This window comes from Ferrimonas marina (assembly GCF_900129905.1).
GTDB lineage: Bacteria > Pseudomonadota > Gammaproteobacteria > Enterobacterales > Shewanellaceae > Ferrimonas > Ferrimonas marina.
Window position 1 is genome coordinate 20,580 of sequence record NZ_FQXG01000006.1, and the last position, 111,888, is coordinate 132,467.

Consider the following 111,888-nt stretch of genomic DNA (forward strand, 5'->3'; position numbering starts at 1 on the left):
GAGCAGGCCGAGGCCGCGCGCCTGGAGGCCGAGCGTGTTGCCGCCGAGCAGGCCGAAGCCGATCGTCTGGCCGCGGAGAAAGCCGAGGCAGAGCAGGCGAGTGACGACAAAAAGCCGGGCTTCTTTGCCCGTCTGAAGGCCGGCCTGCGCCGGACCAGCGAGAATATCGGCGGTGGCTTCGTTGCCCTGTTCAAGGGCAAGAAGATCGACGATGAGCTGTTCGAAGAGCTCGAGACCCAGCTGCTGCTGGCGGACGTTGGCATCGAGACCACCACCCGCATCATCGACAACCTCACCGACAAGGCCGACTACGGCGATCTGAAGGACTCCGATGCCCTGTTTAGCCAGCTCAAGAGCGAGCTGAGCCAAACCCTGAGCAAGGTGGATCAGCCCCTGGTGGTGGAGAACCCGGATGGCCCCTTCGTGATCCTGATGGTCGGGGTCAATGGCGTGGGCAAGACCACCACCATCGGCAAGCTGGCCAAGCAGTTCCAGGCCGAGGGCAAGAGCGTGATGCTGGCCGCCGGTGACACCTTCCGCGCCGCGGCGGTGGAGCAGCTGCAGGTGTGGGGTGAGCGTAATGATATCCCGGTGATCGCCCAGCACACCGGCGCTGACAGCGCCTCGGTGCTGTTTGATTCACTCCAGGCCGCCAAGGCCCGCGGCGTCGATGTGTTGATCGCCGACACCGCAGGTCGATTGCAGAACAAGGCGCATCTGATGGAGGAGCTGAAGAAGATCGTCCGGGTGATGCGCAAGCTGGACGTCAAGGCTCCCCACGAAGTGATGCTGACACTGGACGCCAGCACCGGCCAGAACGCCATCAGCCAGGCCCAGCTGTTCAACGAAGCGGTGGGCCTGACCGGCCTGACCCTGACCAAGCTGGATGGCACCGCAAAAGGCGGCGTGATCTTCGCCTTAGCGGATAAGTTTGGTATACCAGTACGTTATATCGGCGTTGGTGAAGGAATTGACGATCTGCGTCCGTTCGACAGCGACGCCTTCATCGACGCCCTCTTCAGCGAACAAGAGTAGCCAACAGCGCCATGATCCAGTTTGAGCAGGTCAGTAAGGTCTATCCCGGTGGGCGCAACGCCCTGGACAACGTCAGTTTTCATGTTAAGCCCGGTGAGATGGCCTTTCTCACCGGCCACAGTGGCGCCGGGAAGAGTACCCTGCTCAAGCTGATCACTGCCATTGAACGGCCGACTCTGGGCAAGGTCACCATCAATGGTGCCGATGTTGGGGCGCTCAAGCGCCAGCAGGTGCCCTTCCTGCGTCGCAGCATCGGCATCATCTTCCAGGATCACAACCTGCTGATGGACCGCAGCGTCTACGACAACGTGGCCCTGCCGCTGCTAATCGAAGGCTTTGCCGAGCGGGAGATCGGCATGCGGGTGGAGGCGGCCCTGGATATGGTGGGGCTGGCGGACAAGATCGCCTACTCGCCGACCCAACTGTCCGGCGGTGAACAGCAGCGAGTGGGGATCGCCCGGGCGGTGGTGGCCAGGCCGGCGCTGCTGCTGGCGGATGAGCCCACCGGTAACCTGGATCCCAAGCTGTCGATGGAGATCCTGCGGCTGTTCGAAACCTTCAACAGCGCTGGCACCACGGTGCTGATCGCCACCCACGATCTGGGCCTGATCGCGCGGATGCGCTACCGCACCCTGACCCTGAAACAGGGTCGGATGATCAGTGCTGACGAGGTGGCCGCATGAACCTGAAGCGACGCAAGCTGCCGTTGGGGCAGCGTATGGTCAGCTTCCTGGCGCAGCACCTGCGCCAGCTGCTGGCCAGCCTCGGTGAGCTGTGGCGCACCCCGATGACCTCGCTGATGACCCTGCTGGTGCTGGGCTTCAGCCTCAGCCTGCCGGCGCTGCTGCTGGTGCTGGCCAACAACGCCGCAAAGGTGGAGCAGCAGTGGCACAGCGCCGCGGAGATCAACCTGTTCCTGCAGATGGACCTGGCAGAATCGCGTCAGCAGGCACTGGTGACCCGCCTGCGGGGTATGCCGGAGCTGATCGAGGTGCAGTGGCAAAGTGCCGATGCGGCGTTAGAGGAGTTTCGCCAGAACGCCCAGTTCGGCGATGCCCTGGCCTACCTGGACGACAACCCGCTGCCGGCGGTGATCCGGGTGTTGCCGTCGGCTCGCCACAGTGGCGCCGAGGCCGCCCGCAGTCTGAGGGATCGTCTGGCCGGTGAGCCAGAGGTGGCGCTGGCCCGGCTGGATCTGGACTGGCTGCAACGACTGGAAGCGCTCACTGCCACCGGCCGTCAGGCGGGTGCCGCGCTGGGGTTGTTGCTGCTGGTGGCGGTGGTGCTGATCACCGCCAATACCATCCGCCTGTCGATCATGCAGCGCAGCGACGAGATCCGGGTGATGAAGCTGGTGGGGGCCACCGAGGGCTTTATTCGTCGCCCCTTCCTCTACGGCGGCCTTTGGCTGGGACTGCTGTCAGCGCTGCTGGCGCTGGTGCTGGTTAACGCCATGCTGGTGTGGCTCGACGGTGCCATGGCGCAGCTGCTGAGTCTCTACCGCAGCCAGTTCCGCCTCGATGGGCTGTCGGCGCAGCAGGGCAGCGGCCTGATGCTGGGGGCCTGCCTGCTGGGTTGGCTGGGGGCCTACCTGTCGGTACGCCGTCATCTGCGTGCCATCGAGCCGCAGTAGCCTGCCCGACCCGCAACCACAGGAACTTTGCTAGCCTGATTGGGGTCTGAACCGTGCTTGTGCGCGGATACCCCTGTCTGCGGTGGTCGTGATAGACTGCCGATCCTATTCGAATTCGAGGTACTTGATGAGCGACGCCAGTCAGAACATGGCATTGATGGTGGTGCCCCAGGGGCACGGCAGCCTGGAGAGCTACATCCAGGGTGTGAACGCCATTCCGATGCTGTCTCTGGAGGAGGAGCAATACCTGGCTCGTCAAGTCAGCGGCGGCGATATCGACGCGGCTAAGCAGCTGATCATGTCCCACCTGCGCTTCGTGGTGCACATCGCCCGCAGCTACTCCGGCTATGGCCTGCCCCAGGCGGATCTAATCCAGGAGGGCAACATAGGCCTGATGAAGGCGGTGAAGCGGTTCGATCCCGATGTCGGGGTGCGCCTGGTCTCCTTCGCGGTGCACTGGATCAAGGCGGAGATCCACGAATACGTGCTGAAGAACTGGCGCATCGTTAAGGTGGCGACCACCAAGGCCCAGCGTAAGCTTTTCTTTAACCTCAGAAAGGCCAAGAAACGTCTGGGCTGGTTCAGCGCCGAAGAGGTCTCCAACGTGGCGTCGGAGCTGGGGGTCAGTGAGAAAGAGGTGATGGAGATGGAGGCTCGGTTGTCCGCCCAGGATGCCGCCTTTGATCTGTCGCCGGACCAGGACGACGACGACGGTGGCTATGCCCCGGCGCTCTACCTGGAGGATCACAGCTCCAACCACGCCGAGGTGATCGAGGCGGCGGATTGGGAGCAGCAGTCCCAGGATCGCCTGCTGGCGGCGATGAACACCCTGGATGACCGCAGCCGGGACATCCTGCGGGCGCGCTGGCTGGAGGAGCCGAAGGCGACCCTGCAGGAGCTGGCGGATCGCTACCAGGTGTCGGCGGAGCGGATCCGCCAGCTGGAGAAAAACGCCATCAAGAAGCTGAAAAGCGCCATGGATGGGTGAGCCTTTTAAGGCTAACTAATTGAATTGAAAAGCACGGGCCCGATTGGGCCCGTTGCTGTTTGGAGCCCATTATGCAGTGTCGTCTTGGCTGCGGTGCCTGTTGCATCGCCCCATCCATCACCTCGCCGATACCCGGCATGCCCCGAGGCAAGCCGGCCGGGGTGCGCTGTGCCCAGCTGGATGACCATAACCTGTGCCGGCTCTTCGGTCAGCCGGAGCGCCCGGCGGTGTGCAGCCAGTTTAAGCCGGATGCCGTGGTGTGCGGTGGCTCTAATGCGCAGGCGCTTGCTGTGCTGTCTGAACTGGAAGCGGCAACCCTGCGGGCCTGACCAGGCGCGACACCGGCACCAGCGTCACCCCCTGCTGCGCCAACGCCGGCAAGGCCTCCTGCAGGAACGCCAGTGTTGAAGGATAGGGGTGACCGATCACCACCACCTGACCCCGGCTTTGTGCCAGGCTCACCGCCTGGCGCCATTGTCGCTCGATGATCATCCGCCCCGGCATGGGGTCGAGGAACACATCCCGTTTGATGCTGGCTACGCCGGCGGCCTCAGCCTGGTAGTAGGCCTGGCTGTCCGGGGTAGTGAGGCTGTCGACAAAGAAGCGGTTGCCCTGCTGCAGTTCGGCCATCACCCAGGCCATCACCTCTGAGTCCGGGGTGATGGCGCTGCCCATATGGTTGTTGACCCCGCTGGTGAAGGGGATGTCCGCCAATGCCTTCTTAACCCGGTAGCTCACCTGCCAGGCATCCTGGTCCGGACCGATGGCCCAGGGGCCCGGGTCTTTAGGGCCGCGGGTGGCCATGGGCAGGTGCAGCATGGTCTCCCGCCCCTGGCGCCAGGCTTTGAGTGCCAGCTCACGCCCGTAAGGGGTGTGGGGCAGGAAGGAGAGGGTGACGTCGGTGGGCAGGGCGAAGGCGGCGCGGTCCGAGGCACGGGCACCGATGTCATCGATGATCAGGGCGATCTGGCCAGCGGACGCTGGCCAGGTAAAGAGCAGCAGAAGCAACAGCCAAATGCGCGGTTCAGGGGTGCAGCAGGTCGTACGCCGCATAGAGCTGTTGGTCATCCTTCCATGTCTCTAACTCCTTAATGTTGTTAACTATATCTTCAAGTTCGTGGTCTGCCAAAGGGATCGCCAGATCCGGCTCTATGCCCACCTCATCGATAAAGCGTCCATCCGGAGTGGCGTAGCGGGCGGTGGTGAGCTTGATGGCGCCGCCCGGCTCCAGCAGTGGGATCAGCGACTGCACCGTGCCCTTGCCGTAGGAGCGCTCACCCACCAGGGTGGCGCGCTGATGGTCCTGCAGGGCACCGGCCAGGATCTCGGCGGCGGAGGCGCTGCCCTGGTTGATCAGCACCACCACAGGGACAGTGCCAAACAGGTTGTATTCGGTGGCCAGGTAGCGCTGGTTGGCGTCGAGGTAGCGTCCGTGGGTGGTGACGATCACCCCCTCGGTGAGGAACATATCCGCCACCTCCACCGCCGCATCCAGCAATCCGCCGGGGTTATTGCGCAGGTCCACCACCAGGCCCGACAACGGCTGCAGTTGCAGCTCTCGGGCGGCCAGCCGGACCTCCTGGGCGGTGCGCTGGTTGAAGCTGGCGATCCTCAGGTAGCCCACCTGCTCTGGCAGGGCAGCGCTTTCGCTGGTGTGGATCTCGATCTGGGAGGGGGCGAGGCGAAACTCCAGTGGCTGCTCGGCACTGCGCCGTTGCAGCACCACCTGCAGGTCTCTATCCTCCTGGCTGGCTTGCTTGATGTAGGCCACCAGTGGATCGAGGTTGCGCGGCTCCACCTTGAGTTCGTCCACCTGCAGCAGGATGTCGCCGGGCAGCACCCCGGCCGCCTCGGCGGCGGAGCCCATCAGCGGGGTGATCACCCGGATGTGGTCATCATCCACCGCCACCTCCAGGCCATAGCCGTAGTAGTGGCCCTGATTGTTCTCCCGCAGCAGGTCGAGGGTTTGGGTATTGAGGTAGCTGGAGTGGGGATCGAGTACCTCCAGCATCCCTTTCAGGGCGCCGTCGAGCAGGGCCTGACGGTCGACGGTGTCGACATAGTAGGCATCGATAAGCTGTTCCACCGCGAACAGCAGTTGGCGGGTGTCGTCCTGGGTCGGCGCTGTCTCATCCCTGTGATGCTCCTGCTGGGCCAGCACCGAGGTGATGACCAGCAGAAGGCCGAGCAGCAAGGGGAACCGCCTTGGCATGCGCCCTCCCTACCGAGCAGGGGGGCGTGAAAGATCAGCTTTTTGCGAGGTAACCCTTAGGGTCCACCGCCCGCCCCCGGTGGCGTATCTCGAAGTATAGACCGGGTTTTTCCAGGCCACCGGAGTCGCCGGACAGGGCCACAACCTCGCCCGCCTCCACCTGCTCGCCCACCTGTTTGAGCAGGGCCTGGGCGTGGCCATAGAGGCTGAGGTATTCGTCGCCGTGATCGACCACCACCACCAGGCCGAAGCCACGCAGCCAGTCGGCAAACACCACCTGGCCGTTGCTGATCGCCTTGACCTCGCGGCCGGACGGGGCCGACAGCAGCCAGCCGTTCCAGGTCAGCTGACCCTGACGGCGACTGCCGAAGCCGGCGGAAAGGCGAGCGGGCAGAGGCCAGGGCAGTACCCCCTTCTGATCGCTCAAACCATGATGGTGCTGGCTCTGTGCCAGCGCCTCCAGGGCTTGGCTAATGGCGGCCTCCAGCACGTCCCGGTTCTCCTCCAGCTGATCCAGCTGACGGCGATCCCGGCTCAGCCGCTGCTCCAGCTCACTCAGGGCCTGTTGCCGTGCCTGCTGGCGCTGTTGTAACTGCTTCCGATTGGCCAGCTGCTGCTGGTGCAACTGCTGCTGGCGGTCCCGCTCCTGGCGCTGGGCGGTGGTGACCTCTTCGAGGGCCTGCTGCGTCTGCTGCAGGTCTTCGATGGCGTCGATCCGGGCCTGGTTGAGGTACTGGTAGTACACCATCATCCGCTCCAGGGTGGCCGGTTCGTCGCTGCCCAGCAGCAGCGCGGTATGGTCCTGCTCGCCGCTCATCCAGGCGGTGCGCAGCTGTGAGGCCAGGTGGGCCTGCTGCTCCGCCTGGGCCGCCTCAAGCTCACCACGGCGTTGCTCCAGCTCGCCCAGTTTGCGCTCGGACTGCTGTAGTGCCTGCTCGGAGCGGCGCAGACTAACGGCACTGTCGCTGACCGCTTTCTCCGCCTGGCGCAGCGACTTGAGCTGCTTGTCCTTGTCCACCTGGGCCTGGACCAGCCGAGATTGGCGCTGCTGGATCTCCTTACCCAGCTGCTCAAGCTCTTGCTGTTTGTCCGCCACCTCCTGCTCCGCCCAGGCAAGGGGCAGCAGCATCAGTGCGGACAGCAGGGCGGCAGGCCATCTCATCGGTTCAGTCCTTCAGGGTCACCAGCGGGGTGCCGGTCATCTCGTCCGGGATCGGCAGGCCCATCAGGTCCAGCATGGTGGGGGCGATGTCCGACAGGGCGCCACCCTGGCGTACCTGCCCTTGCCGACCAACGTAGATAAAGGGCACCGGCTCACTGGTGTGGGCGGTGTGGGCCTGACCGGTATTGGCGTCGGTCATCTGTTCGGCGTTGCCATGGTCTGCGGTGATCAGGCACTCACCACCGACCTGCTGCAGCGCAGTGACCACCCGGCCGATGCATTGATCCACCGCCTCGCAGGCCTTGACGGCAGCATCGAAGTCGCCGGTGTGGCCTACCATGTCACCATTGGGGTAGTTGCAGATGATGACGTCGAAGTCGTTGGACTCGATGGCGGCGATCAGCTTATCGGTCAGCTCGGCGGAGCTCATCGCCGGGGCCAGATCATAGGTGGCGACCTTGGGGGAGTTGATCAGGGTGCGCTGTTCGCCCTCGAAGGGCTGCTCTACCCCGCCGTTGAAGAAGAAGGTGACGTGAGCGTACTTCTCGGTCTCGCTGATCCGCAGCTGGGTCTTGTTCTGCTTCTCCAGCCACTCACCCAGGGTGTTACTCAGCTCGTTGGGCGGGAAGGCACAGGCGGTGTCGATGTCCGCCGCGTACTGGGTCAGCATCACCATGCCCGCCAGGGTCGGGGTGGCCTGACGCGCAAAGCCGTCGAACGCCGGATCGGTGAAGGCCCGGGTCAGTTGACGGGCGCGGTCGGCACGGAAGTTCATAAAGATCAGGGCATCGCCATCCGCCAGCGGGGCGGCTTCGCCCACTCGGGTGGGAGCGACGAACTCGTCATTCTCATCCCGCTGGTAGGCCGCTTGCAGGCCGGCCACGGCGCTATCGGCGTGCTCGCTGGCCAGGCTTTGGGTCAGCAGGTTGTAGGCTTTCTCCACCCGCTCCCAGCGCTGATCCCGATCCATGGCGTAGTAGCGACCAATCAAGCTGGCGATGCGGCCACAGCCCAGTTCGCTGAACAGGGCATCGAAGCGCTGCAGTGAGGCCTCGGCGCTGCGCGGCGGGGTGTCACGACCATCCAGGAAGGCGTGCAGGTAGACCTGCTTGGCACCGCGCTTTACCGCCATGCGCACCATCGCTTCGATGTGATCCTCATGGGAGTGCACGCCGCCGGGGGAGAGCAGGCCCATGATGTGGACGGCGCCGCTTTGGCCCACCGCCGCATCCATTGCGGCCACCAGGGCCGGGTTGTGCTCAAACTCGCCGTCGTCGATCGCCTTGCCGATGCGGGTCAGCTCCTGGTACACCACCCGGCCGGCACCGATATTGATGTGGCCCACCTCGGAGTTGCCCATCTGGCCTGCTGGCAGACCCACGTCCAGTCCGGAGCCGGAGATCAGGCCCGAGGCGGATTGGGCAAACAGGCGATCCAGGTTGGGGGTATTGGCCGCGGCAATGGCGTTGTCCGGGGCGGCTTCGCGGGCGCCCCAGCCGTCGAGGATCAGCAGGGCGAGGGGTTTCTTTGCAACGGTCATGTCGAGTCCTTGAGCTGTCAGCTGGCAGGGTACCAAGAGTGTTAAGGGATACAAAACTGAAAGTTTACAACGAGATTTGCGCCATAGACCAGTCTGTCGCCAGGGAGTTTTGGCCGGACGCTGCAACCCGATTCTTGTCAGGGTATACTTGCTGCCCTTATTACACACTGGCTAGCAACCAAAAGCACAGGCAAATATATGACTGAGTTTATCGATTTTCTCTCCCGCAACCCGATCTTGAGCCTGGCCTGGGTTGGCCTGGCTGCCCTGTTCATTGCCTCCCTGGTGAAGGGCAAGCTGAGCAAGGTGACCACAGTGGATCATCAGGGCGCGACTCAGTTGATCAACAAACAGGACGCCAAGGTGCTGGACGTGCGCAGCAACGACGAGTTCAAGAAGGGCCACATTGTGGACGCCCTGAACCAGCCGCTGTCTCAAATTAAAAATAATCAGTTGGGTGCGGTTGAAAAGTACAAGAACACCCCCATCATTGTGGTGTGCAACACCGGGATCAGCTCCAGCCAGGCGGCGTCCGCCCTGGTCAAGGCCGGCTTCGAACAGGTCTACAACCTGAAAGGCGGCATGACCGACTGGAACGCCGCAAACCTACCGGTGGTTAAAAAGAAGAAGCGCTGAGTTGAGCTCAGCCTGTCACGGGTGGTCTGTGTGAGGCCAAGGCCTACACAGCAGTTTTGACGGCCCTACGGGCGGTCGGATCGGCGAATGGATGCCCGACAAACCCAACGAGATACGAAAGGTATAAATACAATGTCTGAAGCAGCAACCAACAACGCCGCCAACACCGAACAGACCGCTCCGGCGTTCCAGATCCAACGGGTTTACACCAAGGACATCTCCTTCGAAACCCCGAACTCCCCGGCCATCTTCCAGCAGGAGTGGAAGCCGGAAGTGAAGCTGGACCTGGATACTCGCAGCAACAAGCTGGCTGACGATGCCTACGAGGTGGTGATCTCCATCACCGTGACCACCAAGGTGGGCGAAGACGTGGCGTTCCTGTGCGAAGTGCAGCAGGCCGGTATCTTTACCATCGCCAACCTGCCGGATGCCCAACTGGCTCACGCCCTGGGTGCCGGTTGCCCGAACATCCTGTTCCCGTACGCCCGTGAAGCGGTAGCCAGTCTGGTTAACCGTGGCACCTTCCCGCCGCTGAACCTGGCACCGGTGAACTTCGATGCCCTGTTTGCTCAGTACCTGCAGAAGCGTCAGCAAGAAGCTGCTGCCGATCAGGGCGAGCAAGCCGGCGCGTAATACAAGACGGATTGGAGCTTTTCAGTTGACTGAACAAGCTGAGATCACGGTACTGGGGGCGGGGTCGTACGGCACCGCCCTTGCTATTTCGCTGGCCCGCAATGGCCACCGTACCGTGTTGTGGGGCCACGACCCCGAGCACATGGCGACGCTGCAAAGCGAACGCCGTAACGAAGCCTTCCTGCCGGGCAATGCCTTCCCGGAGCCGCTGGTGGTCGAGGCCGATCTGGCCAAGGCCCTGGCCGCCTCCCGCAATGTGCTGGTGGTGGTCCCCAGCCATGTGTTTGGCGAGGTACTGCGTCGGGCTCAGCCGCTGATGCAACCGGGTACCCGGGTGGTGTGGGCCACCAAGGGCCTGGAGCCAAAGACCGGTCGCTTGCTGCAGGAGGTGGCTCGAGAGGTTCTCGGTGACGAGATCCCGCTGGCGATCCTGTCCGGCCCCACCTTTGCCAAAGAGATGGCCGCGGGCCTGCCCACTGCCATCTCCCTGGCGTCCACCGACAACGAGTTTGCCGAAGAGCTGGCTAACTTGCTGCACTGCGGTACCTGGATGCGGGTTTACATCAACCCGGATTTTGTTGGTATGCAGCTCGGTGGTGCGGTGAAGAACGTCATCGCCATCGCCGCCGGGATGTCCGACGGCATCGGCTACGGTGCCAACGCGCGCACCGCGCTGATCACCCGGGGCCTGGTGGAAATGTGCCGCTTGGGGGCTTCGCTGGGTTCCGACAAGGCCACCTTTATGGGGATGGCCGGATTGGGCGATCTGGTGCTTACCTGCACCGATAACCAGTCTCGCAACCGTCGCTTTGGTCTGGCCCTGGGTCAGGGCAAGGCGGTGGATCAGGCGATGGCGGAGATCGGCCAGGTGGTCGAGGGCTATCGCAATGCCGAGGAGGTCTACCAACTGGCCAAGCGCCAGGGGGTGGAGATGCCAATCACCGATCAGCTGTACCAGGTGCTGTACCAGGACAAGCCGGTGAAAGAGGCAGCCCAGGCGCTGCTGGCGCGGGATATGAAAGCGGAATAAGCTGAGTAAGCTCAGTCTTGGTTCAAAAAGGGGGCGCGCTGCGTCCCCTTTTGTTGTTTTATTACATCATTTTGAGTGGGTACGATGAAGGTAGATGTGGTGGTGATCGGCGCTGGCGCCGCGGGCTTGATGTGTGCGGCCACGGCGGGGGCGCGCGGGCGCCAGGTGCTGGTGTTGGATCACGCCAAACAGGCGGGCAAGAAGATCCTGATCAGCGGTGGTGGCCGCTGCAACTTCACCAACATGGAGGTGCTGCCCAGCAACTTCCTGTGCGATAACCCCCACTTCGTTAAATCCGCCCTGGCTCAGTACAGCCACTGGGACTTTATCGCCATGGTGGCCCGCCATGGCATCGCCTACCACGAGCGCGATCATGGCCAGCTGTTTTGCGATGACTCCGCCAAGGAGATCGTGCAGATGCTGCTATCGGAGTGCGATCAGCACAATGTCCAGATCCGCCTGCGCAGTCAGATCGAATCGGTCAGCCGCGGTGAGCAGGGTTTCTCCCTGGCCACCAGCCAGGGCCGGATCCAGTGTGACAGCCTGGTGGTGGCCACCGGCGGGTTGTCGATGCCGAAGCTGGGGGCCACCCCCTACGGCTATCAACTGGCGGAGCAGTTTGGTCTGACGGTGAAGCCGACCCGGGCCGGTTTGGTGCCGCTGACCCTGCAGCCGGAGGATAAGCAGCATTTTGAGCCATTATCGGGGATCTCACTGACCACCACGGTGCAGGCGCTGCAGGGACCAGCGTTCACCGAGCAGCTGCTGATCACCCACCGCGGGGTTTCCGGCCCGGCGGTGCTGCAGGCGTCCAACTACCGTGGCGTTGGCGAGGCGGTCACCGTGGATCTGCTGCCCTCGGACGAGGTGGCGACGCTGCTGGCCGAGGCCAAGCAAAACACCCCGAAGCGTCAGTTGTTGACCGTGCTGAGTGACTGGTTGCCCGGCCGCCTGGCGGAGGCATTGATGGCGCGCCAGGGGTGGGCCAACGAGCAGATCGCCCAACTCAATAAGGCTCAGCTGGATGCTATCGCCGACACCCTCAATCGATTCGAGCTTAAGCCCGCCGGTGATGAGGGTTATCGCACCGCCGAGGTGACCCTGGGCGGGGTGGATACCGACGCCATCAGCTCCAAGACCATGGAGTGCAAAACCGTACCGGGATTGTTCTTCGCCGGCGAGGTGATGGACGTAACCGGCTGGCTCGGTGGCTACAACTTCCAGTGGGCCTGGTCCTCCGGTTACGTGGCGGGTTTGAACGCCTGAGCCCCGGTTCACACCAGCGCCCTTATTGGCGCGGCGGATTCCAATCCCAGGTGGAGGCGCTTTGTCCTTGGGTTTTTCCGCCAAGCCAGCGTAAATCGCTGGCTAAACAAGGCGATGAGGTGAATGTAAGGTATCTGCTCCGGTGCTGGTTGCGACCCTGTGCTGCGCCGTTATGCTAGGGGGACGACAAAGATAATAAGGACATTGTCTTGGCCCTTGGCAATCCGAAACCCTGGCCCTCTTCTCTGCCCCTGGTGGTGCTGATCCCCGCGGTGCTGCTGTGTGCGCTGGGAACCCTGATTGCCCTCGATTTCTTTCAAGGCCGCGACATGATGCGCGCCCACCTCAAACAGGCCCAGGAACACCTGCTGATGCAGCGTGCCCGCCAGATGGAGCAGTTGCTGGTGGCGGCGGGCCCGAGCCGGATCGGCGATGTCGCAGAGCAGAGCCTGCTGCAGTGGGCGCAGGAGGAGGAGTTGCTGGCGGCGGCCATCGTCGACCGGGATCAGCGCATCTATTTTGGCAGTCGCCTGGTGTGGCGCGGCGGTCAAGCCAGCCGCCTGCTGGAGGGCTACGAGAACGAGCGGGCGCGCAAGGCGCTGCTCAGTGGCCTGCCCAAGGTGCTGTCCGATCCGCAACGAGGCAGCCTGCATCTCTACTATCCCCTGGCCCAGCTCAAGCCCCATATGCAACCACGCCTGATCTACATGGAGCAGGACCTGACGGCGCTAAACCAGATAAGCCAGGATCTGTTCGTCCAGCGGTTGTTTAACCTGTGGAGCTTTGGCCTGGTGCTGTTGCTGCTGCTGTGGGCCATCGGCCATCGCTGCCTGGCTCAGCCGCTGCAACAGATCCAGCAGCAGAGCCGGCGACTGGGGGAGTCCACCCTGGACATGCTGCCGCAGAGCCGGATCAAAGAGTTTGACCAGCTGATCCTGACCCTGGGTCAGGCCAACAGTCGCCTGCGCCAGGGCTATGCCCAGCTGGTGGAGAGCGAGCAGCGCTGGCTCTACGCGGTGGAAGGGATCAAGGCCGGGGTCTGGGACTGGTACCTGGATAGCCAGCGGGTCTACTTCTCCCACCATTGGAAGGCGATGCTGGGCTACCGGGACGATGAACTGATGGCCAGTTACGCCGCCTGGGAGCAGCGGCTGCATCCGGATGATCGCGAGCGGGTGGTGCGTCAGCTGGAGGAGTACGTGGCCGCCAAGTCCGGTCTGTTCGAGAACCTCTATCGCCTGCGCCACCGCGAAGGTCACTACGTCTGGGTTCAGGATCGGGCGCTGATCGTCGATTGGGATGCCAATGGCGATCCCTGCCGTATTGTCGGTTCCCACCTGGATGTGTCGGACGAGGTCGGACGCCGCAGCCATGAGCGACGCGATAACAACAACGCCAGCCGGATGGCGGTGGTCAGTCAGCTGGAGACGCTGCTGACCCAGCTGGAGACCCCGGGCTATGCGCTGCTGTTCTACCTCGACATGGACGATTTCAAGCTGATCAACGACGCCCACGGCTACGAGGCCGGCGATAGGCTGCTGGCCCAGGTGCAAACCCGCCTGGAGAAGTTGTGGCCGGACGCAACCTTGTTGCGGCGGATGCAGGGGGACGAGTTCGTGGTGCTGCTGACCGGCTTGGATCCCCAGCGCCAGGCCCTGGTCAGCCAGGCCCAGGAGGCGGCGGAGTCGATCCTGCAGGCGGTGTCCCAGGGGTGGCTGCTCGAGGGCGAGGCCCTGCATCTGGGCACCAGCGTCGGCATGACCCTGTTCCAGCCCGGACCGCAGTTGCGGGGGGCGGAGCTGTTGACCCAGGCTGAGCTGGCGGTCTACCAGTGCAAGGCGCAGGGCCGCGGCGGCTATGTGCTGTACAAATCGGATCTGCAGCAGAAGGTGCGCCAGCAGCTGTGGCTGCGGGATGCGCTGAGTCAGGGGCTGAACCAGGGCGAGATCAGCCTCTACTACCAACCCATCATGGACGCCAGCGGCAATATCCACGCCGCCGAGGCGCTGCTGCGCTGGCACAACCCCCAGCGTGGCGAGATCGTCCCCAACCAGTTCCTGCCGGTGGCGGAGCGCTATGGCCTGTGCCATGAGCTGGCAGAGCTGCAACTGGCCCAGGCTTGTCGCGACATGGCGGTGATGCGCCGCTATGGCCTGTCGGAGATGATGATCAACGTCAGCCCCCGTCAGTTGCTGTGGCCGCCGTTCGTCGATCGCCTGCTGCACCACCTGGAGGAGCAGGGTCTGCCGGCCAAGATGCTGGTGCTGGAGCTGTCGGAGCATCACCTGCCCAAGGTGGATAAGGCGCTGTTGCTGGTGCTGACCCGGCTGAAGGACATCGGGGTGCGGTTGGCATTGGATAACTTCGGTGCCGGCTTCCTGGCCCTGTCGCAACTGGGCCAGCTGCCGGTGCGTCGCCTCAAGCTCGACACCCGCTACCTCTGTGGCGGCGGGAATGAACCCGCCCGACCGCTGTTGATGGCCCAGGCGGACCTGGCGGAGGCGCTGCAGCTGGAATGGATGGCGGAAGGGGTGGACGACGAGTCCTGCTACCGCCTATTGCAGGAGCGCGGCTGCGAGCGCTTCCAGGGCTACCTGTTCAGCGCGCCGCGGCCGCTGGATGGCTTTCTTTCCCTGTTGCGGACCAAGGGGCAGATCCCGCCTCGTACCACGACAGAATTGAGCTGACTGCCTGCTTCCGCAGGCTGTCCCGCTCGATCAGGATCTCATGCTTGGCCTCGGCCAGGTGTTCCAGCTGATGCCGTGACTGGCGCTGGCAGAAGCGGGTCTGCGCCTGGTTGCAGACGATGCTGTCCTGCCCCGCCTGCAGCACCAGCAGCGGGGTGCTCACCTCCAACTGACTCAGCACCTCGGTGGCGGCCAATGCCTGGCTCAGCCAGTGATTACTGGGATCCCCCAACTGCACCTGCGGTACCTGCTGGTAGATCTGGCGAAACGCCTGGTACTGCTCGAGATCGCCGGTCAGCTCGTTGCGCTCAAAGGGCACAGGATCGTAATCGTGGCCGCCGGGCACATAGCGACTTGGCAGCAGTCGGGCCAGGGTGCGGATCACCGGCTGCAGCAGCGGTGCCGGCGCCGGCAGACGGATGCCGTACATCGGCGCGGTCACGGCAGCGCGGTCAAAGTGGTCAGGATAGAGTGACAGGTAGAGGGTGGCGATGGCGCCCCCCATGGAGTGTCCCAGCAGGTAATGGAGGCGGTGGCCATCGGGAGCCACGTACTCCTGGTAGAACTGGGCCATGTCCTCCAGGTAGTCGTCGAACCGGTTGACGTGACCGACGTGAGGGTTGGCCAGCATTCGCCCGGACAGGCCCTGGCCGCGGTGATCCCACAGATAGACGCTGAAGCCCTGTTGATGGAGCTGCTCCGCCAATGGCCAGTACTTGAGGAAGGTCTCGATCCGGCCGTTGCTCACCACAATGGCGCCCTTGGGCTCAGGGTGACGCAGGATAGCAAAGCGGATGTCGATGCCGTCCACGCCGGTGAACTGGCCATGCTGGGCTTGCTGCCACAACGGCCAGTGCCCCATTACCTGGTCCAGACTCATTGGCCGGACTTGGCCTTCTGACGTGCTTCAAAGGCGGCCAGCTGCTCCGGGGTGGCCTCGGGCTGATGGTTGGCCTTCCACTCGCTGTAGGGCATGCCGTAGATCGCTTCGCGGGCGGCGTCGTAATCGATCTCGATGCCCTTCTCCTTGGCTTCCGCCATGTACCACTTGGACAGGCAGTTACGACAGAACCCCGCCAGGATCATCAGGTCGATGTTTTGCACGTCCTTGTTGGCGTCTAGGTGTTGCAGCAGGCGGCGCAGGACGGCGGCCTGGAGTTCGGTTTCAGTCTGCTTGTCCATGGTGTCCTCTTATTGGTTGGCGCCGGTCTCGACGCGGGGTTGTTGCTCCAGCCACTGGCCCATCTGCTGCTCCAGTTCGGTCAACGGCAGGCTGCCATTGGTCAGCAGGGCGTCGTGGAAGTGGCGGATATCAAAGTCATCACCCAGGGTTTCCTCCGCCTGGTGACGCAGGCGCCAGAGGGTGAGCTCGCCAATCTTATAGGAGAGGGCCTGGCCCGGCCAGCCGATGTAGCGGTCGATCTCGGTGCCCACGTTGTGCAGCGACAGGGCGGTGTTGTCGGCCAGGAAGGCCACTGCCTGCTCGCGACTCCAGCCCTTGGCGTGCATGCCGGTATCCACCACCAGGCGGCAGGCGCGCCACATCTCGTAGGTTAAACGGCCAAAGTTGCTGTAGGGATCCTGGTAGAAGCCCGCCTCCAGCCCCAATTTCTCCGCGTAGAGCCCCCAGCCCTCACCAAAGGCACTGATGTAGCTGAAGCGTCGCAACGGGTGCATCGCCTGCTCCTGGCTCAGGGCGATCTGCAGGTGGTGGCCGGGTACCGCCTCGTGCAGGGTCAGCGCTTCCATCTCGTAAAGCGGGCGCTTATCCAGGGCGTAGGTGTTGACCCAGTAGTAGCCGGGCTGGTCGTCGGCGGCGGCACTGGCGTAGCGTCCGGTGGTGTACTTGGGGGCGATGGCCGCCGGTACCGGCTTAATGCCGTAGGGGGTGCGCGGCAGGGTAGCAAAGAACTGCGGCAGCGAGGCGTCGGCCTGCTTGGCCAGGAAGGAGGCGTACTGCAGCAGCTCCCGCGGCGTCTTGGCATAGAACTGGGGATCGGTACGCAGGAAATGGAGGAACTCGGCAAAGCTGCCATCAAACTCCACCTGCTGGATCACCGCCTCCATCTCGGCGCGGATCCGGGCGACCTCCTGCAGTCCCAGGGCATGCACCTCGTCGACGCTCATCGACAGGGTGGTGAAGTGACGGACCCGGTTGGCGTAGAAGGCCTCGCCATCGGGCAGCTCAACCGCGGCGATGCTGGTGCGGGCCGCCGGGTAGTACTCCTCGACAAAGAACCGGTGAAAGGCCTGGTAGCTGGGCAGTATGCCATCGCGGATCAGCGCCAGTCCCTGCTGCTGGGCCTCGCTGTCGTCCAGGGCTGCCAGCGGCTGGTAGAAGGGGCTCTGCTCCGGCTCGGTGATGTAGGCGGCGATGCTGTCGGCAGTGCCGCTCAGCACCACCCGGGGCAGGGTGTGGCCGCTGGCCATGCCCTGGCGCATCCAGGCAATCTGCTGATCGAAGTAGCGGGGCACCGCAGCTAAGCGCTGCAGGTAAGCCTGGGTTTTGGCGTCGGAGTCGAGCCGGGCGGTGCGGGCAAAACCGGGCAGGTAGGCGTAGAAGCCCGCCTCGGCGTCCAGCGGCATGGTGTAGGCGGCAAAGCGGTAGCGATCAACCCGGTTCTGCAACTGGTAGCGCAGCATTGCCAGATCTGCCTGTTCCTGGCTATTGAGGCTGCTTGCCTCTATCTGCTTGGCCTGCTCCAGCAGTGCCAGCTCCTGCTGGTGTTTGTGCGCCAGGGTCTCGGGGCTGAGATCCGGCAGCTGGGCCGCCGCCTCCGGGCGACCAAAGCGCTCGGCCAGCAGGGGATCGTAATCCAGCCGCAGCTGCCAGGCTTGATCCATCAGCGATTGGACGTCGGGGCTGGGGGGCGTGGGGGTGGCACAGGCGCTGAGCAGCAGCACCAATGCCAGCAGGCGAAAGATCATGACCGCATTCCTTGTTGTTGTTTTCCATGTCTTTGTTCAGACCACAACAGTGTAACCAAGGAGGGTAGCTGGAAAAAAGTACGCCGCCCATGTGGGCGGCGTCGTCATCATTGCTGGTGAGCTTAGATCACCCGGCTGAACTGCTGCTGGCGGGCCTTGTCGCGGAAGTAGCGGTCAAAGCACATGCAGATGTTGCGGATCAGCAGGTTGCCCTGGGCAGTCACGGCGATGCGGTTGCCCTCGTGCTCTACCAGTTCGTCCTCGATGAAGGGCGTCAGCAGCTCCAGGTCCTCGGCGAAGTACTGGTCGAAGTCGATATCCCAGTCCTGTTCGATCACCCGCTTATCCAGCTCGAAGTGACAGATCAGTTGCTTGATCACCGCGCGGCGGATGAAATCATCCCGCTCCAGCTGGCAGCCCTTCACGGTGGCGTGGCCCTTGCTGTCTACCGCCTCGTAGTAGTCCTTCAGGGCAACGGCATTCTGCGCATAGGCGTTGCCGATGTCGGAGATGGCGGAGGCACCCAGGCCCAGCAGATCGGCATCCGGCTGGGTGGTGTAGCCCTGGAAGTTACGGTGCAGCTTGCCTTCGCGCTGCAGCTTGGCCAGCGCGTCTTCCGGCTTGGCGAAGTGGTCCATGCCGATGAACTGGTAGCCGTCCTCGGTCAGGGTGTTGATGCTGTTCTCCAGGATCTTCAGCTTCTGCTGCGGCGACGGCAGATCAGTTTCGTGGATCTTACGCTGGGCGGCAAAACGGTGCGGCAGGTGGGCGTAGTTGAAGATGCTCAGACGATCCGGGCTCAGCTGTTTGATGCGCTCCAGGGTCTGCTGGAAGCTGTCCGGGGTCTGGTGCGGCAGGCCATAGATCAGATCCACGTTGGTGGAGCGGAAGCCCTTGTCGCGGGCGGCCTGGATCAGGTCGAAGATAAACTGTTCGTCCTGCTCACGGTTGACCGCTTCCTGCACCTGCTTGTTGAAGTCCTGGACGCCAACGGAGATGCGGTTAAAGCCCACTTCCTTGAGCACGTCCAGGGTGCCCAGATCGATCTCACGCGGGTCGATCTCGATGGAGAACTCGCCCTCATCGGCAAAATGGAAGTGCTTCTTGAGCAGATCGGTCAGACGGCGGATCTGTTCCGGGTTCAGGAAGGTGGGGGTACCACCACCCCAGTGCATCTGGGTCACAACGTAGTGCTGGAACTTGGGCGCTCGGGTGAGGATCTCGCGCTCCAGGTAGTCCAGGTACTGGTCCGCCTTGTGAGGGTGGCGGGTGATGATCTTGTTGCAGCCGCAGTAGTAACACAGCTTGTGACAGAACGGCACGTGGATGTACAGCGACAGGTTTTTCTTGTCGGAGCCGGCGATGGCCGCATCCAGCTGCTCATCGGTGAACCCGGGGTGAAACTCTACCGCAGTGGGGTAGGAGGTGTATCGAGGCCCTGAGTAGTTATATTTCTCGATGAGGGACTGGTTCCAACTGATCTTTTCCTGCACGGGGGACTCTCCTAGCAACATTCTGTTGGCATTATGCCGCTTTTGTTGGCGCAGGCCACCGTTGTTGAGCGCCGTTTTGCCATATTGTTGCCACGGTGGGATCGGGTTCAACATTTTCCCTGCACCCTTGCGCCGTGAAGATCAAAAAAAACGGCCCAAGGGCCGCTTCTTTGCGAAAGGGAGACAGCTGGGGCTCAGCGCGCCGGCCACTCCGGGCTGCTGATCACCGTCAGATCCGGATCCATGCCGCTGCCCAGCTCCGCCTGCCAATGCTCCAGTTCCAGGTCCAGCTTCATCCGCTCGTTGCGTTTCAGTGCCTTACGCGCGGAAAGGATAGGCTGATCCGCCACCTTGTCGTACAGGGCGTGCAGGCCAGGAAACTGCTCACGCCACTGCTCCGGGGTGGTGCCGGGCAGTCCGCGCAGCAGGTTAACCAGGCGCAACGCCCCCTCGGCGGGCTCGCACTGCTGCTGCAGGCAGGCCTTGGCGATCAGCTGGATCTGCTCTTTCAGGTCCTGACGGCGCTGTTCTGCCTCCTGTTGCTGGCGGCGCGATTGCAGCGCGACCTGGCGCATCAGGTGGGCGGCATAGGCCGCCAGGGCGATGATCACCAGGACCGCCAGGATCAAGATACCTCCCTGTAATGACATCGCTTACTCCTTGAATTGCTTAAGCAGGTCTTCACCTTGATCGAATTGGGCCAGCAGGTCGTCGTCGCCCTCAGGCTTGCTGGCGGCAGGAGCAGCGGGTGCTTCCTCTTCCTCTTCGATCCCCAGTTCATCCATCAATACGGCGATACGGGCCAGATTGGTTTCCAGCCAGAACTGATCGTGCTGGCTCAGCACCTCACCGTCTTCCAGCCGCTCGAGCAGGTCGTGCAGGCGCGGATCGTTCTCCAGCTTGGCCAGCTCCTTCTCCGGTGCCAGGGCCTTAGCCTTGGGGGCCTCGGTGCTGTCGACAAACAACGGTACCGCCTTCTTGCTGCCATGGCGGGGGTCTTTGGCCTGGCTGGCGGTCGGGTTGTGCTGAACCTCGGCGCCGCTGTGGCGGCTGCCGGCTTTCAGGCCCTTGCCGCGCTTCTTGCTGGGCAGCAGGGCTTCTTTCTTCTCCCGCGCCGGCCGGGTGGGGCCGTTGCTGTTCACTTTGCGGGATTTCTTGATTCGGGTCATGGGTGTGCCTCCGTTTGGGCCGGCGTTTATACCAGATTATGCCGGTTTTTGCAGCAAGATGACGTCGCCGCCGACAATCTCGAGCTGTAAACCCTGTTGCTTGGCCAGGTATTGGAAGGTGGCGCGGCTGAAGAAGCTGACGTGGGTCGGGTCATTCTTGTAGTGCCACTGGGCAAACGCCTGGGGGCCTCGCACCAGCTTGGTCATCAGCCCAAGGGTACCGCCGGGCTTGAGCAGGCTGAGCAGCAGCCCCCACTCGCGACCAGGGCGGTAGAAGTGTTCGATCGCCTCGGTGCAGGTGACAAAGTCGTACTGCTGGCGCAGCGGGGCGCGATCCGGGGCGTAGTAGGGATCATAGAGTGCCACCTGGTGGCCAGCCTCGGTCAGCATCGCCGCCAGCGCCGGGCCCGGGCCGCAGCCAAAGTCGAGGCCCACACTGGGCCCGTTCAGCCGCGCCTGTAGCGGCTCCGCCAGGCGATTAAGGAAGCGGCGGTAGCCTGGGTCGTCCGGGTGGTTCTGATGCTGGTCGTAGATCTGTTTTTCTGCCTGGGCCGGCAGCAGGGTGGCGGGATCGGCGAACACCAGCTGGCAGCGTTGACACTGGAAGTAGTGGCGACGTTTGTCCTGATGGTAGAGCGCGGTGTGCCGGTGTTGGCAGAGGGGACAGAGCATGGAACTTTCCGGCGGATAACGAGACAAAGGTCAGTATACCAACTACTTGATCTGGCTCGCCACGGCGGCGCGGCAAATAAAAAAGGCGACAGATTGCTCTGTCGCCTCAGATGGGTGCCAAACGACACTCCTCCATATTTTGCTAACCAGGATTTCCTTTCCTGCTGAGAGACGTTCCCGGTCTAGTTTCCTTCTTTTTTTTGGCGCTTCCGTGCCTGACGTTATTGTTGTCGGTCTGCCTTGACGCTTTTTCTTTCGTCCTTAGTCCGTTATCCATAACGTTAAGGTCGCTGCCATCCTGGCAGCCATCGTCGTCCTGACGCAAAAGTTACCATCCATGTAATCCCATCTCCATGGGATCAGGCTCTCCGGCCTGTCTGTCTCCTACAGTGCGGTTTCCCACCGGTCCTGGGCGACGCATCCTGCATCAGCTCCTTTGTTACCAACGGATTCCATTACCGTGGTCACCTCCTGTGTGATTGCCACTTTATAGAGTTTGAGCTGGATCGCAACTTTAATTTCCATCGTGGGCTAGTTCAAAAAAATTGTTAAAAAACTAAATGCATGATTACCTTAGATTTTGCTGAAATGTGGCCAGCTGAGATAAGCCAAAGCCTTCTGCGGCTATGGGCGATCTCTTACAGGGGTTAGATCCATTCTCTGTAGTGAAAACGTAAACGGCAGTGAATACATTGTGATACCTCTACGCTTACCTGCATAACACGCTGACTTTTAGGGAATTAGAAAAACAAAAAACGGGCACTAGGCCCGTTTTTTTCACCCCCGAAAGGGTTACTTCATGCTGTTGATGTACTGCGCCAGCAGCTCGATCTCTTCGTCGGTCAGCTTCTTGGCGATGTCGCCCATCATGCCGTTCAGATCGTTATGACGGGCACCGCTGCGGAATTTTTCCAGCTGCGCCTTGAGGTAGCCGGTGTGCTGGCTGGCAACGGCGGGGTAGCCGGCCAGGCTCATGCCCTGGCCATCGACACCATGGCAGGCCACACAGGCGGTGATCTGACGCTCCGGATCGCCACCCATATAGAGGGCGTGACCCTGGTCGGCGATCTCAGCACTGACCTCGGCACCGGGGCTGATGGACTGGCTGGCGTACCAGGCAGACACATCGGCCACGTCCTGCTCGGTGGCGAGCATCATCGCCATGCCGGACATCACGGGGTCATGACGGCCTTGCTCGCCGTTGGTTTGACCCGCCAGCTTGAACTCGTTGATCTGCTTAATCAGGTAATCCACATGCTGACCGGCGATCTTCGGATACATGTCGATGGGGCTGTTACCGTCCATGCCGTGGCAGGCTACGCAGGTGGCCGCCTTGGCTTGTCCAGCACTGGCATCGCCTTGTGCCATGGCCGTGGTGGAGATCGAGGACAGTACAGCGAGGGCTACAACAAACTTTTTCATGACGTTCCAACTTTTTGTTCTTTAGCGTTTCTTTCCCTGCCGCAACGCTCGCCTGTTAAAATGGAGGGAGCATGCTGCAGGCATTTTACACGAAACCGGAGCCAGATCTAAGAGTTGCTGCTTTTTGTGAGCTGAACCGCGCTCGACTGGCCCGCCTTACGGAGTTCTACGTGACAGAACAAGTTATCGATTTTCGCCGGGCACAGTTTGTGACCAGTGCACCGGACATCCATCACCTGCCGGAAGACAGTGGCATGGAGATCGCTTTCGCCGGCCGCTCCAACGCTGGCAAGTCCAGCGCCCTCAATACCCTGACCGATCATCGCGGCCTGGCCCACACCAGTAAGCGACCGGGTCGCACCCAGTTGATCAACGTGTTTCGCTTGACCGACGACAAGCGGCTGATCGATCTGCCCGGCTACGGCTTTGCCAAGGTACCGCTGGAGATGAAGCTGCAGTGGCAGGAGAAGCTGGCCCAATACCTGGAGGAGCGTCGTTGCCTCAAGGGGCTGGTGGTGTTGATGGACATCCGCCATCCGCTCAAGGATCTGGACCACAACATGATCCGCTGGGGTGTGGCCGCCGGCATGCCGGTGCTGGTACTGCTGACCAAGGCGGACAAGCTGAAGCAGGCGGAAAAGCAGAAGACCCTGCGCACGGTGAAGGCAGCCCTGGCGGAGCTGGAGGGGGAGATCGTGGTGCAGCTGTTCTCGTCGCTGAAGGGCACCGGGCGTGAGCCGGCCCTCAAGGTGCTGACCGAGTGGTTTGATCGCCATGATGGCGAAGCGCTGATCGAGGAGTAAAAAAAACCGGTGATCATGGAATGACCACCGGTACAGTAAAAGCCAATCTGGGGAGAAGCTTTTAAATAACGATAACAAGACACATCGGCAGGCCAATGCGTTGAGATGACTATAGCGCAAACGCCTATAGAATTAAAGTATATGCTCTAACCCTGTTTTTGTTGGCTTTTTACCCTGATTCGCGGCTTTATGCCGGAAAAAGGTACAAAAAAACCCCGGCAAGCGAGCTTGCCGGGGGGCCAAATTTTGGCGATCGTCCAACGGACAATCAAAACAGGTTTGAAAGATAGAACATCTTTACCTCTGTACCCTACGCGACACAGCATACCCAAGGGAAACGCTGAGCGGAAAGTGCTTTCACTGCTGAATTGTATTTTATGTGCTCTTGATCGCAAAAAAAGGGCCCTTGGGGCCCTTTATGACGTTTATCCTACACGGCTGGTTAATGAGCCTGGTCCCAGTTCTCTCCCAGACCGGCTTCTGCTATCAGCGGCACGTCCAACTCTGCCGCCTGCTCCATCAGCTCACACAGGGCTTTCTGGTGGCTCTCGGCCACATCCTCGCGCACCTCAAACACCAGTTCATCGTGCACCTGCATCAGTAGACGGATCTCTTCTTTTGGCTGGGTTGCCAGGTAGCTGTCCACCAGCAGCATCGCCTTCTTGATGATGTCCGCCGCCGTGCCCTGCATCGGTGCATTGATCGCGGCTCGTTCGGCGGCCTGCTGACGCATCTTGTTACGGGCGTTGATCTCCGGCAGGTGCAGGCGGCGACCAAACAGGGTTTCCACGTACTGATCGTCGTGGGCCTGCTTGCGGGTCCCGTCCATGTATTCCAGCACACCGGGGTAGCGGTGGAAGTAGGTGTCGATGTAATCCTGGGCTTCGTAGCGCGGGATCCCCAGCTGCTTAGCCAGACCGAACGCGGACATGCCGTAGATCAGGCCGAAGTTGACCGCCTTGGCGCGGCGGCGCTGCTCGGTGGTGACCTCATCAAAGGGCACGCCGGAGACCTCGGCGGCGGTGGCCCGGTGGATGTCCTTGCCTTCGGCAAAGGCCTGCAGCAGGCCGGCATCCTGGGACAGGTGGGCCATGATCCGCAGCTCAATCTGGGAGTAATCGATGGCCAACAGCTGGTAACCCTCCGGGGCGATAAAGGCCTGACGGATCCGTCGCCCCTCGTCGCTGCGGATCGGGATGTTCTGCAGGTTGGGATCGGTACTGGAGAGACGGCCGGTGGCGGTGACCGCCTGATGATAGGAGGTGTGCACCCGCCCTTCCGACTTCACCATCATCGGCAGCTTGTCGGTGTAGGTGTTCTTCAGCTTGGCCAGGCTGCGATGCTCCAGGATCAGCTTAGGCAGCGGGTAGTCCAGTGCCAGCTCCTGCAGTACCTCCTCGGCAGTGGAGGGGGCGCCCTTGGGGGTCTTCTTCAGTACCGGGTAACCGAGCTTTTCGAACAGGATTGCCTGCAACTGCTTGGTGGAGCTGAGGTTGAAGGTTTCGCCGGCGACCTCGTAGGCCTCTTGCTCCAGATGCTGCAATTTCGCGGCGATCTCGCTGCTTTGCTGATGCAACTTGTCGGTATCCAGCAGAACGCCGTTGCGCTCCATCCGCGACATCACCGGTACCAGCGGCAGCTCGATCTCGCGGAAGATCCGCGCTGGCCCCTCCAGCTCGGCCAAGCGTGGCATCAGGTGCTGGTGCAGGCGCAGGGTGATGTCCGCATCTTCAGCGGCATAGGGCGCGGCCTGCTCCAGCGGGATCTGATTGAAGGTCTTCTGCTTGGCGCCCTTGCCGGCGATCTCTTCAAAATGGGTGGTCTTGTGGCCCAGGTACTTGAGCGCCAGATCGTCCATGTTGTGCTTGCCGGCGGTGGAGTTGAAGCAGTAGGACTCCAGCATGGTGTCGAAGGCGATACCGGCCAGCTCAATGCCGTACTTAGCCAGTACTGACATGTCGTACTTGAGGTTTTGCCCGACCTTCTGCAGTCCGGCATCCTCAAGCAGGGGTTTCAGCTTGGCCAGCACTAGGTCTCGGTCCAGTTGTACCGGCGCACCTTCGTAATCGTGGGCCACCGGCAGGTAGGCAGCCTTGCCCGGCTCCACTGCGAAGGAGAGCCCCACCAGCTCCGCCTCCATGTAATCGAGGCTGGTGGTTTCGGTATCCAGGGCAATGAGTTCGGCCTGCTTGAGGGAACTGATCCATCTGTCCAGCTGGCTTTCAGTCAAGATCAGCTCGTGCTCGGTGGCGGTCTGGGCCGGGGCGGGGGTGGCCTCTGCCGGTGCGTTGCCCGGGGCGGTGGGCAGCACGGCGCCGCCATCCAGTACCTCGTTGAGCCAACGACGGAACTCCAGCTCACCATACAGCTTGGCCAGGGCGTCGCGGTCCACCTCACCGATGTTGAGCTGATCCGGGCCCAACTCCAGTTCGACGTCGGTCTTGATGGTGGCCAGGGCATAGGAGAGGAAGGCGTCCTCTTTGTGCTCCCGCAGCTTCTTCGGCATGGTCTTGCTGCCACGGAAGCCCAGCGGCACCACTGCGTCCACGTCCTGGTAGATACTCTCCAGGCTGCCGATCCCCTGCAGCATCGCCAGCGCGGTCTTTTCGCCCACACCCGGCAGGCCGGGGATGTTATCGACCTTGTCCCCCATCATCGCCAGCAGATCGATGATCAGCTCTGGGCCGACGCCAAACTTGTCCCGCACGCCCTGGGGATCCAGGGTGGTGTCGGTCATGGTGTTGACTAGGGTGACCTTGTCGGTAACCAGCTGCGCCATGTCCTTATCGCCGGTGCTGATCAGCACGTCATAGCCGGCCTGCTCTCCGGCCACCGCCAGGGTACCGATCACATCGTCCGCTTCCACTCCCGGCTCGACGATCATCGGCAGGCCTAGGGCCTGGATGATGGCGTGCAGCGGGGCGATCTGGCTGCGCAGATCGTCCGGCATCGGCGGGCGCTGGGCCTTGTACTGATCGTACATCTCATCGCGGAAGGTCTTGCCCTTGGCATCGAACACCACGGCCATGTGGCTGGGGTGGTATTGGCGCAATAGGCTGCGCAGCATGTTAACCACGCCGTAGACCGCTCCGGTGGGCTCGCCCTTGGAGTTGGTCAGGTGCGGCGGCGCATGGTAGGCGCGGTAGAGATAGGAGGAACCGTCGACCAGGATCAGCGGGGTTTTGTCAGGCTGGGACATGGGGAAAGGTGGTTGTGAAGTTTGGTGGTTAGGATGCCACGGTCAAGCGGGGTAACGCCAGCGTTCACCGGGGTTTAGCGCAGCACAAGCCGCAGCAGTGAAGCTGTGGATAACTTTGTGAACAGAGACTGTGGACAACTGGGGTGGGATCCGTGATCTGGATCCTTGCAAATCGATCTGATGCCCGATCTGCCGCGGCTTCTGGTGATTTTCAGTGGGAAAATCGAAGGATGTGTGAGGCAAATGACCCAATGTGGATAGCTGCTAAGATCCGGACTGCGTCTGGGTGAGCTTCACCAGGTTCCTTCCCGATGGCCGAGGGTCAACATAGCACAATAATTAGCCAGGTCCAGCCCCCGGTGATAAAAATGTTAAATCCGTTTTTGAAACCATAAGATGTCAGAGAAAGTTACTGAAACTGATAGGAGTCTTAGGATGAAAAAAGTCGCTGTGGTGCTCAGTGGTTGTGGCGTGTATGACGGCAGTGAGATCCATGAGTCGGTACTGACCCTGTTGGCCCTGTCCCGGGCCGGTGCCCAGGTGCAGTGCTTTGCCCCGGACCAGCCGCAGTTGCATGTGATCAACCACCTGACCGGTGAGGTGGAAGCCGGGGCCAGCCGCAATGTGCTGGTGGAGTCGGCCCGCATCGCCCGCGGGGCGATCCGCCCGTTGACGGAGTTGGCCGTCGCTGAGTTCGATGCACTGGTATTACCCGGTGGCTTTGGGGCTGCGAAGAACCTGTCAGATTTTGCCCTGGAGGGGGATCGCTGCACCGTACTGGATACCCTGGAGCAGGTGGGCCGTGACTTTATCGCCGCCGGGAAACCCAGTGGATATATGTGCATCGCGCCGGCCATGTTACCGCGCATTGCCGGTGAGGGTGTGATGGGCACCATCGGCACTGATGTCGAAACCGCCGCCGCCTTTGAGCGCATGGGGGGTCAACATGCCGCCCGTTCGGTCAGTGAGATCGCAGTAGATAACGAACGCAAGATCGTCTCGACCCCGGCCTACATGCTGGCGGATTCCGTGGCTGAAGCGGCAGAGGGGATCGACAAACTGGTGGATCAACTGCTGGCCTGGTGTGAATAGCATTGAACTGCGGGTAAAAAAATAGGCCAGCGATGGCTGGCCTGAAGTTTGTTGTGAGCAATGTGCGTTCGAAGAGTGTGAGCGTCTCTTCGGATTGGAACGCCAGTAAACGATAATCAAACTCATTTAGCTTTGCAAGCGTTACGGCTCAATTTTTTAACGTTTTCTCAAAGTGGATGCGGTGATCCAGGGTCCCTTCGCCCTTATCCTCGCAGCGGGTGATCTGGTAGCCGTTGCGAAGCAAAAGGCGCAGCATGGCCGGATAACGATTGCGGCTTTTTACCTGCAACAGCGAGTAGCCCTGCTGCACCGCCCAGCTCTCCTGGGCCTCGAGCAGATGTTGTGCCATGCCGGTGCCCCGGCCCTGGGGCAGCACTCCGCCCATCCAGGAATAAAAGGTGTCATCCGACAGGGCGTAACCCACCTTGAAGCCGGCCGCCTCACCGTCGCTGTAGCCGATCTGGATAAGGTGAGGGACTGAGGCCAGCCGATGACGGTAGACCTCGGCGCCATAGGGCTGGTCGAATTCTGGGATCCGTTGGCTCAACGCCACCACCTGCTCGATGGTGCCTTGTTGCCAGCTCAGGGTGGTCATGACTGCCCCAACTCCGCTCTCAGGGTGTCGATGAAGTGTTGCATATAATCCCAGCGACGCTGGCCTTCGGCTCGACCGGCGGGTGTGCTCATCTGCGGCGCCAGGTGCTGCAGCTTGACCGAGAAGTGGTCCAGGCAGAATCTGCTGTCATCCAGCTCGCGGTTGTCGGCAAAGGGATCGGCGCTGTGGTAGAGCCGGTTGCCAAACTGGCCACCCAACATCAGGCAGCGGGCCAGACCGATTGCTCCCAGGGCATCGAGTCGGTCAGCGTCCTGCACCACCCGGGCCTCGAGGGTTTCCGGTGGGATCCCCGCCGACCAGCTGTGGCTGGCGATGGCGTGGTGAATGGCTGGCAGCAGCTCGGTGGGGTAGCCGTGCTGACGCAGCAGCTCGATGGCCTTGTCGGCGGCCAACACCGAGGCCTGACTGCGGCGCGGGTCGCGCTTGTCGATCAGCACCACGTCATGGAGCCAGGCGGCGGGCAGCACCACGTCCAGATCGGCGCCCTCTTCGAGGGCCAATTGCTGCGCCAGGGTGACAACGCGCTCGATGTGGGCCAGATCGTGGGCACCGTCTTCACCGGCGGCCTCGGCCCAATGGCGGCATCGTTGCTGCCACTGAGCATCAAAGTGTTTTGGGGTCATAGAGTTACCGAATTGCGCTGCGATTGGGAACGCAAGATTCTATCGGTAAGCAGTTTCAATAGCACGCCGTACGCTGGCAGGAACAGGGCCAGGCTGATCATCAACTTGAAGCCGTAATCCACCAGGGCGATCTCGACCCAGTGCTCGGCCATAAAGGGATCAGAGCTGGCATAAAACGCCACGGAGAAGAACACCAGGGTGTCCACCAGGTTACCCAGTACGGTGGAGCATGCCGGTGCCACCCACCAGGCGGCCTGCTCACGCAGGCGGGCAAACACTTTGATGTCCATCAACTGGCCCAGCAGGTAGGCGGTAAAGCTGGCCAGGGCGATGCGGCCGACAAAGCCATTGAACTCGCCCAGGGCGGACAGGCCGACAAAGCTGCCCTGGTACCACATCACTGAGACCAGGTAGGACAGGATCAGGGCTGGGATCATGGCACCGAAGATGATCTTGCGGGCCGACTGGGCACCGAAGATCCGCACCGTCAGATCCGTGGCCAGATAGACAAAGGGGAAGGTGAAGGCACCCCAGGTGGTATGGAAACCGAACAGCTGAAATGGCAGCTGGACCAGGTAATTCGAGGCCGCAATCACGGCGATATGAAAGCTGATCAGGATCAGCAGGGCGCGACGGATCTGCGCCTCGGACAGTTGAAGCATCTAAACACCTTTTTGATGGTCGGGGTGAGGGAACCCGTGGATCTGTGAACGCCCCGGGGGCGAGCGAGGGGCGAAATTATAGGCAGCGCCGATTGGATTGCAAGGCTTTCGTGATCCGGGGCGGTAATTTACCAGAGGAGGGTGTCATAATGAGCCCCATTGCGGCCTTAACAGGGAACACCGAGAAGTGAGTCATGATTGTTGCAGCCAGCCCGGCTTGATGCTGCCGGCCCAGGCGTTGGAAAAGATGTTTGCCCAGGTCCCCCCACGCTCCGATAAGACGTGGGTACCCCTGGAGGCGGCCGCGGGCCGGGTGCTGGCTGAGGATATTGTGGCGGCACTGGATCTCCCCCCCTTTGCCAACTCCGCCATGGATGGCTATGCCGTTCGCGCCGAGGAGGTCAGCCCGGATCAACCGCTGACCGTGGTCGGTACCGCCTTCGCAGGGGTGCCTTTCGAGGGCGAGATCGGTCCGCATCAGTGCGTGCGGATCATGACCGGTGGATTGCTGCCGGACGGGATGGACAGCATCGTGATGCAGGAGCAGGCCGAGCGCGACGAGGACCAGGTTCGTTTCGCTGAGCCGGTGCGTCAGGGTCAGTTTGTGCGGGCACGGGGCAGTGAGCTGACCGCCGGCACCCCGGTACTGAGCCGTGGCACCCGCATTGGTGGTGCCGAGATCGGCGTGCTGGCCACCGTCGGCATCGCCCAGGTGCCGGTGTACCCCAAGCTCAAGGTGGCGCTTTTCTCCACCGGGGACGAACTCAAGCCGCCGGGCACTGAATTGGCCCCGGGGGAGATCTACGACTCCAACCGCCATGCCCTGCGCACTATGCTCAATACCCTGCATGCCGAGGTGATCGACCTGGGGGTGATCCCCGATGATCTGGACGCGGTGCGGGCCGCCTTCCATGAGGCCGACCGCCAGGCGGACATGGTGATCACCTCAGGTGGAGTATCGGTGGGTGAGGCGGATTTTATCAAGGTGGTGCTGGATGAGCTTGGCCAGATCAACTTCTGGAAGCTGGCGATCAAGCCGGGCAAACCCTTTGCCTTTGGCCAGCTGCCCAATAGCTGGTTCTGCGGCCTGCCGGGCAACCCGGTCTCCTCCATGGTGACCGGTTACCAGCTGGTGCAGCCGCTGCTGGCTCACCTGGGCGGGGAACACTACCGCCCTGCCCTGACCCTGCAAGCCAAGCTGCAGACGCCGCTGCGCAAAGGCCCTGGTCGTCAAGAATACCAGCGTGGGGTGCTGCAGCAGAGCGACTCGGGCGAATTGGTGGTGTCCGCCACCGGTGCCCAGGGCTCCGATATGACCACCTCCATGAGCCGGGCCAACTGCTTTATCGTGCTGCCCCAGGACTGCGCCGGTGTGGCCGAGGGCGAATGGGTTACGGTGGAGCCCTTTAACGCCAGCCTTAATGGCCGTTTGGGCGGGGGGCTCTGATGGACGATATCCTCACTGACAGCGAACTGATGCGCTACAACCGGCAGATCGTGATCCGGGCCTTCGACATGGATGGCCAGGAGGCGCTGAAGCAGTCTCATGCCCTGATCCTAGGGGTGGGTGGCCTGGGCTGTGCTGCGGCGCAATACCTGGTGACCGCCGGGATCGGCGCCATCACCCTGGTGGACTTTGACCATGTGGAGCTGTCCAACCTGCAGCGCCAGGTGCTGCACCGTGATGCCCGCATTGGCGTCAATAAGGCGGTGTCCGCGGCCGAAGAGCTGGCGTCGCTCAACCCCCATGTGCGTATCGAGGTGGTGGATCGCCTGCTGTCGGAAACGGAGCTGACCGAGGCGGTGGCGCAGCACGATATCGTGCTGGATTGCACGGATAACCTGTTGATCCGTAACCAGCTGAATCAGGCCTGCTTCGATTACAACACGCCGTTGATCTCCGCCGCGGCGATCCGCATGGAGGGGCTGGTGACGGTGTTTGATTATGCCGAGGACAAGCCCTGTTACCAGTGCTTCGCCAGCCTGTTTGGCGAGCAGCAACTGTCCTGTGTGGAGAGCGGCATTCTCGCTCCCGTGGTGGGAATGGTGGGCTGCCTGCAGGCCACCGAGGCGGTGAAGCAGCTGTCCGGTATGGGCCGCACCCTGTCGGGCCGGATCCTGATGATCGACGCCATGACCATGGAGTTTCGCGAGATGAAGCTGCCTAAGCGACCGGATTGTCCGGTGTGTGGCGGCTGACGCCGGACGACCAACGAACAAAGGGGCCTTCGGGCCCCTTTTGTATGGGACCAGATGTTTGGGATCAGAGCAGCAGCATCGCCAGGTGACCGATCAGCGCCACCCCGGTGAGGGTGAAGCGCAGGGCCCAGTAGCCCTGGGGCGGTTCCAGGGTCTTGAGGTCATACAGCAACACCGCCACCAGCCCAAAGCCTAAGCTGATCAGTGCCCAGTGGTAGGGCAACAACAGCAAGCTGAGCCAGGCCCAGATGGTGGGCAACATCGCCACGTAGGTTTGACCGGGGTTGTGGCCGTTGATCACCCCCTGGGCCCAGTGGACACCACCGAGGAAGGAGAGGATCAGGCCGCTGTAGATCAGAAACGGCAGGCTGACCTGGTCCGCCGGCAGCAGGCCGGCGAACACCGCCGCCGGCAGGAACCAGAATGGCGTCAGACCGGCGATCCCCAACCACTTTGCGTGTGCGTGTAGCCCCATCCCCTTTTCTCCCTTTCACGCCCGCCAGGCGGGCCTTCTGCCCTGTTATAACGCCAGTGGTTGCGCTTCCAGTTCTCCGGCACTGCCGGTTTCCAATCGATAGAACTGTGGCAGGTTGAAAACGCCGCTGCTGTGGACCTGCTGATGGCCATGCAGATCACTGATCTCATCCACCAAGGCCGGCAGGGCACTGACATTGCTTTGCAGGTAACTAAGTTGGTTGGTCTCATCCACCAGGTAGATGTCCATCCCCTGGCTGCGCTCGCGCACGAACACCTGGACGATGCCGGTGCGGGCGTACTGGCGCAGCACCGCCGGGGCGCCGGAGTAGGGATCCTCGCCCAGATCCGGTCGGGGCAGCTCCATCACCCCCTGGCGCTTGAGCTGATTGAGCATGCTGGCCCCGGAGTTGAGTCGTTGCCAGCGCAGGCCGCGGGTATCGAAGAACAGGCCGTAGTGGCGCGATCCCAAGGCCAGGGGCCACACCTGGGTGCGTTCCGGCTCCGCCCGGCAATACAGCTCCTGGCAGCGCTGCAGCAGCTGACTCAGGCTGTCTTCCAGTTGGGTCGACAGGCGCTTGGAGCCGCTGAACACCGGGATGGCCAGCGGCCCCTGACGTCGATTCAAGCCGCCCAGCAGCTGGGCCAGCAGCTTCATCAGCCCCTCCTCCTCCTCGAAGCGGTAGCAGTGCTGTTCGCCCCAGGAGTTCTCAGTGAGCAGGGTCAGGCTGCCGAGCATCGACTTGGCCGGGTGGCCCAGGGCCAGCGGTGAGCCACCCTGCAGATCCAGCCACAGGTCCTGGCCATGCCATTGGCCGGTTGGATCGCTTTCCAGGTTACAAAGCACCGCGGCCCGGGTGTAATGCCAGGGCTGGCCCAGCTGGTCAAAGCTGGGTTCCTCGGCGGGGCGGTAGGCGTCCCGCAGCCGCTGCGCCATCAGGGTCAGCCGCCGGCTGTGCCAGCTCTGACCGTTCTGGTGGCAGTGAAACTCGGTGTCGTCCTGCACCAGCCCGTTGCTCAGGGCCCAAGCCAGGCAGGCCAGGCGGTTGTCGGCATGAAACAGCGGGCTTTCGCCAAACAGCTGCTGGCTTTTCGGCGCGGTGCGATACAGGTACCAGCCGCGGGAGAAGTTGGGGCTGTCCTGCACCGATACCAGGGTCAGGTTGGGCTCACCCAGTTGCTTGCTCCACAACCGGTTCAGGCGGGGGATCTTGGCCGGCTCTGCATCAAAACGGGTATAGAGCTTACGGGTCAGGATCGCCATCTCATCGAGGCGCACCCGGTGGCGTTGGTTTAGCCGCGAGGCGAAGCCGGTCAGCCGCTGGTAGCTGGTCAGCATCAACTGGTCGAGACGTTCGTTGCACCAACGCAGCTGGCCGGCATGCCACTGGCGTGCGCCATCGAGGTTGAGTAGCAGTTCCCGGGTGTAGCGCCACTCCTGGGTCAGCCGCTGCAAGGTGGTACAACGCCAGTCGTTGCGACTCTCCGGCTGGCTCAGCGGCAGGCCGCACTTGAGGTAGAAGCAGCGCTGAGCCATGGTCAGGCGGCGGCGATCGCCCTGTTGTTGCAGGTAGAAGCTGATCCGCTCAAACAGCATCAGGTAGTGGTCGGTGTCGGCGCCCTGCTTGCCCGCCTTCAATCGCAGCCACAGCTGATCCCGCAGAATACGCAGGTCCGGGTAGTCGGCGACGTAGGCCTCCAGCAGCAGCACCTTGAGGGCCGCCTTGTGGGGCCGACTCAGCCCCTTGAACAGCTGCCACAGTGCCGCACCGAAGATCTCGGTGGCGGGCAGATGGCGCAGCTGACCCAGGTTGAGAAGTTCGGGGTGATCCGTCGGGGCGTTGGGCCACCAGGCCAGGGGGAGCCCGGCCAGGTGGATCTGGCTGCGGTAGAACTCCTCCAGCAACAGCCAGTTCTGGGTGGAGCCGCTGTGTTCACTGGACAGCCCCTGTTGCTGGCCGTGGCGCAGCAGGTCGGGCCGGATCAAGTAGAGGTGCAGCTCCAAACCATGGGAAGCGAAGTGGGCACTGAGGCGGTCGCATTTGAGTCGCAGGCGGGTCAGCGCCTCCTCATCCAGGTCCAGCGGATGGATCAGCCAGCAATCGATATCGGAGTCTGTCGCCTGGCCGAAGCTGCCGGTGCTGCCCATGGTGTAGAGACCCAGCAGAGGCCCCCGGGTGTCGCCGCTGCCATCCCCCGGCATCGACGGCGGGCGGACAAAGCCATAGGGCGCCCCCGGGGTATAGCCCGGCTGACCCGGCCGGTTGTGGTGCAACAGCCAGGGGAGTTGTCGAAACAGCCTGGCATGCTCGCCCAACAGCTTCTGAGCGTGGCTCAGGCGTTGCTGGTTCAATGAGTTGCTCAGGGCAATGTCGGCTTGCAGATCACGCAAAGGGGCAGAAGGTGCTGAATCTTAGGGATTGTGTGATCAGGGTAACATTTTTGCCGGGGGTAGCGAAAACTGTGAGCTCGCTCCCCCTTTTGCAAAACGATTAACGGCTTTTGAGACATCGGGATGACATGTTGCCTTTTTTCGAAAAAAAATCGGTGGCAACATGAGGCCACTTACTGCTTTATAGCATCCGCGTAACTTGCCAAGGAACGTATTGATGGCACGCCAAGAGATCCGAATCGCAACCCGTAAAAGCCCGCTGGCCCTGTGGCAGGCGGAGTTTGTTAAAGCCGAGCTGGAACAGGCTCACCCTGGACTGACCGTCACCTTGCTGCCCATGTCCACCAAGGGCGACATCATCCTGGATACCCCGCTGGCCAAGGTTGGTGGTAAAGGCTTGTTCGTTAAAGAGCTGGAAGTGGCCATGCTGGAAGGGCGCGCCGACATCGCCGTGCACTCCATGAAGGACGTGCCGATGGAGTTCCCGGAAGGGCTGGGCCTGACCGTGATCTGCGAGCGCGAAGATCCTCGCGACGCCTTCGTCTCCAACAAGTACAGCAAGCTGGACGATCTGCCCCAGGGCGCCATCGTCGGTTCCTCCAGCCTGCGTCGCCAGTGCCAGCTACGTGCGGCCCGTCCGGACCTGGAGATCCGTGATCTGCGCGGTAACGTGGGCACTCGCCTGTCCAAGCTGGATGCCGGCGATTACGACGCCATCATCCTGGCAGCCGCCGGCCTGAAGCGTCTGGAGCTGGAAGATCGCATCGCCAGCCTGATCGAGCCGGAGCAGTCCCTGCCGGCCAACGGCCAGGGTGCTGTCGGCATCGAGTGTCGTCTCGACGATGCTGAGCTGATCGAGCTGCTCAAGGTACTGGAGCATGCCCCGACCCGTGCCCGTGTGCTGGCCGAGCGTGCCATGAACACCGCGCTGCATGGCGGTTGCCAGGTGCCGATCGGTGCTTACTCTGAGATCGAGGGCAACGAGCTGTGGCTGCGTGGCCTGGTGGGTGACCCGGACGGCTCCACCATCCTCTATGCCGAGCGCCGTGGCCCGATCACCGACGCCGAGCAGATCGGTCAGGCGCTGGCGGACGAGCTCAAGCAGCAAGGCGCCGGTGAAATCCTGGAGCGGGTGTACGGCGAACGCTGATGCATCTGCTGCTGCTTCGCCCCGAGGGACGAGCCCAGTCGCTGGCTGAAAAGCTGGCGGCGTTGGGCCACCGCAGCACCCAGTGCCCGATGGTCTCTATCGAGACCCTGACGCCGCCACCGGCCCCCTTTGATGGGGCGGTGGCGGCGTTTTTTGTTTCGCGCACGGCGGTGGAGATGGCGGATCAGGCCCTGGCAGGGCACTGGCCCGGTCTACCTTGCTTCGCCGTCGGTGCTGGCACCGCCGAGGCCCTCAGTGGTCATGGTGTTAAGGCCTGGCATCCGGCCAAGGGGGCGGAGACCAGCGAAGGGGTGTTGGCCCTGCCGCAATGGCGGCAGTTGCCGCCGGGTCCGGTGGTGATCGTCAAGGGCGAGGGCGGGCGCGAAGCCTTTGCCCAAGCCGCCCGTGGCGAGGGCCGTGAGGTGCGGGACTGGCCGCTTTACCGTCGTACCCTGCCCGACTTTGATGGCGAGTCTCTGTTACAAGGCTGGCGTCGAAACGGGGTAGACGCCATACTGGCAACCAGCGGCGAGATTCTCGAAAACCTCTTTAGGGTAGCTCCCTTAGCCCACCACGATTGGTTGCATCAGGTGCTGTGGCTGGTGCCCGTTGAGCGGGTGGCTCAACGGGCGCGACAGCTCGGATGTCAGCGGATTTGGGTTCTGGGGGGGGCCGGAGATGACGCCATCCTTGGACGTATAGCAAAGACGAGTCATTATGGAGAAGACCCCACAGGGCCCTGACGCCCCGAAGCCCGCCAAGGCAACCGAATCTGAGCCGCAAAGCGGCAGCACCACCCCGGAGAGTGCGGCTCCCGGCAGTTCCAAGCCGCCCCGCTCGCGGCGCAGTCGACGCAAATCCGCGCCGGCAGACAAGGCTCCCACAACCAGTGAAGCCGGTGACGCCAATAGCGCGCCCGCCGCTGCCGACGCCCCCTCCCCAGGCGATGCCAAGCCATCCGCTGAACCCACCAAGGGCGACGCAAAGCCCGGGTCCTCTGAGTCCGAATCACCTAAGCCAGAGCCATCTAAGTCCGAGCCTTCTAAGTCCGAGCCTTCTAAGCCCGATGCGGCGACCCCCAGCGACGCCCCCGAGACTGCGTCGTCGGATCTCTCCGCTGGCGGACAGAACGGCGATCGCCCACCGGTCGAGCCTGTGGTGGTGAAGGCCGGTGGTGGCGGTGCCATCTGGGTGGCACTGATTGCGCTGCTGGTGGCCATCGGCGCGGGCGTCTTTGCCGGCTGGCAATGGCAACAGGACCTGGCCCTGCGAGAGACCAATGCCGTTTTGGCCAGTCAGCTGAAGACGCTGGAGCGGGATATCCTGCAGCAACACAACGCGCTGCAGCAGCAGCGCAGCGACCTGGAGCAGAAGATCCAGCGCAGCGACGGCCGCCACCAGGAGCACAGCAGTGCGGTGGCCCAGCTTAAATCGGCCCAGGATGAGGTAAAGCGTGAGATCGCCTCGGAGCGGGAGAAGGCGCAACAGCGCAAGCCCCGTGACTGGATGATCGCTGAGGCCGACTACCTGGTTCGCATGGCCAGTCGCAAGCTGTGGCTGGAGCAGGACCCGGCCACCGCAGAGGCACTGCTAAAGGACGCTGACAGCCGTCTGGCGATGCTGGGTGAGGCGGAGCTGACCCCTATCCGCAAGGCACTGGCATCGGACCTGGCGTTGTTAGCGAAGCAGCCCCGCAACGACCGGGCGGGCATGGCACTGGCGATGGAGGCCCTGGTGCAGCAGATCGACAGCCTGCCGCTGAACAATGTGACCCTGCCGGAACTCGCTGCTGAGCCGGACAGTGTCGAGGTCAGTGATGATGTGTCTGAGTGGCGCGCCAACCTGAGCAAAAGCTGGCGCGCACTGACCGACGATTTCATTACCGTCAGCCGCCGCCAGGGGCCGGTGGAGCCGCTGCTGGCCCCGGAGCAGGCCTGGTATCTGCGCGAGCATCTAAAGGGCAAGCTGCTGCAAGCCCAGCTATCGCTCTACCACGGTGATAAGCCGGCGATGGACCAGGCACTGGCCACGGCCCAGGGCTGGATCCGGGACTACTTCGATCTGAGCTCAGCCCAGGTGGAGGGCGCCCTGAATCAGCTCGATAGCTGGCGCGCTACCGACATCGCACCGCTACAGCCGATCCGCTTCAGCAGCTCGGCGCCGCTGGAGGCGCTGGTGGCTGAACGCCTGGGCCGTACCGGGGGGGCAGGCTGATGATCCGGTTGCTGTTTTACGCCGTGCTCATCCTGGCGGGCCTGATCATCGGGCCCAAGCTGATGGAGCACAAGGGCTACATCCTGATCGCGGTGGGCGATTACACCGTGGAGACCTCGGTGGTGGCAGCGGTGCTGATCCTGCTAGTGGGCTTCGGCCTGCTGCAGATGTTGGAATGGCTGGTGGTGAAGTCCGTCAACCTGACCGGCCACACCCTGGCGCTGCCCAGCCGCTGGCGCAAGGGCAAGGCGAAGAAGCACACCCTGACCGGTGCCCTGGCACTGGCCGAGGAGGACTGGCAGCGGGCCGAACAGGCGATGGCCCGAGGCGCCAAGGCCGGTGAACTGCCCGCCATTAACCTGCTGGCGGCTGCCCGTGCTGCTCATCAGCGCGGTGATGGCCAGGCCTGGCAGGGCTACCTGGAGCAGGCCCAGGCCCTGCCCGGGGTGGACGACGCCGTGGCCCTGACCCGGATCCGCTACCTGCTGAACGAGCACAAGTATGTGGAGGCGCGACAGGCACTGGAAGCGCTAACGGTCAAGCAGCAGGCCAAGCCGGCGGCGCTACGGTTGGCGCTGCAGCTGTACCGCGCCCAGGAGGATTGGGATGCACTGGCCCGCTTGATCCCCAAGCTGACCAGCAAACAGGTGCTCACCGGTGCGGAGCTGGCGGATCTACCGGCGGAGGTGGAGTCGCTGTGCCTGGCCCAGTGCAGCAGCCTGGAGGCGTTGGAGCAACGCTGGCGGGGCCTTAACCGTCCATTGCGCAAGCATACCCAGGTCCAGTTGGCTTACCTGCAGGGGCTGGCCCGCTTTGAGCAGCACGAAAAGGCGCGCAAGCTGTTGTTAGAGAAATTGGACAAGGCACAGCCTCAGCCCGCATTGTTGGCGTTGTTACCTACCATCAGCGGTGACGCTGCCGAATCCCTCAGTCACGTGCTGCACCGGCGTTATCCAAAGCCGGAACAGCCGGAGCTGCTTGATTGCATGGCGGCATTGGCTGAGCAGCAGGAGCAATGGGCGGAAGCCGGCGAGCTGCGCCAACAGGCACTGGAGCTCGGCCCCACCGCCGAGCGTTACCGCGCCCTGGTGACCCTGCAGGAGCGACTGGGGCAGCGTGACGAGGCGTTGAACAGCTATCGGGCCTTGCTGGCCCTGCTGGAGCCGGTCAAGCCCTGATGTGGTGTGCCAGTTCGAAGATGAAAAAAGGCAGCCTCTGGGCTGCCTTTTTCGGTCTAGCTCAATCGCGCTGTCGATAGCGGCGCCGGGCGCTGCGAACCCCGTCAATAGAGAGCAGCACCAGGGCGCACCAGATGGCGGCAAAGGTGGAGAGCTGGGCCGGATCAAGTTGCTCATTGAACAGCGTCAGCGCCATGATGAACATCAGGCTGGGGCCGATGTATTGCAGCATCCCCAATAGATAGAAGGGGATGCGAACAGCTGCAGCGGCAAAGGCCAGTAAAGGCAGCGTGGTGACCACCCCGGCACTGATCAGCAGCAGGTTGAGGCTCAGGGTGTTGTTGGCCAGCTGCGCGGTTTCGCTATCGAGCCACCACCAGTACCCCAGCGCCAGCGGCAGCAACAGGGCCGTCTCCACCAGCAGGCCGGTGCTGGCCTTGAGGTTGACCTGCTTGCGCAGCAGGCCGTAGCAGCCAAAAGTGCCTGCCAATGCCAGCGAGATCCAGGGCACGGAGCCAAATTGGACCAGCTGGATCACCACTCCAGCGGCCGCCACGGCGACCGCCACCAGCTGCAGCCGGGCCGGACGCTCGCCCAGTACCAGCATTCCTAAGGCCACGTTGAGCAGAGGATTGATGAAGTAGCCCAGCGAGGCGTCGAGCAGGTGATCATGGGTGACGGCCCAGATGAAGATCAGCCAGTTGCTGGCCACCAGAATGGCGGTGAGTCCCAATAGGGCAAGCTTGCGGGGTTGACGCAGCAGCTGCCTGACTTCGTTGCCCTGGCCCTGCAGCCATACCAGCAGCGCCACCAGTCCGAACGACCAGATGATGCGGTGCATCAGCACTTCGTCGGCGGGAACCGCCGCGATTGCGTGGAAATAGAGTGGCGCAAAGCCCCACATCAGGTACGCGGCGACGGCGTATAGCACCCCTTGGCGACTGGTTGGGTTGGAGGTCATCTGCTGTCACTGGCGGTTGCGATTAAGAGGGCCGGCATTATGCCATTGTTGCCGCCCTTGTGGGGAGCCCTGGCTTGATCAACGGTCCGGGTCGATCTGACATTTCAGCCTTTGAGGGCAGGTCACAATGCGGGGCTTTTGGGGTAGAATAGCGCTCCTTTGTTCACCTGGCCTGCACGCTTTCCATGGAATCACCCTGCTCTGCACCCGTTACCGAATCCCCTGTTGAACAGGCCCTGGCCTGCCTGCAACAGGTGTTTGGCTATCGCCAATTCCGCCCCGGACAGGAAGCGGTGGTAGCGGCAGCCTTGGCGGGACAAGACAGCCTGGTGATCATGCCCACCGGGGGCGGCAAGAGCCTGTGTTACCAGCTGCCGGCGATGCTGATGCCCGGCCTGGCTCTGGTGATCTCGCCGCTGATCTCGTTGATGAAGGACCAGGTGGATGCCCTGCGCGAGTCCGGGGTGGCAGCGGCGGCGCTCAACTCCAGTTTGTCCCGGGAGGAGGTGGTGCAGCTGTTCAACGCCATCCACCGGGGCGAGATCCGCATGCTGTACATCTCGCCTGAGCGGTTGATGTCCCGGGATATCCGCGAGCGCCTGGCTCACTGGTCGCTATCGATGGTGGCGGTGGATGAGGCCCACTGCATCAGCCAGTGGGGCCACGATTTCCGCCCGGAGTACGCCCAGCTGGGCTGGATCAAGCAACAGTTTCCCCAGGTGCCGGTGATGGCGCTGACCGCCACGGCGGATTCGGCCACCCAGCAGGATATCTGTCAGCGCCTGGCGCTGGTGGAGCCGCATCGACAACTCTCCAGCTTTGACCGGCCCAATATCCGCTATACCGTGGCGGACAAGGTGCGACCGCTGGAGCAGTTGGTGGAGTTTCTCAAGCAGCAGAAGGGCCAGGCCGGGATCGTCTATTGCGGCAGCCGGCGCCGTGTGGATGAGGTGGCGGAGAAGCTGCGGCAAAAGGGCTTTGCTGCGTCCGGCTATCACGCCGGGATGGATGCCAGTGAGCGCAGCCAGGTGCAGGAGGCGTTCCTGCGGGATCGCACCGATATCGTGGTGGCCACGGTGGCTTTTGGCATGGGGATCAACAAGTCCAATGTGCGCTTCGTGGTGCATTGGGATCTGCCTAAGTCCATTGAGGGTTACTACCAGGAAACCGGTCGAGCCGGTCGGGATGGCCTGGAGGCGGAGGCGGTGCTGCTGTTTGACCCGGCGGACATCGCCCGCGTCCGTCACCTGCTGGAGCAGGGCGAGCAAGAGCCCAATCCGGTGGATCTGCACAAGCTCAATGCCATGGCGGCCTTTGCCGAGGCGCAGATCTGCCGCCGTCAGGTATTGCTCAACTACTTCAATGAGCCCAGCCACGAGCCCTGCGGCAACTGCGATATTTGCACCGATCCGCCCAAGCGCTATGACGGCTCGCTGGATGCCCAGAAGGCGCTGTCCTGTATCTATCGGGTAGGTCAACGCTTCGGCATGGGTCATGTGATTGAGGTGCTGCGCGGCTCCAACGCCCAGTTGGTGCAGGAGCGCGGTCATCACAAGCTTTCCACCTGGGGGATCGGCAAGGATAAGAGCCACGACCATTGGCTGTCGGTGCTTCGTCAGCTGATCCACCATGGTCTGGTGCACCAGGACATCACCCGTTCATCGGTGCTGGTGCTGACCCCGGCGGCCCGCTCGGTGCTGACCGGCCAGCGCACCTTGGAGTTAGCGGAGCCACGGTTGATTGTTGCCAAGAGCCCGGGGCGCCGCGCCCGCAGCCTGCCGCAAAGCTACGATCGGAAGCTGTTTGCCAAGCTCAAGCAGTTGCGCCGGGAGCTGGCGGACGAGCACGGGGTACCCCCGTACGTGGTGTTCAACGATGCCAGTCTGGCGGAGATGGCTGCGGAGCTGCCTACTTCAGAGTGGGAGTTGCTGACCATTAATGGTGTCGGCGAGCGCAAGCTGGAGCGCTATGGCGCCGCCTTCCTTGAGGTGATCCGCGAGCATCACGACTAGCTTGCCAGCCGTCCGCCTGCGGTTGTCCTCCCCCCGGGACCGAGCTGGTGGTACTCCAGCCGCTGCAGAAGACTGTCGACGTCATCGAAGTTGTTCACTCGCGCCCGGCCGAGGCGCTGCGGTGTCAGACCCAGGGTTTGTAGTCGGGCCGGCAGGGTGTCGAATCGCCAGGCCAACTCGCCATCGCTGATCCAGGGCAGCATCAGCAGGAACCGATCGCTGGCCAGCTCCAGGCAGCGGTCCTCCCGTCGCAGATCCCTGTGCAGCAGGTCCTGCAGTTCATTCCCCATCTGCCCGGGATCCACCATGACCAGGATGCAGCCCATGGTGTCCCCAGTAGCTTTTGACTCCTGCAGCAGGTAGGACAGCTGCTCTTCGGCACTGCCGCGCACTGGGAAGGGGTCGGGGGTGTCCTTGGAGGGCATCATCCCCCGGACTGCCAGGGTAAAGATCACGAAGCACAGTGCGGCGCACAGGCCCTGCCACATCATCAAGGATTGCTGGCTCTGGTAGTGAGCTTCGGAGGTATTGGCGAGGCGCTGACGATGCCGGTCCATCTGTTGACCCAGCGCCTGTTGCTGATCGATCAGGGCCTGTTGTTGAAGCACCTGGTTAAGCTGTCTTTGCAACTCGACAAAATGGTCGAGGGCCATCAGCGCCTGCTGGTACTCTTTTCTTTGCTGATGGTAATTGGCTGTCCACTGGGTGAGGATGGCTAGACCGCGAATATTGTCTTGAGCCACCATGGCTTTGCGAGCTTCGTTCAGCGCTTCCCACCCTTCTGCCTCCCGATCCAACTTGAGCAACGCTTGGCCCCGAATCATGCGCGCCTCAGAGTACTCCGGCTTGATTTCTGCCAAGAGAAAGTAGTCCGCTGCTCGGTTGGCGAGGGTTAGTGCGTTGTCATACTGTTCCAGGCCCATAGCAATACTGGCCTGAAAGAGCAGAAAGAAGCCTTCGTCCTCCTGGCCAAAGTTGGGTTTCGGTTCCTCCAGTGCGTCCAGGTGCTCCTGGCTCTCCTCGTATCTGCCCTGTTGGCTGAGAATGCGCGCGTAATTAAATTGGATGAACCAAGCGAGCGGGGTACCGGGCTTAACCAGGTTGATGGCTTGCGTGAGTGCTTCATCTGTCCGCGACGGGTTGTTGAGATAGTAAAAGGTACGGCCCAGGGAGAAGTGAAGCATTGCGGGGTCGAGCTGGAATAAGCTCGGCTTGGCGGGGCGCTCCTGCTGATGAAGTGCGGCAGCCAAAGATTCCATGGATTGGGCATACTGCTTGTTGTCGGCCAGCAAATTGGCCTGGCGGGTATAGGACAATACCAACAGCTGCGGATCATCTTGCTCCAGGCCAACTTCGACCGCATTAGCCAGATGAAACAGACGTTTTGAGCGGTCGGCATCTTCGCCGACCAGGTGTGCCTGACACAGAGACAAGTACCCAATTTGATGAGGGTATCGCTCGGGATCTGCTAATCCCTTCATTCGATCTGCTGCTCGGGTGATGTCTGGCTCGTTGGAGCGCAGCGCCGCGGCTTCACAGCGCAGGTAGTGCCAGTGAAACTGCCACTGGGGGCTGGCATCGCGGTAGTAGGCCTCGTACATCTTTTGCAGTTGGGCACCGCTGTGATTGTCAAACTGGGCAATGCTTTGGGCGATGGGCGTGAGGTCCGGCGCAGGGTTGTCCGACCACGCAGGCGCAGGCAGCCCAAGCTGCAAAAACAGTATCAATATCCCTATCGATCTTCGCCACACAATCCACATCCATTATCAAGCTGGCTACATCCCGAGGCTATCCAGCTAACATCCTGTAATCAAGGAAAAATGCTCAGAATCAGCGGGTTGGGCAGGCTCTGTTCAAAAACGGGTTGACAAAGCACCGGTGGGTGGCAAAGATGTCAAACGAGCGTAACGAACTTTCAATGGCGAACTGAGACTGATGACCTTCCAGGCAAACCACACCCTACTAACTCTAATCCTGGCAGGACGCTGCGCGGGACGGAGTGGTGTGGACAGCTGAAAGCTCGAGCACAGACTCAGACAGACCCGCGCAATGCGCGGGTTTTTTTATGCCTGCGCGCCCCTACAGGATCCATGGAGGACTCGAAATGTCGGATCAGGTGATATTGTTTGATACCACTTTACGGGATGGTGAGCAGGCGTTGGCCGCCAGCTTGTCGGTCAATGAAAAGCTGCAGATTGCCCGGGCGCTGGAGCGGATGGGTATCGACATCATCGAGGCGGGTTTTCCGGTGTCGTCCCCAGGGGATTTTGACTCGGTAAGGCAGATCGCCGCCACCATCAAGAACAGCCGAATCTGTGCCTTGTCCCGTGCGGTGCAGGGGGACATCGACGCCGCGGCCCAGGCATTGAACATCGCCGATCAGTTCCGTATCCACACCTTCATCTCGACCTCGGATATTCACGTTGAAAGCAAGCTCAAGCGCGATTTCAGCCAGGTGCTGGAGATGGCCACCGGCGCGATCAAGTACGCCCGCAAGTTCACTGATGACGTTGAGTTTTCCTGCGAGGACGCGGGCCGCACCCCCATCGACAACCTGTGTCGTATGGTCGAGGAGGCGATCAAGGCCGGTGCACGCACCGTCAACATCCCCGATACCGTGGGGTACACCAGCCCCAGCGAGTTCGGCGGCATCATCACCAACCTGTTTGAGCGGGTCCCCAACATCCATCAGGCGGTGATCTCCGTACACTGCCATGACGATCTGGGCCTGTCGGTGGCCAACTCCATCGCCGCACTGGAAGCGGGAGCCCGCCAGGTGGAGGGCACCATCAATGGTATTGGTGAGCGGGCCGGCAACGCGGCGCTGGAAGAGATCATCATGATCCTCAAGACCCGCCAGGATCGCTTTGGCCTGCACTGCAACGCCAATCCCACCGAGATCTACCGTACCAGCCAGCAGGTCAGCCAGCTGTGCAACATGCCGATCCAGTCCAACAAGGCGATCGTCGGTACCAATGCATTCAGCCACAGCTCCGGCATCCACCAGGATGGGGTACTCAAGTCACAGAATACCTACGAGATCATGACTCCGGAGTCCATCGGCCTGGTACGCAACACCCTCAACCTCACCTCCCGCTCCGGTCGTCATGTAATCAAGCACCGGATGGCGGAGTTGGGTTACCGCGACAGCGATTTTGACCTGGATGTGCTGTACGAGCGCTTCCTTGAGTTGGCGGACAAGAAGGGTCAGGTGTTTGATTACGACCTGGAGGCGCTGCTGTTCTTCGAAAATCAGAAAGAGGCGGATGCACACTTCCAGCTGCGCCAGCTCAATGTGCAGGCGGGCTCTAACCACTTTGCCACCGGTTCGGTGGAGCTGCAGATCGGCGACCAGATTGTAGCGGAAGCCGCCACCGGCAATGGCCCGGTGGATTCGGTCTACCGTGCTATCGAGCGCGCCACCGGTCAGCACATCGAGATCCAGGGCTTTGACATCGGTGCCCAGGGGGGCGGCCACGATGCTCTGGGTAAGGTGGACGTCACCGCCGAGTTTGAAGGCCGTACTTTCCACGGCATGGGCCTCTCTACCGATATCGTTGAGGCCTCGGCCCAGGCCCTGATCCGGATCTACAACCTGATCCACCGCCAGCAACAGATCAACGCGGAAAAAAGCAAACGCGCCATGGAGGAAGTATGACCACCCATCGTATCGCAGTACTGGCCGGTGACGGCATCGGACCGGAGATCATGGTGGAGGCCCGCAAGGTGCTGGACGCCGTCAGCGAGCGGTTCGGCTTTGAGCTGGAGTGTAAAGCTTACCCGGTGGGGGGCGCTGCCATCGATGCCCACGGCGAGCCCCTGCCCCCGGCGACCCTGGCCGGCTGTGAAGCGGCGGATGCCATCCTGTTTGGCAGCGTAGGCGGGCCCAAGTGGGAGAACCTTCCGCCCAACGAGCAGCCGGAGCGTGGCTCACTGCTGCCGCTGCGCAAACATTTCAATCTGTTCTGTAACCTGCGCCCGGCACGGATCCATCCGGGGCTGGAGCACCTGTCGCCGTTGCGGGCGGATATTGCCGAGCAGGGCATGGATCTGCTGGTGGTGCGTGAGCTGACCGGTGACATCTACTTCGGCAGCCCGCGCGGACGCGAGGGCGAAGGCGAGCAGGAAAACGCCTTCGACACCATGCGCTACAGCCGCTTCGAGATCCGCCGCATCGCCCGCATGGCCTTCGAGGGCGCACGTAAGCGTCGCAAAAAGGTGGTGTCGGTGGATAAGGCCAACGTGCTGGCCACCTCGATGCTGTGGCGCGAAGAGGTGGTGAAGATCGCCGAGGATTACCCGGACGTCACCCTGGAACACATCTACATCGACAACGCCACCATGCAGCTGCTGCGTCGCCCCTATGACTTTGACGTGATGCTGTGTGGCAATCTGTTTGGCGACATCTGCTCCGACGAGGCGGCGATGATCACCGGCTCCATGGGGCTGTTGCCGTCCGCCAGCCTCAACGAGTCCGGTTTCGGCATGTACGAGCCGGCCGGTGGCAGCGCTCCGGACATTGCCGGCAAAGGCATCGCTAACCCGGTGGCCCAGATCCTGTCGGCCAGCCTGATGTTGCGCCATAGCCTTGGCGAGTCGGTGGCGGCGGATGCCATCGACGCGGCGGTCAGCCAGGCACTGGCCGATGGCTGCCTGACCGGCGAGTTGACCGGTCCCAATCAAACCGCATTGAGCACCGCCCAGATGGGCGATGCCATCGTTCAGCGTATCCAGCAAGGGGAGTGAGTTGTGGCGAAGACACTGTATGAGAAGATCTGGGACAGCCATCAGATCCCGACCCCCGAAGGTCAGACGCCGCTGATCTATATCGATCGTCACCTGGTGCATGAGGTGACCTCGCCCCAGGCCTTTGATGGCCTGCGCCAGGCCGGGCGCCCGGTGCGCCAGCCAGAGCGCACCACCGCCACCATGGATCACAACACCTCCACCACCACCGCCTCCATCGAGGCGCTGCCGCCGCTGGCGCGGACCCAGGTGGAGACTCTGCAGAAGAACTGCGAGGAGTTCGGCATCACCCTGTTTGATGTCCATCATCCCAACCAGGGTATCGTGCACGTGATGGGGCCGGAGCAGGGACTGACGCTGCCTGGCAGCACCATCGTCTGTGGTGACTCCCATACCGCCACTCATGGTGCCTTTGGCGCCCTGGCCTTCGGCATCGGCACCTCCGAGGTGGAGCACGTGTTGGCCACCCAGACCCTGCGTCAGCGTCGCGCCAAGACCATGCGCATCGAGGTGCGTGGTCAGGTGGGGCCGGGGATCACCGCCAAGGACATCGTGTTGGCCATCATCGGCAAGGTGGGCCACGGCGGCGGTACCGGTTACGTGGTTGAGTTCTGCGGAGAGGCGATCCAAGCCCTGTCGATGGAGGGCCGGATGACCGTGTGCAATATGGCGATCGAGCTGGGGGCCAAGGCGGGCTTGATTGCACCTGACCAGACCACGGTCGATTACCTCAAGGGACGGCCCTATGCCCCCGCAGGTGCGGATTGGCAGCAGGCGGTGGCCGACTGGCAGACACTGGCCAGCGACGAGGATGCAAAGTTTGACGCCGAGGTGGTGTTGGAGGCTGCCGCCATTGCACCACAAATCACCTGGGGCACTAACCCCGGTCAGGTGATGGCTGTAACCGAGCGGGTACCGGATCCCGCCAGTCTGTCCGATAAGGTGGCGCAGAGTGCTGCCATCAAGGCCCTGGCCTACATGGATCTGATGCCGCAGCAGGCGTTGACGGAGCTGAGCATCGACGCGGTATTCATCGGTTCCTGCACCAACTCTCGCATCGAGGATCTGCGCGCCGCCGCGGCCATCGCTCAAGGGCGCCAGGTAGCCCAGGGAGTGCAGGCCATCGTGGTGCCCGGCTCACACCAGGTAAAGGCCCAGGCCGAAGCTGAGGGGCTGGATCGGATCTTTACCCAGGCGGGATTCGAGTGGCGTCTGCCAGGCTGCTCCATGTGCCTGGGGATGAACGAAGACCGTCTGGCCCCGGGCCAGCGCTGCGCCTCCACCTCCAACCGCAACTTCGAGGGGCGGCAGGGGCGGGGCAGTCGCACCCACCTGGTGAGCCCGGCGATGGCTGCGGCCGCCGCCGTGACCGGCACCTTTGCCGACGTTCGTCAGTTCGAGATCTTGGAGGCGCAATAATGCAGGCGTTTACCCAGCACCAAGGGGTGGCGGTGGCCCTCAACCACGCCAACATCGATACCGATCAGCTGATCCCAAAGCAGTTTCTGGCCAAGGTGACCCGCCAGGGCTTTGGAGTGCACCTGTTCCATGATTGGCGTTACCTGGATGAGGCCGGTGAGCAGCCCAATCCGGACTTTGCCCTCAACCAACCGGTATTCAAGGGTGCCAGTATCCTGCTGGCAGGGGAGAACTTCGGCTGCGGCTCCAGCCGGGAACACGCCCCCTGGGCGTTGGAGGACTTTGGCTTTCGTGCGGTGATCGCTCCAAGCTTTGCCGATATCTTCTACCAGAACGCGATCAACAACGGCCTGCTGCCGGTGGTGTTGCCGGAGGAGGAGGTGCAGCGTCTGACCCAGCAGATTGAGCAACAGCCCGGTTGTCGTATCACCGTGGATCTGACCTGCTGTCAGGTGTTCGGCCCGGACGGCCAGAGTTACCCCTTCAGCCTGGATGAAGCCGCCCGGCAGAATCTGCTGCAGGGGCTGGACCCCATCGGTCAGACCCTGGCCCAGCAGGCGGCGATCGAGGCCTTTGAGCAGCAGGCGCCCAGCTGGCGCTAATCAAATCTCGAAGAAAAAAAGCGGGCCAGTAGGCCCGCTTTTTTGTTGGCATCTTGCAGGTTCAGAACAGGTAGATGACCCCCAGGGTCAAGCCGGAGACGTCCACCCCACCCTTGTCGATCCACTGCATGTACTCAATAGTCACACTCAGCTGCTCGGTGGCCCCCAGGCCAAAACCGGCACCATAGGAGAGATCCTGCTCCTGCTGGGTGCGGCTCTGGCCGGAGACGCTGATCTCCACCTCGCCGGTGGTGTAGCCCAGCAGTCCGTAGAGCCTGACCCAGTCGGAGAGGGGCACGCCGGCATTGAGGTAGGCGCCGAGGTTGTGCTCTACCCCAACCTCGACCGAGGCGGCGTCATCGCGGCTGATCCCGGTGCCTGCTCTGAGCTCCAGACCGACGAAAGGTGAAAAGCGGTAGCCGCCCTGCAGGTTGATCCCCACCGGGGTGACATCCTGGCCTTCCGCTGACAGGTCGTAGTAGCCGATCTGTCCACCCAGGTAGAATTGGCCCGCGTGACTGAGGGGGCCAAATAGCAGAGCGATGAGTAACAGGGTGCGTCGCATGGGATACTCCGTTAGAAATCGTAGCGAACCCCGAAATTGAGGGCAGAGACATCGAATCGACCCTTCTCCACCCAGCTAATGACCTCCAGGTTGAGGCTCAGCTGCTCGGTGGCGTACAGGCTGAAGCCCACGCCATAACTGAGATCCGTAGCGCTGTCGCTGCGTTGGCTCGGTTGGTCGTTGGCTTCCAGATCCAGGTTGGTGGCTCCGAGCAGACCATACAGCTTGACCCAGTCGGTTAGTGGCCAGGTGCCGGTCAGGTAGAGGCCGTAATAGCTGTCGATCCCCGCTTCAACGTCATCGACTACGGTGTCGTCATTCAGGCCCAGGCCGATACGGGTCTCTATCCCCAGGTAGGGGTTGAACTGGTAGCCCCCCAGCGCATGCAGGGTCACTGGGTGCGCGGTGCCTGCGTCAATCTTGGTTTCCGTGTAGCCCACCTGCAGACCGGTGTACCAGTGGCCTCGGGTGAGAAAATCCCACTCCCAATCCGCTTGCGCTGGACTGAACATCAACAGCAGTACCACCCCCAACAGAGGCCTCATGGCTCGGCTCCTTGCACGTAGAGACACTTAGTAAGGGTGGCAGGTTTACAGTGGCTTGCCAGTGTTCTGCCAGGGGATGAGTCAAATTCGATGGGAGGGCTTGGTTTTTAGCCTGGCGATGCAAAAACGCGGAGGTCGCAGGTGAACGATGGCCGGTGCTAAAGCCGCTGGGCGCAGCGGTAGCGATGTGTTGGCAGAGGGTTACAGTTTTTAAATTATTGGGTCGACTAAGGATTGTGGACCGCGGGCCGGGCACGGAGGCTCAGCTCGATAATGTCGGGCCAGCGCCCGCGTTCCAACGACTTGGATCGCCCAACGTGACTGATCTTAGTGTCCCGTCCACGCCCATCTTGTCCCGATGGGCGTTTTTTTTATTCCTGGGGATCCTGGCTGGCCTGGCTACGGCGCCGGTTGGCGCGCATCGGCGGCTTCTTGGGCACCTCACGGCGATCGTCGATCAGGTGTCGAATGGCGGCAATGGGGTGGCGCAGCAGCATTCTGGGTCCGGCAAAGCGCATGGCAGCCCGTACCTGCTCCCGAGGTTCCGGCTTATAGCAATGGATAGGGCACTTGGCGCAGGTAGGTTTTTGATCGCCATAGGGGCAGCGATCCAGTTTGGTTTCGGCGTAGTCCAGCAGCGCCTGGCACTGGCTGCAGAGTCCCTGCTTGCGCGGCGCGCTGCCACATTGGCTGCGGCAATAGATCGCCATCATCTTACCCAGCGTGTCATGCTCACGCGCCAGGCGACCGGTCAGCTTCGTGTTTTTCATCCAATAACCCAGTGCATCAGTCGGACTTTGTTGTCATCATACGATGATGCAATCGACGGGGTAAGCCGCAATGGATGGGAACGTGACTGGGATCAATTCCGAGGCTGCAGTGACGCTGCCCCTGGCACAGGGCTGGCAGGCTGGTATCGGTGCCCGTCTGCCCTGGTTGGGCTCTGAGGTCGCGGCGCAGCCCTTGGCCAACCCGCGCTGGCTGGGGTGGAGTGACGACCTGGCTGAAACCCTGTCATTGAACCGGTCATTGGATCTTCTGGCTCTGTTCGCCGGTCAGCAGAGCCTGCCCTGGCCCGGGTTTGCCCAGGTCTACAGTGGCCATCAGTTTGGTGGCTATACGCCCAGGCTGGGGGATGGTCGCGGCCTGCACCTGGGTCAGCGGGGAGAGTACGAGCTGTTTGCCAAGGGCAGCGGGCCGACACCCTACAGCCGCGGTGGCGACGGTAGAGCGGTGCTGCGCAGCGCGGTGAGGGAGTTTCTGATCAGCGAGGCGCTGCACCATTTGGGCGTCGCTACGACGCGAGCCCTGGCGGTGATCGGCTCTGATACCCCGGTCTGGCGGGAGGAGCAGGAAACCGGGGCGATCACGGTGCGGGTCAGCTGCAGTCATCTGCGCTTTGGCCATTTCGAGTACTTCTTCTATACCCGCCAGCAAGATCAGCTTGAGGCGTTGATCCGCGACAGCATCGACACCCTGTTTCCACAGCTGGCTGCCGAGCCGGAGCCGATCCTGGCTTGGCTGGTCGACGTGGTGCAGCGCACAGCAGAAACCGTGGCGGACTGGCAGGCCTTCGGCTTCTGCCATGGGGTGCTCAACACCGACAACATGTCGATCCTGGGTGAAACCTTTGATTTCGGCCCCTTTGCCTTCCTTAACCAGTTCGACAGTGGCCATATCTGCAACCACTCGGATCACACCGGGCGCTACGCCTTTGACCAGCAGCCGGGGATCGGCCTGTGGAACCTCAACAAGCTGGCACTGACCCTGACCCCTTTTTTGTCGGAAACGCAGCTGCGTGACGCCCTGGCGGAGTACGAGCCGGCCCTGGTGGCGCGTTACCTGGCCCGAATGGGCGCCAGGCTGGGGCTGGAGGATCCAACAGAGGAGGACTTGGCGCTGATCACCGAGCTACTCAACCTGATGGGTCGCAGTGGTGTCGATTACCACCTGACCCTGCGTCAGCTGGGCCAGTGTGACCCCAGTGGTCAGGACACCCCGCTGCATCGCCAGTTCCAGGGGCAGTCTGACTTCGATGCCTGGTGGCTGCGCTACCAGCAGCGGTTGGGCGGCGGTACCGTGGCGTCGGATTGGGGCCAGCAACGGAACCGGGCCAATCCCGCCATTCTGCTGCGTACCCATTTGGCCCAGCAGGCCATCGCTGCGGCAGAGCAGGGCAACAATCGCCCGCTGATGCGCTTGCACCGGGCCCTGACTCGCCCCTATGATCCCAGGCCACAGGACCACCCCTTTATCGAGGAAGCCCCGTCATGGAGCCGCTCGCTCACCCTCTCCTGCTCGAGCTGACCCCGCCGAGACTGGATCGCAGCGCCAATCAACTGCTTTGGCACACCCCCTTTACCCAGGAGCAGATGCAGACCCTGGTGCCCGCGCTGATGGCACGGCTGGACTGCCAACTGGGCAACATGGACCAGGGCGCCGACCGTTTGTTCTGGCCGGTGGCGTTCGAGGGGGTCAGCCTCGGGCTGCATTTCGAAGCCCTGTGCGACAGCTTGTGGCTGCAGGCCCAGGAGGGGGACAGTGAAGGGGCCGAGGTGCTGAGCTTCCTGGGCCGATTGGCCGGGGAGGTTGGCCAATGACCGCGGCGCAGTTTGATTTCCAATCCCTGACCCCGGATACCGTATTGGATGCGGTAGAGGGGCTGGGACTGTATCCCAGCTCCGGTTTGTTACCGCTCAACAGCTATGAGAACCGGGTCTACCAATTCCGGGCTGAAGACGGTGGCCGCTACGTCACCAAGTTCTACCGGCCCCAGCGCTGGAGCGTGGAACAGATCCTGGAGGAGCACCGCTTTGCCCTGGAGCTGGCCGAGGCCGAGGTGCCTGTGGCCGCCCCGCTGGTGCGTGATGGCACCACCCTGTTCCCCCACCAGGGCTACCACTTTGCCCTGTGGCACTCGGTGGGCGGGCGGGAGTTCGAGGTGGACAACCTGGACCAGCTCGAGGGGGTTGGCCGGTTCCTGGGGCGGTTGCATCAGGAGGGGCGCAAGCGGGCGTTCGAGCATCGCCCTACCTTCAGTGTCGCTGAATTCGGCTTCGAGGCCCGCGAGGTGCTGGCCCAGCAGGCGCAGCTGTCCGGTTACATCGAGACCAACCTGCTGACCGTGGTGGATCAACTGCTGGCGCGGATCGAGGCCCCACTGAGTGCGCCGCAAACCCGGCTTCGGCTGCACGGTGACATGCACCCGGGCAACATCCTGTGGCGGGATGACAGCCCCAGCTTCGTGGATCTGGACGACGCCCGCATGGGGCCAGCGGTGCAGGACCTGTGGATGATGCTCAATGGCGATCGGGCCCAGCGCCTGCTGCAGCTGGATGTGCTGATGGAGGGCTACGAGACCTTTGCCTCGCTGCCGGTGGCGGAACTCGACCTGATTGAGCCATTACGGGCACTGCGCATGATCAACTATCTGGCGTGGCTGACAAAACGCTGGCAAGATCCGGCTTTTCCAAGGAACTTTCCCTGGTTTGGCACGGACAAATTCTGGGAGCAGCAGATCCTGGCAATGAAGGAACAGCTGGCGGCGCTGGATGAAGCGCCGTTGCGCCTAACCCCCGGAGGCAACTGGTGATACCAGAGGGTAAACCGTTGCTCCGTACCGCCCCCTGTGGCACCCTTTAACCCAAAATTAACAACTGAGAGCACACCATGAAGAAGATGTTGTCCATCGCGTTCGCTCTGGTACTGGCACCCCTGAGTGTTTTTGCCGCGGATTTCAAGGAAGGCACCCACTACACCACCTTCAATCAGGCCCCGGCCAATGGTACCCCGACAGTGACGGAGTTCTTCTCCTTCTACTGTGGCCACTGCTACAACTTCGAGAAGACCTTCGTGGGTCCGATCAAGGCGGGTCTGGCGGATGGCGTCAAGTTCGAGCAGTATCACGTAGATTTCATCGGTGGGCCGATGGGCACCGAGATGACTCGCGCGTTTGCTGTAGCTCAGCTGCTAAAGGTAGAAGAGACCATCAAGCCGGCGATGTTCAGTGCCATCCATGACGCCCGTCGTCAGTTTGCCACCGAGCGAGACGTCAAGCAGCTGTTCGCCGACAACGGCGTTGCTGCAGCAGACTACGACAAGGCCGCTGCCAGCTTCATGGTCAACAGCCAGATGAAGAAGTGGAAGCAGGCGCAAAGCGCCAGCGGCATCCGTGGTGTACCGGCGCTGATGGTCAACAACAAGTACGTGGTTGATACCGGCAGCGTGGAATCCCTGGACGAGCTGCATGAGCTGCTGAACTACCTGGCCACCAAATCCTAAGGGCCAGTGGGCGGAGGCAACACCTGCCTCCGCCACCGTATGCTATAGCCGGTGCAAATCATTCAATAATCGTCTAAGATTATTGCCCTTCGTCATAACGAAATGCCTGATTTTCAGGAAACTACCGCTGCTATACTCTGTCTGACTTCATGGACGAAGCAGAATAATCAATGGACATGACTGTGAGAATCTTTCCCCTGTACGCCCCCCGACTGATTGCCAAACACGCCCGGATCTTCCGTGATGGCGTGGTGGTGGTGAAAAACCTTGGACGCCTGGAATTTCGTGATGGCCGCTTCGTCATGCCCCGCCATTGCCGTCCCAAACTGCGCGAGGTGGTGGTGGAGCTCAACCGCATGGTGAAACCGGCTCCAGTCGCTACCTAGTGGGGTGTCAGGCACAAAAAAGGTGGGGCTAACCCCACCTTTTTTTATGGTATCGTTGCGTTCAGGCTGCCTGATCCGGCAGCTTTCCCAACAACCCCTCGACCTTGGCATGCCAGGCAGACAACTGCTGCTTCAGCTCCTGGTTCTCCCGGTGCAGGTTATCCCGCTCCTGTGCCAGCTCGGCACTCAGCAGTTTCTCCTCCTCCAGTTCCAGTTGCATCAGCTCCATGGTTTCCAGGGCGTTGTGCACCCGGCTTTCCAGTTTCTCAAGTAACTCCAGGCTCATGGGTCAGTCCTTACTTCATTGGCATAGCGCATTCTAGCAACCTGCCTAACCGCTGGACAGCGGTGAAACCCAGCCCCGGTGCGGACTGAACGGAATTTCACCAATGCCTTGCTGGCGTCCGAAGTAGGAGGGGCTGCAAGCCAGGATCGAACGGGTTTGAGTTGCACCGGTCCGGGAGGGTATAACGGGTGGAGTCCACCAAGGAGAGGAGAGACTGGGCGTGAGCACCCCACGAGAGTCATTGTGTTTGCTGTTGGTGCAGATCCGGGAAAACCCCAAGACCCGAGATGAGGAGTGGCGCAGCTTTGCCCGCTTCTGCGGTTTGGCGCCGGAGCAGATCCGCATCCTTAATCTGTTTGATACCCCCAGTTTCGGGCCCGAGGTATTGCAGGGCATCGATGGGGTGCTGGTGGGGGGCTCCTCCGAAGCCAGCGTGCTGGAGCAGGAGCGCTATCCCTTTGTCGAACCGGCTATGGCACTGCTGCGCCACTGCATCGCCGTGCGTCTGCCGGTGTTTTGCAGCTGCTTTGGCCACCAGCTGGCGGTTCGGGCCTTGGACGGTGAGGTAATCCGGGATCAGAGCGGCTTTGAGATGGGCACGGTGGCGATTCAACTGACCGAGGCGGCGGCATCGGATCCGCTCTACCATGACATGCCCCAGGGCTTTATGGCAGTCAGCGTGCATCGCGAACGGGCCCTGACCGTGCCTAAGGGCTGCACCCTGCTGGCCTTTACCGAGCCCTGCACCCACAGCTTCCGGGTCGATGGTGCGCCCTTTTGGACCACCCAGTTCCACCCGGAGGTGGATCGACCGGTGTTGATCGAGCGATTAACCCAGTTTGCCCACCACTATACCGACGGCGAGGATCACCTGCGCGAGGTGTTGGACAGTGCCCAGGAGACGCCGCTGTCCAACGATCTGCTGCGGCGTTTCGTCGATCGGGTGTTGCTGGACTTGCCGCAGTAAGGCGTCACAGGCTGAGGGTTTCACCGCCCTGGCGGGTGATGGCAGCGCTGAGGAAGGCGATGAACTCGTCGCCACTGCGATCGTCGATCCACACCCCATCCCGGTAGTCATAGTGGTGGCCGCCGAACTTGGTGGCCAGCCAGATCTGGCGCAGCGGCTCCTGCTTGTTGATGACGATCTTGCTGCCGTCGCAACACTCCAGTTCCAGCACGCTGCCTGCCTGGTCGTAGTCCAGGTCCAGCTCGGCTTCGTCGATGGCGTCGGTGATGCGGGTCATCAGGTCATCCGCCAACTGGTGGAACTGGCTGCTATCAATGGTCATGGGGATCTCTTAGCTATCGGGTTTCAATGCAGGGGACTATACCAAATCCGCTCGGCCTGGCCAGAGTACCCAAGCGGGAAGGAACTGGTATCATGCCACAAACACCTTTTGGGACAGGATGGACGATGCGCCGAATGAGCATGATGGCCCTGCTTCTGCTGGGCCTGGCCGGATGCGGCCAGACCGGGGCGCTGTACCTGCCGGCTGAGGCAGAACCGAACCAAACCGAGGCGACGTCGGCGGAAACCGACAGCCAAACCGAACAATAGGGACACAGCTTGGATCACTTCAGCTACCAGGATGGCGAGCTGTTCGCCGAGAACGTGCCGGTACGGGCCATTGCCAAGGCCCAGGGCACACCATGTTACATCTACTCCCGTGCCACGCTGGAGCGGCACTACCGTGCCTTCGACGAGGCGGTGGGCAGCCACCCTCACCTGATCTGCTACGCCGTTAAGGCCAACTCCAACCTGGCGGTGTTGAACCTGCTGGCCCGGCTGGGTAGTGGCTTCGACATTGTTTCCGGTGGTGAGCTGGCCCGGGTGATCGCCGCCGGAGGTGATCCCGCCAAGGTGGTGTTTTCCGGTGTGGGCAAAACCTCGGCGGAGATCCGCCAGGCGCTGCAGGCGGGGATCTACTGCTTCAACGTGGAATCGGAGCCGGAGCTGGCCCGGGTCAACGCGGTGGCCGGCGAGCTGGGGCAGGTGGCACCGGTGTCGATCCGCATCAACCCGGACGTGGACGCCGGCACCCACCCTTACATCTCCACCGGGCTAAAAGAGAACAAGTTTGGTATCCCCATGGCCCGGGCCGAGGCGGTCTATCAGCAAGCCGCTGCGCTGCCCCATCTGGCCATCAAGGGGGTGGACTGCCACATCGGCAGCCAACTCACCAGCCTGCCGCCCTTTATCGATGCGCTGGATCGGCTACTGGCGCTAGTGGACCGACTGGCTGCCCTGGGCATCGAACTGAGCCACCTGGATGTGGGCGGCGGCCTGGGCGTGCCCTACGACAAAGAGACCCCGCCGTTGCCGGCAGAGTACGCCGATGCCCTGCGGCAGCGCCTGGGCCAGCGGCAGCTGACCCTGGTGCTGGAGCCCGGTCGCGCCATTATGGCCAACGCCGGCATCCTGGTGACCGAGGTGGAGTACCTCAAGCACGGTGACGATAAAGACTTTGCCATCGTTGATGCCGCCATGAACGATCTGCTGCGCCCCAGCCTTTACGCGGCCTGGCAGGCGATCATCCCGGTGGTGCCCCGCCAGGGCGAGCCACGCAGCTACGATGTGGTTGGCCCGGTGTGTGAGACCGGCGATTTCCTCGGTAAAGACCGGCCGCTGGTGCTGGCCCCGGGGGATCTGCTGGCGGTGCGCAGCGCCGGGGCGTACGGCTTTACCATGGCCTCCAACTACAACAGCCGCCCCAGAGTGGCCGAGATCCTGGTGGATGGCGATGACCACCACCTGGTGCGGGCACGAGAGACGGTGGAAGAGTTGTGGCGTGGAGAGCAGGTTCTACCGTAAACTAATTCTTCTGATCAGGTTAAGGCGATTGATTTTGGTAAAGTTTTCGAAAATGCATGGGCTCGGCAACGACTTCATGGTGGTGGATGGGGTAACCCAGAACCTCTACCTGTCGCCCGAGGCCATCCGTCGCCTGTCCGATCGCAACACCGGTGTGGGGTTTGATCAGCTGCTGCTGGTGGAGCCGCCCTACGATCCTGACCTGGATTTCCACTATCGCATCTTTAATGCCGATGGCAGTGAGGTGGAACAGTGTGGCAATGGTGCCCGTTGCTTCGCCCGCTTTGTCCGGCTCAAGGGGTTGGTCAACCGCGATGTCATCAAGGTGTCGACCCAGCGTGGCAAGCTGTCCCTCAAGCTGGAAGGGGCGGACCAGGTCAGCGTCAACATGGGGGTACCGGATTTTGCCCCGGCCTCTTTGCCCTTCCGGGCCAAGAAAGAGGAGAAGACCTACCTGCTGCCCACCGAGCTGCAAACGGTGCTGGCGGGGGCGGTCTCCATGGGCAACCCCCACTGTGTGCTCAAGGTCGATGACGTCGACAGTGCACCGGTGGAGACTTTGGGGCCGCTGCTGGAGCGCCATGAGCGCTTCCCCAAGGGGGTCAACGTCGGATTTATGCAGGTGTTGAGTCGGGATCATATCCGCCTGCGGGTGTTTGAGCGTGGGGTAGGAGAAACCCGCGCCTGCGGTACCGGTGCCTGTGCGGCGGCGGTGATCGGTCAATATCAGGGAATCTTGGCCGATAAGGTGAAAGTGGAGCTGCCAGGAGGCAGTTTGCAGATCCGCTGGGGTGGTCCCGGCAAGCCCGTACACATGGTGGGACCCGCCACCCATGTGTACGACGGACAGATGCAACTATGAGCCAAAAGAACCTGATTAATCTCAATCATGTTGATCCAGTGCTGGTGAGGGAGTACCTGCTGGATCACCCGGATTTCTTCAGCCGCTATCCGGAGCTGCTGCTGTCGATGCAGATCCCTCACCAGGATCGCGGCACCGTATCGCTGGTGGAGCGTCAGCAGATGATGCTGCGCGAGCGCGTCGGCCAGCTGGAGGAGGAGATCACCTCGCTGCTGTCGGTGGCGGCGCGCAACGAAGAGATCTACCGCTTCTACAGCGAGTTGCTGTTTGACCTGCTGGCCCTGGACACCCTCGAGGCGGTGCAGCAGGAGCTGGCGGCGCGGCTGCGGGCCCAGTTCCGCTTCACCCGTGTGCGCCTGCTAAGTGCCCGGTCCCCGGGCCAGTTCGAGCAACCGGAGCTGGCGTTGATCCTCAAGCGCCGCTTGGATGAGCGGGGCTACTACCTTGGCCGCCTGCCGGCGGCGGAAGCCCGCTTGCTGGTGGGCATCGAGACCGGCTCGGTAGCGCTGATTGGCCTGGGTGAGCCCGGCCGCTGGCAGGGATTGCTGGCCATCGCCTCCCACGATCCCTCTCACTTTGTGCCGGAGATGGGCACCATGCTGCTGGATCAGCTCAAGCAGCTGCTGACCTTCCGCCTGCAGCAAGCCAACCGTGGATAGCCACCTTCCGGACTTCCTGCGTTACCTGCGCAGCGAGCGCCAATACTCGCCGCATACCCAGCGCAACTATCAGCGTGAACTGGAGCGTTTGCTGCCCCTGTTCAGTGCCATGGGGGTTCAGCGCTGGCCCGATCTCAAGCCGCACCATTGCCAGGATGCCCTGGCCAAACTACACCGCCAGGGGCGGTCTCCCCGTTCACTGGCGCTGACCCTCTCCGCCCTGCGCCAGCTGGTGCGCTTCCTGCAACAACGCCATGGCCTGAAGCATGACCCCACTGCCGGGGTGCAGGCACCCAAGCAAGCCCGACCCCTACCCAAGAACCTGGATCCGGATCAGATCGACCAACTGCTGGCCATCGACGAGCAGGACCCGCTGGCGGTGCGTGACCGCGCCATCATGGAGCTGTTCTACTCCTCGGGCTTACGGCTGGATGAACTGGTGGGGCTGGAGTGTGACGGACTGGATCTGGACGGCGATACGGTGCGGGTGCTGGGTAAGGGCAACAAGGAGCGGGTTCTGCCGGTGGCGGGCATGGCTAAGCGCTGGCTGACCCGTTACCTGACACTGCGGCCGGCGCTGTGCAAAGGCCAGTCCAACGCGCTGTTCCTGTCTCAGCGGGGCACCCGGTTGAGCCGCCGCAGCGTGCAGCAGCGCCTGGCCCAATGGGGGATGAAACAGGGGGTGGATGCCCGCATCCACCCTCATAAGCTGCGCCACAGTTTTGCCACCCATATGCTGGAATCCAGCGGCGATCTGCGCGCAGTGCAGGAGCTGCTGGGCCACGCCAACCTGGCCACCACCCAGGTCTATACCCACCTGGACTTTCAACATCTGGCCTCGGTGTACGACAGCGCCCACCCAAGGGCGAAAAAGAAGTCATAACGAACCCCCAATCTGATGAGACAGCCTGGAGCCATCGGTTTTGTGGACTGCTGCTTACCGACCAGGGGCGGGGCTATCGGCGCTCAAAGGTTGGCTGGAATGGGGGCATTGCAGTGGCAAACAGACGATGGCGTATTAACCTTGAGTCTGTAAATGAAGCTTCCAGGCTGGTGGATCTGTCTTCACCAGGCTTGGTTTAGTGGGCTTTGAAGCTTATTTTTTATTTAATTTGAATATCTTAATCTTTCACGTATGTTATCACCTGCGAATCAAACTGACAGGGAGTCAAGCGTATGAAAGCGATGCTAGTAGTGCTGGGTGTGGTGTTGATGGCGGGGTGTGCCAGCACGGAGGAATCGGCAGCCGGTGCACAGGCCAACAACCAGGATGACGACCTGATCTGCCGTCAGGAGCGCACCACCGGCTCCAACATTCGTAAACGGCGTTGCCGCACCAAGGCGCAGATTGAGCAGGAGAATGAGCTGGCCAAGGATCAGGTCAATACCATTCTCAGTGGTCCGGAGACCAGCACCCGTCGTTAAGGCGAGGTCGCAATAACGCCCCAGTGGGCGACGAGAGTAAACAGGCCACCTGCGGGTGGCCTGTTGGATCCAGGACCTAGCGTTATTTACTCAGCAGTCCCAGGTAGAGGGCGAACCCCAACCAGCTGAGTCCCAGCAGGATCCAGGGCAGTCGGCTGGGGGAGCTGGCCTGGCTCACTGCCTCGGTTTCAGGCTCCGCCTGCTCGGCGGCCCGGTTTTTGGCACGTTGTTGTTGCTTCTTGGCCTTATCCGCAGCCCGGGACTTGGCCTTCTGCTGCTTCTTGTATTCGGCGATCCCTTTTTCTATCCCCTTGGCGATCAGCTTGGTCTGTTCCTTGGTTTGCCCCGGCTTCTGGGTGGCCCGGGCGATCTTCATCGCCTCCACTACCACCGCTTCCGAGACCTTCTCTTGCCCTGCTTTGGCCATTGGTTGCTCTGTCCTGTTCTGAGTTTGGCGCCATTGTAGCAAGTTGCTGGCCAGGGCTGTCGACTGCTAGCGAGCCGCCATTGCTGTCATCAAGCCGTTGTGTTGCTGTCACCGAACTGTCTTGGCGCCTCGATAGCTTGGCGGGGATTTCAGCAGAGGGACTGGCACCATGTTCGACGTATTGCAGCCGGAAATAATCGGCGCCGCGTGTGGCATCAACTGCGGCCCGGACACTGACACCCGCCACGCCGCTGCTTTGTTGCAGCGACAGTTCCATGGCACCCAGCTGGCGCACTCCGGTGCCCGGTTCGATACCCTGGTAGTCGAACGGCCCAGCACGGATTGCCTCTACAAGGCCACGGCGGAGTACAACCGCCGTCTGGCCAGTGCGGTGGACAGCGCCGTCCTGGCCGGTCGCTTTCCCATGGTGGTGGGGGGCGATCACTCCTGCGCCATCGGCACCTGGAAGGGGATCGCCGCCCGTTGTGAGGGACCCATTGGCATGGTCTGGATCGATGCCCACATGGACAGCCATTGCCAGCACAGTTCCCACACCGGTGCCATCCATGGCATGCCCCTGGCCACCTTGATGGGGGAGGGCCACCCGGCGCTGGTGGATTGGCATCGACCCCTGTCGGTAGACCCGGCCTACACCACCCTGATCGGGATCCGCAGCTACGAGTCGGAGGAAGCCGCACGACTGGAACGGCTCGGGGTGGAGGTGATCCATGCGGTGGAGGTGCAATCGGAGGCCGCTCTCAAGGTGGCGCTGCAGCGGGCCATCGACAAGGCGGCGGCCTGCCCCAACGGCTTTGGCATCTCCTTTGACCTGGATGCGCTGGATCCTCAGCTGATGCCCAATGTGGCGTGCTACTGTCCCGATGGCCTGGCGCTGGAGCCGATCCTCGAGGTGCTGGTGCAGATGCCCATGGCGGCACGTCAACAAATGCTGGGGTTTGAGCTGGTGGAGTTTGCCCCCAACATCGACCACAGCGGCCAGGCACAGATCCACAGCAACCTGGTCTGGCGTATCCTAGAGGCCGCCGCGCCCCCTGCCTGGCTGGCTGCGCCGCTTGCTGCCGGTCAAAACTGAGGTCACACTGGGGCGCATCCCGAGATAAGGAACGCCCCATCGATGCACCGCGCCCACCGACTGCAGTTTTATCGCCGCCTCCAGCCCGTTCAGGCCCTCAGCTTTGACCTGGACGATACCCTGTACGACAACCCACCGGTGCTCAAGCGAGCCGAGCAGAGGCTGGTTGACTGGTTGCAGCAGGCGATTTCGGCGCCCTTGGCAGGTGACAGAGACTTCTGGCGCCTGCATAAGAACCAGGTAGCGAGCTCACAGCCTGAGCTGATGCAGTGCAGTACCCAGTGGCGTCTGGCCGCACTGACCTCCGGCGCGCTGGGCTTGGGACTGGCGTCGAATGAGGCACAGCAGCTGGCACAGCAGGCGATGGAGCGCTTCCTGGTCTGGCGCAGCGATATCCAGGTGCCGGCGGAAAACCTGGCACTGCTTGAGGCGCTGGCACAGCGCTATCCGCTGGCGGTGATAACCAACGGCAATGCCGATGTGTCCCGTTTTATGCCGCAGATCCCCTTTGCCTGCGTACTCAACGCGGGGCCTGATGGCCCACAGAAGCCTGCGCCAGACCTGTTCCATCGCTGCTGCCAACAGCTGGGGCTGGCCCCATCGCAACTGCTGCACATCGGCGATCACCCGGACACCGATGTGGCCGGAGCCCTCAGTGCCGGCTGTCAGGCGGTTTGGCTGAATCCGCGGCCCGATGGCCGGCCCCGTCCGGCCGGAGCCCGTCTGCCCACCGCCGCCGTCGACTCGCTGCAGGCACTGCGCCAGCTGCTTTGATGCTGCTCGCGCCGCCGCGCTGTCTCTGGCGGTAAAACTACTGGTATAATATACAGCTATTTTTCAATCTTCAGTGGCCTCACTACCTATGTCCAGCTCCGCCCTGCTCGATAAGCTCAACGACAAACAGCGCGCCGCGGTGGAATCCCCACCGGGGGCCACCCTGGTGCTGGCCGGAGCCGGCTCCGGCAAAACCCGGGTGTTGACCCACCGCATCGCCTGGCTGCTGCAGGAGCAGGGAGAGAGCCCCTTTGCCATCCTGGCGGTGACCTTCACCAACAAGGCGGCGGCGGAGATGCGCTCACGCATCGAGGAGCTGGTGCAGGGGCCGATGGGGCGTATGTGGATCGGCACCTTCCACGGCCTGGCTCATCGCCTGCTGCGGGCTCATCACAAGGAAGCCAAGCTGCCGGAGGGGTTCCAGATCCTCGATGCCGACGATCAGCAACGTCTGCTCAAGCGGGTGATCCGCAGCCTGGAGCTGGATGAGAAGCGCTGGCCACCGCGCCAGGCGATGGGATACATCAACGCCAAGAAGGACGAGGGCCTGCGCCCTCAGCACATCGATGCCGGCTTTAACCCGGTGGAGAAGACCTACCTGCGGATCTACCAGACCTACCAGGACGCCTGTGATCGCGCCGGCCTGGTGGACTTCGCCGAGCTGTTGCTGCGGGCCCACGAGCTGTGGCTCAACCACCCGCCGCTGCTGCGCCACTACCAGCAGCGTTTCCGCCACATGCTGGTGGACGAATTCCAGGACACCAACAGCATCCAGTACGCCTGGGTGCGGATGTTGGCCGGAGACAGCGCCAACATCATGATCGTGGGGGACGATGACCAGTCCATCTATGGCTGGCGTGGTGCCAAGGTGGAGAACCTTAATCAGTTCCTGCACGATTTTCCCGGTGCCAACACCGTGCGACTGGAGCAGAACTACCGCTCCACCGGCACTATCCTTAGCGCCGCCAACGCGCTGATCGCCCACAACAACGAGCGGATGGGCAAAGAGTTGTGGACCGACGGCAAGGACGGCGAGGCGATCAGCCTCTACAGCGCCTTCAATGAGCTGGAGGAGGCCCGCTACATTGTCGGCCGCATCCAGAAACACGTGGAGGAGGGCGGTAACCTGTCGGAGTGCGCCATCCTTTATCGCTCCAATGCCCAGTCGCGGGTATTGGAAGAGGCGCTGCTGCACCGCAGCGTGCCCTATCGCATCTATGGCGGCCTGCGCTTCTTCGAGCGCCAGGAGATCAAGGACGCCCTGGGCTACCTGCGTCTAATCGCCAACCGTGATGACGACGCTGCCTTCGAGCGGGTGGTCAACACCCCTACCCGGGGGATCGGTGACCGCACCGTCGACATCATCCGCCAGACCGCCCGGACCGAGGGGATCACCCTGTGGCGGGCCTGTCAGCGTCTGCTCAGCGAGTCTGGTCTGGCCGGTCGTGCCGCCTCGGCGGTGAAGCGCTTTATGGAGCTGGTTGGCCAGCTGGAGGCGGAGACCGAGACCTATCAGCTGAAGAACCAGACCGACCACGTGATCCAGCACTCCGGCCTGCTGGCGATGTACCAGGCGGAGAAGGGGGAGAAGGCGGAAGCCCGGGTGGAGAACCTGAAAGAACTGGTGACCGCTGCCGGCACCTTCGTCAAGGCCGAAGAGGCGGAGGATCTGGATGATCTCAATGCCTTCCTGGCCAACGCCGCGCTGGAGGCAGGCGAGCGCCAGGCCGGGGAGTCCGAGGACGCCGTCCAGCTGATGACCCTGCACACCGCCAAGGGCCTGGAGTTTCCCCAGGTGTTCATGTGTGGCGTGGAAGAGGGGTTGTTCCCCAGCCAGATGGCGCTGGATGAGGGCAACCGCTTGGAGGAGGAGCGTCGCCTCTGTTACGTCGGGATCACCCGGGCGATGCAGAAGCTGACCATCACCTACGCTGAGTCCCGCCGTATCTATGGCAAGGAGACCCTGTCCAAGGCCAGCCGTTTTATCCGTGAGATCCCCCAGGAGTACCTGGAGGAGGTACGGCTGACCACCTCGGTGGCCACCCCGCGTCAGTACAACCGCTTCAACCAGAGTGAGCAGCGCTTTAACGAGACCGGATTCTCGCTGGGTCAGCGGGTGCACCACCCCAAGTTCGGTGACGGCGTCATCGTTAACTACGAGGGCTCTGGTCCGCAAAGCCGGGTCCAAGTGGCGTTCGATGGCCAGGGGGTGAAGTGGCTAGTGGTGGCCTACGCACGGTTGGAGGCGAGATAACAAGGCTACTAGGTACTAGGGCGGGCTTCGCCCTTCTAGGTTCTAGGAAGGTAATTGCCTGCTTTGAAAGACGCTTCAAGCTAGCCTGCCTAGCACCTAGCACCTAGCACCTAGCACCTAGCACCTAGCACCTAGCACCTAGCACCTAGCACCTAGCACCTAGCACCTAGCACCTAGCACCTAGCACCAACCAAAACGCCCACTCATCTGAGTGGGCGTTTTTGCGTTAGGCGGGGCTCCACGCTGTCGATAACCGGTCTCGATGAGCCTTAACCGGAGCAGGCTTACCTCGGGAATTTCGAGTGGATCTTCTGCTCGGAACCGGGCTCAAGCCGGGGCGGAGATGGGCGGTTATGCGGGTCCGATGAATAGCCAAGCTAGTTGATGGTGACCTTGGGCTTGTCCCGGGCGCTGAGCTGCTCCGGGGTCAGCCACATCAGCGGGCCATTCAACTCGTAGTGGTTCTTCGGGCCACAGATCATCAACTGACCGCCCAGTTCCAGCGGTGCCCCTTCCGAGTACTGCTTATTGTCGTACCAGCAGGCGCGTACCAACTGGGTGTTGTCGATCCAGACATTGGCGTCGGGCTTGCCCCGCTGGGGTAGTTGGGTCGGCGGGTTCGCCTGGACAGACAGGCTGGCCAGGGCGGCCAGCAGGGCAACAAGAACCATTCTCATGATGGCCTCCTCGGAGTGGATTCAGCGTTATTTTCTCATAAGTTTAGCGACTTGAGCGGACGAAATCTGTACAGGTCAGGTCGTCAGAATCCCAAGAAGCACCCTGCCCTGCCAGCTCCAGTCAGTAGCGTAATGGCGTGAATCAAGTTTGGGCGGAATTTTGTGCGCCAGCTCATGGCAAAAAGGGGCACCGCGCGAATCTCATTTTCTCCGCGATCACAGATTTGCCATATCTACGGTAAAACTTTGATAACCCAGCATGATCGACATCTCACTCCTGACCTAATTCGGAATAATCGCTGTTTAACGGTGCTCTTCATCACATTTTCCCTTTGGCCGTTATGGAGAATGCACTGAGCCAAAGACTCACTTTATGGCATTGAGCACCGGGAAGTTTTCTGATTCTGATAATTCGGAATTCCCGAGCAATGCTCACCGATGGGCCGGTCGTGCGGCCCTTAACGAGGAGATGAGATGAAAACCACCAAGACCAACCTGGAGCGCCGTGGGCTGCTCAAGGCACTGGCCGTAGCACCTATCGCTGGTGCTGCCGTGGCTGCCGCTCCTGCCTTTGCCAACACCGCGTCCACCGCGACTGGCAAGCAGGGTTACCGTGAAACCGAGCACGTGCGTCGCTACTACGCGTCGCTGCGTGGCGAATAAGGTCGGAGACAGTCATGCAACTGACTAAGAAGTCTACTGAAGTAAAAGCTGGCGCCCTGGGCCTGAACCGTCGTCAGTTCCTGAAGAACGCCGGTGTGACCACCGGTGGTATCGCCGCTGCCTCCATGCTGGGTACCGGCATGATCAAGAAGGCCGAAGCGGCCTCCACCGATCTGAGCCAGCCGGTAGAAGTAAAGCGCACCATCTGTTCCGCCTGTGCGGTAGGTTGCGGTATCTACGCTGAAGTTCAGAACGGCGTATGGACTGGCCAAGAGCCGGCCTTCGACCACCCGTTCAACGCCGGTGGCCACTGTGCCAAGGGCGCGGCTATCCGTGAGCACGGCCACTCCACCAAGCGGGTTAAGTACCCGATGAAGCTGGAAGGCGGCAAGTGGAAGAAGCTGTCTTGGGAACAGGCGATCAACGAGATCGGCGACAAGATGCTGGAGATCAAAGAGACCTCTGGTCCGGATTCCGTGTACTTCATGGGTTCCGCCAAGTTCTCCAACGAAGGCGCCTACATGTACCGTAAGTTTGCGGCACTGTGGGGCACCAACAACATCGACCACTCCGCTCGTATCTGTCACTCCACCTCCGTTGCCGGTGTAGCAAACACCTGGGGCTACGGTGCGCAGAGTAACTCCTTCAACGACATCCGTAACGCCAAAAACATCTTCCTGATCGGGGCTAACCCGGCAGAGGCGCACCCGGTTTCTTTGCAGCACATCCTGACTGCCAAAGAGCGTGGTGCCACCATTACCGTTGCGGATCCGCGTTTCTCCCGTACTGCTGCTCACGCCCACATCCACCTGCCGCTGCGCCCGGGTACCGATATCCCGTTGGTTTACGGCCTGATGTGGCACATCTTTGAGAACGGCTGGGAAGACAAGAACTTCATGGAGCAACGTGCCTGGGGCATGGATAAGATCCGTGAAGAGGTTAAGCGTTGGACTCCGGAAGAAGTTGAGAACGTCACCGGTTGTTCCCGTGAAGCGGTTTACGCTGCTGCCAAGCACATGCACGAGAACCGTCCGGGCACCGTTATCTGGTGTATGGGTGGTACCCAGCACACCGTTGGTAACGCCAACACCCGTATCTACTCCATCCTGCAGCTGGTACTGGGCAACATGGGTATCCCGGGTGGCGGTACCAACATCTTCCGTGGCCACGACAACGTTCAGGGTGCCACCGATATGGGCCTGCTGTTCGACAACCTGCCGGGCTACTACGGCCTGACCACTGCTGCCTGGCAGCACTGGTGCCGTGTGTGGGACCTGCCGTTCGAGCAAGTAAAAGCCAACTTCGATCCGAACCAGTACCTGGGCAAGGATCCGATGACCACCCCGGGCATGCCGTGCTCTCGCTGGCACGACGGTGTTCTGGAAGACAAAGCCAACCTGGCTCAGAAAGACCACCTGCGTCTGGCCTTCTTCTGGGGTCAGTCCGTGAACACCCAGTCTCGTCAGATGGAAGTTCGTGACGGTCTGGACAAGCTGGAAACCGTGGTTGTTGTTGACCCGTACCCGACCATGGCCGGTGTTATGCACCGCCGCACCGACGGCGTTTACCTGCTGCCGGCTGCCACTCAGTTCGAGTGTGAAGGTTCTCTGAACAACTCTGGCCGTTCCGTTCAGTGGCGTCAGCAGGTGGTTGAGCCCCTGTTCGAATCCAAGAACGACCTGGAGATCATGTACCGTCTGGCCAAGCGCGTTGGCATCGCCGATGACTTCACCAAGAAGATCAAGGTAACCAACAACCTGCCTGACGCTGATGACATCATGCGTGAGTACACCGTGGGCATGCGTTCCGTCGGTTACACCGGTTGGTCTCCGGAGCGTGTGAAGGCACACACCATGAACTGGGGTGACTTCTCTCGCGAAGATCTGCAAGCCAAAGGCGGCGCCAACAAGGGTGAGACCTACGGTCTGCCTTGGCCGTGCTGGGGCACTCCGGAGCAGAAGCACCCGGGTACCCACATCCTGTACCGCACCGGCATGAACGTAAACCAAGGCGGCGGTAACTTCCGTGCTCGCTTCGGTGTTGAGTTCGAAGGCGAAAGCATCCTGGCGGACGGCTCTGCCTCCAAAGACGCTGAGATCCAAGACGGTTACCCGGAGTTCTCCGATGTCCTGCTGAAGCAGCTGGGCTGGTGGGACGAGCTGACCGACGAAGAGAAAGTGGCTGCCGAAGGCCGCACCTGGGCGACCGACCTGAGCGGCGGTATCGTTCGCGTGGCTCTGGCCCACAACATGGTGCCCTACGGTAACGCCAAGGCGCGCTGCCGCGTGTGGACCTTCCCGGATGAGATCCCGGTACACCGTGAGCCTCTGTACACCCCGCGTCGTGACCTGATCGCCAAGTACCCGACCCACGAGGACATGCGCGTTCACCGTCTGCCGACCCTGTTCAAGACCATCCAGGACAAGGTTATCGCCGACGACCTGGATAAGAAGTACCCGCTGATCGCCACCTCTGGCCGTCTGGTTGAGTACGAGGGTGGTGGTGAAGAGTCTCGTTCCAGCGCTTGGCTGGCCGAGCTGCAGCAGGAAATGTTCGTTGAGATCAACCCGGCTGACGCCACCGACCGCGGTATCCGCGACGGCGACGACGTCTGGCTGGAGGGCGCCGAAGGCGGCCGTATCAAGATCAAGGCGATGGTGACTCCGCGCGTTCTGCCGGGCACCACCTGGATGCCGTACCACTTCGCCGGTGTTATGCACGACGAAGAGCTGCAATACCCTGAGTCCGGCGGTGTTAGCACCAAGCCGTACGTTGTGGGCGAATCCGCCAACACCGCACTGACCTACGGTTACGACCCGGTCGCCCAGATGCAGGAGACCAAAGCGTCCCTGTGTCAGATTGAGAAAGCGTAAGGAGTTAACTCACGATGGCTCAAATGAAATTTATGTGCGACACCAAGCGCTGCATCGAGTGCAACGGTTGTGTAGTTGCTTGTAAGAACGAGAACAGCGAAGCCGTAGAGTGGGGCATCCAGCGTCGCCGCGTGGTTACCATCAACGACGGTCAGCCTGGCGAAGCCTCCATCTCCGTGGCGTGCATGCACTGTGACGACGCACCCTGCATGAAGGTGTGCCCGGCCAATGTCTTCAGCAAGACCGAAGACGGCATCGTTCTGCACGACAAAGATCGCTGCATCGGTTGTGGCTACTGCCTGTACGCCTGCCCGTTCGGCGCGCCTCAGTTCCCGAAGAAGTCTGTCTTCGGTGGCAAAGGCAAGATGGACAAGTGCACCTTCTGTGCTGGCGGCCCGAACACCGAAGCGGGTTCCGCTGAGGAGAAGGTCAAGTACGGTGCCAACCGTATCGCCGAAGGCAAGCTGCCGATGTGTGCCGAGCTGTGCTCCACCAAGGCCCTGCTGGCTGGTGATGCAGGCATGGTGTCCGACATCTACCGCGAGCGTGTGGTAGGTCGTGGTCACGAGAACGCCGGCTGGGAAAAATAATCCCAGGGTTTAAGCCGGTCTCCGGACCGGCTTGTTCTGAACAGCGTGGGCACGATGCCCACGCTCATTAAGGAGCACTTATGTTCAACAAAGCACTGAAGCCGTTTGTGCTGCTGATCGCAATGCTGTTCTCTGGCCTGGCGCTGGCGAACGGTGGTGAGATCGCGCCGCAGGCCGGCAACGAGGCAGAGGTGGTTTGGCAGGCGATCCAACAGGGCGCCGAAGGCCGCACCACCTCCCTCAACGAGCACCACCCGCAGCTGATCAACAGCTACGACCTGCGTATGCTCGACTGGCGTAACGACTGGCTGTCCTACGCCATGTTCTTCGCCCTGTTCGGCATGATCGCGGTGTTCATCGCGTTCATCGCCATCAACGGCATCTCCAAGCTGGAGAAGGGCTTCTCCGGCAAGATGGTGTACCGCTGGTCCAAGACCGACGTGTTCCTGCACTGGCTGGCCGCGATCCCGTGTCTGCTGCTGTGTGTGACCGGCCTGGTTCTGCTGTCCGGTAAGTTCATCATCGAGCCGCTGCTGGGTACTGGCGCCTTTGCCGGTATGGCCAACGTCTCCAAGCTGGTGCACGACTACATGGCGATCCCGTTCATGCTGGGCTGGATCATCATCTCCATCAAGTGGGCCAAGAACCAGATCCCGGCGCGTTACGACCTGGATTGGTTCATGGTGGTTGGTGGCTACATCAACTTCGGTCCGTTCAAGGGCAAGCACCCGCACGCGGGCTTTGCTAACGCCGGTGAGAAGCTGTTCTTCTGGGCCTTCGTTCTGTTCGGTCTGGTGATCTCCGTGTCCGGCGTGATCCTGCTGTTCCCGAACCTGGTAGAGCCGAGCCGCACCGTCAGCATGATCGCTGTCCTGGCTCACGGCGCCGCGGCCATCGTGCTGTGTGCCTTCTCCATCGTTCACATCTTCATGGCGACCGTCATGTCTGAAGGTGGCGTGGACTGCATGATCTCCGGCTACTGTGATGAGAACTGGGCGATCCAGCACCACGATCTGTGGTACGACGAGATCAAGGCCAACGGTACTCTGAAGTACATGGAGAAGTGATTTAGGCGGTGCTGGTCCAGCACCATCTATGATCATTCCGGTACGACGAGATCAAGGCCAACGGCACTGTGAAGACCATGGAGAAGTAACTCACCGCCCCTGAGGCCGTGATGACTGATCCCAAAAAGCCCCGCATCGCGGGGCTTTTTTTATGGCGAAGCCAGAACGGGCGGCAATAAGGCAATAGCGGGACATTCTGTCCGCAGGTGAGAGACAGCTTCAGAGTTTGACCGCCCTCAGTGCCGGATGGATCCCATTTTTGAAACATTCACTGCTCATTGCTCACAAAATCGGCGCTATGGGCTGACGTTTGAGGTGGGTTCGCCCTATTCTATGGACGCGCCCTGACACAAGCGTTGCGAGTTTTGCAACTATCGATTTCAGTCCGGGCTTCCCCTAGGCCAAAGAGAGTGAATTCATGTCATTAGCCGAACGCGCATTGAATAACGCTGCAATCCACAACGCTGCCGAGATCACCACCCCTAAGTGGATGCTCAGCAGCATGGAAAGCCTGATGCAGCACTACACCAAACGCCATCTGAAGATGGACACCCGCGCGTGCGATGCCATTCCGGCACCCATTGAGGGCCGCAAGTACACCCTGTACATGCACATCCCCTTCTGTCACACCCTGTGCTCCTTCTGCACCTTCCACCGCTTCCTGTTTAAGGAGGAGAAGGCGCGGGCGTACTTTGCCTCGCTGCGTCAGGAGATGCACATGGCCAAGGCACTGGGCTACGACTTCGAAGAGCTCTACATCGGCGGCGGCACCACCACCGTACTGGTGGATGAGCTGGCCAAGACCATTGAGCTGGCCAAGACCCTGTTCCCGGCGATCAAGCAGGTCTCCTGTGAGTCCGATCCGCTGCACCTGACCTCCACCGAGTTCATGCAGCTGCACGGCCTGGTGGATCGTCTTTCCGTCGGCGTGCAGAGCTTTGACCGCGACATCCTGGCCCGTACCGACCGGCTGGAGAAGTTCGGTGAGCCGGAGGTGGTGTTCGAGAAGCTGGCTCGGGCCAAAGAGAACTTCCCGATCCTCAACGTCGACATGATCTTTGGTTTCGACGGCCAGACCACCGAGGTGCTGGCCCAGGATATGGCGACCCTGCGCAAGCTGAACCCGCGCCAGATCACCACCTACCCGCTGATGGTGTCGGATCTGACCAAGCGTCATGCCGCCACCAAGATCGGCACCAAGGCCAACCTGGCCAATATCAACCAGGATATCCGCAAGGACTACGCCCTGATCCTCAACTCCTTGCGTGGGGATTACGAGCAGCTGACCGCCTGGTCGTTCGGCAAGTCCAACGACGAGGGCTTTGACGAGTACGTAGTTAACGCCGACGACTACCTGGGTCTGGGCTCCGGCAGCTTCAGCTTCCTGCACGATAACCTGTACGTGAACAGCTTCTCGCTGCGTCGCTACAACGAGAAGATCGCCAACGGCAAGATGGGGGTCGAGTCCTCCAAGGCCTACGATCGCAAGGCTGTACTGCAGTACCGCTTCCTGCTGAGCATGTTCGGCGGTCGCCTGTCCAAGCGCTACTTCAAGGAGGGCTACGACGCCAACCTTTACACCGCGCTGACCAAGGAGATGGCCTTCATGCACGCCATTGGTGGTCTGGAGACCGATCCCAACGACGCCGACAAGCTGCAGGCCACCCCCAATGGCTTGATGATGGGCCTGTTGATGATGAAGAACTTCTACACCGGTATGGACAATGTGCGCGCTGAGCTGCGCCGTCCGCTCAAAGCGTCCGACATGTAGGTCGCGTTGTTGTTGGAAGAAAGGCCGCCCTCGGGTGGCCTTTTTCGTCTCTGGCGCCGCTGGCTTCGCTAGGCTCCCAGAATCGAAAACGCCGCAGCGATGGGTCGCTGCGGCGTTTTGGTATGCCTGAGAACAGTCGGGATTAGGCGGCCTGCACCTCGATGGCCTGACCCCGAGCTATTTGGGCCTCTTCCGCGGCACTGCCGGCCTGCTCCCGCAGCCAGTCCATCCCGGCCAGGAAACCGGAGAACATCTTCAGTGCCACGAACTCGCCGGTGGGGGTGGTTCGGTAGCCGTCACCGCAGGCGCTGGGCACGATGGCGCCGTGCAGTCGCAGGAACGCCATCTCGGCAGGCAGGGCGGTGTAGAGGCTGCGGCCATACAACTTCTCGAACACGCTGTTGGGCAGGTGGCCTTTGACCATCATCATCAGCAGGTGATAACGGCGCATCAGCGGCGTGCTCAGGTCTTTGTGGCTGGTGCAGGACAGCTCGCCCGCTTTTACCCGGCGTGCGTAGTCATCCAGGTTGAAGGAGGAGAGGTAGAACTTGTTGCCGATGCGGCCAAAGGCGCCGCAGCCGATACCGACGCAGTCCTCGCCGTCGAGCACGTAATCGTGCTCCACCGGCAGGCCGGTGGCGCGGCGGTAGGTCCAGGCGTACTCCCGCTCGTAGCCAGGCTCAAGCACGTTGCGGCCGGTCTGGTACAGCCCCAGCAGATCCGCGGGATTACCGGCCAGCTTACCGGCCTTCTTGCGGTTCTTGCCGACCCCCAGGGTTAGCGGGTAGAGGGTGATCTGGCCCGGCTTCAGCGCGCTGGCGCGCATCAGATCCTCGGTCAGGGCATCCGGGGTCTGGTTGTTGAAGCCCATCATCATGTCCAGGTTGATGGTGGGGAACTCGGCGATGGCCCGGGCGGACAGATCGGCGATGGCATCGCCGCTGCCAAATTTCTCGTAGCGCCCGCTGTGCTTGAGGATCTCATCATCAAAGCTCTGGATGCCGATGGAGAAGCGATCCACCAACCCCTTCAATGCTAGCGGGTTACTGTTTTCGAAGTAGATGGGATCGGACTCGCAGGAGACCTCCTGGATATCGAAGCGGGATTTGATCAGCTCGATGGTCTCGATCAGCTCCGACTCGATGATGGTGGTGGTGCCGCCGCCGATGTAGAGGCGATCAAACTGCACCCCAACCTGGGCCAGGATCTCCACCTCTTGCCGCAGCAGCTTAAAGTACTCCCGTGCCTTGGCTTCGTCGTACTTCAAACGGAAGAAGGAGCAGAAGCGGCACAGGGTGTGGCAGAAGGGGATATGGATATAGAGGGTGGGCACCCGTTTACCGGACAGCTCGGCCAGGTCGTAACCTCCGGGACTGAGTTGCTGCAGATCCAGAAGGGACTTGATCTTGCCACCCATGACGTAATCCAGTGCCTGCTGGGACAACTGGGGAAAGCGAACCTGAGCCATAGTGTCACTCCAAAAAAGCGCTTGGATTTCTGAGATATGTATGCAAGGTAGCACGGCGATTCTGGGGCCAAGGTGCGCCCAGTCACAGTAAAGAGGTGCTTGTGTAAGTGCTGATGAAAAAGGGGATCCAACGGCGGCTGGGGCCCGTTTGGGCAGTATTTTTTTTACCGCAATATGGCCCCTTGCTGAGATGACAAGGCGCAGCGTCACGGCGATAATCTAAGGCCAAACTTTGCATCGGACGCTGCCCATGGCCCAGGTTCTTGTCATCGCCAACATCAATTGTGACCACATCCTCCGGTTGAATCGGCCGCTGCAGACCGGCGCCCGGATTCACTATGAGGAGCAGGGGTTTCGCTTAGGCGGTGGCGGTGCCAACACCAGCCTGGGGCTGATCTGGGCCGGTCACAAGGTTCAACTGCTGAGCCAGGTGGGGGAAGATGAACGGGGCGACTGGCTGCTGGAGCAGGCCAGCCGACAGGGCATCGATTGCTCCTTGGTGCATCGCCACGTCGGCCCTACCCAGGCGCTGAAGCTGCTGATGGACCCCAGCGGTGAGCGCACCATCTTGCGCCCCAATCGGCCCCGCTTGATGCTGCCGCCGGCACTGGATACCCAGGGCTTTGACGCGATCTACGTCAATCTCTCCGCCGAGGGGCTGGCGCCGATGATGGCCCAGGCGATGGACCAGGGGGCGCTGCTGATCAGCCAACTGCCCAAGGATCTGGGCCGACGCCCCTGCCACTACCTGATCACCTCCGCCGATGACCTGACCCCGCACAAGGTGGAGGATCCCTGGAGCTTTGCCCTGTCCATTGCCGGCCCGCAGCTCAAGGGGGTGATCGTCACCGACGGCGACAAAGGGGCCACCCTGTTCAATGCCGAGGGTCAGCAGCACTGTCCCGCCTGTGAGGCGGAGCTGGTGGACAGCACCGGCGCCGGCGATTGCTACGCCGCCGGCCTGTTGAATGGGCTGGTTAAGGGCCACAGCGAAGTCGAAGCGATGGCCGATGCGGCGCGCTGGGCCGCTTACGCAGTTTCGGCCGCCAGTTCGGTACCGCCGGACAGCTTGAGGCGGCATCTGCACCGCGGCTGAGCGGCGCAGAGGCGCAGAGGCGCCTTGGCAACTATAGTGGAGTCAGTCCCCGTTCTTGATAAGGCGTCAAATGGAGTTGACCCCCAACGGCTCGCCACGCCAGTTGTTGCCTTGGTTGTGGGCACTGGCCAGCCTGCTGCAACTCTCCTTATTGCTCACTGAGCCCCAGGCCCAACCGGCGATCCTGGCCGCTGGCCTGTTTCCCCTGATCCTGTTGCTGATGCCCCGTCCCTTGCCGCTGCTGGTGCAAGCCGGTCTGGTGGGCATGAGCCTGTGCGCTACGGGCCTGGCGCTGGGCTCCCCGCCTCTGACGCTGTTGGCGCTGCTGTCGCTGGCGGCCATCCCAGTGCTGCAGGGAGCCCCCTTGGCCCTGTTGGCTCTGCTCGGACCGGCCCTGATATTGGCTGCCCGCTGGGCCCCCGGACAACTGTTTTCACTGCAATCCCTGCTGGTGGCGCTGACTGCGGCCGTGTTGGCGATCCAGGGCCGGGCCTGGCAGCGACGGGGCACCCGGTTGGCCCGGCGCTACCTGAGGCTGCGCCGTCAACTGCGCAAGCGCGGTAACCGGGATCGGCTGACCGGGCTCTATGCCCGTCACTATTTTGATGACCGGTTAATCCAGGCGGTGGCGGAGTCCCGACGCAGCAAGCTGCCACTGGCACTGATCCTGGTGGAGGTGGATTACTTCGAGCGCTACAACGATCGGCTCGGTGATGACCATGGCGATCGCTGCCTGATGAACGTGGCCCAGTTGCTGCGCCAGACCTGCCACCGGGATTGTGATCTGCTGGCCCGCTTTACCGGCTACACCTTCGCCATCCTGTTGCCGGCCACCGATCGCCGCGGTGCCGCCCGTTTGGCGCGCCAGTTATCGGAATCCCTGGCCCAGGCCCAAATCCCCCACCCCAGCTCGCCGATCCAGCCGGTTCTGACACTGAGCCAGGGGATCAGTCAATGGCAGCCGGGCAGTGACGGCGAACAGCTGCTGCGGCGGGCGTTGCACACCCTGCGTCGAGCCCGACTGGAGGGACGCAACCAGGTGCTGATGGCCTGAATGCAGTGCGGGGCGCCAAGGCGCCCCGCAAACTTGTTACATGTTGGGGTAGTTGGGCCCACCCCCGCCTTCCGGGGTTACCCAGGTGATGTTCTGGCTGGGGTCTTTGATATCGCAGGTCTTGCAGTGCACGCAGTTGGCGGCGTTGATCTGCAATCGGGCCTCCTCACCCTCTCCGACAATCTCGTAAACCCCAGCAGGACAGTAGCGCTGGGCCGGCTCGGCGTACTGCACCAGGTTGACCTCAGTGGGGATGGCGGGATCGGCCAGGCGCAAATGGCAGGGCTGATCCTCCTCATGGTGGGTGCTGGAGAGGAACACCGAGGAGAGTCGGTCAAAGCTGAGTTTGCCGTCCGGTTTGGGATACTCAATCATCTCGCTTTGCTGGATCGGCAGCAGGGACTCATGATCCTGGCCCTTGTCTTTGAGGGTCAGCGGCATCCGCCCCTTAAACCAGTTCTGATCCAGGTAGTTGAAGGCGCCACCTAGAACGCTGCCGTACTTGTGCAGTGCCGGGCCAAAGTTGCGGCTCTGGTAGAGTTCGTCGAACAGCCAGGAGTTGGCAAAGCGCTGCCAGTAGTCGGCCAGGGCCTCACCGCCCTGGGGCTGTTCAGTCAGCGCCTTGGCGATGGTTTCCGCCGCCAGCATGCCGGACTTCATGGCGGTGTGGGAGCCTTTGATCTTGGCGAAATTCAGGGTGCCTGCATCGCAGCCCACCAGCAGGCCGCCGGGGAAGTGCATCTTGGGCAGGGAGTTGAAGCCGCCCTTGGTGATGGCCCGGGCGCCGTAGCTGACCCGCTCGCCCCCCTGCAGGGTCTTGGCGATCACCGGATGGGTCTTGTAGCGCTGAAACTCCTCGAACGGACTCAGGTAGGGGTTCTGGTAGTTCAGATCGGTGATCAGCCCCACCACCACCTGGCCATCGTCGGCATGATAGAGGAAGCCGCCACCGCTGGCGCCATTCTCCGCCAGTGGCCAGCCGGCGGTGTGTACTACCTTGCCGGGCTGATGCTGATCCGCCGGTACCTGCCAGATCTCCTTGATGCCCAGGCCATAGTGCTGGGGGGACTTGCCCTCGTCCAGGGCAAATTGCTGGATCAGCTGCTTGCCCAGGTGACCACGACAGCCCTCGGCAAACACCGTGTACTTGGCGTGCAGTGCCATCCCCGGCATATGACTGTCCTTGGGCTGACCATCCTGGCCGACCCCCATATCACCGGTGATCACCCCTTTGACCACACCCTCGTCTACGACGATCTCGGCGGCGGCGAAGCCCGGGTAGATCTCCACCCCCAACCCCTCGGCCTGCTCCGCCAGCCAGCGACACAGGTTGCCCAGGCTGATGACGAAGTTGCCCTGGTTGTGCATGGTCTTGGGTACCAGCGCATTGGGCATCCGGGTGGCGCCGTTAGCCTTGAGCAGGTAGATCTCATCCTCACTGACCGGGGTGCGGATAGGCGCTTCCATGGTGCGCCATTCCGGCAGCAGTTCATCCAATGCCCGTGGCTCGAAGATCGCCCCAGACAGGATGTGGGCACCGACCTCGGAGCCCTTCTCCACCACACACACGTTCAGCTCTGCGTTGAGCTGCTTCAGCCGAATCGCGCTGGCCAATCCGGCCGGGCCGGCTCCGACGATTAGGACATCAAACTCCATCGATTCCCGTTCCATCACACATCCTCTTGGTTGGCGTCAGGCTTGTTGTTATTACGCCGCCTTTGCTGATGTCAGCTTACTGAAAAGGTGAGGCGAATCACACTCTGGTGAAAATTGTGGTTGAGGCGGGACTGGAAAGCGGCAATTCCGCTCGAGGGGCACGTAAGATGCGCAAAATGGAACAACCCTTCGCACTGATGCGTACAAAAAGTGATCTCAGTCGATTGTGGGCTGGGGTGGCTATACTTTACACTGCGATCAGTTGTGAACCGAGCCTTCGGCACCTAAGTGCGTTAACCAAAAAAACGTGACGCATATGGCCCGCTGGCCGTGGCAATAGTGCCACCGGGGTAGGTTGAGAAAGTCGGCCTGCCTTCCTCGAATTTAGGAAAGGTAACACATGCAAGAACTGCAAGATCGTTTTGGGCGCCGGTTCCATTACCTGCGGCTCTCGATCACGGACGCCTGTAACTTCAAGTGCCAATACTGCCTGCCCAACGGCTACAAACCGGACGGCAAGCCCCGCTTCCTCAACCTCGATGAGATCCGTCGGGTGCTCTCGGCCTTTGCCCAGGTCGGCACCCGCAAAGTGCGGATCACCGGTGGCGAGCCTACCCTGCGCAAGGACTTCGAATCCGTGTTGGAGCTGGTGGCCGCGACCCCCGGGGTGGAGCGCATCGCCACCACTACCAATGGCTATCGCCTGGCGGAACACGCCGAGGCCTGGCATCGCGCCGGTCTGCGCCAGGTCAATGTGTCGGTGGACAGCCTGGATCCCAAGCGCTTTGCCCAGATCACCGGCGACAGCCGGTTTCATCAGGTGATGCAGGGGATCGATCGGGCACTGGAGGTGGGCTACGACAAGGTCAAGATGAACGTGGTGCTGCTCAAGGAGCTTAACGGTGACCAGCTGCCGCTGTTCCTTGATTACCTGCGTGATCATCCGGTGGACTTGCGCTTTATCGAGCTGATGGAGACGGGCCTGCACCACGACTACTTCCAGCAACATCATCTTTCCGGGGCGGTGATCCAGGCCCAGCTGCTCAAAGAGGGCTGGCGACTCGACCCCCGTGGGGCCGACGATGGCCCGGCCCTCAACTACAGTCACCCGGATTATGCCGGGCGGATCGGTCTGATCATGCCCTATTCCAAGGATTTCTGTGCCAGCTGTAACAGATTACGGGTCTCTGCCATTGGTAAACTGCACCTCTGTCTGTTTACCGAGGCCGGCATTGAACTGCGGGATCTGTTGGGCGCCGACGCGCAACAAGAGGAACTGGTTGCTCGCCTGCACGCTGCACTGGGGCAGAAAGAAGCCACACACTATCTGCAGGAAGGTAACTCAGGGGCGACACCGCACCTGGCCTCCATCGGTGGATAGAGACACGACAATAACGCCATCGAGCGCAATCGAGAGAATCTTATGGGACACCTGTCGCAAGCCAACTTTGTGCCGCTGAACATTGCGGTACTGACCCTGTCTGATACCCGTACTCTGGAAACCGATAAGTCGGGTCAGTACCTGGTCGACAACCTCACTGAAGCGGGCCACAAACTGGTGGATCGTCGCATCATCAAGGACGATAAATACACCATCCGTGCCGTGCTGTCCGAGTGGATCGCCTCCGACAACGTCCAGGTGGTGATCACCACCGGTGGCACCGGCTTCACCGAGCGGGACTCCACCCCGGAAGCGGTGGCGCCGCTGTTCGATAAGCAGATCGAAGGCTTTGGTGAGCTGTTCCGTCACATCACCTTCCTGGAGCTGGGCACCAGTACCGTGCAGTCCCGTGCCATCGGTGGCATGGCCAACAAGACCGCCATCTTCTGCCTGCCGGGCTCCACCGGTGCTTGCCGTACCGGCTGGACTAAGATCCTGAAGGAGCAGCTGGACGCCACCCATCGTCCGTGCAACTTCGTGACCCACCTGAAGCCGGTAGCCGAATAATGACTGGATTTACCCATATCAATGCCGATGGCGACGCCCACATGGTCGACGTCACCGAAAAGCGAGTGACTGAGCGCGAGGCCCGGGCCGAGGCGATCATCACCATGGCTCCGGAAACCCTGGCGATGATCGTCGAGGGTCGCCACCACAAGGGTGACGTGTTTGCCACTGCCCGGATCGCCGGCATCATGGCAGCCAAGAAAACCTCGGATCTGATCCCGCTGTGCCATCCCTTGATGCTCACCAAGGTCGAGGTGGATCTGCAGCCGCAGCCGGAGCACAACCGTGTGGTGATCCAGGCGGTATGTAAACTGGCGGGCCAGACCGGGGTGGAGATGGAAGCGTTGACCGCGGCCTCCACCGCGGCACTGACCATCTACGACATGTGTAAAGCCGTGCAGAAAGACATGGTGATTGAAGGCGTCCGTCTGCTGGAGAAGCGTGGCGGCAAGTCAGGCCATTTTAAGGTGGAAGCAGAATGATTAAGGTGTTGTTTTTCGCCCAGATCCGCGAAGTGATCGGCACAGATAAGCTGGAACTGGAAGCGTCGGAAGGGCTGACCGCAGAGCAGTTGCGTCAGCAGCTGGTAACCCGCGGCGACAAGTGGCAACTGGCACTGGGCGACGCCAACGTGCTGGTGGCGATCAACCAGACCCTCTCTGGCTGGGACAGCGCCATCGCCAGCGGCGATGAGGTGGCCTTCTTCCCGCCGGTTACCGGTGGTTAAGAGGTAGGGTGCGGGACGGGCTTTGCCCTGTTAGGAAAGAGCCTAGGTCGGGCTAAGCCCTGCCAGGTATAGAACGTAAGAGCGATCGGCTCTTAGTGCCTGGCAGCGCAGCGTCCCAGGGCCTGCTCCTCCGCTTTTAAGGTATTACTATGATTTCCGTACAAACCCAAGACTTCAGTGTCGCCGATGAGTACGCCAAGCTGGCGGACAACCCCAGCTGCGGTGCCGTGGTGACCTTTGTCGGTAAGGTCCGTGACTTTGGCGACAGCAAGAACGTCAGCGAGATGACCCTGGAGCACTACCCCGGCATGACCGAGGCGGTGCTGGATCAGATCGAGGCGGAGGCGCGGCAGCGCTGGCCGCTGGACGAGGTCACCATCATTCACCGGGTCGGCCCCCTGCGACTGTGCGATCAGATCGTGTTCATCGGGGTCTCCAGTGCTCATCGCAAGGCGGCCTTTGATGCCTGCGAGTACCTGATCGATTTCCTCAAGACCCGGGCGCCGTTCTGGAAGAAGGAAACCAGTGATGAGGGCGCGGTCTGGGTGGATGCCAAGGACGCCGATCAACAGGCAGCGGAGCAGTGGCAACGCTGACGTTCACCCTGCTAGAGAAACGCCCGGCCTTGTGCCGGGCGTTTTTGTTTCTCAGCACGAATTGATTGAAAGTTTACTCGATTAAAAGCTGCCTCATGGCTGATAAAAATCGAAGTTTGCGTTAGAATTCAGGCGGTTTTGGGAAGCAGGAGGTGCCGTATGTTGGATTTGATGATCACTCAGTTCGTATTACTCTGGGCGGTGATCGATCCCATCGGCTCCATTCCGGTGTTCATGTCGCAAACCCGCGGCTTGACTGCCAAGCAGCAGCGCCGAGTGGCGGTTAAGGCGGTGGCGATCGCTACCCTGACCCTGCTGTTCTTCCTGGTGCTTGGTCAGTTGATGCTGGAGGCGATGCAGGTGCCCCTGCCGGCCTTCCAGGCGGCGGGTGGCTTGGTGCTGCTGCTGTTTGCCCTGACCATGATCTTCGGCGACAGCAAGCCGGAGCGGGAGGCCCAGCTCGAGAAGGCCGATCTTTGGAGCCAGGCGGTGTTTCCCCTGGCAATCCCCTCCATCGCCTCGCCCGGTGCGGTGCTGGCCATCGTGATGCTCACCGATAACGCCCGCTTTGCCGTCAGTCAGCAAGCGGTAACCGCCGCCATCATGTTGCTGGTGATGATCTGCACCCTGGCCCTGCTGTTGGCTGCAGGCCCCATCCTGCGGGTGATCGGTAATGCTGGTGCGGCGCTGGTCAGCCGGGTGATGGGCCTGATCCTGGCGGCGGTGGCGATGAACAGCCTGCTCGAGGGAATGTACCGCTTCTTTATCGAGATCCACTCCGCCAGCTAAGCTGGCAGAAGTTGGATATGTCCCCGCCATCGGAGTGACCACCCATCATGATCCCCATCCTTGAGCAGCATCCTGCCTTTGTGCTGGTCGACAAGCCCGCCGGGGTGCATTTCCATAGCCAGGACGGCGGTCCGGGCCTGGTGGCGCAAACCGAGGCGCAACTGGGGGAGAAGCTGTACCCGGTACACCGGCTCGACACTCCCACCTCCGGCTTGCTGCTGCTGGCCCGCTCGGCCCAAAGTGCGGCGGCACTCACCGAGCAGTTTGCTGCACACCAGGTGGAGAAGCGCTACCTGGCGCTGTCGGATCAGAAGCCGAAAAAGAAACAGGGAACCATCAAGGGGGGCATGGCCAAGGCTCGTCGTGGCGCCTGGAAGCTCACCCCCGATCGTGACAACTTTGCCCTGACCCAGTTTGTCAGTGCGTCAGTGGTGCCGGGATTGCGTGCCTTCCTGTTGCGTCCCCGCTCCGGTCGTACCCACCAGATCCGGGTGGCGCTGAAAAGCTTGGGGGCGCCGATCCTCGGGGATGCCCTGTACGGTGGCAACGCGGCCGACCGAACCTACCTGCATGCGCTGGGACTGGCCTTTGAGCTGGAGGGCCAGCGCTTCGAGTTTTGGCAGCCACCCACTCAGGGAGATCAGTACCTGCTGCCGGAGCTGAGTGATCAGCTGGAGCAGTGGCGTGAGGCGCCGCCGAGCTGGCCCAAGGGCTAGCCGTTCATCCCGTTACCTGGAGGTCAGCCCGCGGAAGATCAGATCCAGCGGGGCATCGACACAGCCGACCGGGATCCCCCCCGGATTGCACTGCATCGCCAGCGCGACCCCGTGCAGGTAGTCTGCCAGCAGGTCACGCAGTGGCTCAAACTCCACTTTAGCCAGGGCTAAGGGTGTCAAAGCCTGCTCCAGCCGGGCGATGAACACCTGGGCTGGTCCATCGGTGCTCATCTTCAGCATGGTCTCCAGCAGCCCGGGGTAGCGACTGAGCAGCTCAAGATAGCTATGACACAGCTGACGTACCTCCGCTTGCCATTGGCCCTCGGGATTGGGTTGATAGATTGCTTCCAACAGTGAGACGGTGACCGCTTCCAGTAGGGCCGCCTTGTTGGCGAAGTAGTGATACAGCGCCATGGGGTCCACGTTCAGCTCCGCTGCCAGTGCCCTCAGCGTGGGGATCTTGCCCTGCTCAGCCAGCAGGTTTTTTGCCTGTTGCAAAATGATCAGCTTACTCAGAGCCTTGCTGCTGCCCGCCGGTCTTCCTCGTTTTTTCTGTTTGACACTCATGCTGCTGGCTCGCTAATCTGAATTAAATCTACACTGTAGAATTTTAATTGAACCGGACGGTTTCGACAAGCCTGGCCCGGCACACAGCATGATTGAGGTTTCCCATGAGCAACGTTGTTTATATCGCCACCAGCCTGGATGGCTACATCGCCGATCAACAAGGAGGGCTGGATTGGTTGCACAGCTTACCCAATCCCGAGGGCAATGATTTTGGGTTTGCGGCGTTCGTCGACAGCGTGGATGCGCTAGTGATGGGGCGTACCACCTTTGAGACGGTGCTGAGCTTTGGCATCGACTGGCCCTACAGCAAGCCGGTATTTGTCCTCTCCAGCACCTTGCGCGAGGTGCCCAGTGAGCTGGAGGGCAAGGTGGAGATCGTGAATGGGCCTGTGAAGGAGCGGCTGGCGGAGCTCAACGCCCGTGGTTTCCGGCGGCTGTACATCGATGGCGGTCGCACCATCCAAAGCCTGATGGCAGAGGATCTGATTGACGAGCTGATCCTGACCCGGATCCCGGTGGTGCTCGGTGGCGGGGTGCCGCTGTTTGGCGCGTTGCCCAAGGCGCAATGGTATGAGCATGTCACGACTCAGGTGCACATCGACCAGATGGTGATGAGCCACTACCGTCGCCGGCGTGAGGCTCAGTCGTAGAGGTATTGGGTAAACAGCAGGTTGGCCACCAACGGCTGGCCGGTTTCCTGTTCCAATAGCAGGTTGATGGTGTCGCGACACTTTTTGCGGATCTGCTCGCGACCGGCCAGGGACTTGATGGTGGATTCGGCCTGCTGACCGAGGATCTCGATCACCGCCGCTCGGATCAGCGGCGCATGATGCTCCACCAGCGCCATGGTGTCGGCGTCCTTCAACATCAGCTCTACCGTCACCCGCACGTAACCAAGGCGGTGCCCTTCACTGATGTAGTTGGTGACGATCTCCGGCTCCAGCCCATAGTAGCCATAGTTGTCGTGCAGCAGGTCCTCCGCCGACAGCGACTCGTTCTGCGCCCACGCAGGGCCAAAACCGATAAGCAGACTGGCAAGTGCCAGGAAAATAACGCGTTTCACCATGTCATTCCGGAGGGATTAAGTGCCAACGACTGTAACGGCAGCGGGGTGGCTTTGGCAAGGTGTGCGCTTTTGCTACTATGGGGCGTTGTTACTGGAAGGATCGTGCATGCAAGCCTTGGATCTCGCCCCCGAACCGGCCCCATCGCCCGCTTTGGCGTTGTGGCTGCGGGACCCCAATTCACTCACTCTCCGGCTCAAAAGCTTGTGCCGTCGCTTCGACGTGGAGCGGCTGCGGGAGTGGCGGGGGCCGGCGATGCGTGCCGGGCCAGATTGGCAGCAGGGCGACCCGCTCTGGCATCGTGAGGTGTTGCTCAAGCTGGATGGTGTGCCCTGGGTCTACGCCCTGACCGAGGTCCCCTTGGCCACCTTTGCCGCCGGTGATATCGACTTCCAGAATCTCGGCAGCCAACCCCTCGGCGAGGCCCTGTTCGGTGCCAGCCAGATGCGGCGTGGACCGGTTGAGGTGGCTCGTTACGCCATGGATAGCCGTCCGGCGATGGTGGCACTGAGCGTCGGCCAGCAGCCGGTCGAGGGCCTCTGGGGCCGCGGCCGAACCTTCCGTTTGTCCGGTCGAGCCCTGCGGGTCAACGAGGTTTTCCTGCCCTATGCCGAGCAGCGCCTGGGCAGCAGCGGGAACCAAAGGTCCAGTGGGGAACCTAAAGGGGTGTGATCCTGCTCTAGCTCTCCCTAACCTGGTATTGGCCCAGGTGAGGAAGTGAGCCACACTGATCTCACAAAGGAAAACGAGGCACACCGATGCGATTGATGAGCTTGATGCTGTTGATTGTCGCCCTGATCAGTCAGGGTGCGGTGGCCCGTATCCATCTGATGCCCTCCACCCCCAACCCGGCCACCGAGGTCAGCGTTGAGGCGGAACATGGCCATCACGGCCACCAGGCCCATCATGCTTCCCATGGCGCGCACCACGCCGAGCCTGATTGCCACAGCCCCAAGCCGCCGGTTGCCGATTGCTGCCAGTCCAAGGCAGCAGACAATCAGCACCATGATGCCGGCCAGCCCTGCAATGGCGACTGCGGTCACTGCGTGGTCTTCAGTCCTGCTGGTGTGGCCCTACCCACGCTGGCCCTGCCCATGGGACTGCCGGTCCCTCAGCGGGCAAACACCCTGCTTTTAAGCTTCAGTTCCGTCTCCCTCAGCAGCGACAGCAAACCCCCCATCGCCTGATCACCCCCTATTTCTGATCCACTGTTCGGACGCCCATCGGGTGCGCCGATGCATTGCCATGAGGCCAATAGGCATCCTGGTAAACCGGCCCTTGGCCACTATTGAATGAATTTGGAGTGATCCATGATCTCGCTGTACTCCCGTGCCGTGGCTGTTATTGCCCTAGCATTTTCCCTGACCCTGTCGCCCGTTACCCTGGCGACCCCGGCTCACCTGGCTGCCCTTCAGGCAGAGCAATCTGGCCACCATTGTCCTCATGCCAAGCACCATGCGGCTGAAGGTGAGACCAAGTCTTGCTGTGCCAAGCACCAGGGTAAGCCCTGCCCCCATGCGGCTCAGCATGGCCATCACCATGCCGCTCAAGGTGAAGCCAAGGCCTGCCCGCACCATGGCAAAGCCAGCGCCGACAAAGGCTGCTGTGGTCAGGCCAAGGGCGAACCCTGCCCCCATGCGGCTCAGCATGGCCATCACCATGCCGCTCAGAGTGACGCCAAGGCCTGCCCGCACCATGGTAAAGCCAGCGCCGACAAAGGCTGCTGCGGTCAAGCCAAGGGTCAGCCCTGTCCCCATGCCACCCAGCATGGCCAGCACCATGCCGAAGCCAAAGCTTGCCCGCACCACGGCAAGGCGACGGCCGACCGAGGCTGTTGTGGCCAGGCCAAAGGTGCGTCCTGCCCCCATGCCGCCCAGCATGGCCACCAAGCGATACAGGAAGGGAGCCACGCCTGCCCGATGCACCCGCGAGTGACCGGCATTGCCGGCGATGAATGTCCCAAGTGCGGTATGGCGCTGGAGCCCGTTGCTCAGAGCCATGGCCACGCAGATACCCACGCCTGCCCCATGCACGCCAAGGTGACTGGCATTGCTGGCGACGAATGTCCCAAGTGCGGTATGGCGCTGGAGCCGCTGGTGGCCAGCCATCACTGCCCCATGTGTCCCGGCGTAACAGGCCAGGCCGGTGACACCTGCCCCCACTGTGGCATGAACCTGGAGCCCATTGAGGGCCAGCTGGGCCACGGTCAACACTAAGGCGATCAAGGGAGAGCCTGTTATGTGCAAACAACATCACGCCGGCGCGCCGCGTCGTCGAACTTGGGGGCTGGCGCCGGTTGCGCTGTCCATCAGCCTGGCCTTTGGGATGGCGTCGGTACCGGTGTCCCTGGCACAGGCGCAGCCCGTTGCCTCTGCAGTGGCACAGCAGGCTCATTCCCACGCCTGCCCGATGCATCCGGATGAGACCGGCATGGAAGGGGATCGCTGCCCCATCTGCAACATGTTCCTGACGGAGGCCGAGGCGGCAGAGTCCGCTCATGACCATGCTGCTCACGATCATGCCGGCCACGACCACAGCGGTCATACCCACGCCTGCCCGATGCATCCGGATGAGACCGGCATGGCAGGGGATCGCTGCCCCATCTGCAACATGTTCCTGACGGAGGCCGAGGCGGCAGAGTCCGCGCATGAGCACTCTGGACACGATCACAGCGGCCAGGATATGCAGCTGGATCCGCTGCCCACTGCCCCGGCCTTTGACAGCCAGGTCAGCAGTGGCGAGGCGACCATCAAGTACGTCTGTCCGATGCATCCGCAGATCGTTTCCGATGTGCCCAGCACCTGTCCCATCTGTGGCATGAACCTGGAGAAGGTGGAGATGGGCACGGCCAGCGAAGAGGTGGTGGTGGGCGTTTCCGGCGGCATGCAGCAAGCCCTCGGGGTGCGCACCGAGGTTGTCGAGCGGGGCACCCTGTGGCGCTACATCAAAACCCTGGGTACGGTGCAGTACAACGAGGATGCCATCAGCCACGTCCATACCCGGGTGACCGGATGGGTGGAACAGTTGGGCGTCACCACAGTGGGACAGCGAGTGGAACAGGGCGATCTGCTCTACCAGCTGTACTCACCGGAGCTGGTCAATGCCCAGGACGATTACCTGCAGGCGATGGACTACATTGGGGCCGATCCCCGCCGAGGCAAGGAGTTGCTACGCAAAGCCCGTTTGCGCCTGGAGCTGCTGGGCATGAGTGACTCGGTAATCAACCAGTTGGAGCGCAGTGGCGAGAGCCTGTACCGGGTGCCGTTCTATGCCCCGCGCAGCGGTATCGTCAGTCAGCTCAACGTGCGTGATGGCATGTATATCCAGCCTGGCGAGACCCAGATTGAGCTGGTGGATCTCTCCACCGTCTGGGTGATCGCCGACGTGTTTGAGAATGAACAGAGCTGGCTGGAGCTGGGGCGCCCGGCGGATGTGACTGCCGCGGCCCAGGGGCTATTCGAGATTGAAGGGCAGATCGATTACATCTATCCCGAGCTCGATCCGGTCACCCGCTCCATGCAGGTGCGGGTCAAGCTCGATAATCCGGGCCAGCAACTGCGGCCGGGTTCGCTGGTGGACGTCGAGCTGTACGGTGGTCCCAGTCGTAATCTGCTGATTGTGCCGACCGAAGCCTTGATCCTCACCGGCCGTGAAAACCGGGTGGTGGTGCAGCGGGAGGACACTGGCTTCGCTTCGGTGCCGGTGCGCCTGGGGATGATGAGCCAGGGCCGGGCCGAGATCCTGGAAGGGCTGAACGACGGCGATCGGGTGGTGGTGTCTGGCCAGTTCCTGCTCGATTCGGAAGCCAGCATCCAGGGCAGCCTGCGACGGATGAGCCAGGCCAGCTCGGAGCCCGCGGAGGGGACAGACCCCCACGCCGGCCACAACCACTGATAGGGGCGCAGCATGCTTGAGAAAATCATCAGCGCCTCTCTGCGTCAGCGGCTATTGAATGGTGGTGCTTATCATCAGCGCCCAGGTGAGGAGGCGCTATGTTAGAGAAAATTATCAGTGCCTCTCTGCGTCAGCGGCGGTTGAATGGTGGTGCTTATCATCAGCGCCCAGGTCAGGAGGCGCTATGTTAGAGAGAATTATCAGTGCTTCTCTGCGCCAGCGAGCGATGGTCCTTATCATCACCGCGGTGGTGGCTCTGTATGGCTGGCAGGCGATGCGCAGCACCCCGCTGGATGCTTTGCCAGACCTGTCCGATGTCCAGGTGATCATCAAGACCTCCTACCCGGGCCAGGCGCCCCAGTTGGTGGAGGATCAGATCACCTACCCGCTTTCCACTGCCATGCTGGCGGTGCCCGGTGCCCAAACCGTTCGCGGCTTCTCCATGTTTGGCGACAGCTTCGTCTACGTCATCTTTGAGGATGGCACCGACATCTACTGGGCCCGCTCACGGGTGCTGGAGTATCTGTCGCAGATCCAGGGGCAGCTGCCGCCGGGGGTGACCCCAGCGCTGGGGCCGGATGCCTCCGGGGTCGGCTGGGTCTACCAGTACGCCCTGGTGGACCGTACCGGCCAGCTTGATCTGGCCCAGTTGCGCTCGCTGCAGGACTGGTTCATCAAGCTGGAGCTGCAAAGCGTTGCCGGGGTGTCCGAGGTGGCCACTGTAGGTGGCATGGAGCAGGCCTACCAGATCGTGGTGGACCCCCATAAGCTGGCGCTCTACCAGCTGGACCTGATGGCAGTGAAGCAGGCACTGGACAGCGCCAATGCCTCGGTGGGGGGCTCGGTGATCGAGATGGCCGAGGCGGAGTACATGATCACCGCCGCGGGCTATCGCCAGTCACTGCAAGACTTCGAGGAGATCCCGCTGGGGATCCTGTCTGAATCCGGCACCCCGGTGCTGATGAAGGATGTGGCCCAGTTGCGTACCGGCCCCGCGGCCCGACGGGGCATCGCCGAGCTGGATGGCCAGGGCGAGGTGGTGGGGGGCATCGTGGTGATGCGCTACGGCGAGAACGCCTTGACCACCATCGAGAACGTCAAGGCCAAGCTGTCTGAGATTGAGGCCGGCTTGCCGGAGGGCGTGGAGCTGGTGGTGACCTACGACCGCTCCGAGCTGATCCTCAGCTCCGTCGATAACCTCATGAACAAGGTGCTTGAGGAGATGCTGGTGGTAGCGCTGGTGTGTCTGGTGTTCCTGCTGCATGCCCGCTCAACCCTGGTGGCGGTGGTGACCCTGCCGCTGTCGATCCTGATCAGCTTTATCGTCATGGGCTGGATGGGGGTCAATGCCAACATCATGTCATTGGGGGGGATCGCCATCGCCATCGGTGCGGTGGTGGACGCCGCCATCGTGATGGTGGAGAACGCCCACAAACACCTGGAGCATTATCGAGAGCAGCATGGCAAGGCGCCGGAGGGCGAAGAGCGCTGGCGCTTGATCAAAGCCGCTTCGGTGGAGGTGGGGCCGGCGCTGTTCTTCAGCCTGCTGATTATCACCCTGAGCTTTATCCCGGTGTTTGCCCTGGAGGCCCAGGAGGGACGGCTGTTCCACCCGCTGGCCTACACCAAGACCTTTGCCATGGCGGCCTCAGCGGTACTGGCGATCACCTTGATCCCGGTGTTGATGGGCTACTTTGTTCGCGGCCGTATCCCGGATGAGCGCAAGAACCCGGTCAGTCGACTGCTGATTGCGCTCTACCAGCCCGCCCTCAAGGCAGTACTGCGCTTTCCCAAGAGCACCCTGGTGGTGGCGCTGCTGGCCCTGGCCAGTGCCTGGTATCCCATGACCCAGATGGGTTCAGAGTTCATGCCAGAGCTGGAGGAGGGGGATCTGCTTTACATGCCCACCACCCTGCCGGGCGTCAGTGCCGGTAAGGCGGCGGAGATCCTGCAGCAGACCGACCGGCTGATCAAAACCGTACCCGAGGTGAAGCGGGTATTCGGCAAGGTAGGCCGGGCCGATACCGCGACGGATCCGGCCCCGCTGACCATGCTGGAGACCACCATCATGCTCAAGCCGCGCAGCGAATGGCGCGACGGGCAGACCATGGAGGGGATCATTGCTGACCTGCAGCGCACCGTGAAGGTACCGGGGATCACCAACGCCTGGGTGCAGCCGATCAAGACCCGCATCGACATGCTCTCCACCGGGGTGCGTACCCCCATCGGGGTCAAGGTGTCCGGGGCGAATGTCGAGGAACTGGAGCGCATTGGCGCCGAAGTGGAAGCGATCCTGGCACCGTTGCCGGGCACCACCTCCGCCTTTGCCCAGCGCACCGGTGGTGGCCGCTACATCGACATCGAGCCGAACCTGACCGCTGCCGCGCGCTATGGCATGACCCTCAAGGACATTCAGGACGTGGTGCAGATGGCCATCGGTGGCATGACCGTGGGTGAGTCGGTGCAGGGACAGGAGCGCTACCCCATCAACATCCGCTACCCGCGGGAGTTGCGGGACGACATCGACAAGCTGCGCAACCTGCCGGTACTGACCAAAACCGGGAAGTACGTGCCGCTGCAGAACCTGGCGAGCCTGACTATTTCCGATGGTGCGCCGATGCTGGCCAGTGAGAACGGCCGGTTGATCTCCTGGGTCTTTGTCGACATCCAGGGGCTTTCCATCGGCGAGTACATTGAGCAGGCCCGCGCGGCGCTGGATCAGCAGTTGCAGCTGCCGCCACGCTACTCGGTCAGCTTTGCCGGCCAGTACGAGTACATGCAGCGGGTTGAGGCCAAGATGGAGCTGGTGATCCCGATGATGCTGGCGGTGATCTTCCTGCTGCTGATGATGACCTTCGGCTCGGTGGCCCAGGCTTCGGTGATCATGCTCAGCCTGCCCTTTGCCCTGGTGGGCAGCGCCTGGCTGCTGTACCTGCTGGAGTTCAATCTGTCGGTGGCGGTGGCGGTCGGCATGATTGCCCTGGCCGGGGTGGCTGCGGAGTTTGGGGTGGTGATGCAGGTGTACCTGAACAACGCCATCAAGGCCCACCGGCAGCGGGGACAGATGCGCCATGAGCAGGATTTGCGTGAGGCCCTGCTTGAGGGGGCGGTGATGCGGATCCGGCCCAAGGCGATGACGGTCGCCACCATCTTCTTCGGCCTGCTGCCGATCATGTGGGGCAGCGGGACCGGCAACGAGGTCATGCAGAAGATCGCAGCGCCTATGGTAGGCGGTATGGTCACCGCGCCATTGCTTTCACTGTTCGTGATCCCGGCGATCTACCTGCTGCTGTACCGCAACCGGCTTGAGTCAGTAGGGCAGCCTCGCTAACTGCCAGAGTCTTCCTGGTGAGAAAAAGGGTGCCCATGGCACCCTTTTTTATTGTTGCTGGCAGGCCAGGCGCCAGCCCTTGGCCAACTGTTTTTCACTCAGATGGTGGACCTCTGCCTTGGATGCGACGCCAGGGTTTTCCAATCTGACCCGGCAGCGGCCACATTGACCGGTGCCGTCGCAATCGCTGGGCGGTGGCTGACCCTGCTCGTTGAGCGCCTCGAGCAGGTTTTGACCCTCGGCTAGCACTAGGGTCCGGGTACCATTGGGTCCCAGTACGATCCGGTGACGCTCGGGATCGCGGGCTCTATGGGGGCGCAGCTTAGTGAGCATCATTATGCCAGAGCCAACCAGCAGCAGGCTCAGCAGGCTGAACGCCCAGATCAGCGGATGGTTGAAGCCACCGGTACCCAGGTAATCCATAAAGTGCAGCTTGAGCATCCAGTGCTTTTCCAGGGTGTGGCGGTTGTTGTGGCCGATCAGCCGGCCATCAACCGCACTGACGTAGATGCGGGTGCTCAGGTCATCATCCAGTTGCACTCGCCACAGCGAATCCTGCTCTCTGGTGCGTTCTGCACTGCGCTGCAGCCATTCGACGGCAATGACGCTGCCCGGGCCTCGATAGCTGGCCAGGGCGATGCGCTGGGCCCGCTCCGCATCAACAACAAAGGGGGCGCCGCTTTGGGCGTGGACTAAGGACAGATCCTGGCTGAAGTGGGGATAGAGCGCCCGATGGTGGACCAGTTGATACACCGGTTCGCCATCGATCAGGCTCAGGTCAAGCTGGCGGATTGGCAGCTGGGTGGGGAGTGCGCTGGGTTCGAGCAAGGGGCCATGAGGCAGAGCTGAGCTCGACGGGGCCTGCCAGTACTGTCGGCCCGCCAAGCGCTCATGATCGACCCAACTGAAGTACAGGCCGGTGCTGGTCCAAATCAGCATCTGCAGACCGACCAGGTTTGCCAGCCAGCGGTGCCAGCGGGGCAGGCCAAAGCCAGGATAACGTTGCTGCTGACGTCGGTAGAGCAGCGCGACGCCGGCGAGCAACGCCAGCAACGCCAGGCCAGAGGCGATCATCAGCAAGGGGTTATTGATGTCCGCCCCATCGTCGTAGTCGAGGATATGCAGTCGCCACAGCAGATCAAACCAGCGCCAGGGATCGTGACGTTTGCTGACCAGCTCACCGGTGGCCTGCGAGATGTAGAGGCTGGTATGACGCCAGTCATCAAAGTTGATGCGCCAGACCGGCAGATGACGGGGGCTCAGCTCGTCAGTGGCCTCGGTGTCGAGCAGTTGCACATCTTGGATCGCCGCTTCGCCACGATAGGCAGCCAGAGCTGCCCGGATAGCCTGCGCCTCACTGATGGGCGGTAGTGGCTTGCCACTGCTGGCATCCAATCGACGTTGGCCTTCCGGAGTCTCTACCAGGTACTGCCACTGTTCGGCCACCTTGCTGAGGCTGATGGCGGTGCTCTCTGGGTAGTCTCGCAGCAGGGTTTGGGCGGATTGAGGGGCAATGTCCAGCGTCGGCTGCGGCAGAGAGACCAGTTCATCGCCGTGAATCGAGTGAATGTTGGTGAGCGCAAAGTAGCTGCCACTGATGGCCCAGATCGCCATCTGCAGCCCAACCAGAATCATCAGCCAACGATGCAGTCGCCGCGGCAGTCGCCAAGCCGCTCTTAGGGTCTTAGCCACCCACATTGCCTCCCTGGCAGTAGCTCGTGGCTCAACATGCTAAAGAGTGCTGTTCATTTCCACAAGTTACGACAGCGATTGTGTTTTTCTTCTTGAAGGGAGACAGTGTTAGCGAACAGAGGAGTGAGGAGAGGCAATGGAACTGCTGATCTTTGGGATGGTCGCGGCATCGCTGGGTGGTGTGGTTTTGGCTTACCTGGCGTTTTTCGGTCTGAGGACGCTGCAGCAGGAAGTGCGGGGGTTACGTCAGGAGGTCGTCCTGTTACGCCAGCGCCTGCTAGCGCTGGAGCCAAGCCCGCCAACGCCGGCCAGTACGGGTGTGGACAAGGTGATCAAAGCGGCTGTTGCGGACTCCCCTCCTGCTGCTGAACCCTCTGGCAGAAGCGCACAACCTGAGCCTCTGCCAGCAGCCTCCCTGGGCCTTTCCCAACTGGACGAGTTTGCCGGCCAGCTATCGCAGAGCACCAGCGCATGGCTGAGCTTTGTGAAGACTCATTGGATGATCCTAATTGGCGGTTGCTCTTTGGCCCTGGCGGGGATCTTTCTGATCCATTACTCGGTCGAGTCTGGTTTGCTGAGCCCACCATTGCGGGTGGGCTTGGCTGCACTGTTTGGTTCGGGTTTGATCGGCCTGGCCAGTTGGCTGAAGGAGCATCGGGCGGATGGCCGTATTCACCCGGCCTGTGCCGGCGCAGGGGTGTTAATCCTCTATGCCTGCGCGCTGGCCAGCGGGCCGCTGTATGGCTGGTTGCCGCCAGGCTGGGCCTTTGCATTGTTGGGCCTGGTATCAGCCTTTGCCATGGGCCTGGCACTGCGACACGGCCCGGTGCTGGCAGCCATTGGTATCCTCGGGGCCTTTGCGGTCCCACTGTTGATTGATACGGGCAGTGATAATGTCGCGGCAGCGCTGGGCTATGCGTTGATCGTCGCCGCCGGCGGCTTTGCCCTGATGCGATGGGTTTACCGTGACTGGCTTTGGTGGGGCGTATGGCTGTTAGCCTTGGCCTGGTTGGTGCTGTCACTGACACAACCGGAACAGGCATCGGGATTGCGCAGCCTTTATCTGGTATCCCTGGCCTGGATGGGATTGGCCTTTCCCCTATTAGGATTGGGACTGACCCAGTATCGCTGCGCCCTGGCGCGACCAAGCTGGATGCAATATAGCCTGACCGCCTTATGGCTGATGCTCGCCATTGCCCAATGGGCCGTCATGTCGTTGGAAGCACACTCCTGGTGGCGCTTTGCCGGTGCGGTTCCACTGTTTGTGCTGGCGCTACTGGTATCACGGCACCCTATCCCCGGAGGGCGGTACTGGCCATGGATTGCGTTGTTGCCTCCCATTCTTGAGCTCACAGCCCAGCTGCCGTCGCTTACACCACTCTATGTCGAGGGACAGATTAGCTATCTGCTGATGGCCGCAGGCTATGGCTTGTTTGCCCTGGTTGCTGCGGGAAGCCTGGCATGGCATCAAGGGCGCGGCCAATGGGCCCTGCTCTGCTGCCTGGTCCCCTTGTTGATGATTGTGCTGGTGGATCTTCGCTTATCGGGGGTTGCCGGTGGCTTCCTGCATTGGTCTGTCTCCCTGGGTCTTTCATCTCTGTTTGCTGCCGTCTTGTGGCGCTGGCGTTCCAGAGCAGCCGTGGAGGCCCGTGCTGGCGGTGCAACGATCAGTGCCATCCTGTTGCTGGCCGTTCAGGCAGCACTGACCCTGACCTTGGTCGCTGGCTTTGCGGAGCTGCGCCTGACCCTGGCTTTGGCACTGCAGTGGCTCAGCTTAGTGCTGCTGTCCCGTTACTTTGAGCAGGGGCTACCAGCGCGGGCCCTGGACTGGGCCGCCAGAGGTTTGCTGACGGCGGTGGTGCTGAGGTTAACCTTGAATCCGTGGCTGCCAGACTATGGCGCGACGCCGCTGGCGCTGCTGCTGACCTACCTGGGCTGCTTCGTGATGGCCTTGGTTACCCTGGTTCAGTTATATCGCCAGCAAAGCGATCCTGTCCTGCGTCGCAGCTTTGAAGCCGGCGTGGTGCAGCTGGCGATGCTGGCCTTGATTGCCGCCACGCGCTATCAGCTCTATGGAGACCTGTTCGCAGCTCAGCTTTCCTGGCTGGAGTCCGGCATATATGTCATGGCCCTGCTCGCTGGGGCTGCGCTTTACCGCTGGCGGGGACAGCGGGACGACCATCGCTTCCTGGTGTGGCTGTCGGAGTTGCAGCTGGTGCTTGGCCTGCTCCTATACGCTGCCTTTGCGCTGTTGCAAAACCCGGTTCAGGTGGCGCAATCGGTTGGAACGACCCCGTTCTGGAATGTTCTGCTGCTGATGTACGGCGTGCCGGCACTGCTTTTGGGTCTGTTGGCCTGGCAGCGGGATGATGCCCATCGGTACGATCTGGTTTGGCTCGCGGCTTTGGCCTCCGGGGTGTTTGTGGTGCTGGAGATCCGTCACCTATGGCACGAAGGGCTGCAACCGGGCCAGCCTATTCTGACCGGTGAGCTCTACAGCTATTCGGCCCTGGGGCTGCTGGTGGGGATTGGCGTGATGCTGTTGGCTGCCCGGCGCGGCTTAACCAAGCTGCGGCGGATAGGAACCGTGGTACTGCTGGCGGTCATAACCAAGATCTTCTTTTGGGACATGGCCGATCTAGATGGTCTCTGGCGAGTCGCCTCCTTCCTCGGCCTGGGCGTCAGCCTGCTCGGTATCGCCTATCTCTATAACCGGGCGAACCTGGAGCTGTCCGGCCAGGGCCTGGAAAGCCAATAAAAAAGCCCGCCGAAGGGCGGGCTTGATATCGCGGTGGATGGGCTTAGCCCAGCGGTGCGATGGTGTGGATCTCGGTGCTCAGGGTGCAGAGACCAACCTGGTCCCAGTTCACATCAGCCGGGTCAAAGTCTTCGCCGGCGCCGAAGCCCGGGATCGGCTGGTAGTCCAGGCCGCCCAGGGAGGTCGCCTTGTAGTCCAGGGTACCCAGCAGGCGGGCACCTTGGTTACGGCCAGCCTTGTCGCTGTTGCTGTGGTCATACTCGTAGTAGTGGAAGCGCACGTCGCCGTTCATCACCATGTTGTAGCAAGTCAGGTTGTTACCCATGATGTTCATGTTGGTGCGGTAAACGCCGTCGTCGCCCTTGATCAGGTTGTAGCCGAAGATGGCGGTGTTGGGCAGCTCCTCGTCCAGCGCCTCGCCGGTGGCACGGTCCACCTTATTGACGGTGACTACGGTCTTCACACCCATCTGGTTGCTGTACTTGTTCAGGCTGTAGGCCTTGCCGTCGTTGGGGAACATCGCTTCGATGTGCTGGCGGCCTTCCAGTTCGCAGGCCTGGGCCAGCTCGGTCACGCCACCCTCTTCCGCTTCTACCCACTGGTAGTGATCGAACATGCCGCTCAGGCGCTGGGCCAGGTAGTCGGCATTGAGGTAGGAGCTGGACTCATAGAAGGGCGCACCGGAGGCGCCGGAGATGGCGTCCGGCTTGGACGGATCGATCGGCAGGGTCGGATCCTGCGGGTCACCCGGATCAACCGGAGACTCGTCGTCGTGCGGATTGGTATGGCAAGAGGCACAATCACCACTTTGGGTCAGCTCATTGTCGTGCTTGGCATCGTCCGGAGCGTAGGCGCCTCCGGTGTGGCAGGCGGCACAATCGTTGCCACGAGGAGCGGCGGTGTCAAAGCGAACAGTCTGGCCGTAGGCGTTGGTGACGGGCAGGTTCGGATCCACGTAATCGAAGTCGATGCCAGCCTCGGCGCACTGCTGCGGGAAGGTGCTGATGTAGCCTTCCGCTTTCTCTTGCAGCGCCTCGTTGTTCTCTACCAGCGCGGCATTCTCGCCCTGCAGGCGCTCGATCTCCGCCTTCAGTGCGGAATCATCGTGGTCATCAGAGCTACAGGCACTCAAACCCAGCACGGCGACGCAGGTCAGGCTGAGGGCAAAGGTTTTTTTCATCATCATCCATTTCTCTCTTGGTAATTCGGGCGCGTTATCCCGCGCCTCTGATTTGCACAAAAGCCGGGCTTTCATGCAGAACAAGTTGGCCATCACGTACCTCCACCAGCATCAATGCCATGTTGAGCTCGGTGGCCATTGCCAGGGCCGCTTCAACACCCAGCACCGACGCTGCAGTGGCGTAGCCGTCCGCCCGCATGCTGCTGCTGTGGATCACCGTGGCTGAAGCGATGCCGTTGCTGATTGGCATGCCGCTACGAGGGTCGATCAGGTGGGAAAAGCGCTGTCCGGCGGATTCGAAGTAGTTGCGATAGTCACCAGAGGTGGCCACGGCGCTGTTGCCAGGCTCGATGATCAGCAGGTGATGTTGTCCCTCGGAGTCCGGGTGCTCGATGCCGATCCGCCAGGGACTGCCATCGGCCTTTACTCCCTGAACTCGCATTTCACCCCCCACGTTGATGAGGAAATCCCTAATTCCGCTCTGTACCAGCAGCTCAGCAATCTGATCGACCGCAAAGCCCTTGGCGATGGCACCCAGGTTGACGGTGAGCTCCGCGGACTGCTTGACCAGGTGTTGATCTTCGAGCTTGAGCCGATGCATGCCAGAACGAGCCAGTGCCTGTTCAATCTCGGACTGGGCCGGAGGGGTGGCGGTTTCGCCCTGGGCTCCGAACCCCCACAGCTCGACCAGCGGGGCGATGGTGACGTCCAGGGCACCATGCGTTTCGTGGTGCAGCAGGATCGCCTCAGCCATGACGGTGGCAAATAGGCCATCTACCGGGGTGCCATGCTCGGAGCGGTTGAACTGACTGAGCTGAGATTCGGGGTCGAAATGAGACATGCTGGCGTTGACCTCGACCAGCAGTTCCTCTACCCCTGCCTTGAGCTTGGCGGGATTGCGCGGGTACAGCGTGCTCCAGTGGATCTCGTAGGCTGAGCCCATGGTGTGACCATGGATCTGCTGGTGTACCGGCTGACCCCAGCAGGTGGCAGAAATGAGGCTGATGAGCAGGAGCCAGAGGCGCATAGATTTCCGTCTTGCACAATTCCAATGACGGTCATTCTTGGCCTATCTCCGACTTGTATCCGTGAGCGATCTCACCTTGTTTCCTCAACAAAATGAGCAATGTTCCAAACCATGCACTGGCTCCATTGGCGTAGGGTTTGGGAAAGAAATTGTTTTTTTACCGTCGCTTGGATGGGGTCGAGTTCACTTTATCGGGGAGTCACGGAAGTCGGTATGAGCGGGGTTCGTGCGCGGCGTCATGGAAGGTTTGTGATAAAGGCAGCGGAGCCGCCCAGCCAGCCCCGCTTATATGGTTTTGTCTGGTGGATACCTGGGCTCGATTACTCTTCGAGTTGCTTCTCCAGCTCAGCTTTCTGTTTCTCCACCTCGTCGCTGGCTTCATCGTAAGCGCCCTGGGTGGCGTCGACCGCGTCATCGTAAGTGCCCTGGGTAGCGTCGACCGCGTCATCGTAAGCGCCCTGGGTGGCATCGACCGCATCATCGTAGGCGCCCTGGGTGGCATCGACCGCATCATCGTAAGCCCCTTGGGTGGCGTCGACGGCATCGTCGTAAGCACCCTGGGTCGCATCAGCAGCGTCATCATAAGCCTCACTGACTTTCTGAGCGGCGTCGTCATAGGCCTCGCTGGCTTTAGCCTTCATCTCTTCCGCCTTGCTCTCCATCTCCTCCTTGTCTTGCTGCGAGCAGGCAAACAGGGTGAGGGTGGCGAACAGCATGGCCAGCAGACAGGTGGCGGAACGCTTCAATCGAGTCATGGGGATCTCCTAAACGCAGGTTGAGCCAAGCCTAGCTCATTAGCCCGATTTTTGTGGGCTTCAGGGTGTGGATAACTCAGTTGACAACTTTGTTGGAGGCTTGACACATAAGCGTTCTGAGCCTGTGGGTTTTGTCGAATAATTGAACACCTGTACCAAGGGGCAAGGCGAACTCGAAGGAAGAAAGGCTTGTGCTTTGCTGACAGATAGGCTAGCCCAATGGCTGTCAAGCCCAGAGCTGGCGGGCTTTTCGGCGATTTCTAAGCTGCCAAAAAGAGGCTGGAGTACGCGTATTTGGGTTGGGGTTCGAAAAATTGCCTTTGCCCTGCGTCAAAGCCTTGACATCGAGGGGTAACAAGGGATCCGAAATGTGGATAACCTCAAATATCTTCCGCTTAAGATTCCACTGGAGAGATCCACTGTAAGCGCTTTACTCACTAGCGTGATCTCCTTACCTAAGCTGCCAATATTGGATCCTCTGCGTTATCGATAACAGCAGAGGAGGATCTCCGGTTCACTCCATTCGCGCCAGAAACTCGAACGCCTCCCCCTCACTGCTTACCGCTTTTTGTCGCTTGCCGGCGTAGTAGCGCTGGGAGAACACCTCGAAGTAGGCATCCAGTACCTGGGCATTGCGTTGATCATCCATTAGGGCCAGGACCTGCGCGGCCACCTCCGCCGTGGCCAACTGATGGGGGTGGGCAGCGCTGCGCAGGCCGTAACGACTGGCCACATCCGGATCGATCGACAGCACCGGCAACTGTGCCAGGTAGCCACTTTGAAACATCCGCCGAGCCTGCTTCCAGGTGCCGTCCAGCAAAATGGCCAGCGGGCGTTTGCCCGGTTGTGTTGGCACCCGGTGGTGTACTCGATGTGTCTCGGCGTGGGCTTCGGGGAACACCAGAAACGGCGCCAGGCTTGGGTCCTGCAGCAGTGCCAGCAGCTCGGGATCCGGCTCGGTACGATCCCAGGCAAAGGCCCGGGTATCCGGCAGGATCTCCGCGATCAACCGACCGGTGTTGGTGGGCTTCATCGGCTCCTTGTGGTGCATCAGCAGACAAAACTGCAATGCACTGGTGCCGGAGCGGGCCCACTCGCAACAGCAATGGGCCTCGGCGATCTGGCAGCGGGGGCAGCGATTAACCGTGGCCCCCCGTGCGGCAAAGGGGCGGGTGGACAACGCCAGACGCTGCTGACGCAGATCGAGCACCGCATTGGCATGGCTGGGTTTCATCGGCATCAAAAAAAGGGCGTTGCCGCCCTTTTTCTCTTGGATTGAGGTGCGTGGCTTAACGGGCCTGCTTCAAGGTATTTTGGACCGTGGTGGTCAGGATCGGCACCACGATCTCGCACAACTCGGTGACCCGCTCCCGATCGGCCTCTTCGCCCAGCAGCCCCAGCTCCTTGAGTCGGGTGGTGAGGGTGGCGAACACCTTCTTATCGAAGAACTCCGGTGCGCTGATCCCGTGCAGCTTGGACATCCGCTCTGCCAGGGCCTGGCTTTCCTTCTCCAGGGTGCTGCGTTCGATCTCCGGCTCCTGCTGCAGACGGGTCAGTACGATGGCATAGCGCTGGGCCGTCTCCTGGATGAGATCCGCCAGGTTGCACAGCTCGGCGCGGCGGTGTGCCTTAGGCTGCAGCCCATCCTCTTGCTCTTCCAGCAGTTCATGGCGAAGCAGTTCGTTGATGGTGCCTTGCAGGTACTCGGTCAGTTCTTCCTGATCCAGGCCCATGAACAGCTCGGCCTGAAGCAGCGGGTAGATCGCCTGGATCTGTTCGATCAGCTCACTGCGATGCAGCGGACCACGACGCAATAGCAAGCCGGCGATCAGCGCTGGCAACACCAGCAGGTGCAGGGTGTTGTTGCGGTAGTAGGTCATGGTGATGGCATTGCCATCGAGGATGCTGATGATCTCGCCCATGCCATCCTGGCTGACCTGGAACTTGTTCAGATCCAGCACCGTCTGCAGAACCTCTTTGCCATCCCCAACCGGCACCGTAGTGCGCGGGGTGTAGGGCACGGCCCGGAGCAGATCCAGGTAGAGATCCAGCTGACGCTCCAGCGCTTTGCGCTCCATGGCGTGCTGCTCGGTGGCCAACAGGATGCTGGCGGTCAGGGTCATGGCGGAGGCGGCAGCGGCGTCATTGATGTTGCACATCAGCTGGCTGGCCAGGCGATTCACCATGGGAGTCAGCCACGGCTGCTTCTCGTTCTCGGCAAACTCTTCACGCCAGTTAGGCTGCTGTTCATTGATGAACTGGTGGATGGTGATGGGATCACCGAAGTTCACGTAGCCCTGGCCGTAGTTGCGCAGCTTGCGAATGGCGGAGAAGATCTGCCAGGCGCTTTCCTTCTCTTTCTTCTTGCCCTTCAGCTCCTTGTGATAGGAGGCGACCTCCATCACGTGGTCGTAGCCCAGGTATACCGGCACCAGGGTGACCGGGCGCTCCATACCTCGCATGACCGAATTGACGGTCATGGCGATCATGCCGGTCTTGGGCGGCAGCAGACGACCGGTGCGGGAGCGGCCGCCTTCGCAGAAGTACTCAACGGAGTATCCGCGCTTGAACAGCTGGTCGAGGTACTCACGGAAGATGGTGGAGTAGAGCTTGTTGCCCTTGAACGAGCGGCGGATAAAGAAGGCGCCACCGCGACGGAAGATCGGGCCCGCGGGCCAGAAGTTGAGGTTAACCCCGGCGGCGATGTGCGGCGGTACCATGCCCTGCTGGTAGATCACGTAGGACAGCAGCAGATAGTCCATGTGGCTACGGTGACAGGGGACGAAGACCACCTCGTGGCCATCCTGCGACAGCTGACGCACCTGCTCAGCACCACGGACATTGATCCCCTTGTACAGCTTGTTCCACAACCAGGTCAGAACCCGATCTCCGAGTCTGACCAGGGTGTCGCTGTAGTCGGCGGCGATCTCATCCATGTACTCCCGTGCCCGGCGTTTGGCCTTGAGCTCGGAGATCTTCTTGCTGCGCATTTCCTCTTCAATCGCGGCCTTGATGGCCGGTGAGGCAAGCAGGCTATGGAACAGGGCCTGACGGTCTGGCAGGCGCGGGCCGGTGGCCACGGTGCGCTGGCGGCCGAAGTGGACCCGGGCTACCCGGGCCAGCTTCTGGGCAATGGTGCCATCGGTGCCGTGCTTGTCCGCCATATGGCGCAGGGATACGGCGCGGGAGAAGCGGATGAAGTTGTCGCGACCCAGCATCGCCAGGATGAAGGTTTTGCGCAGCCAGGAGGGGTGACCATTGTTGAGCAGCGTGGCACTGACACTCTCCTCTCCCTTGCCAGGCTTACGGCCCCAAAGCAGGCTGACCGGTACCACCTGGGCATCCAGTTCGTCATGCTCCCGGTGCAGTTGCAGCAGGCGTTCGAAACGGGCCTTGAAATCGGTCTTGTCGCCTTTGCCAAACAGCGGCTTGGAGGGCTGCAGCGCCACCAGCCGGCTGACCTCCTCACCGTTAACCACCAGCGGCTCGAACGGGCTGGGCAGACCCAGCTTCTGGCAGCAGTCGTGCAACGCCAACCGGTCGGAAAAGGAGTCGTGCGGCAGGACGTACACGATGGGTCGGGCAGGATCCAGATCCAGCTCCTCAATGGGGTGCTCCGGTACGGTCTTGCTGCTGACCAGCAGTCGCTGGATGGCGGCCACCGGGCGTTGCCAGTAGTTGAGGGTCTCGTTGCTCACGGGAAAGGCTTCTTGGGGCTATTGAATAAGTTGCGCAGAGTGTACACCCAAAGTCCCCAATAGGCAGCAAGCACGCATGGGCGAGGAGAGATTTGTCCGTTGTGGTCGGCGCAGTTGGCAGCATATTTCCAAGTGGAAAAGGGATTTAAAGCAAAATTGCTGTTGAAATCACCAGTTACCTGTATATGATTACAGTATCAACACTGTACAGATAAACAGGAATGTCCATGAAGCCGCTCACGCCGCGTCAGTCGCAAGTCTTCGATCTGATCCGCAAACACTTGCAGGACACCGGCATGCCGCCCACCCGGGCCGAGATTGCCCGTGAGCTGGGCTTCCGCAGTGCTAACGCCGCCGAGGAGCACCTCAAGGCGCTGGCGCGTAAGGAGTACATCGAGATTGTACCTGGCACCTCTCGAGGCATCCGTATCCTCTACAACGAGCCAGAGCCGGAGCAACTGGGACTGCCGCTGATCGGTCGGGTCGCCGCCGGTGAGCCGATTCTGGCCCAGGAGCATGTGGAGTCTCACTACCAGCTGGACGCTTCGCTGTTCCGTCCTGAAGCCAACTACCTGCTGCGGGTACGCGGTGATTCCATGAAGGAGATCGGCATCCTCGATGGCGATCTGCTGGCGGTCCACCAGACCCAGGAGGCCCGTAACGGCCAGGTGGTGGTGGCCCGTGTCGGTGAGGACGAGGTAACGGTCAAACGCTTTCAAAAACAGGGCAACGTGGTCTATCTGCACGCGGAAAATGCAGAATATGAGCCCATCGTCGTGGATCTGGAACACACCCCACTGGCCATCGAAGGGCTGGCGGTCGGTGTGGTACGCAATGGAGATTGGCAATGATGAAAACCCAACAAGGCGCGCAGATAAATCACCCTGGCTTGTGGCAGTCGCCACGCAATGAGTGGCCTGAGCTGGCATCCGTAGGCTGTCACCCGCGCAATGTTGGGTTGCAGTTCCAGCGTATGCTGCCGCAACTGGCTGAACTGGCACAGCGCCCGGGTTGGGTGGTGTTGATCAACCCTCCGGCGGGCGATCTGGGCTCACTGCTGCGCGGTGCCGGTATCGAACCCCAGCGAGTACTCAAGGTACGCTGCGGCGACGATGTCGAGGCCCAATGGGCGCTGGAGCAGGCCATGGTAGGCGGCACCTGCTCGCTGGCATTGGCTTGGTTGCCGTCCCTGGCCAGCCGTGATCAGCGCCGTCTGCAACTGGTCCAGAAGCGCGCCAGCTGCCCCGCTATCCTGTTCCACGGGCAGGGCCAGGCGCCGCTGCAGATGGCGAACCCTGTTCATTAATGAATGGCACCAAAAGTAAAGTGTGATCTTGATCAAGCCTTATTCAGGGGTTAGCTTAGAAGCGTCGTTATCAAATAACTACTAGGCAGCTGTAAGGCAGACGTTGCGCGAGCGGAGAAGCGCATGCCCATGCCCATTTTGGGGAAGGAGCTTGCATGGAGCCGCGAAGTACCGTGAGGGCTCTTTCTGGACGTTGCGAGAGCAATGCTCAGAGGAGACGTTTCTGTGAAGTACACGCTGTTGGGCTTGATTTTCGCCTGCGCGGCTTTGCCCGCTCATGCCGAAAAAGCGCTCTGGAATATGACGCCAGGCGTTACCGAAATCAGTCAGCAGGTTTATGGCCTGCATATGACCATCTTCTACATCTGTTGTGTGATTGCCGTGCTGGTGTTTGGGGTAATGATCTACTCCCTGCTACACCATCGAAAATCTAAGGGCGTTACACCCGCAAACTTTCATGAAAGCACCAAGGTCGAGATCGCCTGGACGGTGATCCCCTTTCTGATCCTGATTGGTATGGCGATCCCCGCCACCAGCACCTTGATCGCCATGGAAGACCCCTCCGATTCCGATCTGACCATTCAGGTCACCGGCTCCCAGTGGAAGTGGCACTACCAATACTTTGGCCACGATGTGGGCTTCTACAGCCTGCTTTCCACCCCCAAAGAGCAGATCGAGAACCAGGCCGACAAAGGCGAGAACTACCTGCTTGAGGTGGATAAGCCCCTGGTGATCCCGGCCAATCGCAAAGTTCGATTCCTGATGACCTCCGATGACGTTATCCACTCTTGGTGGGTACCGGCCTTTGCGGTGAAGAAGGACGCCAACCCGGGCTTCATCAACGAAGCCTGGACCAAAGTGTCTGAGCCTGGCACCTACCGAGGCCAGTGTGCCGAGCTATGCGGCAAGGACCATGGCTACATGCCCATTGTGGTTGAGGTGTTGCCCGAGGCTGAGTTCGACCAGTGGCTGGCCGATCAGAAGAATGCGGCCAGCGCGGCAGCGCAAGCGGAGCAGGCCTCACTGGCACAAACCCTGACCTTGGAAGAGTCCATGGCATTGGGTGAGCAGGTCTACATGGGTCGTTGCGCCGCCTGCCACCAGCCCAACGGCATGGGCCTACCGGGTGTTTTTCCTGCCATCAAAGACAGCCCCATCGCACTGGGGGATACCACTGCCCATATCGACATCGTGGTCAACGGCAAAGCCGGTACCGCGATGCAGGCCTTTGGTAGCCAGCTGAGCCTGAAGGAACTGGCAGCGGTGGTGACCTACCAGCGTAACGCCTGGGAGAACGGGACTGGGGATGTAATCCAGACCACCGAAGTCGACGCCGTGGCTGGCCAGTAGCAGGAGAATAACAATGACAACGGTTACTAAAGAGCAACAGCTCGACGAGCTGGGGCGCATTGAGACACACGAGGAGCAGCACCACGGCGAACATCCCAAGGGGATAATGCGCTGGCTGCTGACCACCAACCACAAAGAGATCGGCACCCTCTACCTCTGGTTCAGCTTCGCCATGTTCCTGGTGGGCGGTGCCATGGCGATGGTGATCCGCGCCGAACTGTTCCAGCCCGGCTTGCAGTTGGTGGATCCTCACTTCTTCAACCAGATGACCACGGTGCACGGTCTGATCATGGTGTTCGGCGCGGTGATGCCGGCCTTCACCGGCCTGGCCAATTGGATGATCCCGATGATGATCGGGGCGCCGGACATGGCCCTGCCACGGATGAACAACTGGAGCTTCTGGATCCTGCCCTTTGCCTTCGCTTTGCTGCTGGGCAGCCTGTTCATGGAGGGGGGCGGCCCGGCCTTCGGTTGGACCTTCTACGCACCGCTGTCCACCACCTTCAGCGGCAACTCCACCGCCCTGTTCGTGTTCTCGGTTCACATCATGGGGATCAGCTCCATCATGGGGGCCATCAACGTGGTGGTGACCATCGTTAACCTGCGTGCCCCGGGCATGACCTGGATGAAGCTGCCGCTGTTCGTCTGGACCTGGCTGATCACCGCCTTCCTGCTGATTGCGGTGATGCCGGTGCTTGCCGGGGTGGTGACCATGGTGCTGACTGACAAGTACTTCGGCACCAGCTTCTTTGATGCCGCCGGTGGTGGTGATCCGGTGATGTTCCAGCATATCTTCTGGTTCTTCGGTCACCCCGAGGTGTACATCATGATCCTGCCGGCCTTTGGCGTCATCTCCGCCATCGTCCCGGCGTTCAGTCGCAAGAAGCTGTTTGGCTATGCCTCCATGGTGTATGCCACCGCCTCCATCGCCGGCCTGTCGTTCCTGGTGTGGGCTCACCACATGTTTACCACCGGCATGCCCGTGGCGGCCGAGTTGTTCTTCATGTACTGCACCATGCTGATCTCGGTCCCCACCGGGGTGAAGGTGTTTAACTGGGTGGCCACCATGTGGCGCGGCGCCATCAGTTTCGAGGCGCCGATGATGTTCTCGCTAGCCTTCATTGTGCTGTTCACCATCGGTGGCCTATCGGGATTGATGTTGGCGATTACGCCGGTGGACTTCCAGTACCACGACACCTACTTCGTGGTGGCACACTTCCACTACGTGTTGGTGACCGGTGCGGTGTTCTCCATCATGGCGGCGGCCTACTACTGGCTGCCTAAATGGACAGGTCACATGTACTCCGAATCGCTGGCCAAGTGGCACTTCTGGTGCTCCATCATCTCGGTCAATGTGCTGTTCTTCCCGATGCACTTCCTCGGCTTGGCGGGCATGCCACGGCGGATCCCGGATTACGCGCTGCAGTTTGCTGACGTCAATCAGGTGGTCTCCATCGGCGGCTTTGCCTTTGGCCTGTCCCAGTTGATCTTCCTGGCGCTGGTAATCAAGTGCATCCGCGGTGGTGAAAAGGCCCCGGCCAAGCCCTGGGATGGGGCGGAAGGGTTGGAGTGGACGGTGCCGTCGCCGGCGCCACTGCACACCTTTGATACTCCGCCGGTGGTGAAGTAGTCATGGCTTCGCGCAGCGAAAACAAACGCCTGGTCACCACCCTGTTGCTGGTGGTGGTCGGGATGTTTGGCTTCGGCTTCGCACTGGTGCCACTTTACGATGTGTTCTGCGAGATCACCGGGATCAACGGCAAGACCTCGAACGTGGCGGCGGTGGCCAGCGAGCAGGTGGACAACGAGCGCCTGGTGACGGTGGAGTTTGTTACCTACGTGCGCGGCGACATGCCCTGGCAGTTTGAGCCCAAGATCGAACGCATCAAGGTGCACCCCGGCGAGACTCACCAGGTCTCCTTCCTGGCCAAGAACCTATCCGGTGGTGACACCGTGGGCCAGGCGATCCCCTCGGTCAGTCCGGGCACCGGCGCGCTCTATTTCTCCAAGATCGAATGCTTCTGCTTTAACAATCAACCGCTCCCTGCGGGCGAAGAAACGGAAATGGGGTTGGTTTTTTACGTGGATCCGGCGCTGCCTGAGTCCATCGGTACGCTGACCCTGTCTTACACGCTGTACAACATCACCGACAAGGTGGGCGTGGCCAAGGAGAGTCAAACATGAGTCAATACCAACGATACTACGTCCCGGCGCAGAGCCCCTGGCCCATTGTCGGTGCCGTCGGTCTGTTCCTGATCGCCTTGGGGGCGGCCAACTACGTTGCCAGCCTGCCTGAGGGGGGCGGCTTTGGTGGCATCACCCTGCTGGCGGGGATAGCCGTTATTATCTTTATGCTGGTGGGCTGGTTCCGCAATGTGATCGACGAGTCGATGAGCGGTCTTTACTCCAGTCAGATGGATCGCTCCTTTCGCCAGGGGATGACCTGGTTCATCTTCTCCGAGGTGATGTTCTTCGGTGCCTTCTTCGGTGCCCTGTTCTACGCCCGTATGGTGGCCATTCCCTGGCTGGGTGGGGCCGGCAACAACGCTGAAACCCATGCGGTGCTCTGGCCAGCCTTCGAGGCCCTGTGGCCGCTGGTGAAAACCCCGGATGGCGGCACTACCACTGCTATGGGCTGGACTGGCCTGCCGCTCTACAACACCATCATCCTGGTGATCTCATCGGTGACCCTGCACTTTGCCCATGTCGGCCTAGAGCAGAACAAGCGCAAGGCGCTGACCGCCTGGCTGGCTTTGACCATCGTGTTGGGCTTGGCGTTCCTGGCGCTGCAGGTGGAGGAGTATATCCATGCCTACCAGGAGATGGGGCTGACCTTGAGCTCCGGGATCTACGGCAACACCTTCTTCCTGCTGACCGGTTTCCACGGCATGCATGTGACCCTGGGGACCATCATGCTGATTGTGATGTTTTTCCGGGTGTTGAAGGGCCACTTTACCCCGGACAACCATTTTGGCTTCCAGGCCACCAGTTGGTACTGGCACTTCGTTGACGTGGTTTGGCTGTGCCTGTTTGTGTTTGTCTACGTGCTGTAACCCTCCTCCGGGATGGGCGCTTGGCGCCCATCCCACCTCAATAGGGTCTGGGATTCATCGGCAGTACGCCGGCTCCCAAGGCCACCAGCAGCAGTAGCATCACCAAGGCAGAGAAGGCCACGCGGCGCCCCAGGTAATGGGTCATGGGCCGCTTGCCGCGGATCATCGCCACCCCCGCCCAGACCAGGTTAAACAGGATGTAGAGCAGTAGCAGAACAATGATGCCTTTGATGAGTGTGACCATATCGCTTCCTTGTGGGGGCCCGGCATGTTGAGGGCCTCAGTGGGTCTATTGATTACTCTGCTGAGCTTTGCCCTGCTGGTCAAGCTGGGGCTCTGGCAGCTGGATCGGGCCGAAGAGAAGCGCGCTTTGATGGCGCAACTTGAGGCGCGGCAGCAGCAAAGCCTGAGCTGGCCGCTGGATGACGACGACCTGGCTGGCTACCGCCTTGGTATTGAGGGGCGCTGGCTCAGTGAGCATGGCTTGCTGTTGGAAAACCAGGTGCTGAATGGTCAGGTGGGTTACCGCTGGCTGGTGCCCTTCGAGGTTTCTGCCCAGCAGCCCTGGCTGCTGGTGGACCTCGGCTTTGTGCCGGCGCCGATGCAGCGGACCGAGTTACCTGTGCTGCCGGCCTTACCGGAGTATGGGGCGGTTGAGGGGCGCCTGACGCAGCCTGGGACCAACCGCTTGGCCATGGCGCTATTGCCGGAAGCCGGTATCACCACCCGGATCCAGGCGCTGAACTGGCCAGAGCTGACGCAATGGTTTGAGCACCCCTTGGTGCCGGCGGTGCTTTGGCTGGAACAGCCATCTGAGCTGGGTTTTGAGCGGCCCTGGCGGCCAATCAACCTCAGTCCGGAGAAACACCAGGCGTACGCGCTGCAGTGGTTTTCCCTGGCAGCGGCCTGTCTGGTGATCGCGTTGATCGTCGCTTGGCGCGGGCGCTTGCAACCCGCCCAGCGGGTCGATAACTTGGGATAGTAAGGGATCTCACCATAGTGAGTTGTTGTCACCCGCGGTACCGGTGATGAGATATGCGTTCTTACAGGAGTAGGTTATGCCTTCCACTGGTACCCACCAACGTACGTTGATTGTGCTGCTGCTGGCCTTTGTCATGCCCGTGCTGGTGGCCTATGCCGTCTTGAAACTGGGTTTATATCAAGGCGGTAGCACCAATAAAGGGCAACTGCTCAGTGCCCTGAGCTACGAGCAGCTGGCCCATGAAAATCCAGAGGCGCAGCAGTGGCAGATCATCGCTTTTCTGCCTGAGCAATGCGATGAGAGTTGCCAGGATAACCTGGTACTGATGCGCCAAACCCATCAGGCCCTGGGCAGGGAGCAGCAGCGGGTCCGCCCCCTGGTCTTCACCCAGTCCGACAGCGACCTTTCTGCGGTTAAACAACTTTCCGAGCTACAAGTCACCCAGGCGACCGCCAATGATCAGGTGGTCGATGCCTTAGCGCCCTATGCCCTGGTGGTGGTTGACCCCTGGGGTCAGTGGGTACTGGGCTATCCCCATGGCAGTCTCACCACGGCTGAGCATCGTCGCGACCTGCTGGCTGACCTGCGCAAGCTGCTCAAGCTGTCGCGGATCGGGTAAGGGGGAAGCATGCGGACCTTTAACCTGATCACCCTGGTTTTAGCGATGGTGGTGATCCTGCTCGGTGCCTTCACCCGCCTCACCGATGCCGGCCTGGGCTGTCCTGATTGGCCTGGTTGCTACGGCTTCTTGACCGTGCCCCAGGCGGAGCAGGTTGCCACCGCCGAGGCGCGCTTCCCGGAACGTCCGGTGGAAGCGGCCAAGGCCTGGGCCGAGATGATCCACCGCTATGTGGCGGGCACCCTGGGCCTGTTTATCCTGGCGCTGGCGGTGATGTCAGTACGGACACCGAACGTGCCTAAGGTGCTGCCCTGGATACTGGTGGGGCTGGTGATTTTCCAGGGTGCACTGGGCATGTGGACGGTCACTCTAAACCTGTTACCCGTTGTGGTGATGGGGCACCTGATCGGCGGCTTCACCATCTTCGCCCTACTGTTTTGGAACTGGCTCAGCCTGGGTAAGACGCAGCCCAGCGCTTCACCAACACTTCAGCTTCGCCCTCTCGCCTTGGCTGCCATGGTGGTTCTGGCCTGTCAGATCATGCTGGGAGGCTGGACCTCCGCTAACTATGCCTCTCTGGCCTGTACCCAACTGCCGGTATGCGAGGGCAGTTGGTGGCAGCAGCTTAGCCCTGCCGAAGCGTTTCAGCCGTTGCCACCACCGGCAAAAAGCTACGAATTTGGCGTACTGGATTATCCCGCCAGGATGACCATCCATGTCAGCCACCGCTTTGGCGCGGCCATCACCACTTTGGTGTTGCTGCTGCTCTGGGTTCGATTGCGTCAGCACAATATCTGGCGTGAGTCACACTGGTTGGGCGGACTTCTGCTGCTCCAGGTGGGGCTGGGTGTCGCCAACGTGGTCGGCAGTTTGCCGCTGGCCGTGGCGGTGGCTCATAACGGGGTAGCAGCGCTGCTGCTACTGTCACTGGTTGCGGTATATCACCGCTTATCCCCACAGCAAGGAGTCGCGCATGGATAAAGTGAATGCCGCACCGATCGCCCTGGCTTTTCCCTGGCGCGATTACCTGGAAATGACCAAACCCAAGGTGGTGGCGCTGATGCTGCTCACCGCCCTGGTGGGTATGTGTTTAGCCTCGGAGAGTTGGGTGCCACTCAATGCGCTGATCTTCGGTATGGTCGGAATCGGACTGATGGCCGGCTCCGCCGCTGCGATTAACCATCTCCTCGATCGACGCATCGACACCATCATGGCCCGCACCAACAACCGCCCGCTGCCAAAGGGACGGGTTAAGGCGCCTCAAGCGCTGGCCTTCGCCACCATCATTGGCGTGTTGGGCTTTGCCATGCTGTACCTGTGGGTAAATCCACTTACCGCCTGGCTGACCTTCGCCAGCCTTATCGGCTACGCGGTGATCTACACCGGCTTCCTTAAGCGGGCCACGCCACAGAACATCGTGATTGGCGGCTTGGCTGGTGCGATGCCACCGCTGCTGGGCTGGACCTCGGTCACCGGTGATTTCCACGGCTATGGCTTGCTGCTGGTGATCATCATCTTCACCTGGACGCCGCCCCATTTTTGGGCGCTGGCCATTGCCCGTAAAGCGGATTACGCCAAGGCCGGGCTGCCGATGTTGCCGGTGACCCATGGCGATGAATACACCAAGACACAGATCCTGCTGTACAGCTTCCTGCTGATGGTCGCTTGCCTGCTGCCGGTCCTGGTGGGGATGAGCGGGCCACT

The 111,888-nt window shown here is 61.6% G+C and carries 107 protein-coding genes, 1 pseudogene and 1 riboswitch (1 of these 109 cut by a window edge); of the genes and pseudogenes, 69 read left to right on the top strand and 39 right to left on the bottom strand.

The genetic code is table 11. The features are described from left to right. The 5 genes from ftsY to BUC04_RS14675 all read left to right on the top strand — a co-directional run. The coding region (ftsY, locus tag BUC04_RS14655; protein ID WP_073325970.1) for a signal recognition particle-docking protein FtsY at positions 1-1,035 on the top strand (1,035 nt) is incomplete at its 5' end. A gap of 11 nt (positions 1,036-1,046) precedes the next feature. Further along, positions 1,047-1,718, top strand: coding sequence for a cell division ATP-binding protein FtsE (gene ftsE / locus BUC04_RS14660; RefSeq protein WP_067659839.1), 672 nt, complete (start codon positions 1,047-1,049; stop codon positions 1,716-1,718). Beyond that, positions 1,715-2,668 carry a permease-like cell division protein FtsX gene (gene ftsX / locus BUC04_RS14665; RefSeq protein WP_067659836.1) on the top strand — a complete coding sequence of 318 codons (954 nt, stop codon included), beginning with the start codon at positions 1,715-1,717 and terminating at the stop codon, positions 2,666-2,668. Before ftsE ends, ftsX begins: the two co-directional genes overlap by 4 nt. A gap of 127 nt (positions 2,669-2,795) precedes the next feature. Further along, the gene (gene rpoH, locus BUC04_RS14670; protein WP_067659833.1) at positions 2,796-3,656 is read left to right on the top strand and encodes an RNA polymerase sigma factor RpoH; all 861 of its coding nucleotides are present in this window, start codon (positions 2,796-2,798) and stop codon (positions 3,654-3,656) included. A 71-nt stretch (positions 3,657-3,727) separates the two neighbouring features. Further along, a complete protein-coding gene (locus BUC04_RS14675; RefSeq protein WP_073325972.1) occupies positions 3,728-3,985 on the top strand; it encodes a YkgJ family cysteine cluster protein in 258 nt (85 codons plus the stop codon). Here BUC04_RS14675 and BUC04_RS14680 read toward each other — a convergent pair. Genes BUC04_RS14680 through gpmM form a run of 4 tightly spaced genes read right to left on the bottom strand, consistent with a single transcriptional unit; the run spans position 3,927 to position 8,570 of the window. Continuing rightward, positions 3,927-4,709, bottom strand: a complete 783-nt coding sequence (locus BUC04_RS14680; protein WP_067659830.1) for a divergent polysaccharide deacetylase family protein — start codon at positions 4,707-4,709, stop codon at positions 3,927-3,929. The two genes, BUC04_RS14675 and BUC04_RS14680, sit on opposite strands and share 59 nt — an antisense overlap. Beyond that, a complete protein-coding gene (locus tag BUC04_RS14685; protein ID WP_082766664.1) occupies positions 4,681-5,868 on the bottom strand; it encodes a S41 family peptidase in 1,188 nt (395 codons plus the stop codon). Before BUC04_RS14685 ends, BUC04_RS14680 begins: the two co-directional genes overlap by 29 nt. A gap of 34 nt (positions 5,869-5,902) precedes the next feature. Then, a complete protein-coding gene (locus tag BUC04_RS14690; protein WP_067659821.1) occupies positions 5,903-7,030 on the bottom strand; it encodes a murein hydrolase activator EnvC family protein in 1,128 nt (375 codons plus the stop codon). 4 nt (positions 7,031-7,034) lie between these two features. Beyond that, on the bottom strand, positions 7,035-8,570 hold the full coding sequence (gpmM, locus tag BUC04_RS14695) for a 2,3-bisphosphoglycerate-independent phosphoglycerate mutase (protein ID WP_067659819.1): 1,536 nt from the start codon (positions 8,568-8,570) through the stop codon (positions 7,035-7,037). A 198-nt stretch (positions 8,571-8,768) separates the two neighbouring features. Between gpmM and BUC04_RS14700 the strand changes: the two genes are divergently transcribed. The 5 genes from BUC04_RS14700 to BUC04_RS14720 all read left to right on the top strand — a co-directional run bounded on the left by BUC04_RS14700 (position 8,769) and on the right by BUC04_RS14720 (position 14,822). Beyond that, complete coding sequence (locus BUC04_RS14700; RefSeq protein WP_067659816.1) at positions 8,769-9,206, top strand: rhodanese-like domain-containing protein; 438 nt, start codon at positions 8,769-8,771, stop codon at positions 9,204-9,206. 132 nt (positions 9,207-9,338) lie between these two features. Beyond that, entirely contained in the window at positions 9,339-9,839 is a 501-nt protein-coding gene (gene secB / locus BUC04_RS14705; RefSeq protein WP_067659813.1) for a protein-export chaperone SecB, read from the top strand. 25 nt (positions 9,840-9,864) lie between these two features. Continuing rightward, on the top strand, positions 9,865-10,869 hold the full coding sequence (gpsA, locus tag BUC04_RS14710) for an NAD(P)H-dependent glycerol-3-phosphate dehydrogenase (RefSeq protein ID WP_067659810.1): 1,005 nt from the start codon (positions 9,865-9,867) through the stop codon (positions 10,867-10,869). A gap of 84 nt (positions 10,870-10,953) precedes the next feature. Further along, complete coding sequence (locus tag BUC04_RS14715; RefSeq protein ID WP_067659807.1) at positions 10,954-12,135, top strand: BaiN/RdsA family NAD(P)/FAD-dependent oxidoreductase; 1,182 nt, start codon at positions 10,954-10,956, stop codon at positions 12,133-12,135. A 209-nt stretch (positions 12,136-12,344) separates the two neighbouring features. Further along, the gene (locus BUC04_RS14720) at positions 12,345-14,822 is read left to right on the top strand and encodes a putative bifunctional diguanylate cyclase/phosphodiesterase (protein ID WP_067659804.1); all 2,478 of its coding nucleotides are present in this window, start codon (positions 12,345-12,347) and stop codon (positions 14,820-14,822) included. Here the strand turns inward: BUC04_RS14720 and BUC04_RS14725 are convergent. The 8 genes from BUC04_RS14725 to BUC04_RS14760 all read right to left on the bottom strand — a co-directional run bounded on the left by BUC04_RS14725 (position 14,734) and on the right by BUC04_RS14760 (position 22,506). Continuing rightward, positions 14,734-15,702 carry an alpha/beta fold hydrolase gene (locus tag BUC04_RS14725; RefSeq protein ID WP_067659796.1) on the bottom strand — a complete coding sequence of 323 codons (969 nt, stop codon included), beginning with the start codon at positions 15,700-15,702 and terminating at the stop codon, positions 14,734-14,736. The genes BUC04_RS14720 and BUC04_RS14725 overlap by 89 nt on opposite strands. Next, entirely contained in the window at positions 15,699-16,004 is a 306-nt protein-coding gene (locus BUC04_RS14730) for a DUF1244 domain-containing protein (protein WP_067659794.1), read from the bottom strand. Before BUC04_RS14730 ends, BUC04_RS14725 begins: the two co-directional genes overlap by 4 nt. Before the next feature lie 9 nt (positions 16,005-16,013). Further along, positions 16,014-17,750 carry a DUF885 domain-containing protein gene (locus BUC04_RS14735; RefSeq protein WP_143165737.1) on the bottom strand — a complete coding sequence of 579 codons (1,737 nt, stop codon included), beginning with the start codon at positions 17,748-17,750 and terminating at the stop codon, positions 16,014-16,016. Positions 17,751-17,872: 122 nt separating this feature from the next. Further along, positions 17,873-19,243, bottom strand: coding sequence for an oxygen-independent coproporphyrinogen III oxidase (hemN, locus tag BUC04_RS14740; protein ID WP_407643884.1), 1,371 nt, complete (start codon positions 19,241-19,243; stop codon positions 17,873-17,875). Positions 19,244-19,437: 194 nt separating this feature from the next. Further along, on the bottom strand, positions 19,438-19,893 hold the full coding sequence (locus BUC04_RS14745; RefSeq protein WP_067659792.1) for a DUF2489 domain-containing protein: 456 nt from the start codon (positions 19,891-19,893) through the stop codon (positions 19,438-19,440). Positions 19,894-19,896: 3 nt separating this feature from the next. Further along, a complete protein-coding gene (gene yihI, locus BUC04_RS14750) occupies positions 19,897-20,412 on the bottom strand; it encodes a Der GTPase-activating protein YihI (RefSeq protein ID WP_067659789.1) in 516 nt (171 codons plus the stop codon). A gap of 36 nt (positions 20,413-20,448) precedes the next feature. Beyond that, entirely contained in the window at positions 20,449-21,084 is a 636-nt protein-coding gene (locus tag BUC04_RS14755; protein ID WP_067659786.1) for a class I SAM-dependent methyltransferase, read from the bottom strand. A 792-nt stretch (positions 21,085-21,876) separates the two neighbouring features. Further along, positions 21,877-22,506 carry a c-type cytochrome gene (locus BUC04_RS14760; RefSeq protein ID WP_067659782.1) on the bottom strand — a complete coding sequence of 210 codons (630 nt, stop codon included), beginning with the start codon at positions 22,504-22,506 and terminating at the stop codon, positions 21,877-21,879. A gap of 170 nt (positions 22,507-22,676) precedes the next feature. Here BUC04_RS14760 and yihA point away from each other — a divergent pair, with 170 nt between their 5' ends. After that, on the top strand, positions 22,677-23,309 hold the full coding sequence (gene yihA, locus BUC04_RS14765; RefSeq protein WP_067659858.1) for a ribosome biogenesis GTP-binding protein YihA/YsxC: 633 nt from the start codon (positions 22,677-22,679) through the stop codon (positions 23,307-23,309). 442 nt (positions 23,310-23,751) lie between these two features. Here the strand turns inward: yihA and polA are convergent, their stop codons facing one another. Beyond that, the gene (gene polA / locus BUC04_RS14770; RefSeq protein WP_067659779.1) at positions 23,752-26,508 is read right to left on the bottom strand and encodes a DNA polymerase I; all 2,757 of its coding nucleotides are present in this window, start codon (positions 26,506-26,508) and stop codon (positions 23,752-23,754) included. 435 nt (positions 26,509-26,943) lie between these two features. Between polA and elbB the strand changes: the two genes are divergently transcribed. After that, positions 26,944-27,600, top strand: coding sequence for an isoprenoid biosynthesis glyoxalase ElbB (gene elbB, locus BUC04_RS14775; protein WP_067659776.1), 657 nt, complete (start codon positions 26,944-26,946; stop codon positions 27,598-27,600). A gap of 148 nt (positions 27,601-27,748) precedes the next feature. On the opposite strand, the gene BUC04_RS14780 is transcribed toward elbB, so the two are convergent. The 3 genes from BUC04_RS14780 to BUC04_RS14790 are packed head-to-tail and all read right to left on the bottom strand — an operon-like array spanning position 27,749 to position 29,501. Then, positions 27,749-28,195 (bottom strand): GNAT family N-acetyltransferase, encoded by a 447-nt coding sequence (locus tag BUC04_RS14780; protein WP_067659774.1) that lies wholly within the window; start codon positions 28,193-28,195, stop codon positions 27,749-27,751. Further along, positions 28,192-28,839: an HD domain-containing protein gene (locus BUC04_RS14785; protein WP_067659771.1), complete on the bottom strand. Its 648-nt coding sequence runs from the start codon at positions 28,837-28,839 to the stop codon at positions 28,192-28,194. Before BUC04_RS14785 ends, BUC04_RS14780 begins: the two co-directional genes overlap by 4 nt. Beyond that, positions 28,836-29,501: a 7-cyano-7-deazaguanine/7-aminomethyl-7-deazaguanine transporter gene (locus tag BUC04_RS14790; protein WP_067659768.1), complete on the bottom strand. Its 666-nt coding sequence runs from the start codon at positions 29,499-29,501 to the stop codon at positions 28,836-28,838. The genes BUC04_RS14785 and BUC04_RS14790 overlap by 4 nt, the downstream gene beginning before the upstream one ends. Before the next feature lie 220 nt (positions 29,502-29,721). Between BUC04_RS14790 and moeA the strand changes: the two genes are divergently transcribed. Beyond that, positions 29,722-30,948 (top strand): molybdopterin molybdotransferase MoeA, encoded by a 1,227-nt coding sequence (gene moeA, locus BUC04_RS14795; RefSeq protein WP_067659855.1) that lies wholly within the window; start codon positions 29,722-29,724, stop codon positions 30,946-30,948. Beyond that, complete coding sequence (moeB, locus tag BUC04_RS14800; RefSeq protein ID WP_067659766.1) at positions 30,948-31,700, top strand: molybdopterin-synthase adenylyltransferase MoeB; 753 nt, start codon at positions 30,948-30,950, stop codon at positions 31,698-31,700. The genes moeA and moeB overlap by 1 nt, the downstream gene beginning before the upstream one ends. Before the next feature lie 64 nt (positions 31,701-31,764). Here moeB and BUC04_RS14805 read toward each other — a convergent pair whose 3' ends face one another. Next, the gene (locus tag BUC04_RS14805) at positions 31,765-32,175 is read right to left on the bottom strand and encodes a DUF3429 domain-containing protein (protein WP_067659763.1); all 411 of its coding nucleotides are present in this window, start codon (positions 32,173-32,175) and stop codon (positions 31,765-31,767) included. A gap of 45 nt (positions 32,176-32,220) precedes the next feature. Then, positions 32,221-34,566, bottom strand: a complete 2,346-nt coding sequence (locus BUC04_RS14810; RefSeq protein ID WP_067659760.1) for a class I adenylate cyclase — start codon at positions 34,564-34,566, stop codon at positions 32,221-32,223. A gap of 217 nt (positions 34,567-34,783) precedes the next feature. On the opposite strand from BUC04_RS14810, the gene hemC reads away from it, so the two are divergent. Genes hemC through BUC04_RS14830 form a run of 4 tightly spaced genes read left to right on the top strand, consistent with a single transcriptional unit; the run spans position 34,784 to position 39,108 of the window. Continuing rightward, a complete protein-coding gene (hemC, locus tag BUC04_RS14815) occupies positions 34,784-35,716 on the top strand; it encodes a hydroxymethylbilane synthase (protein ID WP_067659758.1) in 933 nt (310 codons plus the stop codon). Further along, a complete protein-coding gene (locus BUC04_RS14820) occupies positions 35,716-36,459 on the top strand; it encodes a uroporphyrinogen-III synthase (protein WP_067659755.1) in 744 nt (247 codons plus the stop codon). Before hemC ends, BUC04_RS14820 begins: the two co-directional genes overlap by 1 nt. Further along, positions 36,434-37,930, top strand: coding sequence for a uroporphyrinogen-III C-methyltransferase (locus BUC04_RS14825; protein WP_067659752.1), 1,497 nt, complete (start codon positions 36,434-36,436; stop codon positions 37,928-37,930). Before BUC04_RS14820 ends, BUC04_RS14825 begins: the two co-directional genes overlap by 26 nt. Then, entirely contained in the window at positions 37,930-39,108 is a 1,179-nt protein-coding gene (locus tag BUC04_RS14830; protein WP_067659749.1) for a heme biosynthesis HemY N-terminal domain-containing protein, read from the top strand. Before BUC04_RS14825 ends, BUC04_RS14830 begins: the two co-directional genes overlap by 1 nt. Before the next feature lie 61 nt (positions 39,109-39,169). Here BUC04_RS14830 and rarD read toward each other — a convergent pair whose 3' ends face one another. Continuing rightward, positions 39,170-40,069: an EamA family transporter RarD gene (rarD, locus tag BUC04_RS14835; RefSeq protein ID WP_067659746.1), complete on the bottom strand. Its 900-nt coding sequence runs from the start codon at positions 40,067-40,069 to the stop codon at positions 39,170-39,172. Between the two features lie 185 nt (positions 40,070-40,254). On the opposite strand from rarD, the gene recQ reads away from it, so the two are divergent. Then, the gene (gene recQ / locus BUC04_RS14840) at positions 40,255-42,081 is read left to right on the top strand and encodes a DNA helicase RecQ (protein ID WP_067659743.1); all 1,827 of its coding nucleotides are present in this window, start codon (positions 40,255-40,257) and stop codon (positions 42,079-42,081) included. Here recQ and BUC04_RS14845 read toward each other — a convergent pair. Continuing rightward, positions 42,078-43,808 carry a tetratricopeptide repeat protein gene (locus BUC04_RS14845; RefSeq protein WP_143165739.1) on the bottom strand — a complete coding sequence of 577 codons (1,731 nt, stop codon included), beginning with the start codon at positions 43,806-43,808 and terminating at the stop codon, positions 42,078-42,080. The genes recQ and BUC04_RS14845 overlap by 4 nt on opposite strands. Positions 43,809-44,185: 377 nt before the next feature. Between BUC04_RS14845 and leuA the strand changes: the two genes are divergently transcribed. From leuA to leuD, 4 genes are read left to right on the top strand one after another with little or no spacing between them, the layout of a single operon-like run. After that, the gene (gene leuA / locus BUC04_RS14850) at positions 44,186-45,739 is read left to right on the top strand and encodes a 2-isopropylmalate synthase (RefSeq protein WP_067659737.1); all 1,554 of its coding nucleotides are present in this window, start codon (positions 44,186-44,188) and stop codon (positions 45,737-45,739) included. Next, a complete protein-coding gene (gene leuB, locus BUC04_RS14855) occupies positions 45,736-46,827 on the top strand; it encodes a 3-isopropylmalate dehydrogenase (protein ID WP_067659733.1) in 1,092 nt (363 codons plus the stop codon). The genes leuA and leuB overlap by 4 nt, the downstream gene beginning before the upstream one ends. A gap of 3 nt (positions 46,828-46,830) precedes the next feature. Next, positions 46,831-48,246 carry a 3-isopropylmalate dehydratase large subunit gene (gene leuC, locus BUC04_RS14860; protein WP_067659730.1) on the top strand — a complete coding sequence of 472 codons (1,416 nt, stop codon included), beginning with the start codon at positions 46,831-46,833 and terminating at the stop codon, positions 48,244-48,246. Beyond that, a complete protein-coding gene (gene leuD, locus BUC04_RS14865; protein ID WP_067659727.1) occupies positions 48,246-48,848 on the top strand; it encodes a 3-isopropylmalate dehydratase small subunit in 603 nt (200 codons plus the stop codon). The genes leuC and leuD overlap by 1 nt, the downstream gene beginning before the upstream one ends. Before the next feature lie 61 nt (positions 48,849-48,909). On the opposite strand, the gene BUC04_RS14870 is transcribed toward leuD, so the two are convergent. The 3 genes from BUC04_RS14870 to BUC04_RS14880 all read right to left on the bottom strand — a co-directional run bounded on the left by BUC04_RS14870 (position 48,910) and on the right by BUC04_RS14880 (position 50,728). Further along, positions 48,910-49,413, bottom strand: a complete 504-nt coding sequence (locus BUC04_RS14870; RefSeq protein ID WP_067659724.1) for a porin family protein — start codon at positions 49,411-49,413, stop codon at positions 48,910-48,912. Positions 49,414-49,424: 11 nt separating this feature from the next. Then, on the bottom strand, positions 49,425-49,958 hold the full coding sequence (locus BUC04_RS14875) for a porin family protein (RefSeq protein ID WP_067659723.1): 534 nt from the start codon (positions 49,956-49,958) through the stop codon (positions 49,425-49,427). A gap of 371 nt (positions 49,959-50,329) precedes the next feature. Then, entirely contained in the window at positions 50,330-50,728 is a 399-nt protein-coding gene (locus tag BUC04_RS14880) for a nitrous oxide-stimulated promoter family protein (protein WP_067659720.1), read from the bottom strand. A 145-nt stretch (positions 50,729-50,873) separates the two neighbouring features. On the opposite strand from BUC04_RS14880, the gene BUC04_RS14885 reads away from it, so the two are divergent. The 5 genes from BUC04_RS14885 to BUC04_RS14905 all read left to right on the top strand — a co-directional run bounded on the left by BUC04_RS14885 (position 50,874) and on the right by BUC04_RS14905 (position 54,625). Next, a complete protein-coding gene (locus tag BUC04_RS14885) occupies positions 50,874-52,265 on the top strand; it encodes a protein adenylyltransferase SelO (protein ID WP_067659849.1) in 1,392 nt (463 codons plus the stop codon). Beyond that, on the top strand, positions 52,229-52,558 hold the full coding sequence (locus BUC04_RS14890; protein WP_067659717.1) for a DUF3630 family protein: 330 nt from the start codon (positions 52,229-52,231) through the stop codon (positions 52,556-52,558). The genes BUC04_RS14885 and BUC04_RS14890 overlap by 37 nt, the downstream gene beginning before the upstream one ends. Further along, complete coding sequence (locus BUC04_RS14895) at positions 52,555-53,550, top strand: serine/threonine protein kinase (protein ID WP_067659715.1); 996 nt, start codon at positions 52,555-52,557, stop codon at positions 53,548-53,550. Before BUC04_RS14890 ends, BUC04_RS14895 begins: the two co-directional genes overlap by 4 nt. Before the next feature lie 77 nt (positions 53,551-53,627). Continuing rightward, positions 53,628-54,239 carry a thiol:disulfide interchange protein DsbA/DsbL gene (locus BUC04_RS14900; RefSeq protein WP_067659712.1) on the top strand — a complete coding sequence of 204 codons (612 nt, stop codon included), beginning with the start codon at positions 53,628-53,630 and terminating at the stop codon, positions 54,237-54,239. Positions 54,240-54,421: 182 nt separating this feature from the next. Then, a complete protein-coding gene (locus tag BUC04_RS14905) occupies positions 54,422-54,625 on the top strand; it encodes a DUF1107 family protein (protein WP_067659848.1) in 204 nt (67 codons plus the stop codon). Between the two features lie 61 nt (positions 54,626-54,686). On the opposite strand, the gene BUC04_RS14910 is transcribed toward BUC04_RS14905, so the two are convergent. Continuing rightward, complete coding sequence (locus tag BUC04_RS14910; RefSeq protein ID WP_067659710.1) at positions 54,687-54,911, bottom strand: cell division protein ZapB; 225 nt, start codon at positions 54,909-54,911, stop codon at positions 54,687-54,689. Positions 54,912-55,131: 220 nt separating this feature from the next. On the opposite strand from BUC04_RS14910, the gene BUC04_RS14915 reads away from it, so the two are divergent. Then, entirely contained in the window at positions 55,132-55,878 is a 747-nt protein-coding gene (locus tag BUC04_RS14915) for a glutamine amidotransferase-related protein (protein WP_067659708.1), read from the top strand. A 4-nt stretch (positions 55,879-55,882) separates the two neighbouring features. Here the strand turns inward: BUC04_RS14915 and cyaY are convergent, their stop codons facing one another. Next, on the bottom strand, positions 55,883-56,200 hold the full coding sequence (cyaY, locus tag BUC04_RS14920) for an iron donor protein CyaY (RefSeq protein WP_067659705.1): 318 nt from the start codon (positions 56,198-56,200) through the stop codon (positions 55,883-55,885). A gap of 125 nt (positions 56,201-56,325) precedes the next feature. On the opposite strand from cyaY, the gene lptM reads away from it, so the two are divergent. The 6 genes from lptM to BUC04_RS14950 all read left to right on the top strand — a co-directional run bounded on the left by lptM (position 56,326) and on the right by BUC04_RS14950 (position 60,669). Next, a complete protein-coding gene (gene lptM, locus BUC04_RS23695) occupies positions 56,326-56,469 on the top strand; it encodes an LPS translocon maturation chaperone LptM (RefSeq protein WP_143165740.1) in 144 nt (47 codons plus the stop codon). Positions 56,470-56,478: 9 nt separating this feature from the next. Beyond that, on the top strand, positions 56,479-57,723 hold the full coding sequence (gene lysA, locus BUC04_RS14930) for a diaminopimelate decarboxylase (RefSeq protein WP_067659702.1): 1,245 nt from the start codon (positions 56,479-56,481) through the stop codon (positions 57,721-57,723). A gap of 34 nt (positions 57,724-57,757) precedes the next feature. Then, positions 57,758-58,585, top strand: a complete 828-nt coding sequence (dapF, locus tag BUC04_RS14935; RefSeq protein WP_200804692.1) for a diaminopimelate epimerase — start codon at positions 57,758-57,760, stop codon at positions 58,583-58,585. Beyond that, the gene (locus BUC04_RS14940; protein WP_067659699.1) at positions 58,582-59,244 is read left to right on the top strand and encodes a DUF484 family protein; all 663 of its coding nucleotides are present in this window, start codon (positions 58,582-58,584) and stop codon (positions 59,242-59,244) included. Before dapF ends, BUC04_RS14940 begins: the two co-directional genes overlap by 4 nt. Next, on the top strand, positions 59,237-60,127 hold the full coding sequence (xerC, locus tag BUC04_RS14945; protein WP_067659696.1) for a tyrosine recombinase XerC: 891 nt from the start codon (positions 59,237-59,239) through the stop codon (positions 60,125-60,127). Before BUC04_RS14940 ends, xerC begins: the two co-directional genes overlap by 8 nt. 293 nt (positions 60,128-60,420) lie before the next feature. Continuing rightward, complete coding sequence (locus tag BUC04_RS14950) at positions 60,421-60,669, top strand: hypothetical protein (RefSeq protein ID WP_067659693.1); 249 nt, start codon at positions 60,421-60,423, stop codon at positions 60,667-60,669. Positions 60,670-60,751: 82 nt separating this feature from the next. Here BUC04_RS14950 and BUC04_RS14955 read toward each other — a convergent pair whose 3' ends face one another. Further along, entirely contained in the window at positions 60,752-61,096 is a 345-nt protein-coding gene (locus BUC04_RS14955; RefSeq protein WP_067659690.1) for a DUF2956 domain-containing protein, read from the bottom strand. 169 nt (positions 61,097-61,265) lie between these two features. On the opposite strand from BUC04_RS14955, the gene BUC04_RS14960 reads away from it, so the two are divergent. The 3 genes from BUC04_RS14960 to uvrD all read left to right on the top strand — a co-directional run bounded on the left by BUC04_RS14960 (position 61,266) and on the right by uvrD (position 65,217). Continuing rightward, positions 61,266-62,189 carry an arginase family protein gene (locus BUC04_RS14960; RefSeq protein ID WP_067659687.1) on the top strand — a complete coding sequence of 308 codons (924 nt, stop codon included), beginning with the start codon at positions 61,266-61,268 and terminating at the stop codon, positions 62,187-62,189. 42 nt (positions 62,190-62,231) lie between these two features. Further along, complete coding sequence (locus tag BUC04_RS14965) at positions 62,232-62,963, top strand: HAD-IA family hydrolase (protein ID WP_067659683.1); 732 nt, start codon at positions 62,232-62,234, stop codon at positions 62,961-62,963. An 88-nt stretch (positions 62,964-63,051) separates the two neighbouring features. Next, on the top strand, positions 63,052-65,217 hold the full coding sequence (gene uvrD, locus BUC04_RS14970) for a DNA helicase II (protein WP_067659680.1): 2,166 nt from the start codon (positions 63,052-63,054) through the stop codon (positions 65,215-65,217). Between the two features lie 377 nt (positions 65,218-65,594). Here uvrD and BUC04_RS14975 read toward each other — a convergent pair whose 3' ends face one another. Continuing rightward, a complete protein-coding gene (locus BUC04_RS14975) occupies positions 65,595-65,894 on the bottom strand; it encodes a DUF1496 domain-containing protein (protein ID WP_082766659.1) in 300 nt (99 codons plus the stop codon). Positions 65,895-66,368: 474 nt separating this feature from the next. Between BUC04_RS14975 and BUC04_RS14980 the strand changes: the two genes are divergently transcribed. From BUC04_RS14980 to BUC04_RS15005, 5 genes are all read left to right on the top strand, one after another. Beyond that, complete coding sequence (locus BUC04_RS14980; protein WP_067659662.1) at positions 66,369-66,557, top strand: hypothetical protein; 189 nt, start codon at positions 66,369-66,371, stop codon at positions 66,555-66,557. Between the two features lie 14 nt (positions 66,558-66,571). Further along, on the top strand, positions 66,572-69,430 hold the full coding sequence (locus BUC04_RS14985; RefSeq protein ID WP_067659659.1) for a formate dehydrogenase subunit alpha: 2,859 nt from the start codon (positions 66,572-66,574) through the stop codon (positions 69,428-69,430). A 14-nt stretch (positions 69,431-69,444) separates the two neighbouring features. Next, positions 69,445-70,020, top strand: a complete 576-nt coding sequence (fdh3B, locus tag BUC04_RS14990) for a formate dehydrogenase FDH3 subunit beta (protein WP_067659656.1) — start codon at positions 69,445-69,447, stop codon at positions 70,018-70,020. Positions 70,021-70,100: 80 nt separating this feature from the next. Beyond that, positions 70,101-71,087 carry a formate dehydrogenase subunit gamma gene (locus BUC04_RS14995; protein WP_067659653.1) on the top strand — a complete coding sequence of 329 codons (987 nt, stop codon included), beginning with the start codon at positions 70,101-70,103 and terminating at the stop codon, positions 71,085-71,087. 418 nt (positions 71,088-71,505) lie between these two features. Beyond that, positions 71,506-72,858, top strand: a complete 1,353-nt coding sequence (locus BUC04_RS15005) for a coproporphyrinogen III oxidase family protein (protein WP_067659647.1) — start codon at positions 71,506-71,508, stop codon at positions 72,856-72,858. A 142-nt stretch (positions 72,859-73,000) separates the two neighbouring features. Here BUC04_RS15005 and BUC04_RS15010 read toward each other — a convergent pair whose 3' ends face one another. Next, positions 73,001-74,326 carry a coproporphyrinogen III oxidase family protein gene (locus BUC04_RS15010; protein ID WP_073325975.1) on the bottom strand — a complete coding sequence of 442 codons (1,326 nt, stop codon included), beginning with the start codon at positions 74,324-74,326 and terminating at the stop codon, positions 73,001-73,003. A 250-nt stretch (positions 74,327-74,576) separates the two neighbouring features. Here BUC04_RS15010 and BUC04_RS15015 point away from each other — a divergent pair, with 250 nt between their 5' ends. Both BUC04_RS15015 and BUC04_RS15020 read left to right on the top strand, forming a co-directional pair. Continuing rightward, positions 74,577-75,422 (top strand): PfkB family carbohydrate kinase, encoded by an 846-nt coding sequence (locus BUC04_RS15015; protein WP_067659644.1) that lies wholly within the window; start codon positions 74,577-74,579, stop codon positions 75,420-75,422. Between the two features lie 70 nt (positions 75,423-75,492). Then, a complete protein-coding gene (locus BUC04_RS15020) occupies positions 75,493-76,476 on the top strand; it encodes a GGDEF domain-containing protein (protein WP_067659641.1) in 984 nt (327 codons plus the stop codon). 36 nt (positions 76,477-76,512) lie between these two features. Here the strand turns inward: BUC04_RS15020 and BUC04_RS15025 are convergent, their stop codons facing one another. Continuing rightward, positions 76,513-78,147 carry an electron transfer flavoprotein-ubiquinone oxidoreductase gene (locus tag BUC04_RS15025; protein WP_067659638.1) on the bottom strand — a complete coding sequence of 545 codons (1,635 nt, stop codon included), beginning with the start codon at positions 78,145-78,147 and terminating at the stop codon, positions 76,513-76,515. Positions 78,148-78,387: 240 nt separating this feature from the next. Further along, positions 78,388-78,545: riboswitch (molybdenum cofactor riboswitch) on the top strand. Between BUC04_RS15025 and moaA the strand changes: the two genes are divergently transcribed. The 7 genes from moaA to BUC04_RS15060 all read left to right on the top strand — a co-directional run bounded on the left by moaA (position 78,533) and on the right by BUC04_RS15060 (position 82,908). Continuing rightward, positions 78,533-79,513: a GTP 3',8-cyclase MoaA gene (moaA, locus tag BUC04_RS15030; protein WP_067659635.1), complete on the top strand. Its 981-nt coding sequence runs from the start codon at positions 78,533-78,535 to the stop codon at positions 79,511-79,513. It overlaps the preceding riboswitch by 13 nt. A 42-nt stretch (positions 79,514-79,555) precedes the next feature. Then, positions 79,556-80,080 carry a molybdenum cofactor biosynthesis protein B gene (gene moaB, locus BUC04_RS15035; protein WP_067659632.1) on the top strand — a complete coding sequence of 175 codons (525 nt, stop codon included), beginning with the start codon at positions 79,556-79,558 and terminating at the stop codon, positions 80,078-80,080. After that, positions 80,077-80,562 (top strand): cyclic pyranopterin monophosphate synthase MoaC, encoded by a 486-nt coding sequence (moaC, locus tag BUC04_RS15040; RefSeq protein ID WP_143165767.1) that lies wholly within the window; start codon positions 80,077-80,079, stop codon positions 80,560-80,562. Before moaB ends, moaC begins: the two co-directional genes overlap by 4 nt. Next, a complete protein-coding gene (gene moaD / locus BUC04_RS15045) occupies positions 80,559-80,807 on the top strand; it encodes a molybdopterin synthase sulfur carrier subunit (RefSeq protein WP_067659626.1) in 249 nt (82 codons plus the stop codon). Before moaC ends, moaD begins: the two co-directional genes overlap by 4 nt. A gap of 149 nt (positions 80,808-80,956) precedes the next feature. Beyond that, positions 80,957-81,403: a molybdopterin synthase catalytic subunit MoaE gene (gene moaE, locus BUC04_RS15050; RefSeq protein ID WP_067659624.1), complete on the top strand. Its 447-nt coding sequence runs from the start codon at positions 80,957-80,959 to the stop codon at positions 81,401-81,403. 159 nt (positions 81,404-81,562) lie between these two features. Next, positions 81,563-82,192 (top strand): MarC family protein, encoded by a 630-nt coding sequence (locus BUC04_RS15055; protein ID WP_067659621.1) that lies wholly within the window; start codon positions 81,563-81,565, stop codon positions 82,190-82,192. 47 nt (positions 82,193-82,239) lie between these two features. Then, complete coding sequence (locus BUC04_RS15060; RefSeq protein ID WP_067659618.1) at positions 82,240-82,908, top strand: TIGR01621 family pseudouridine synthase; 669 nt, start codon at positions 82,240-82,242, stop codon at positions 82,906-82,908. Between the two features lie 12 nt (positions 82,909-82,920). Here the strand turns inward: BUC04_RS15060 and BUC04_RS15065 are convergent, their stop codons facing one another. After that, entirely contained in the window at positions 82,921-83,406 is a 486-nt protein-coding gene (locus BUC04_RS15065) for a TetR/AcrR family transcriptional regulator (RefSeq protein ID WP_234977427.1), read from the bottom strand. A gap of 173 nt (positions 83,407-83,579) precedes the next feature. Here BUC04_RS15065 and BUC04_RS15070 point away from each other — a divergent pair, with 173 nt between their 5' ends. Further along, positions 83,580-84,125, top strand: coding sequence for a dihydrofolate reductase family protein (locus BUC04_RS15070; protein ID WP_067659612.1), 546 nt, complete (start codon positions 83,580-83,582; stop codon positions 84,123-84,125). On the opposite strand, the gene BUC04_RS15075 is transcribed toward BUC04_RS15070, so the two are convergent. After that, positions 84,116-84,541: a flagellar basal body-associated protein FliL gene (locus BUC04_RS15075; RefSeq protein WP_067659609.1), complete on the bottom strand. Its 426-nt coding sequence runs from the start codon at positions 84,539-84,541 to the stop codon at positions 84,116-84,118. The genes BUC04_RS15070 and BUC04_RS15075 overlap by 10 nt on opposite strands. A 106-nt stretch (positions 84,542-84,647) precedes the next feature. Between BUC04_RS15075 and BUC04_RS15080 the strand changes: the two genes are divergently transcribed. Together BUC04_RS15080 and BUC04_RS15085 are read left to right on the top strand one after the other, a co-directional pair. After that, positions 84,648-85,211, top strand: a complete 564-nt coding sequence (locus tag BUC04_RS15080; RefSeq protein ID WP_067659606.1) for a chorismate--pyruvate lyase family protein — start codon at positions 84,648-84,650, stop codon at positions 85,209-85,211. Between the two features lie 86 nt (positions 85,212-85,297). Next, positions 85,298-85,726: a hypothetical protein gene (locus tag BUC04_RS15085; RefSeq protein ID WP_143165742.1), complete on the top strand. Its 429-nt coding sequence runs from the start codon at positions 85,298-85,300 to the stop codon at positions 85,724-85,726. Positions 85,727-85,888: 162 nt separating this feature from the next. Here the strand turns inward: BUC04_RS15085 and BUC04_RS15090 are convergent, their stop codons facing one another. After that, positions 85,889-86,449 carry a hypothetical protein gene (locus BUC04_RS15090; protein ID WP_143165743.1) on the bottom strand — a complete coding sequence of 187 codons (561 nt, stop codon included), beginning with the start codon at positions 86,447-86,449 and terminating at the stop codon, positions 85,889-85,891. A gap of 9 nt (positions 86,450-86,458) precedes the next feature. On the opposite strand from BUC04_RS15090, the gene BUC04_RS15095 reads away from it, so the two are divergent. The 3 genes from BUC04_RS15095 (at position 86,459) to BUC04_RS15105 (ending at position 91,764) form a co-directional block, all read left to right on the top strand. Beyond that, positions 86,459-86,755: a heavy metal-binding domain-containing protein gene (locus tag BUC04_RS15095; RefSeq protein WP_067659597.1), complete on the top strand. Its 297-nt coding sequence runs from the start codon at positions 86,459-86,461 to the stop codon at positions 86,753-86,755. Between the two features lie 22 nt (positions 86,756-86,777). After that, the gene (locus BUC04_RS15100; protein ID WP_067659594.1) at positions 86,778-88,433 is read left to right on the top strand and encodes an efflux RND transporter periplasmic adaptor subunit; all 1,656 of its coding nucleotides are present in this window, start codon (positions 86,778-86,780) and stop codon (positions 88,431-88,433) included. 184 nt (positions 88,434-88,617) lie between these two features. Beyond that, on the top strand, positions 88,618-91,764 hold the full coding sequence (locus tag BUC04_RS15105; protein ID WP_067659591.1) for an efflux RND transporter permease subunit: 3,147 nt from the start codon (positions 88,618-88,620) through the stop codon (positions 91,762-91,764). A gap of 48 nt (positions 91,765-91,812) precedes the next feature. Here BUC04_RS15105 and BUC04_RS15110 read toward each other — a convergent pair whose 3' ends face one another. Next, positions 91,813-93,456, bottom strand: coding sequence for a PepSY domain-containing protein (locus tag BUC04_RS15110; RefSeq protein ID WP_159437700.1), 1,644 nt, complete (start codon positions 93,454-93,456; stop codon positions 91,813-91,815). Positions 93,457-93,592: 136 nt separating this feature from the next. Between BUC04_RS15110 and BUC04_RS15115 the strand changes: the two genes are divergently transcribed. Next, positions 93,593-96,214, top strand: coding sequence for a DUF2339 domain-containing protein (locus tag BUC04_RS15115; protein WP_067659585.1), 2,622 nt, complete (start codon positions 93,593-93,595; stop codon positions 96,212-96,214). A gap of 43 nt (positions 96,215-96,257) precedes the next feature. Here the strand turns inward: BUC04_RS15115 and BUC04_RS15120 are convergent, their stop codons facing one another. The 5 genes from BUC04_RS15120 to plsB all read right to left on the bottom strand — a co-directional run bounded on the left by BUC04_RS15120 (position 96,258) and on the right by plsB (position 102,874). After that, positions 96,258-97,400 carry a coiled-coil domain-containing protein gene (locus tag BUC04_RS15120; RefSeq protein WP_067659581.1) on the bottom strand — a complete coding sequence of 381 codons (1,143 nt, stop codon included), beginning with the start codon at positions 97,398-97,400 and terminating at the stop codon, positions 96,258-96,260. Positions 97,401-97,428: 28 nt separating this feature from the next. Further along, the gene (locus tag BUC04_RS15125) at positions 97,429-98,421 is read right to left on the bottom strand and encodes an FAD:protein FMN transferase (RefSeq protein WP_067659578.1); all 993 of its coding nucleotides are present in this window, start codon (positions 98,419-98,421) and stop codon (positions 97,429-97,431) included. A 320-nt stretch (positions 98,422-98,741) separates the two neighbouring features. Continuing rightward, positions 98,742-99,176, bottom strand: a complete 435-nt coding sequence (locus BUC04_RS24095; protein ID WP_067659575.1) for a hypothetical protein — start codon at positions 99,174-99,176, stop codon at positions 98,742-98,744. Between the two features lie 514 nt (positions 99,177-99,690). Then, a complete protein-coding gene (locus tag BUC04_RS15135) occupies positions 99,691-100,410 on the bottom strand; it encodes a tRNA-uridine aminocarboxypropyltransferase (RefSeq protein WP_067659572.1) in 720 nt (239 codons plus the stop codon). A 55-nt stretch (positions 100,411-100,465) separates the two neighbouring features. Continuing rightward, positions 100,466-102,874, bottom strand: a complete 2,409-nt coding sequence (gene plsB, locus BUC04_RS15140) for a glycerol-3-phosphate 1-O-acyltransferase PlsB (protein ID WP_067659569.1) — start codon at positions 102,872-102,874, stop codon at positions 100,466-100,468. Positions 102,875-103,101: 227 nt separating this feature from the next. Here plsB and lexA point away from each other — a divergent pair, with 227 nt between their 5' ends. The 6 genes and pseudogenes from lexA (at position 103,102) to BUC04_RS15170 (ending at position 108,583) form a co-directional block, all read left to right on the top strand. Beyond that, positions 103,102-103,725 carry a transcriptional repressor LexA gene (lexA, locus tag BUC04_RS15145; protein WP_067659566.1) on the top strand — a complete coding sequence of 208 codons (624 nt, stop codon included), beginning with the start codon at positions 103,102-103,104 and terminating at the stop codon, positions 103,723-103,725. Then, positions 103,722-104,180: a hypothetical protein gene (locus BUC04_RS15150; protein ID WP_067659563.1), complete on the top strand. Its 459-nt coding sequence runs from the start codon at positions 103,722-103,724 to the stop codon at positions 104,178-104,180. Before lexA ends, BUC04_RS15150 begins: the two co-directional genes overlap by 4 nt. Positions 104,181-104,384: 204 nt before the next feature. Then, positions 104,385-105,512, top strand: a pseudogene (coxB, locus tag BUC04_RS15155) (cytochrome c oxidase subunit II); the annotation flags it as partial. Positions 105,513-105,543: 31 nt separating this feature from the next. Continuing rightward, the gene (ctaD, locus tag BUC04_RS15160; protein WP_067659560.1) at positions 105,544-107,160 is read left to right on the top strand and encodes a cytochrome c oxidase subunit I; all 1,617 of its coding nucleotides are present in this window, start codon (positions 105,544-105,546) and stop codon (positions 107,158-107,160) included. A 2-nt stretch (positions 107,161-107,162) separates the two neighbouring features. Beyond that, positions 107,163-107,714, top strand: coding sequence for a cytochrome c oxidase assembly protein (locus tag BUC04_RS15165; protein ID WP_067659557.1), 552 nt, complete (start codon positions 107,163-107,165; stop codon positions 107,712-107,714). Further along, positions 107,711-108,583: a cytochrome c oxidase subunit 3 gene (locus tag BUC04_RS15170; RefSeq protein ID WP_067659554.1), complete on the top strand. Its 873-nt coding sequence runs from the start codon at positions 107,711-107,713 to the stop codon at positions 108,581-108,583. The genes BUC04_RS15165 and BUC04_RS15170 overlap by 4 nt, the downstream gene beginning before the upstream one ends. Positions 108,584-108,620: 37 nt before the next feature. Here the strand turns inward: BUC04_RS15170 and BUC04_RS15175 are convergent, their stop codons facing one another. Then, a complete protein-coding gene (locus tag BUC04_RS15175) occupies positions 108,621-108,827 on the bottom strand; it encodes a DUF2909 family protein (protein WP_067659551.1) in 207 nt (68 codons plus the stop codon). A 24-nt stretch (positions 108,828-108,851) separates the two neighbouring features. Here BUC04_RS15175 and BUC04_RS15180 point away from each other — a divergent pair, with 24 nt between their 5' ends. From BUC04_RS15180 to cyoE, 4 genes are all read left to right on the top strand, one after another. Next, complete coding sequence (locus tag BUC04_RS15180; protein WP_073325979.1) at positions 108,852-109,565, top strand: SURF1 family protein; 714 nt, start codon at positions 108,852-108,854, stop codon at positions 109,563-109,565. 76 nt (positions 109,566-109,641) lie between these two features. Continuing rightward, the gene (locus tag BUC04_RS15185) at positions 109,642-110,184 is read left to right on the top strand and encodes a hypothetical protein (protein WP_067659545.1); all 543 of its coding nucleotides are present in this window, start codon (positions 109,642-109,644) and stop codon (positions 110,182-110,184) included. A gap of 9 nt (positions 110,185-110,193) precedes the next feature. Further along, positions 110,194-111,165, top strand: coding sequence for a COX15/CtaA family protein (locus BUC04_RS15190; protein ID WP_067659542.1), 972 nt, complete (start codon positions 110,194-110,196; stop codon positions 111,163-111,165). Next, on the top strand, positions 111,158-111,888 hold the 5' portion of the coding sequence (gene cyoE / locus BUC04_RS15195; RefSeq protein ID WP_067659539.1) for a heme o synthase. The gene runs 172 nt beyond the window's last position; only the first 731 of its 903 coding nucleotides appear in the window; it begins with the start codon at positions 111,158-111,160; the stop codon falls past the right edge of the window. The genes BUC04_RS15190 and cyoE overlap by 8 nt, the downstream gene beginning before the upstream one ends.

Bases quoted from the DNA above. Each gene is read 5' to 3' on its own strand.
- BUC04_RS14870 (WP_067659724.1), bottom strand. From the start codon at position 49,413: ATGCGACGCACCCTGTTACTCATCGCTCTGCTATTTGGCCCCCTCAGT.
- BUC04_RS14730 (WP_067659794.1), bottom strand. From the start codon at position 16,004: ATGGACAAGCAGACTGAAACCGAACTCCAGGCCGCCGTCCTGCGCCGC.
- leuB (WP_067659733.1), top strand. From the start codon at position 45,736: ATGACCACCCATCGTATCGCAGTACTGGCCGGTGACGGCATCGGACCG.
- moaE (WP_067659624.1), top strand. From the start codon at position 80,957: ATGATTTCCGTACAAACCCAAGACTTCAGTGTCGCCGATGAGTACGCC.
- fdh3B (WP_067659656.1), top strand. From the start codon at position 69,445: ATGGCTCAAATGAAATTTATGTGCGACACCAAGCGCTGCATCGAGTGC.
- BUC04_RS15085 (WP_143165742.1), top strand. From the start codon at position 85,298: ATGCGATTGATGAGCTTGATGCTGTTGATTGTCGCCCTGATCAGTCAG.
- BUC04_RS14755 (WP_067659786.1), bottom strand. From the start codon at position 21,084: ATGCTCTGTCCCCTCTGCCAACACCGGCACACCGCGCTCTACCATCAG.
- BUC04_RS24095 (WP_067659575.1), bottom strand. From the start codon at position 99,176: ATGACTCGATTGAAGCGTTCCGCCACCTGTCTGCTGGCCATGCTGTTC.
- BUC04_RS14745 (WP_067659792.1), bottom strand. From the start codon at position 19,893: ATGTCATTACAGGGAGGTATCTTGATCCTGGCGGTCCTGGTGATCATC.
- BUC04_RS14805 (WP_067659763.1), bottom strand. From the start codon at position 32,175: ATGGGGCTACACGCACACGCAAAGTGGTTGGGGATCGCCGGTCTGACG.
- BUC04_RS14760 (WP_067659782.1), bottom strand. From the start codon at position 22,506: ATGAAAAAGTTTGTTGTAGCCCTCGCTGTACTGTCCTCGATCTCCACC.
- moaB (WP_067659632.1), top strand. From the start codon at position 79,556: ATGGGACACCTGTCGCAAGCCAACTTTGTGCCGCTGAACATTGCGGTA.
- BUC04_RS15190 (WP_067659542.1), top strand. From the start codon at position 110,194: ATGCGGACCTTTAACCTGATCACCCTGGTTTTAGCGATGGTGGTGATC.
- BUC04_RS14825 (WP_067659752.1), top strand. From the start codon at position 36,434: ATGGAGAAGACCCCACAGGGCCCTGACGCCCCGAAGCCCGCCAAGGCA.
- BUC04_RS14830 (WP_067659749.1), top strand. From the start codon at position 37,930: ATGATCCGGTTGCTGTTTTACGCCGTGCTCATCCTGGCGGGCCTGATC.
- secB (WP_067659813.1), top strand. From the start codon at position 9,339: ATGTCTGAAGCAGCAACCAACAACGCCGCCAACACCGAACAGACCGCT.
- BUC04_RS14735 (WP_143165737.1), bottom strand. From the start codon at position 17,750: ATGATCTTTCGCCTGCTGGCATTGGTGCTGCTGCTCAGCGCCTGTGCC.
- BUC04_RS14880 (WP_067659720.1), bottom strand. From the start codon at position 50,728: ATGAAAAACACGAAGCTGACCGGTCGCCTGGCGCGTGAGCATGACACG.
- BUC04_RS14675 (WP_073325972.1), top strand. From the start codon at position 3,728: ATGCAGTGTCGTCTTGGCTGCGGTGCCTGTTGCATCGCCCCATCCATC.
- BUC04_RS15115 (WP_067659585.1), top strand. From the start codon at position 93,593: ATGGAACTGCTGATCTTTGGGATGGTCGCGGCATCGCTGGGTGGTGTG.
- gpmM (WP_067659819.1), bottom strand. From the start codon at position 8,570: ATGACCGTTGCAAAGAAACCCCTCGCCCTGCTGATCCTCGACGGCTGG.
- uvrD (WP_067659680.1), top strand. From the start codon at position 63,052: ATGTCCAGCTCCGCCCTGCTCGATAAGCTCAACGACAAACAGCGCGCC.
- BUC04_RS15020 (WP_067659641.1), top strand. From the start codon at position 75,493: ATGGAGTTGACCCCCAACGGCTCGCCACGCCAGTTGTTGCCTTGGTTG.
- hemC (WP_067659758.1), top strand. From the start codon at position 34,784: ATGGCACGCCAAGAGATCCGAATCGCAACCCGTAAAAGCCCGCTGGCC.
- BUC04_RS14890 (WP_067659717.1), top strand. From the start codon at position 52,229: ATGGAGCCGCTCGCTCACCCTCTCCTGCTCGAGCTGACCCCGCCGAGA.
- BUC04_RS15075 (WP_067659609.1), bottom strand. From the start codon at position 84,541: ATGGTGAAACGCGTTATTTTCCTGGCACTTGCCAGTCTGCTTATCGGT.
- BUC04_RS14685 (WP_082766664.1), bottom strand. From the start codon at position 5,868: ATGCCAAGGCGGTTCCCCTTGCTGCTCGGCCTTCTGCTGGTCATCACC.
- BUC04_RS15005 (WP_067659647.1), top strand. From the start codon at position 71,506: ATGTCATTAGCCGAACGCGCATTGAATAACGCTGCAATCCACAACGCT.
- BUC04_RS15060 (WP_067659618.1), top strand. From the start codon at position 82,240: ATGATCCCCATCCTTGAGCAGCATCCTGCCTTTGTGCTGGTCGACAAG.
- BUC04_RS14965 (WP_067659683.1), top strand. From the start codon at position 62,232: ATGCACCGCGCCCACCGACTGCAGTTTTATCGCCGCCTCCAGCCCGTT.
- BUC04_RS15150 (WP_067659563.1), top strand. From the start codon at position 103,722: ATGATGAAAACCCAACAAGGCGCGCAGATAAATCACCCTGGCTTGTGG.
- BUC04_RS14950 (WP_067659693.1), top strand. From the start codon at position 60,421: ATGAAAGCGATGCTAGTAGTGCTGGGTGTGGTGTTGATGGCGGGGTGT.
- BUC04_RS15120 (WP_067659581.1), bottom strand. From the start codon at position 97,400: ATGATGATGAAAAAAACCTTTGCCCTCAGCCTGACCTGCGTCGCCGTG.
- BUC04_RS14700 (WP_067659816.1), top strand. From the start codon at position 8,769: ATGACTGAGTTTATCGATTTTCTCTCCCGCAACCCGATCTTGAGCCTG.
- BUC04_RS14780 (WP_067659774.1), bottom strand. From the start codon at position 28,195: ATGACCACCCTGAGCTGGCAACAAGGCACCATCGAGCAGGTGGTGGCG.
- elbB (WP_067659776.1), top strand. From the start codon at position 26,944: ATGAAAAAAGTCGCTGTGGTGCTCAGTGGTTGTGGCGTGTATGACGGC.
- BUC04_RS14910 (WP_067659710.1), bottom strand. From the start codon at position 54,911: ATGAGCCTGGAGTTACTTGAGAAACTGGAAAGCCGGGTGCACAACGCC.
- recQ (WP_067659743.1), top strand. From the start codon at position 40,255: ATGGAATCACCCTGCTCTGCACCCGTTACCGAATCCCCTGTTGAACAG.
- rarD (WP_067659746.1), bottom strand. From the start codon at position 40,069: ATGACCTCCAACCCAACCAGTCGCCAAGGGGTGCTATACGCCGTCGCC.
- moeB (WP_067659766.1), top strand. From the start codon at position 30,948: ATGGACGATATCCTCACTGACAGCGAACTGATGCGCTACAACCGGCAG.
- lexA (WP_067659566.1), top strand. From the start codon at position 103,102: ATGAAGCCGCTCACGCCGCGTCAGTCGCAAGTCTTCGATCTGATCCGC.
- polA (WP_067659779.1), bottom strand. From the start codon at position 26,508: ATGTCCCAGCCTGACAAAACCCCGCTGATCCTGGTCGACGGTTCCTCC.
- BUC04_RS15055 (WP_067659621.1), top strand. From the start codon at position 81,563: ATGTTGGATTTGATGATCACTCAGTTCGTATTACTCTGGGCGGTGATC.
- BUC04_RS15010 (WP_073325975.1), bottom strand. From the start codon at position 74,326: ATGGCTCAGGTTCGCTTTCCCCAGTTGTCCCAGCAGGCACTGGATTAC.
- BUC04_RS15175 (WP_067659551.1), bottom strand. From the start codon at position 108,827: ATGGTCACACTCATCAAAGGCATCATTGTTCTGCTACTGCTCTACATC.
- BUC04_RS14940 (WP_067659699.1), top strand. From the start codon at position 58,582: ATGAGCCAAAAGAACCTGATTAATCTCAATCATGTTGATCCAGTGCTG.
- BUC04_RS14680 (WP_067659830.1), bottom strand. From the start codon at position 4,709: ATGCGGCGTACGACCTGCTGCACCCCTGAACCGCGCATTTGGCTGTTG.
- BUC04_RS15165 (WP_067659557.1), top strand. From the start codon at position 107,163: ATGGCTTCGCGCAGCGAAAACAAACGCCTGGTCACCACCCTGTTGCTG.
- ftsE (WP_067659839.1), top strand. From the start codon at position 1,047: ATGATCCAGTTTGAGCAGGTCAGTAAGGTCTATCCCGGTGGGCGCAAC.
- BUC04_RS15015 (WP_067659644.1), top strand. From the start codon at position 74,577: ATGGCCCAGGTTCTTGTCATCGCCAACATCAATTGTGACCACATCCTC.
- BUC04_RS14690 (WP_067659821.1), bottom strand. From the start codon at position 7,030: ATGAGATGGCCTGCCGCCCTGCTGTCCGCACTGATGCTGCTGCCCCTT.
- ftsX (WP_067659836.1), top strand. From the start codon at position 1,715: ATGAACCTGAAGCGACGCAAGCTGCCGTTGGGGCAGCGTATGGTCAGC.
- BUC04_RS14725 (WP_067659796.1), bottom strand. From the start codon at position 15,702: ATGAGTCTGGACCAGGTAATGGGGCACTGGCCGTTGTGGCAGCAAGCC.
- BUC04_RS14955 (WP_067659690.1), bottom strand. From the start codon at position 61,096: ATGGCCAAAGCAGGGCAAGAGAAGGTCTCGGAAGCGGTGGTAGTGGAG.
- BUC04_RS15185 (WP_067659545.1), top strand. From the start codon at position 109,642: ATGCCTTCCACTGGTACCCACCAACGTACGTTGATTGTGCTGCTGCTG.
- yihI (WP_067659789.1), bottom strand. From the start codon at position 20,412: ATGACCCGAATCAAGAAATCCCGCAAAGTGAACAGCAACGGCCCCACC.
- BUC04_RS15125 (WP_067659578.1), bottom strand. From the start codon at position 98,421: ATGCGCCTCTGGCTCCTGCTCATCAGCCTCATTTCTGCCACCTGCTGG.
- BUC04_RS14895 (WP_067659715.1), top strand. From the start codon at position 52,555: ATGACCGCGGCGCAGTTTGATTTCCAATCCCTGACCCCGGATACCGTA.
- BUC04_RS14975 (WP_082766659.1), bottom strand. From the start codon at position 65,894: ATGAGAATGGTTCTTGTTGCCCTGCTGGCCGCCCTGGCCAGCCTGTCT.
- leuA (WP_067659737.1), top strand. From the start codon at position 44,186: ATGTCGGATCAGGTGATATTGTTTGATACCACTTTACGGGATGGTGAG.
- BUC04_RS14820 (WP_067659755.1), top strand. From the start codon at position 35,716: ATGCATCTGCTGCTGCTTCGCCCCGAGGGACGAGCCCAGTCGCTGGCT.
- BUC04_RS15070 (WP_067659612.1), top strand. From the start codon at position 83,580: ATGAGCAACGTTGTTTATATCGCCACCAGCCTGGATGGCTACATCGCC.
- BUC04_RS15095 (WP_067659597.1), top strand. From the start codon at position 86,459: ATGCACCCGCGAGTGACCGGCATTGCCGGCGATGAATGTCCCAAGTGC.
- BUC04_RS15080 (WP_067659606.1), top strand. From the start codon at position 84,648: ATGCAAGCCTTGGATCTCGCCCCCGAACCGGCCCCATCGCCCGCTTTG.
- moaA (WP_067659635.1), top strand. From the start codon at position 78,533: ATGCAAGAACTGCAAGATCGTTTTGGGCGCCGGTTCCATTACCTGCGG.
- BUC04_RS14980 (WP_067659662.1), top strand. From the start codon at position 66,369: ATGAAAACCACCAAGACCAACCTGGAGCGCCGTGGGCTGCTCAAGGCA.
- BUC04_RS15105 (WP_067659591.1), top strand. From the start codon at position 88,618: ATGTTAGAGAGAATTATCAGTGCTTCTCTGCGCCAGCGAGCGATGGTC.
- BUC04_RS15025 (WP_067659638.1), bottom strand. From the start codon at position 78,147: ATGGAACGGGAATCGATGGAGTTTGATGTCCTAATCGTCGGAGCCGGC.
- leuD (WP_067659727.1), top strand. From the start codon at position 48,246: ATGCAGGCGTTTACCCAGCACCAAGGGGTGGCGGTGGCCCTCAACCAC.
- BUC04_RS14875 (WP_067659723.1), bottom strand. From the start codon at position 49,958: ATGAGGCCTCTGTTGGGGGTGGTACTGCTGTTGATGTTCAGTCCAGCG.
- moeA (WP_067659855.1), top strand. From the start codon at position 29,722: ATGCTGCCGGCCCAGGCGTTGGAAAAGATGTTTGCCCAGGTCCCCCCA.
- BUC04_RS14900 (WP_067659712.1), top strand. From the start codon at position 53,628: ATGAAGAAGATGTTGTCCATCGCGTTCGCTCTGGTACTGGCACCCCTG.
- BUC04_RS14715 (WP_067659807.1), top strand. From the start codon at position 10,954: ATGAAGGTAGATGTGGTGGTGATCGGCGCTGGCGCCGCGGGCTTGATG.
- BUC04_RS15170 (WP_067659554.1), top strand. From the start codon at position 107,711: ATGAGTCAATACCAACGATACTACGTCCCGGCGCAGAGCCCCTGGCCC.
- BUC04_RS14995 (WP_067659653.1), top strand. From the start codon at position 70,101: ATGTTCAACAAAGCACTGAAGCCGTTTGTGCTGCTGATCGCAATGCTG.
- cyaY (WP_067659705.1), bottom strand. From the start codon at position 56,200: ATGACCATTGATAGCAGCCAGTTCCACCAGTTGGCGGATGACCTGATG.
- BUC04_RS14960 (WP_067659687.1), top strand. From the start codon at position 61,266: ATGTTCGACGTATTGCAGCCGGAAATAATCGGCGCCGCGTGTGGCATC.
- BUC04_RS14985 (WP_067659659.1), top strand. From the start codon at position 66,572: ATGCAACTGACTAAGAAGTCTACTGAAGTAAAAGCTGGCGCCCTGGGC.
- BUC04_RS15100 (WP_067659594.1), top strand. From the start codon at position 86,778: ATGTGCAAACAACATCACGCCGGCGCGCCGCGTCGTCGAACTTGGGGG.
- BUC04_RS15180 (WP_073325979.1), top strand. From the start codon at position 108,852: ATGTTGAGGGCCTCAGTGGGTCTATTGATTACTCTGCTGAGCTTTGCC.
- ctaD (WP_067659560.1), top strand. From the start codon at position 105,544: ATGACAACGGTTACTAAAGAGCAACAGCTCGACGAGCTGGGGCGCATT.
- lptM (WP_143165740.1), top strand. From the start codon at position 56,326: ATGCGCCGAATGAGCATGATGGCCCTGCTTCTGCTGGGCCTGGCCGGA.
- rpoH (WP_067659833.1), top strand. From the start codon at position 2,796: ATGAGCGACGCCAGTCAGAACATGGCATTGATGGTGGTGCCCCAGGGG.
- moaD (WP_067659626.1), top strand. From the start codon at position 80,559: ATGATTAAGGTGTTGTTTTTCGCCCAGATCCGCGAAGTGATCGGCACA.
- BUC04_RS14790 (WP_067659768.1), bottom strand. From the start codon at position 29,501: ATGCTTCAACTGTCCGAGGCGCAGATCCGTCGCGCCCTGCTGATCCTG.
- BUC04_RS15135 (WP_067659572.1), bottom strand. From the start codon at position 100,410: ATGAAACCCAGCCATGCCAATGCGGTGCTCGATCTGCGTCAGCAGCGT.
- BUC04_RS14785 (WP_067659771.1), bottom strand. From the start codon at position 28,839: ATGACCCCAAAACACTTTGATGCTCAGTGGCAGCAACGATGCCGCCAT.